The following is a 112,025-nucleotide window of genomic DNA, read 5'->3' on the forward strand; positions in this document are numbered from 1 at the left end:
GAGCAATACGAAAATCCCCGTTCCTCCACATGGAGGAACGGGGATTTTTTCTTTCCGCGGGCGGGAAAGGTGGTTTGGGGAGGGCGGCTCAGACGAAGTCCATTTCCACCTGCAGGAACCTTTCGGCCTCGGCAATTGCCGCCTGGAAGGCTTCCTTCTCCGTGGGGGACTTGCGGGGTTCGCGCGGGCTCCACTCGTGCGGCGCGGAGTGGATCCTCACAAAGCCAGAGTCCGGGGGAGCGTAGAAGATCCCGAAGCGCTGCACCGGCCATTCCGGCGAGGTTTCCGGCGCCACCAGCAGGGCCGCGTTGAAAGCCGGATTGAACCATTGGGCAATGGGCCGGCGGCGGTCTTCCGTGAACAGCCCCGCCGCGTACAGCGCCGCCGACTGCTGTCCTGCCTGCGCACACAGCCGCTCCCACCACAGTGGCAGGATCCGGGCGTCGCACCGTTGCCATGTGGCCGGAAGTGGCGGTTGGTTCTGCCAGTTGGGCACGGGATCATTTTATCGCGGGAGGGAGCCGGACGGCAGGGAAAGCCGCTCCGGCCCGCCGCATCAATCACGGCAGGCCCTTCAGCGGCGGTGGCGGGACCCCGGGTCCACCCGGTACAGGAGCGCGGCGCCGGCCAGCGTCCCCAGGATGATGCCCCAGGCCGGGTTGCCCAGGGCACGGCCGGCGAAATAGCCGACGACGGCGCCAAGCACCGCCCCGAGGAAAAGTCCCCTGCCGTTGCGGTGCGGTGTGCGGCTCACAGGCTGCCTTTCGAGGGGGTGGAACGGCGGTGGTGGATTGCCGGCGCCCAGTGGATCAGGGCAGGGCTCAGTGGATTGAGGGTACCGTGCGCGGCCGCACCACCAGCCACAGTGCCGCGATCGCCAGCAGGATGCAGGCCGCCTGCACGGCTCCCATCGGCGCGGCGCTGGTGATCCCGAGCCAGCCCACCACGGGGGAGATGAGCCCGGCCATGAGGAACGTCGCCGCGCCCAGCAGGGAGGCTGCCGTTCCTGCCTGGGCTGCGTGCCCGGCCAGGGCCAGCACCTGGACGCAGGGGAACATGAAGCCGGTGCCCATGATGTAGAACCACAGCGGGACCATCACACCCCAGAGTCCCAGGCCCGCCCGGTCGAAAACCACGATCAGCACGGCCATCAGGAACATCCAGGCCGTGGCGCCGGCCAGGATCCACTGCGGCGGCACGATCCTGATAAGCCGCGAACTGGTCTGCACACCGGCCACGATGCCCAGCGAGTTGATGCCGAAGAGCAGCCCGTACTGCTGGGCGGAGAACCCGAACACATCCTGGAAAAGGAACGGCGAGGCCGACAGGTAGGTGAAGAGGCCGCCGAAGTTGAATCCTGCCACCATCAACAGCCCCACGAAGATCCGGTCCGTGAACAGTGCCCTGTAGCGTTGCCCGGCTGTCATGCCGCTCCGGCCCCGTTTCTCCGGCGGAAGTGTTTCACGGACCAGGAGCAGGGCGGCCACGATCACCAACGTCCCGTACGCGGCAAGGAACACGAAGATGCCCGGCCACGGCATCACCAGGAGCAGCTGTGAACCGATGACGGGGGCAAGGATTGGGGCCAGCCCATTGACCAAAGACATGCGGGAGAACATCCGCACCATGGCGTAGCCGGAGAACAAGTCACGCACCATCGCCATTGCCACCACGCCGCCGCCGGCCGCACCCACGCCCATCAGCACGCGGAAGATTCCCAGCGTGGTGATGTCCGTGGACAAGGCGGCGCCCAGGGACGCTGCGATGTGCACGGCCGTGGCCAGGATCAGGGGAATCCGCCGGCCGAACTTGTCGCTGAACGGCCCCACAACCAGCTGCCCGAACGCGAAACCGACCGTGGTGCCCGCCAGGGTGAGCTGGACCTGGGCCTCGGTAACCCCCAGGCTTGCCTCCAGCGCCGGAAAGGCGGGCAGGTAAAGGTCGATGGTGAACGGCCCGAGGGCCGTCAGGGCGCCCAGGAGGAGGATGTACAGGAGCTTCCGGCGGCGGCTCAGCAGGTCGCCCGGATTGGGGGGATTGGTCACGGAGAACAATCCTAGGCCCGGTCATGGCGGTTTTTGCAGCGTTGTAGGCCGCGCCGTCCGGCCAGCCCCCAAGTTCGCCCTGAACCTGAATGGTAGTTTTGGTGGCGTGGACTGTGCGGCTGCACATTTCCGCGTTGAACGCATGCAGTATCGACCCATGAACCAGTAAGGCGGAACCGATGAGCGGACGTCACAGCGGGCGTACCAGCCCGGGATTGCGTATCACTGCGCTGCCCGGGACGGCAAGACTCCTTTTCCGGTTGGCCCCCCGCCAGCTCAACGACGAGATCGCCTTCGCCAAGATCGAACTCAAGCGCAAGGGAATCCAGGTGGGAGTGGCCGCGGCCTTCTTCGCCGTGGCACTGCTCTTCCTTGCGCTGCTGGTGGTCGGCCTGATCGTCGCGGCCATCATGGGACTGGCCACCATCATGCCGGCCTGGCTGGCGGCCCTCCTGGTCTCCGCTGCGTTCCTGATCATCGCCCTCATCGGCGGACTGGTGGGCCTCGCCAGGTTCAAGAAGGCCATGCCCCTGGTGCCTGAAGAAACCATCCGCGGCATCCGGCACGACATCGGCGTTGCTCGGGAAGGTTCGGCCTTCAACCCGGCCATCCTGGATCCGGAGAGCCCGGAAGCCAAGGCTGCGAAGGCCGCCAAGGCGGAGGCGGCTGCCAAGGCAAAGGCCGAGAAGGAAGCCAAGGCCGCCAAGCACGACCAGGAGTTCCCGCACGCATCCGAGCCCGAGCTGGTGCGCCGGCTGAGCCAGCGCCGCCACCACCTCACCGAGGTCCGCGACGAACTTGGCACGGAACTGGACGTCAAGACCCAGGCCAGATACCTGCTCGCCGCCGCCCAGGTCAAGGCGCGCGAAGGCCAGGTGCTGGCGCAGCACGGCGTGGACGCGGCGGGGCAGCGGCTTGCGGCCTTGTCGGGCTCCGCTGATCTTTCCAGGCGCTGGAAGCCGCTGGCGGCCTTCGTGGCTGCCGGCACGGTCCTGGTGGTCCTCCTGCGCAGGCTCCTGCGCTCCAACTAGGTCCCTGTTCCGCCACGCAACATGCCGGCGGACGCCGTCCCGGCTCCAAAGGCACAACCGACAGACCGCGCCTCGGCGCAGCAGGAAGGAGAGGGGGACGGGTGAAGTTCATTGGTGCAGGCGCCCGCCCCGGCCGTCCCCAGGTGGACCATGACCGCGTGGCCACCCTTCCGAACCTGCTCACCGTGGTGCGGTTCATGGGTGTTCCGCTCTTCATCTGGCTTGTCCTGGCCCAAAAGGAATACGGGGCCGGCGTAGTGGTCCTGGCTGTCATGGCCGGGACGGACTGGATCGACGGCTACATCGCCCGCCGGTTCGACCAAGCCTCCAAGCTGGGCAGGGTCCTCGACCCCATCGCCGACCGTCTTGCGCTGCTGGCGGTGGCCTTCACCCTGGTGATTGCGGGCGTCGTGCATTGGCTGTACCTGGCTGCGCTGGTAATCCCCGACGCCGTCCTGCTGGTATTGACGCTCTCCCTCTTCCACGGCCACCCGGACCTCCCGGTCAGCGTGGTAGGCAAGGTGCGGACCGGGCTGCTGCTCCTGGGCACGCCGCTGCTGGTCCTTTCCCGCCTGGATACCGGGTTCTCCGGCCAGCTTTTCGCCGCCGCCTGGGTGGTGCTGGGCCTGGGCCTGGTTGGCCACTGGATTGCTGCCTACAACTATTTCTGGGCCATGCTGCGCAAAGGCCGGGAACAGAAACAGCACGACGGCGGGAACAGTTGATGGTGTGGGTCGCCGTCGGCCTGGCGGTGCTTGGCGCCTTCTGCCTCGCCCTGGGTGCCCAGCGGCAGGGCAGTGCCGTCAAGGCCGACACGGGGGGCCTGGCCCTGAGTTCCAACGGTTTCCTGCGCCTGCTGCGCAATCCCCGGTGGATGTTCGGACTCCTGCTGCTGTGCACCGGCATGGGCATGAACGCCATCGCCCTGGTCTCCGCACCGCTTACCGTGATCCAGCCGATCGGCGCCATTGCCCTGGTGATCACCACGGTGGTCAACGCCCGGGACCAGGACCTGACCATCAACCGCGCCACGGCGGTGTCCATCGCCGCGTGCGTCACCGGATCCGCGCTCTTCGTCCTCCTGGCGGTCAACGTCACGCAGGAGAACCACCATGTCAGCCCGGAGGACGAGCTCACCATCGTGCTGCTCCTGGCCCTGGCAGTGGGGCTGTTCGGCACACTGGCGGTGATGTTCAAGCACCGAATGAACGCGTTCATCTACATCCTCGGTGCCGGCATACTGTTCGGCTTCGTGGCAGTCCTCACCCGGATCATCGGCAAGCACCTCCTGGATCCCAACGGACTCTTCCTGCTGAACGTCCAGTGGTATTCCGTGGTGGCCATCATCGCAGCCGGCGGCCTGGGGTCCTGGTTCGTGCAGAGCGCGTACTCCTCAGGCCCGCCGGACCTGGTGATCGCCGGACTTACCGTTGTGGACCCCATGGTGGGCATTGCCATCGGCATCATCATCCTGGGTGAACTTCGGCCCGACGTCCATGCCGTCATGGCCATTGCGATGGGAACGGCCGCCTCCCTTGCTATCGTTGGGGTTATCGCCCTTTCCCGGCACCACCCGGAAGTCACCAAGCGCAAGAAGGACGCGCGGAAGGCTTCCGGAAGGCCATCCCACTAGTCCGTTCCCGCCCGTAACCAGCAATTCCACGAAGCCCGGCGCCCTGCGCCAGCGGCCAACCGTGCTGTCAGTTCCAACGCTGTCCGCACCGTGACCATCAGGAGCACTCCCCATGACCACGCCAGCCGACCAGCGCCCCCTGACCATCCTGATCGCCGCGGATACGTATCCGCCGGACGTCAACGGCGCTGCCCAGTTTGGATACCGGCTGGCCAAGGGCATGACTGCCAGGGGCCACAACGTGCATGTCCTGGCCTCCCGCGACAGCAAGGGAAAGAGCTTCACCGAGTTCCGCGAGGAAGCAACCGTGCACCGGCTCCGCTCGCACAAGGCGTTCACCCATGAGAGCTTCCGCCTCTGCTTCCCGTGGGAAATCAAGAAGGAAATCAGCATTCTCTTCGACCGGGTGAAGCCCGACGTGGTGCACATCCAGAGCCACTACATGATCGGCGAGCACGTGCTTTACGAGGCCGTGAAGCGCGGCGTCCGGATTGTCGCCACCAACCACTTCATGCCGGAAAACCTCAACCCCTTCCTGCCGTTCCCGCAGTGGTTCAAGGACATCATCGGACGGGTCTCATGGAAGGACATGGGCAAGGTCATGGGCCAGGCGGATGTGGTGACAACGCCCACGCCGCTTGCCGCCCGGGCCATGCACGAGCACGCTTTCCTGCGGAAGGTGCTCCCGTTGTCCAACGGCATCGACTCCGCCGCCTACGAACTGCAGCCCGGCGAGCACATTGAGCCGCACGCCCACCCCACGGTCCTGTTCGCCGGCCGCCTCGCAGAGGAAAAGCACGTCGACGTGCTCATCGAGGCCATCGGCAAGACGCCGCCTGAGCTGAACGTACACCTGGAGATTGTGGGCGGCGGCGAAGTGCGGTCCGCGCTGGAGGACCTGGTGCGGCGGCTCGGACTCACCAGCCGGGTCAAGTTCCTGGGCCTCGCCAGCGATGATGAACTGCGCACCGCCTACATCCGGGCGGACCTTTTCTGCATGCCCGGAACCGCCGAACTGCAGTCTCTGGTCACCCTGGAAGCCATGTCCGCCTCCACCCCCGTGGTCCTGGCGGACGCCATGGCATTGCCCCACCTGGTCCGTGACGGCGAAAACGGGTACCTCTTCACCCCCAACGACAGCGACGACCTCGCCAAGAAGATCACGCAGGTGCTGGAACTGCCCAAGGACGAACGGCAGGCAATGGGCCGGGCCAGCCGGCAGATGGTGGAGCCCCACAGCATCCAGGGGACACTGCAGACCTTCGAGGACCTCTACCGCGGCGCCTCCTACGAGGACAAAGTGGTCTGAACCCTTTCCAGGGTTTGCTAGAGTGTTTTTGCCCTGCCGGAGCGTGGTGTTCGACCACCTGCTCCCGGGGCTTGGGGGGCTATAGCTCAGCTGGTTAGAGCGCGGGACTCATAATCCTAAGGTCCTCGGTTCAAGTCCGAGTAGCCCTACCTGCAACCGCGGCCGACGAGTTCTCGTTGGCCGCGGTTTTCTTGGTTAACCCCGCACCCTGCGGTATGTTACTGATCAGTAACATACCGTGCTTCGTTCCGCGGCATGGTCAGCGCTGATCACCAAAGAAGGTAACCATGGCCACCTCCGCAGCCGATTTCCCAGAGCTTCCCTACGCCGACGGCGACTTCTTCGCCTTTGAGCAGCTTCTTTCCGGCAAGGAGCAGGACCGGCTGGCCGAAGTCCGCGGCTTCCTGGCCCGTGAGGTCACGCCTATTGCAGTGGACTGCTGGAACCGCGGAGAGTTCCCCATGGACTTGATTCCAAAGCTTGCCGGACTGGACCTGGTCAGCCCGGTCCGCCGCCAGGGGTACTCCAACCTCTTTGCCGGCATGCTGCACGCCGAAGCCACCCGGGCCGACGCCTCCATCGCCACTTTCCTGGGCGTGCACGACGGGCTGTTTACCGGCTCCATCGAGTTGCTGGCATCCCAGGAGCAAAAGGACGAGTGGCTCCCGGACATCTACGCACTGAAGAAGATTGGCGCTTTTGGCCTGACCGAGCCGCTGGGCGGCAGTGACGTGGCCGGCGGGACGCGCACCACGGCGCGCAGGGACGGAGAGAACTGGATCCTCAACGGCGCGAAGCGGTGGATCGGCAATGCCACGTTCTCCGACTGGGTTGTGGTGTATGCGCGCGACGTGGCGGACAACCAGGTCAAGGGCTTCATGGTGGACACCACGCTGGCCGGATACAGCGCAACAAAGATTGAGAACAAGATTTCCCTGCGGACAGTCCAGAATGCTGACATCGTCCTGACGGACGTCGTGGTACCGGACCACTTCAAGCTCGCCCACGCCAACAGCTTCCGCGACGTCAACAAGGTGCTCAAAGTCACCCGCCTGTCAGTTGCCTGGCAGGCCGTGGGCCTCCAGATGGCCGCCTTCGATGTTGCCCGCCGCTATGCCGTGGAGCGCCAGCAGTTCGGCCGCCCCCTGGCTTCCTTCCAGCTCATCCAGGACCAACTGGTCCGGATCCTGGGCAACACGGTCAGTTCCATGGGCATGATGGTCCGGCTCTCCCAGTTGGAGGACGCCGGGGAAGCCAAAGACGAACAATCGGCACTGGCCAAGGCCTTCGCCACCGACCGCATGAGGGAGAGCGTGGCGCTGGGCCGCAGCATCCTGGGCGGCAACGGCATCGTGACCGACTACGGCATGGCCAAAATCTTCGCCGACGCCGAGGCCATCTACTCCTACGAGGGCACGGCCGAAATCAACACCCTGGTGACAGGGCGGGCCATCACCGGCATCTCGGCCATCGTCTAGGCGGGACGCCCACGCAGGCAGTTGTCTGACTGACTGATGCTCGGGGCCATCCCTGCGGTCTCCGTGGCTATGGGCCACCGGACAGCGGCAGCAGGATGGACGGGCGGAGGTCCAGGACGAACTGCAGGGGATTGACGTAGTCCTCTCCTTCCCGCACACCCCAGTGCAGGCACTGCGCCGCCGGGCAGTGCCCCGGCAGCACAGTGCCGATGACCTCACCTCGGGCTACGGTGGCGCCCACGGCCAACGTGCTTTCCACTGGCTCGAAACTGCTGCGCAGGCCGCCGCCATGGTCGATGGTGATGACGGGACGGTCCACCACCACACCCGCGAAACTCACCGTTCCGGCCGCGGGTGACAGGACCTGCGTGCCTGCAGTGAATTCAAGGTCGACGCCCCGGTGCCCGCTCAGCCATGGCTTGGGCGGAGGATCGAAAGGGCGCAGCACCGGCGGGCGCGGTGCCAGGGGCCACTGCCAGGAAGGGGCGGCACCCGCCTGGGCGGCCGTCGTCGTACTTCCCTGCTGACTGGCGGCCGCCGTGGGGCCGAAGCCGGCGGCGCTGTTCTGAAAGGCTGTGCTGTTCGGAATGGCTGCGCTGTAGGGGAGGGCTGCATTGGGAAGGGCTGCGCCGGGCGTGGCAATCGACGCCGGCAGCAGCAGGAATGCGGCCAGCAGGACTGATGTCTTCATGCGACCAGCTTGCCCGGCTGCACGGGGCGCCGGCAGGGCCGGATCAGGCTATGTGGACAACAGCCCAGGCGGCTGCAACCTGTCGGGCGGGCGGGGGCGCCTGTAGTACACTAGATGGAGCAGTTTGCTGCGCCCTCAACGCTTTCCGCCCCAGTGGTTCACCCCCGCGGTGCATCCCCCTGTCCGGATCGCGTCGGCACATCTCATTCAGGAGTGTGGGGGAGCGGCGGCTGACTACGCGCATCCAGCCCTCCGGCAGCCGACGCCCAGGCGTCGTCCATGGAGGATCGCGCTTCCTGCGGTCAGGCTTAGTCCTGATGGGAAGGGCGGTGGATGCCAGGAGCACGGCCCGTCCGGGCCACGCTGACCAACCGTCAACTATTGGCAGGGTAAGAAGCCTCCGGGTTTTCTCATGAATGACCTGCCGGAAAATAAGGAGCGCCGGAATGCCCGTCGTAACCATGCGCCAGCTGCTTGACAGCGGCGTCCACTTTGGACACCAGACCCGCCGTTGGAACCCGAAGATGAAGCGCTTCATCTTCACCGAGCGCAACGGCATCTACATCATCGACCTCCAGCAGTCGCTGTCCTACATCGACCGCGCGTACGAGTTCGTCAAGGCCACTGTTGCCCACGGCGGCACCGTGCTCTTCGTCGGCACCAAGAAGCAGGCCCAGGAAGCAATTGCCGAGCAAGCAACCCGCGTCGGCCAGCCCTACGTCAACCAGCGTTGGCTCGGCGGTATGCTGACCAACTTCCAGACGGTTGCCAAGCGTATCCAACGCATGAAGGAACTCGAAGAGATCGACTTCGACGACGTCGCCGGTTCCGCTTACACCAAGAAGGAACTCCTGCTCCTCAAGCGCGAGCTCACCAAGCTGGAGTCCAACCTGGGCGGTATCCGCAACCTGACCAAGGCTCCGTCCCTGCTGTGGGTTGTTGACACCAAGAAGGAACACCTCGCCGTTGACGAGGCCAAGAAGCTGAACATCCCGGTTGTGGCCATCCTGGACACCAACTGCGATCCGGACGAAGTCGACTTCCCGATCCCGGGCAACGACGACGCCATCCGCTCCGTGAACCTCCTGACCCGCGTTGTTGCCGACGCCGTTGCCGAGGGCCTGATCGCCCGCAACAACCGCGGCACGGGCGCCACTGAAGCTCCGGAAGAGCCGCTGGCCGAGTGGGAGCGCGAGCTCCTCGAAGGCAGCAAGGCAGAAGCGGCCGCAGCTCCGGCTGAGAACGCTGAAGCTCCGGCCGCCGAGGAAGCCCCGGCCGCTGCCGAGGCTCCCGCTGAAGACGCCAAGTAAGACACGCAAAATCCGGATTCTCCGCGCTGTCCGCAGCCGGAGCTGCTGACAGGATGGCGGCCCGCCCCGTGGGCTGCCGTCCTGTCAGTCCGTACACCACCACACATTTCTAGACAGAGGGGTTCACATGGCGAACTACACTGCCGCGGACATCAAGGCCCTGCGCGAGCGCACCGGCGCCGGCATGATGGACGTCAAGAAGGCTCTTGACGAAGCCAACGGTGACGCCGAGAAGGCCATCGAGATCATCCGCATCAAGGGCCTCAAGGGCGCTACCAAGCGCGAAGGCCGCTCCACCGCTGAAGGCCTCGTGGCCGCCAAGGTCAGCAACGGCGTCGGCGTCATGATCGAGGTCAACTGCGAGACCGACTTCGTTGCCAAGGCTGACAAGTTCATCCAGCTGGCCGACAAGGTCCTGGCCGTGGCCGTCGAGTCCGGCGCTGCCGACCTCGAGACCCTGCTGGCAACCGACGTTGACGGCAAGCCGCTCTCCGAGGTCGTCGTCGAAGAAGGCGCCATCCTGGGCGAGAAGGTTGTTGTCCGCCGCATCTCCCGCGTTGAGGGTGCAACGGTTGACGCCTACCTGCACAAGACCTCCAAGGACCTCCCGGCCCAGGTCGGCGTCCTGTTCGCTGTCGACGGTGAAGGCGAAGCCGCCACCGCCGCCGCCCACGACGTCGCCGTGCACATCGCCGCCATGGCCCCGAACTACCTCACCCGCGAGGACGTTCCGGCCGAGCTCGTTGAGTCCGAGCGCCGCATCGCCGAAGAGACCGCCAAGGCCGAGGGCAAGCCTGAAGCCGCCCTCACCAAGATTGTGGAAGGCCGCGTAACCGGCTTCTACAAGGGCGAGGTCCTGGTTGACCAGGCATTCGCCAAGGACGCCAAGAAGTCCGTGGCACAGGTCCTCGAAGAGGCCGGTGTCAAGGGAACCGCCTTCACGCGTTTCCGCGTCGGCTCCTAGTCGAAACTGCAGGGGGTGGCCACTTCGGTGGCCGCCCCTTTTGCATGCGCCCAAACGGCTGGCAGCCCAGTCCACTTGGACCACTGCCGGTTCCGACCACCGGATCCGGCAGGATACCCTTTTTTCAGAGTCACCAACGGGAAGGCATCATGGAAGCCGTCAACACTGTCACGCATTCGGAGAAGAGCCGGCGGCGGGTCCTCCTGAAGCTCTCCGGCGAGGTCTTCGGCGGCGGGAAGCTCGGCGTAGATCCCGAGACCGTCCGCAACGTCGCCAAGCAGATCGCCGCAGCCGTCCCCGAGGTGGAAGTGGCCATTGTGGTGGGCGGCGGAAACTTCTTCCGCGGCGCCGAACTGTCCCAGAGCGGCATGGACCGTTCCCGCGCCGACTACATGGGCATGCTGGGAACGGTCATGAACTGCCTGGCGCTGCAGGACTTCCTGGAGCAGGCGGGCGTGGAAACCCGCGTCCAGAGCGCCATCACCATGGGCCAGGTGGCCGAGGCCTACATTCCCCGCCGCGCCATCCGCCACATGGAAAAGGGCCGCGTGGTCATCTTCGGCGCCGGCGCAGGCCTGCCCTACTTCTCCACGGACACTGTGGCGGCCCAGCGTGCCCTGGAAGTCCACGCCGACGTGGTCCTCATGGCCAAGAGCGGGGTGGACGCCGTGTACACCGCGGACCCCAAGAAGGACCCCAACGCGGAGCGGCTGGAAACCCTCAGCTACGACGATGCCCTGCGCCGGGACATTCGCGTCATGGACCAGACGGCCATGACCATGTGCAAGGACAACGACCTCTCCATGGTCGTTTTCGGCATGGAGGGTGAAGGCAACGTCACCCGCGCCATCCTCGGCGAAAAGCTGGGCACCCTGGTCACCGCCTAGCTGCGGCTAGGATGATTTCAGGACAGTTCCGTCCCCGTCCCTCCGGGCGGGGACGGAAACAGCAACAAAGAACCACGTGAGTGCAGGAACCGGTGCCCCGGACCGCACCAGAACCGTCAGGAGAGACCGTGATCGAAGAAACCTTGCTCGAAGCCGAAGAAAAGATGGACAAGGCGGTAGAGGTAGCCAAGGAAGACTTCGCCGCCGTCCGCACCGGCCGCGCCAACCCCGGCCTCTACAACAAGGTCCTGGTGGACTACTACGGCTCGCCCACCCCGCTGCAGCAGCTGGCCTCCTTCGCCATCCCGGACGCCCGCACTATTCTCATCACCCCGTTCGACAAGACCGCCATGCGGGACATCGAACGCGCCCTGAGCGACTCCGAGGTCGGAGCCAACCCGTCCAACGACGGCAACGTCATCAGGATCACCATTCCTGAACTGACCAAGGAACGCCGCAAGGAATACGTGAAGATCGTCAAGACCAAGGGCGAGGACGCCAAGATCTCCATCCGCAACATCCGCCGCAAGGCCAAGGAGACCCTTGACCGCCTGGTCAAGGACGGCGAAGCGGGCGAGGACGACGGCAACCGCGCCGAAAAGGAACTGGACAGCCTCACCAAGGCCCACGTGGACGGCATCGACGAGCTGCTCAAGCGCAAGGAAGCAGAGCTGCTCGAAGTCTGATGGGCCAGGCAGAACAGGCCCCCGCACCACGGGCGCGCACACGGGGGAAGCAGCCCAGGAGCAATCCCACGCCAAAGGCCGGGCGGAACCTGCCCGCCGCCGTCGTGGTGGGCCTGGCCATGCTTATCGCTGTACTGGGCGGCCTGCTGTTCCTCCCGCTGGCGTTCGTAGCCATCGTTACGGCCTTCGCCGTGTTTGGCGTATGGGAAATCTACCGGGCGCTGGAGGCCAACGGCACCAGGATGCCCATCGTGCCGGTCATGACCGGCACGCTTGCCATGCCTTTCGCTGCCTACTTCGGCGGCATCGAGAGCCAGCTGTTTGCCCTGCTCCTCAGCGCCGTGGCCGTGCTCCTGTGGCGGTCGATCGAGAGTGCCGCCGGCTCCGCCAACAGCATCTTCGCCGGTGTCTTCACGCTGGGTTGGGTCCCCTTCTTCATCAGCTTCGCCGCGCTGCCGCTGCACGCCGCAGGCACCACCCCGCTGGGACTTTGGCCGGACGGCATGGCGCCCCTCGGAGCATGGGAGATTGCCGTCATGCTGCTGCTGGTGGTCTCCAACGACACCTTCGGCTACCTGGTGGGCGCGTCGTTGGGAAAGCACCCCATGGCACCGAAGATCAGCCCCAAGAAGTCCTGGGAGGGCTTCGCAGGGTCGGTAGCAGGCGCCATGCTGATCGGCGTCCTGGCGGCCCTCTTCGTGCTGGACAAACCGTGGTGGGTGGGCGCCGTGCTCGCGGTCGGTACAGTGGCAGCGTCCACTGCCGGCGACCTTGCCGAGTCCATGGTCAAGCGTGAGCTGGGCGTCAAGGACATGAGCAGCATCCTCCCCGGGCACGGGGGAGTGATGGACCGGCTGGATTCCATCGTCTTCGCCTCGCCGGTGGCGTTCATCCTGTACGGCCTGGTGGCCGGCGCCTAACCCCTCCAGCCCGGCGCCCCCGGGCACCGACACAAACATGGTCCCGGGCGGCCGCACCAATCACGTCCCCCTAAACTGGTGCGGAAACACTACCGCTGAAGAGCATTGAAGGAAACGAAGTGGCATTGGACATTCACCGGCAGATCCCTGCGTCCTTTGAGCGCGTCCAGCGCAGCGAGTACGGGTACAACGCCAAGCAGGTTGACCAGTTCCTGCAGCGGGCCCGGATCTCCCTGGAAACGCCCCAGGCCGCCACGGAGCCCGTCAACAGCGCCGACGTGAGGGCAGTGTCGTTCGACCCCGTCAAGGGCGGGTACTCCGCGGCTGTCGTGGACGCCGCGCTGGACCGGCTCGAGGACGCCTTCGCCCGCAGGGAGCGGGATGAACTGATCGCGGCCCGCGGCGAGGAAGCGTGGCTGCGTGAAATCGGAAGCCTCTCCGGCATCCTCCGGGGACGCCTGCACCGGCCCGACGGCGACCGCTTCCGCCGGCCCACCAAACAAAAGGCCCGAAGCTACAACACGGACGACGTCGACCGGCTTTGCCGGGAACTCGTTGCCTACCTTGAACAGGACAAGCCGTTGAGCGTGGACAGCGTGCGCCGCGCAGTCTTCCGTCCGGCCGTTGGCCGTGACGGCTACGAGGAATCACAGGTGGACGCCTTCCTGGACCGCGTCGTCGAGCTGATGGCGGCCATCGACTGACGTGCCACCGCCGCCGGGCGGTCTATTTCCCGTCCGCCCGCGGGGTGGGGGAAAGCGGCGTATGGCGGCGCCACACATCGCGGTAGCGCTGGCCCCCACGTGCGACGGACACAGCAAGAAACCCGGCTCCGCAGACGCTGCCTGTCACTGTGGCCGCTGCCGTACCGGCGCCCGCCAGCGTCAACACCAGGCCCGCCAGGATGGCAATCAAGGCTGCGTTCGCCGTCGTCATGAAGATCATGCTGCTGGCAGCCACTTGGCTCAAGCTCCCCCTGGCGCTGAAGAAGTAGTAGGTCTGCCTGGACCCGGCCTCGTCGTCATGATGGGCTGCCATCAGGTACGGTGCCACGCCCGGGTCCAGGTCCACGTAGGCGGCCCGTAACCTGTTCATGGCGGTGACGTACATGAGGTCCTCGTAGGCCACGTTCATCACCCGGAGCTGGGTCAGGAACCCGATTGCCGCGTCGATGAAAAGGACGACCACGGCCAGCAGGACAAAAGCATCCGAAAACCCTGTAGCCTGCCCCACCAGCGCCACGCTGACCAGGCTTGCCGACGTGAAGGTGAGGAACATGCTGATCCGGGTCAGCACCTCGCCCTGGGCGGTACTGCGGGATGCCAGCAGGCCCCAGTGTTCCGTGGCAAGCAGCTGGGCCCGCACGGACGCCGGAACCGGATCCTGCTGGTGCGGCGTACCGCCGTCCTCGATGGGCATGGCGTTATTGTCCTCCCGATCAGCGTTCGGTTGCCAGCGGCCGCTCCGGGGTGTGCAGGCGGGTCATGATCCGCGGCATGGTGCCCGGGATCCGATGGGAAGTGGCCCGGGAAACGATGACCGTCACGGCAAACGCCGCCGGCACGCTCCAGGCCGCCGGCTGCGCGAGCCAGGGCGGCGTCAGGCCCGAACCCGATACTGCGCCCGCGATCATTGCCCCGCCGCACAGGATCCCGCCGGTCACCATGCCGGCGATGGCGCCGGCGTCGGTCAGGCCACGCCACCAGATGCCGAGCAGCAGGACGGGGCAGACCGTGGAGGCGGTGAACGCGAAGACCAGGCCCACGCTGCCGGCGAGTGCCAGGGAGCCGGTCATGAAGGCAAAGCCAAGAGGGACCAGGGCGGAGACGACGGCGGCGAGCCGGAACCCGCGCACGCTTCCGCCCAGGACGTCCTGGCTGATCACGCCTGCCAGGGAGACCACCAGGCCGGAGGTGGTGGACAGGAACGCCGCGAACGCGCCGGCCACCACCAGCGCGGAAAGCAGGTCGCCCGGCACCCCGCCCACGAGTTCACCAGGCAGTCGCAGGACCATGGCGTCCGGCTGCCCGGAGCGGGCCAGATCCGGGGCGAACATCCGCGCCACCAGGCCGTACGCCGTGGGGAAGAGGTAGAAGACGGAGAGCAGGCCCAGGACGATCAGCGTTGTCCGCCGGGCCGAGTGCCCGTCCGGGTTGGTGTAGAAACGCACCAGCACGTGCGGCAGTCCCAGGGTGCCAAACAGCAGCGCCACCAGCAGGGACACGTTCTGGTACAGCCCTGCCGGTGCCAGGCCCGTGGGGTTGACCACGGGCGGTGACTGGGGCTCGGCCCCGTGGCCGGCCAGCACGAAGATGATGAACAGGAAGGGCACGGCCAGGGCCGTCAGCTTGAGCCAGTACTGGAACGCCTGGACAAACGTGATGGACCGCATCCCGCCCGCCACCACTGTGAGGCACACCACCACCACGACGGCAACGGAACCCACCCAGGACGGCAGGCCGGTGGCGATATGGATGGTCAGCGCCGCCCCATGCAGCTGCGGCACGATGTACAGCCACCCCACCGTCACCACCACCAGGCTGGTGACCCGCCGGACCGTCCGGGACGCGAGCCTGGACTCGGTGAAATCCGGAATGGTGTAGGCGCCCGAGCGGCGCAGCGGGGCGGCAACGAAGAGCAACAGCATCAGGTAGCCGGCGGTATATCCCACCGGGAACCAGAGGGCGTCGGTTCCGGACAGCAGGATGAGGCCGGCCACGCCCAGGAAACTGGCTGCGGACAGGTACTCCCCGCCAATCGCCGACGCGTTCCACCAAGGCCGCACCGTCCGCGATGCAACGTAGAAATCGCCGGTGGTGCGTGAGATCCGCAGTCCGTAAAACCCGATGATGGCGGTGGCGAGGGACACCACCGCGACCGCTGTGATGGCGACGCCGGCATTCACCTGGGCATCACTGTTCCCCTGCCAGGTCCCGGTACCGCGCCTCATTGCGAGCCGCCGTCCTGACGTACAGCCAGGCGCTCAATCCGATCACCGGATAGATGCCGGCGCCCAGGAGGAGCCAGCCGAACGGGATGCCGGCGATCCGGGTATCGGCCAGGCCGGGAACCACCACCAGGGTCAGCGGGAACGCCGCCAGGATCAGCAGGAAGCCTCCCGCCACCACCAGGGCCAGCCGCAACTGGGACCTGATCAGCGACCGGACAAACACCTGCCCTACCTCGGAATCCTGCGCGGCTTCCCGCGACTCCAGCGGGCGGGGCGCGCCGCGCACCGCAGTGCGGGCAGATGCGCGCGGGGCCGTGACCCTGACCCGGGTCATGCGTGCGGCCTGATCCTGGTTGCCTCCAGTTTCTCCCGCACGATGGGCAGGTGCCGCCGGCTGATGGGCAGGCCGGCACCGGCCACGGTGACGCGCGGCCCGTCGGCCGCCAGTTTCATTGAGGACACGTGCTTCAGCGCCACCAGGTAGGAGCGGTGCGTCCGGATGAAACCGGCGTCCGCCCATTGCTGTTCAAGGTCCGCCAACGGCACCCGGATGAGGTAGCTGGCGTCGGCGGTATGCAGCCGGGCGTAGTCCCCCTGAGCCTGGACGTAGGTGACGTCGTCGCGCCGGATCATCCGCGTGGTGCCACCCTGGTCCACCGTGATCATCTCCGGTGCCGCCCCGCCGTCGCGCAGTTCACTGATCCGCCCCACGGAACGGGCAAGGCGCTCCGCGCGCACCGGCTTGAGCAGGTAGTCCACGGCAGCGAGTTCGAACGCAGCCAAGGCATGGTCCTCATCGGCAGTGACAAAAACAACGGCCGGCGGATTGCTGCTGCGGGCAATGGCGCCGGCGATGTCCAGGCCCGACACCGCGGGCATGTGGATGTCCAAAAAGACGGCGTCAATGCTGCCGGCCGACAGGGCCGTCAGCGCTTCAGCGCCGGACGTGGCACGCAGCACCTTCCCGATGCGCTCGTCCCTGCCCAGCAGGAAAGCCAGCTCCTCAACAGCAGGCAGCTCATCATCAACGACGAGGACGTTAATCATTCTCCTAGGGTACTTCCAGCGGAACTGCGCTCCTCACGCATCATGCCCGGGCTGGGACTTCGGCACCCGCATGGTGATCAGCGTTCCCTCGCCCGGCGCCGTTTCCACCACCAGGCCGTGATCGTTGCCGTAGACCTGGCGGAGGCGCGCATCCACATTCCGCAGCCCCACATGGTCCCCGTCGGTATGGCCCGCCAGCACGGACCGGAGATGCTCCGGGTCCATCCCCACGCCGTCGTCCTCAATGGTGACCTCGGCGAAGGCCCCGGCATCCTCCGCCGTGATGCTGATGTGCCCGGGACCCGCCTTGGCCTCGAGCCCGTGCCGGACGGCATTCTCCACCAGCGGCTGCAGGCTGAGGAAGGGGATGACGGTGCCCAGCACCTCCGGGGCGATCCGCAGGCTGACCTGGACGCGCTCGCCGAACCGGGCACGCTCCAGGAGCAGGTAGCGGTCAATGCAGCGGAGCTCCTCGGCAAGGGTGGTGAAGTCCCCGTGCCGCCGGAATGAGTAGCGGGTGAAGTCCGCGAACTCGACCACCAGCTCCCTGGCCCGCTCCGGATCGGTGTTGATGAAGGACGCGATGGCGTTGAGCGAGTTGTAGATGAAATGCGGGCTGATCTGGGCGCGCAGCGCGCGGACTTCCGCTTCCATCAGCAGCGTGCGGGACGCGTCCAGCTCGGCAAGTTCCACCTGGACAGCCACCCAGTCCGCCACTTCGCCCGTGGCCCTGACCAGGCCCGCCCCCGCGGACGGGGCGAAGGCTGCCACGGCCCCCACCACCCGGGTGCCGGCCCGCACCGGGGCGATGACTCCGGCAAGGTGGCTGCCGGTTCCGTCTGCACCGGCGGAGAGAACTGCTGTCCGGCCGGACGCGAGAACATCCGCTGCGAGTTCCATCAGGCGCGGCCTGATGTCCTCGGCACCGCCGTCCCAGGCCAGGACACCGTTGGTATCCGTGATGGCCAGGGCATCGCAGGCCAGCAGGGCCCGCAGCTGGCGGCTGGCTTTCGCGGCGCCGGCGGGGTTCAGGCCACGCCGCAGGTGCTGCCCGGCCTGGGAAGCAGCATGGAGGGTGTGGTACGTGGCGCGCTCAGCGTCCGTGCCCAGCTCCCGGAAGGAGCGGAGCACCTTCAGCCCCACGCCGACGACGACGGCAATGGCCATGGCGATCACCGCAACGGCCGCGGCGGTGAGGAGGGGGGAGTCCGGCATGGTGCCCAGCGTAGCGGCGGGTGCCGCTTGCCGCAGCATCGCGACCGTTGAGCGACAGCGGGCCGCGAAGTGCTGGAACACGGCGGCGTGCGGGCGGCAAAGTGATTGTTGTCACATCTGCGGTGCCCCTGCGTGGTGCTGCCGGCCAGGCTCCCTGTCCAGCAGTTCGGGGCCCTCCGCCCGGTGTGTTCCGGCAACTCAATGAGGAGGAACGATGGGTAACGATGCCCATACTCCGGACGCAGCGGCGTCCGTGGACTTTGAACAAGTCCAGTCGACCGGGCAGTTCCAGGAATTGCGCAAGCGTCACCGCAGCTTTGTCTTCCCCATGGCAGTGGCCTTCCTGCTGTGGTACTTCGCCTACGTCCTGCTCGCCGACTACGCGGTGGGATTCATGTCCACCAAGGTCTGGGGCAACATCAACATCGGCCTGATCCTGGGCCTGCTCCAGTTCGTGTCGACCTTCGCCATCACCGGCTGGTACGTGCACTATTCCAACAAGCGGCTGGATCCCATTGCAACCGAGATCCGGCACGAGATCGAGGGGCACGAATTCGACAAGCATGGAAACCGAGTGGGCGGAGCCAACAAATGATCGCAATTCCCGCCGCGGTGGATGTCGCCGCCCTCAAGGACACCACCCTTTTGAACATGGGCATCTTCGGCCTGTTCGTGGCCGTCACCATGGTGATCGTGTTCCGCGCCAGCCGGAACAACAAGACCGCCGCCGACTACTATGCCGCAGGCCGGTCGTTCACCGGCTCGCAAAACGGTACTGCCATCGCCGGCGACTACCTGTCGGCAGCATCCTTCCTGGGCATCACCGGAGCCATCGCCATCAACGGCTATGACGGGTTCATGTACTCCATCGGATTCCTGGTGGCCTGGCTCGTGGCACTGCTGCTGGTGGCTGAACTGCTGCGCAACACCGGCAAGTTCACCATGGCGGACGTGCTGAGCTTCCGGCTGAAGCAGCGCCCGGTCCGGATCGCGGCCGCCATCTCCACCCTCGCCGTCTGCTTCTTCTACCTGCTGGCCCAAATGGCCGGCGCAGGAAGCCTGATCTCCCTCCTGCTGGGAATCAGCGACTGGACCGGACAGGCCCTGGTGATCATCGTCGTCGGCGCCCTCATGATCATGTACGTCCTGATCGGCGGCATGAAGGGCACCACCTGGGTCCAGATCATCAAGGCCATGCTGCTGATCGCAGGCGCCGCCGTGATGACCCTCTGGGTCCTGGCCATCTACGGCTTCAACCTCTCGGCCCTGCTGGGCGGCGCCGTGGAAACTGCCAACAACCCGGCCGTCCTCAACCCCGGGCTGCAGTACGGCAAGACTGAGACCTCCAAGCTGGACTTCATGTCCCTGGGCCTGGCCCTGGTCCTGGGCACGGCGGCCCTGCCGCACGTGCTGATGCGCTTCTACACCGTTCCGACGGCCAAGGAAGCACGCAAGTCCGTGGTCTGGTCCATCTGGCTGATCGGCCTGTTCTACCTGTTCACCCTGGTGCTGGGCTACGGCGCAGCCGCACTGGTGGGGGCGGACACCATCAAGTCCGCACCCGGCGGTGTCAACGCTGCCGCCCCGCTGCTGGCCTTCCACCTGGGCGGCCCGCTGCTGCTGGGCTTCATCTCCGCGGTGGCGTTCGCCACCATCCTGGCAGTGGTGGCAGGCCTGACCATCACGGCCGCAGCATCCTTCGCACATGACATCTACGCCAACGTCATCGCCAAGGGCAAAGCCGACGCCGCCACTGAAGTCCGGGTAGCCCGGCGCACCGTTGTGGTCATCGGCATCCTGGCCATCCTGGGCGGCATCTTCGCCAACGGCCAGAACGTGGCCTTCCTGGTGGCACTGGCCTTCGCCGTCGCCGCGTCGGCCAACCTGCCCACCATCATCTACTCGCTGTTCTGGCGGAAGTTCACAACCCAGGGCGCAGTGTGGAGCATGTACGGCGGCCTGGGCTCTGCGATCGTGCTCATCGTGTTTTCCCCGGTGGTCTCAGGGTTGAAGACCTCCATGATCCCCGGCGCCAACTTCGCACTGTTCCCGCTCAGCAACCCGGGCATCGTATCCATCCCGCTGGCCTTCTTCCTGGGCTGGCTGGGCACCACCCTGGACAAGAGGCGGGAGGATCCTGCCAAGCAGGCCGAGATGGAGGTCCGCTCCCTGACCGGCATCGGTGCCGAAAAGGCGGTGGACCACTAGGCAGGGAGCCCAAAACAGGGACAGACCATCCCGCGCCGGACTCTTCCGGCGCAACGTGAAGAGCCTCCTGCCGCAAACCGCGGCACGGAGGCTCTTTCGTTGGGAACGGACCCGGCGTCTTTTGCTGCAGGCCGTCAGCGCTGGTGGTGGCCCCCCGGGGCTACATTCCCGTGTCCACCATGCGGCACCGCGTACTGGCCGGCGGTCGACGCGGCGAGTCCCGGCGTCGTGATTCCTGCCACCAGCACGGCGCCGGCAAACGCTGCCAGCAGCAGCTTCCCCGGGCGCATGCCGGCCCCTGCGGTGCCTTGCCCCGCCGTTTTTTGCCCCGCACCGTGCCGCCCGAGCCACCCGAGCGAGGCGATGATCATCAATGTCAGCAGGAGCGCAGAAAGCTGCGTCATGCTGAGCGGGGCGGCCGTGGACGCGGCCGTGGACCTGGGGTACGCGATGGCGGCCAGGTGTGCAGCCGCTGCGGCAGCCAGCGCATACCGCGCCCACCGGCCACCTGCCAGGCGGTCCTTCGCCAGGACCACCACGGCACCGGCCAGCAGCGCGGCACCCCAGAGGCCTGCCGCCACACCCGCAAGGAACATCGCGGGATCCTTGGCACCAGCGGCGAAGTAACTGGAACAGATCGCCAGGTTGACTGAGCCTGCACCAAAGCCGGCGAACCCGATGAGCAGGCGGACCGGGGGGTTCGCCTGGTACACCGTGTCCTGCGGCAACACTGGCTGGTCGCCCAGCGGTGAGGGCCGGAGCGGGGTCATGCCGGTCCTTGGCATGCTACGCGCGGGCCGCGGCCGGGGACTTGTCCAGGGACAGGCCTACGCCGAGGAGGAGTACGGCGCTGGCGAGGTGGAGGACGTTGTCGGCACCGTTCAGGGCGATGATGTTCAGCGGCGAGTTCAGCAGGAACAGCCCCACGATGCCCACCAGGAGGTAGACAGCGCCGACGGCCGAGTTCACGGTGCGTGCGCTGTCCGTCCCGCGAAGCCCGGCGAAGAGCAGTGCGGCGCCGATGGCGAGGTGGATGACGTTGTGCAGCGGGTTGACTTCGAAGATGATCAGGTTCGCGCCCTCGGTGGCGACGAAACCGACGCCGGACGTGACGGCGAAGCCCAGGAGGCCCACCAGCAGGTAGACGGCTCCGAAAATGGTGGCGACGAGGCGGTTGGGTGAGTTTCGCATGGCCGAATCCTTCCGTTGGGGCGGGTGATTGTCCCGCCTGGTGTGGGGCCCCTTGGCGGGGCCCTCGGAAGCAATTCGGATCATTGCCGGGGGAGGATGGGTAAAAGATCAGTACCCTTTCCACTTTCCCGTCAACGTGGTCCTGGCTAGGCTGCCGGCCGCAGCTTGATGTTGGTCATCAGCAGTTGGTCCGTACCCTCGAAGCGGTAGGCAAGGTCCACCTTCTTGCCGCTGCAGCTGATTTGTCCCACCACCTCGGCCGATTTCACGCCGTTGTCCGTGGCAACCTTGAGGTTGTTGTAGGCGGGCTGGCAGGAGCTGTCCATCTCCAGGCTCTGCACGCCCGAGATGAACGCCTCCTTGGAAAGCTGCTTCTTGAGGGCCGGATCAAGATATTGGTCGTAGGCGCCGGAAGAATCGCCGGCGATCACCCTCTTGGTGAAATCATCGGCGAGGCCCCTGGCCTGGTTCGTGGCGCTGCCCACCACATTCACCAGGATCACGACGCCGAGGATCACCAGGATCAGCACCCCGCCAATACTGCCGAGGATGATCCACAGCTTCCGCCGGCTTCGCTGCCGCGGTGGTTCCCCGGGGAGGCCGAACGGCGCAGGCTGCCCGGGCAGCTGGGGAAACTGCGGTGGCGTCGAGCCCGCCTGGCCCTGCCGGTACGGATCCTGGGGACTGCTCAAGGGGAGCCTTTCGTCGAACAGGCGCTCTGGCGCCGGCGGACTGGCCCAGACCTTCCCGGCCCGGAACATGACGGGAACAAGCCTATATCCTGCCTGCCGCCGTCGTCCTTGAATCACCACCCGGGACGTTTCGCGCTGCTGCTAGCTGCCTTCGGAGCCCCGGTCCAGCAGGGGCTGCACCCGGAAGGGGATCAACTCACCCATGGCCAGCGCCGTGTCGGCCCGCTCAACACCGTCGCACGCAAGGATCTTGCCGTTAATGCGGAACAGATCTTCGGCATCCCTGGCCACCACCCGGAGCAGCAGGTCCGCGGACCCGGTCAGCCCGAAGCCCTCGAGGACCTCCGGGATGGCGGCAATTTCCTCAGCCAGCCGCCCAAGTTTCTGCTGCTGGACATGGACCGAGATGAACGCCATGAGCGGATAGCCCAGGGCCGCCGGATTGAGGCGCCTCTCGAAGGACAGGAAGACGTGCTTCTTTTCCAGCTGCGCCATGCGCGCCTGGACAGTATTGCGGGACAGGCCCAGCTTCTGCGCGAGCGCCACCACGGTCCGGCGCGGGTCCTGCGCCAAGGCCGACAGCAGGCGGGTGTCAGTGCCATCCAAAGCTCGCATAATGCGCAACGCTAGCACGGTGTTGAGGCCCCCGACAGGGCACATTGCTCAGAAACTGCTGCAGTGGTTGTACCCCCTGGCCATTGTGAGTAGGGTCACAGTATCTGGGGCAATGACGCCCGGAAGGCCGGTGGCGGCAGGGGCCAAAAGCCCCGAAACCACTGGTCAACGACGTTCGAAGGTTGCGGCAATCGTGTCTACAGACCAGACGGGCCATAGCGGCGCAATTATCCCCGGCAGCGCAGGAAAACCTGATGCAACCGGGCCGGAATTCCTCCAGTTGATCACCCCGTCCGGTGAACGGATCAGCCACCCGGAGTTCGATTTCTGGGTGCGGGACATTACCGATGACCAGTTGTGCTCCCTCTTTGAGGACATGACCGTCATCCGGCGGATCGATGTTGAGGCCACCGCCCTGCAGCGGCAGGGTGAACTGGCCCTCTGGCCCCCGCTCCTGGGCCAGGAGGCAGCCCAGATAGGCTCCGGACGGTCACTGCGCGCCGACGACTTTGTGTTCTCGAGCTACCGCGAGAACGGCGTGGCCTACTGCCGCGGCGTGGACCTGACGGATCTCCTCCGGGTCTGGCGCGGCAACGCATCCGGCGGCTGGGATCCGTACAGCATCAACATGGCCACCCCGCAGATCATCATCGGTGCCCAGACCCTGCACGCCACGGGCTACGCCATGGGTATCCAGAATGACGGCTCCGATGCGGTGGCCGTCACCTACTTCGGCGACGGAGCCACCAGCGAAGGCGACGTCAACGAGGCAATGGTGTTCGCCGCAAGCTTCCAGGTCCCGGTGGTGTTCTTCTGCACCAACAACCACTGGGCCATCTCGGAGCCCGTCCGCCTGCAGTCCCACATCCAGCTCGCGGACCGCGCCACCGGTTTCGGCATCCCCAGCCTCCGCGTGGACGGCAACGATGTCCTGGCAGTCATGGCTGCCACCCGGCTGGCCCTGGACCGGGCACGGCGCGGGGGCGGACCCACGTTCATTGAGGCCGTCAGTTACCGCATGGGGCCGCACACCACCGCGGACGACCCCACCCGCTACCGGGACGCCAACGAGCTGGAGGACTGGGCCGCGAAGGATCCCATTTCCCGGCTGGCCGGCCTCCTGGAACGGAAGGGACTGCTGACCGCGGAGCTGCAGCAGCAGGTCAAGGACAAGGCCGACACCGTGGCAGTGCAGATGCGCCGCGGCTGCACCACCATGCCGGAGCCGCAGCCCATGGATGTCTTCAAGCACGTCTACAGCACCCCCAACTCCTGGCTGGAACGCCAGCAGGACCACTACGCAAGGTATTTGGCCTCCTTCGGTGATCCCGCAGGTGCCGTTTCAGAGGAAGGTGCACGCTGATGACCCAGTTGACCTTTGCCCGCGCCATCAATGCCGGGCTGCGGAAGTCGCTGGAGAGCGACCCCAAAGTGGTTCTCCTGGGCGAGGACATCGGCGCCTTAGGCGGCGTCTTCCGGGTGACGGACGGCCTGCAAAAGGATTTCGGCACCCACCGAGTGGTGGACACCCCGCTGGCGGAGTCCGCCATCGTGGGAACTGCCGTGGGCCTGGCCTACCGCGGCTACCGGCCCGTCGTGGAAATCCAGTTCGATGGATTCATCTATCCGGCCTTCGACCAGATCGTCAGCCAGGTGGCCAAGCTGCACTACCGAACCCGCGGGGCCGTCAAGATGCCCATCACCATCCGGGTTCCGTTCGGCGGCGGCATCGGCTCGCCGGAGCACCACTCCGAGTCCCCGGAAGCCTACTTCACCCATACATCGGGACTGCGGGTGGTGACCGTTGCCAATCCGCAGGACGCGTATACAGTCATCCAGCAGGCCATCGCTTGTGACGATCCAGTCCTCTACTTCGAGCCCAAGCGCCGCTACCACGACAAAGGCGAGGTGGACGAGTCCCTGGAACCGGACTCGGCCCTGCCCATGGACAAGGCGCGGGTGCTGACCGACGGCGGCGATGTCACCCTGGTGGCCTACGGGCCCCTGGTCAAGACCGCACTGGACGCCGCCTCCGCCGCAGCGGACGAGGGCATCTCCATCGAAGTCATCGACCTGCGCTCGCTGGCCCCCGTGGACTATGAACCGGTGGTGGCATCCGTGCGAAAGACCGGACGCCTGGTGATCACGCACGAGGCTGCACAGTCCGGCGGCCTGGGAGCGGAAGTCGCGGCCAGCATCACGGAGCGGTGCTTCTACCACCTCGAGGCCGCGCCGGTCCGGGTAACCGGGTTCGACATCCCCTATCCGTACTCCAAGCTGGAAATGCACCACCTGCCGGGCCTGGACCGCATCCTGGACGGCGTGGACCGGGCCCTTGGCCGCCCCAATTCCCTGAGCGGACTGGAAGGATGAGCGCCACCATGATCAAGGAATTCCGGCTCCCGGACCTGGGCGAGGGGCTCACCGAGTCTGAAATCCTCAGCTGGAAAGTCGATGTTGGCGACACCGTAAGCCTGAACCAGGTCATCGCCGAAGTGGAGACCGCCAAGGCCGTGGTGGAGCTTCCCTCGCCGTTCGCCGGGGTCATCAAGGAGCTGCACGAACAGCCCGGTTCCGTGGTGGAGGTGGGCAAGCCGATCGTCTCCTTCGAGGTAGCGGACGACGCCGGCGGGTCACCTGCAGAGGCGGCCGGCCTTTCGGAGGGGCTGGGCGGGCAACCAGTGGAAACGCCCAAACGGGAACCGAACCTGGTGGGGTATGGCGCCGTCGTTGAAGGCTCCGGCCGGCCGGTTCGGCGGCCGCGGAACTTTGCCCAGGGGCAGGCCGCACCAGTGGTTCAGCCGGCCGGGGGAGCGGCTGCCGAAGCCGCACCTGTGGAAGCCGTGCCCGCGGAAACCAGCCCGGTTGAAACCAAGGCCACCGAAACCAAGGCCACCGAAACCAAGCCCGCCGAACGTCCCCGGTCCACGCCTCCGGTCCGAAAGCTGGCCAAGGACCTGGGGCTGGACCTCGTCCAGGTTCCGGGTACCGGTCCCGGCGGCCTGATTACCCGGGAGGACGTCCTGGAGTTTTCGGGGCATGCGGTGGAACCTGCCACTCACGTGCAGGGGTCCGCGTCCTCAGGCGGGCCCACAGCGGGGGAGCGGGAGACGCGCACCCCCATCAAGGGCGTCCGCAAGCACACTGCGGCGGCCATGGTCCAGAGCGCCTTCACCGCGCCCCATGCCACCGAATTCCTGACCGTGGATGTCACGCCGAGCCTTGAGCTGCTGGCCAAGCTCAAGGACAGCAGGACCTTTGCCGGAGTTAAGCTCACCCCGTTGACGCTCGCCGCCAAAGCCCTCCTCATCGCCGTGCGCCGCAACCCGGCACTTAACTCCCGCTGGGACGAAGAAAACCAGGAGATCGTCACCTTCAATTACGTAAACCTGGGCATCGCCGCCGCGACGCCGCGGGGACTCACGGTTCCGAACATCAAGGATGCCGACGCCCTGCCGCTCCCGCAGCTGGCCCAGGCGCTCACGGCACTCGCCGAAACCGCGCGGGCGGGCAAGACCACGCCGGCGGACCTTTCCGGCGGCACCATCTCCATCACCAACATCGGCGTCTTCGGCATTGACGCAGGGACTCCCATCCTCAACCCGGGGGAGGCGGCGATCCTTGGCCTTGGGGCTGTCCGGACCATGCCCTGGGAATACCGGGGCGAGGTGGCGCTGCGCCAGGTGCTCACGCTGAGCCTGTCCTTCGACCACCGCCTGGTGGATGGGGAGCAGGGTTCCCGGTTCCTTGCGGACATTGGGGCCATCCTGGCCGAGCCCGGCATGGTGCTCACGATGGTTTAGCTCCTGGCATGCCAGGGTCAGGGAGCCGGGCTGTCGTCCACCATGAGGGCGGCCAGCGCCATCCGTTCCAGCAGGGGGCGGGCGACGCCGGCCGCCATGCGCCTGCCATGGCTGCGGACTGAGTGCGGCGTGGAATTGATGAGGCCGAACGTGGCGTGGGCGCGCATCCGCAGCTCAGCGGCGTCGGTTTCTGGGTGGACCTTGGCCAGGATGTCCACCCACACCTCCACGTAGCTGCGCTGGAGTGTCCGCACGGCCAACTGGTCCTGCTCCGAAAGGTTGGTGAAGTCCCGGTCCTGTACCCGGATCACGTCCGGCTTGCCGAGCGCGAAATCCACCTGGAACTCCACCAGCTGCCGCAGCGCGGCGTGGGGGTCGGCAGTGCGCTCCACAACCTGGCGGCCGCCGTCGAGCAGTTCCTGGCTCACGGTGACCAAAAGGTCCGCCAGCACGGCCTGCTTGCCGGGAAAGTGGCGGTACACCGCAGGTCCGCTGACGCCTGCTGCCGCACCAAGGTCCTCCAGCGAAACCCGGTTGAAGCCGTTGGCCGCGAAGAGGGAGGCGGCAGCGGACAGCAAGGCCTGCCGCCGGTTCTCCTTGGCTTTGCCGCGCTGGGTTGTGGGGGCCTGGGTTGTAGGCGCCTGGGTTGCGGTTGTGGGGGCCTCGGCGGCAGGGGCCGGCTGCACTGTATTGCTGGACACTTTTCCTCCTTGGGCCAGCCCAGAGTCTAACAAGGCGGTGATGTGTTGGACATCACAGTTAATCGAGACTAACCTGAATTTCAGTTATTAGTCACTAACCGAGTTGGCCTGGCGGCCGCGCGCAACCACACAAGGACGGAACGTCGATGGAGACCCTGGCCACCCGGCTCGACCCGGCAAGCGAGTCCTTCCGCGCCAACCGGAACGAGCAGTTGTCGCTCGCCGGCGAGCTGCGGAAGAAGCTCGCGGATGCCGCACTGGGCGGGCCCCAGAAGTCGCGGGACCGCCATGTCGCCCGGGCCAAGCTGCTCCCGCGGGACCGGATTGACCAGCTGCTGGACGACGGCAGCCCCTTCCTGGAAATCGCGCCCCTCGCGGCCAACGGGATGTACGGTGACGACGCCCCCGGCGCAGGAGTCATCGCGGGGATCGGCCTGGTCCACGGCCGGCAGGTCCTGGTCATCTCCAACGACGCCACCGTCAAGGGCGGCACCTATTACCCCATGACGGTGAAGAAGCACCTCCGCGCCCAGGAGGTCGCCCTGGAAAACCGGCTGCCCTGCATCTACCTGGTGGACTCGGGCGGCGCTTTCCTGCCCAAACAGGACGAGGTGTTCCCCGACAAGGAGCACTTCGGCCGGATCTTCTACAACCAGGCACGCCTGTCGGCAGCCAAGATTCCCCAGATCGCCGCCGTCATGGGCTCCTGCACCGCCGGCGGAGCCTACGTCCCCGCCATGAGCGACGAGACCGTCATTGTCCGGAACCAGGGCACCATCTTCTTGGGCGGCCCGCCGCTGGTAAAGGCAGCCATTGGGGAAATCGTCACCGCCGAGGAACTGGGCGGCGGAGAGGTGCACTCCCGGGTGTCGGGGGTGACGGACCACCTTGCCGAAAACGACGAACATGCCCTCCAGATCATCAGGGACATCGTTGCCACCCTGCCGCCTCCGGCCGCGCCGGCCTGGCAGGTGGAACCCGCCGTCGAACCGGCCGTGGACCCGGAAGGGCTCTACGGCGCCGTGCCCACGGACGTCAACGCACCCTACGACGTCCATGAGGTCATCGGCCGCCTGGTGGACGGCAGCAGGTTCCACGAGTTCAAGAAGGACTACGGCACCACCCTGGTCACAGGATTCGCCCGGATCGAGGGACACCCCGTAGGCATCGTGGCCAACAACGGCGTGCTGTTCAGCGAGTCCTCGCTCAAGGGTGCGCACTTCATTGAGCTGTGCGACCAGCGCGGCATCCCGCTGCTCTTCCTGCAGAATATCTCCGGCTTCATGGTGGGCAGGGACGCCGAACAGGGTGGCATCGCCAAGAACGGGGCCAAGATGGTGACCGCCGTTGCCACGGTCCGCGTCCCCAAGCTGACCGTGGTCATCGGCGGTTCCTTTGGCGCCGGAAACTACTCCATGTGCGGCCGGGCCTATTCGCCCAGGTTCCTGTGGATGTGGCCCGCGGCCAGGATCTCGGTGATGGGCGGCAACCAGGCTGCCAGCGTGCTGGCCACCGTGAAGCGGGACCAGTACGAGGCAGCGGGGGAGGAATGGGCCGCCGACGACGAGGAAGCCTTCAAAGCGCCCATCCGCCGGCAGTACGAGGACCAGGGCAGCCCCTACTACTCAACGGCACGGCTGTGGGATGACGGCGTCATCGACCCCGCAGACACCCGCACCGTCCTGGGCCTGGCCCTCGACGTTGTCTCCCGCACCCCTTTGCCGGAGACCTCCTTCGGCCTCTTCCGGATGTGAGCCAGCAATGACCATGCAGACCAACACCGCCATGCAGCAAAGTGCCGCCGGCGCCACCACCAAAGAGGCCGGCAGGGCCAAAACCGGCGGTGGCTCCCTTTTCAGCACCGTCCTGGTGGCCAACCGCGGCGAAATCGCCTGCCGCGTCATCCGCACGCTGCGCCTCCTGGGAATCCGTTCGGTCGCCGTCTACAGCGATGCCGACGCCGGCGCCCGCCACGTGCGCGAAGCCGACAGTTCCGTCCGCATCGGCCCCGCCGCGGCAGCCGAAAGCTACCTCAGCATTGACGCCATCCTCACGGCATGCCGGCAGTCCGGCGCGGAAGCTGTCCACCCCGGCTACGGCTTCCTGAGCGAAAATGCGGACTTCGCCCGAGCCCTTGAAGAAGCCGGCATTGCGTTCATTGGTCCCGGCGTGGAAGCGCTGAACGTCATGGGCGACAAGATCCGCGCCAAGAACCATGTGGCGGGGTACGGAGTGCCGGTGGTCCCCGGCATTGCCAGGCCCGGCATGACGGACAGTGAACTCGTGGAGGCTGCTGCCGCCGTCGGCTATCCCCTCTTGATCAAGCCCTCCGCCGGCGGCGGCGGCAAAGGGATGCACGTGGTCGAAAAGCAGGCGGACCTGCCCGCCGCCCTGGCCACGGCCCGGCGCGTCGCCGCAGCCGCGTTCGGCGACGACACCCTGTTCCTGGAGCGCCTGGTCACCACCCCCCGGCACATTGAAGTCCAGGTCCTGGCGGACGCCCACGGCAACGTCATCCACCTCGGCGAGCGTGAATGCTCCCTGCAGCGGCGGCACCAAAAAGTCATCGAGGAAGCCCCGTCACCCCTGCTGGAGAGCCTGCCCAACGGTCCGGAAGTCCGGGCCCGGATCGGCGAGGCCGCCTGCAACGCCGCCCGCAGCGTGAACTACACGGGGGCCGGAACCGTGGAGTTCCTGGTCTCAGACGATGCCCCGGATGAGTTTTTCTTCATGGAGATGAACACCCGGCTGCAGGTGGAGCACCCGGTCACGGAAATGGTCACCGGCATCGACCTGGTGGAATGGCAGGTGCGGATCGCCGCCGGTGCCGAACTGACGCTCCGGCAGGCCGACGTCGAACTGTCCGGCCACGCCGTGGAGGCGCGGGTTTACGCCGAGGTGCCCGAGAAGAACTTCCTCCCCTCCACCGGGACGGTGCTCCAGCTGGAGGAGCTGCCAATGGGGACGCACGGCCCGGTCCGGGTGGATTCCTCCCTGCTGGAAGGGCTGGAGCTCTCCGCCAACTACGATCCCATGATTTCGAAGGTTATCGCCTGGGGCGAGGACCGTGGGGGAGCCCTTAAATCCCTGGACGCGGCGCTGGCAGGCTACACAGCGCTGGGCATCGAGACCAACGTGGAGTACCTGCGGCTCCTGCTCAGCGATTCAGATGTCCAGGCCGGGCACCTGGACACCGGGTTGATCGAACGGAAGCTGCCGGCCCTGGAATTCCGGCGCGTTGGCGACTCAGAACTGGTAGCCGCCGCGCTGTACGCCCTCAGCCTGGAGGCGCAGGACAACCCCACGCCCGCCGGCGGACCCTGGCAGGCACGCAGCGGGTGGCGCCTTGGTGCGCCCGCGCCGCGCCGGATCAGCCTGGGAACGTCCGACGGCGGGGTGGCAACAGTGCAGGTCAGCGGAAGTCCCACCGGCGGAGACACCGCAACCGTTGCTGTCGACGGCGGCCCCCGGCAGACTGCCGCACTGCGCTTGGAAGGTGGTGGCGGCGCAGTCCTTACCCTTGGCGGCACGGAACGGGAGTACCAGGTGGCTGCAGCGCCGGGGCTGCCGCTCCAGTTCTTCCTCGGCAACGACGGCTGGTCCTGCCGGCTGGAACTCCTGGCCCGGGAAGCACGGCTGGAACGGGTGCTGGCGGCCGTGCAGCGCCAGGAAGGTGTGGCCGACCCCGAAGTGCGCTCGCCGATGCCCGGAACCGTGGTGGCTGTCCCGGTCAGCGATGGCGATGCGGTCCAGGCCGGGGAAGTCCTGGTATCCGTGGAGGCCATGAAGATGGAGCACCACCTGGTGGCCCCCCTGGCGGGAACGGTCCACCTGACTGCCCGCACCGGTGACCTTGTGAAGGCGGACCAAATCCTGGCCACCATCCACCCCCATCCAACAGGCACGGAACCCGCTTCCACGGACACCGGCACAGACGCAGACGCCAACACCGACACAGACGCAGTTGCAGAACAAGGCGAAGGAGCCTGACCATGACCGGTTTTGAACTCACCGAGGAATACCAGGACCTCAGCGACACCGTGCGCGACTTCGCGGACAACGTGGTGGCCCCGGTCTCCGCCAAGCATGACGAAGAGCACAGCTTCCCCTATGAGGTGGTGAAGCAGATGGCGGAGATGGGCCTGTTCGGTCTGCCGTTCCCTGAGGAATACGGCGGCATGGGCGGGGACTACTTCGCCCTTGCGCTCGCGCTGGAGCAGCTGGGCCGGGTGGACCAGTCCGTCGCCATCACCCTGGAGGCCGGTGTGTCCCTGGGGGCCATGCCCGTGTACCGGTTCGGCACGGACGCGCAGAAGCAGGAATGGCTGCCCATGCTGGCGTCCGGCCAGGCGCTCGCCGGGTTCGGGCTCACCGAACCCGAGGCAGGATCGGACGCCGGCGGCACCAAGACCCATGCCCGGCGCGAGGACGGCCACTGGGTGATCAACGGCAACAAGGAGTTCATCACCAACTCCGGAACCGACATCACCCGGCTGGTCACCGTCACAGCGGTTACCGGGCAAAAGGAGCGCGCGGACGGAAGCCTCCAAAAAGAGATCTCCACCATCCTGGTGCCCACCGACACCCCGGGATTCAAGGCGGAAAAGCCCTACAACAAGGTGGGATGGAACGCCTCGGACACCCACCCGCTGACCCTGAAGGACGTCCGGGTGCCGGAGGAAAACCTGCTGGGGGCCGAAGGGCGTGGCTACGCGAACTTCCTGTCCATCCTGGACGAGGGCCGGATTGCGATTGCCGCCCTGGCCACCGGTGCCGCGCAGGGCTGCGTTGACCTGTCCGTCAAATACGCCCGCGAGCGCCGGGCGTTCGGGCACGAAATCGGCAAGTACCAGGCCATTTCCTTCAAGATCGCCCGGATGGAAGCGCGCGCCCACACGGCCCGCCTGGCCTACTACGACGCGGCCGGCCGGATGCTTGCCGGCAAGCCGTTCAAGACCCAGGCGGCCATCGCTAAGATGGTCGCAGGCGAGGCGGCCATGGACAATGCGCGGGATGCCACCCAGGTATTCGGCGGCTATGGCTTCATCAACGAGTTCACCGTGGCACGCCACTACCGCGACTCCAAGATCCTTGAAGTGGGGGAGGGCACCACGGAGGTCCAGCTGATGCTGATCGCCCGCGAACTGGGACTTTAGCCGGCCCGAAAGGATCAATGATGATTGACAAGGTTGTTGCCAGTGCGGACCAAGCCGTCGCGGACATCCCCGACGGCGCCTCGCTGGCGGTTGGTGGGTTCGGGCTCTGCGGGATTCCGGTGGCCCTGATCGACGCTTTGCACAGGGCCGGCACGTCAGGGCTGGAGACCGTCAGCAACAACTGCGGCGTGGACGACTGGGGCCTTGGCATCCTGCTCCGGGCCGGGCGCATCCGGCGGACCATCAGCTCCTACGTGGGAGAAAACAAGGAGTTCGCCCGCCAGTACCTTGCCGGTGAACTTGAGGTGGTGCTCACCCCGCAGGGCACGCTGGCTGAGAAGCTGCGGGCAGGCGGAGCAGGGATCCCGGCGTTCTACACCAAGGCAGGGGTTGGCACGCAGGTGTCCGACGGCGGCCTGCCGCAGAAGTACGACGCCAACGGCGGGATCGCGGTTGCCTCCGCCCCGAAGGAGGTGCGCTCCTTCGGGGGAGTGGACTACGTCCTGGAAGAGTCGCTCACGCCGGACTTTGGGCTGGTGCACGCGTGGAAGGGCGACCGGCACGGCAACCTGGTCTTCCACGCCACGGCCATGAACTTCAACCCGCTGTGCGCCATGGCGGGTCGGATCACCATCGCTGAGGTGGAGGAACTCGTGGAGCCCGGCGAACTGGACCCCGAACACATCCATACCCCCGGCATCTTCGTCCAGCGGGTGGTCCTGGCGCAGAACGGCGAGAAACGGATCGAAAAGCGGACGGTGGCACTCAACCAGGCAGGAGCATGACCATGGATCCCAACAGCCCCGAAGCGCCCCGGCCTGAAGCCGTGCGCCCGGAATACCGGCGGTCCGCTTCCCAGCGGCATGCCGGACCCGGCGACTCCACATCTGCGGCGGACACCAAGGGCTGGACGCGCAACGAGCTCGCCGCCCGCGTGGCCAAAGAACTCCGCAACGGCCAGTACGTGAACCTGGGCATCGGGATGCCCACCCTGATCCCCAACTACATTCCGGCAGGCGTGGAAGTTGTGCTGCACTCGGAAAACGGGATCCTCGGCGTCGGGCCCTACCCGGCAGAGGACGCCATCGATCCGGACCTGATCAACGCCGGCAAGGAGACGGTGACCGTCAACAGGGGAGCAGCCTTCTTCGACTCGGCAACGTCCTTCGGCATGATCCGCGGCGGCCACGTGGACGTGGCCGTCCTGGGCGCCATGGAGGTGGCCGCCAACGGGGACCTGGCCAACTGGATGATCCCGGGAAAGATGGTCAAGGGAATGGGCGGGGCCATGGACCTGGTGTTCGGGGCCAAGCGGGTGATCGTGATGATGGAGCACGTCGACCGCAACGGCAACCCCAAGATTGTCCAGGAATGCACGCTCCCGCTGACCGGAAAGGGCTGCGTGGACCGGATCATCACCGACCTGGCCGTCATCGACGTCGTCAAGGATGGCGGCACCTCTCGGCTGGTCCTGAGCGAACTGGCCCCCAACGTCTCCGTGGAGGACGTGGTGGCCGCCACCGGCGCGGACCTGTTCGAGGAAGACCGGGAACTCACCGTATGACCGGCGGCAACCCCACGGACAGCAACCCCAAGGACGACGGCGGCCGGCGCGTCGCCGAGCAGCGCGGGCTGTACTTCGACGAGCTGGAGGAGGGCCTGGTGTATGCGCACCGTCCCGGCAGGACGGTGACGGAAACGGACAACGTCCTGTTCAGCACCCTGACCATGAACACCCAGGCGCTGCACCTGGACGCGGCCTGGAGCGCCGGGCAGCCTTTTGGGCAGCGGCTGATGAACTCCATGTTCACCCTGGCCACCATGGTGGGCCAGTCCGTCACCCAGCTGACCCAGGGGACCATCATCGCCCAGCTGGGCCTGACGGATGTTTCCTTCCCGCATCCGCTGTACCACGGGGACACGCTGTACACGGAGACGGTCATCACCGGCAGGAGGCTTTCGGCCTCGCGCCCGGGCCAGGGCATCGTCACCATGGAGCACACCGGCCGCAACCAGGCAGGCACCGTGGTGGCACGGGCCACCCGCAGCTGCCTGATGTGGACCCGGGAGGCGCATATGGAAGCGCAGAGCGGCCAAAAGATCGGAGAATAGCGTTATGACCTTTGTGATGGGCCCTGCCCTGCTCTTCTGCCCCGCCGACCGTCCCGAACGCTACCAGAAGGCCGCCGCACGGGCGGATGCCGTCATCCTGGACCTCGAAGACGCGGTGGCGCCCGGGGACAAGCAGCGGGCCCGCGGCGCCATCCTGGCCCAGTTGGGAACCACCGGCGTTGAACCGGAGCTTGAACCCAGCTGCACCATAGTCAGGGTCAACCCCGCGGGCACGGAGGACTTCGAAAAAGACCTGCACTGCCTGGCCCATACCCCCTACCGCACCGTGATGCTGGCCAAGGCGGAATCGGCCGACCAGCTCAAGGCGCTGGAGGGCTACCAGGTGATCGCGCTGTGCGAAACAGCCCTGGGCGTGCTCAACGCGCCGGCCATCGCCGCCGCCCCCAACGTGGTGGGCCTGATGTGGGGGGCCGAGGACCTGCTGGCCAGCCTGGGCGGTACGTCCAGCCGGAAAGACGACGGCGGCTACCGGGCAGTTGCGCTGCACGCCCGTTCGTCAGTGCTGCTGGCAGCGCGGGCGCACGGCAAGGAAGCGGTGGACGCCGTGTACACCCACATCCCCGACCTCGACGGGCTGGCGGCCGAAGCAGCCGACGCCGTGGCCACAGGCTTCAGCTCCAAGGCGTGCATCCATCCCAGCCAGGCAGCCGTGGTCCGGAAGGCCTATGCGCCCTCGGCCGACGAGGTGGCCGCAGCCACAGCCCTGCTGGATGCTGCAGCCTCGGCCGGGTCCGGGGTCTTCAAATACCAGGGAAAAATGATCGACGGCCCCATCCTCAAGCACGCCCAGGAGATCGTCCGCCGCGCCGCCGTGGAGGCATAACTACCGCTGCCGCCCCTTCGGCCGCCGGAGTGATGTGGCCGGGATCGGCTCCGACAGCAGTGTCCGCACCCAGCGGTTCCCTGTCTCCCGGAACTCCTTCCGGCTTGCGAAGCGGTAATGGAAGCTGCGCACGCGCACCCAGCGTGGCGCGGCGCCGTCGAACGGGTCCTTCCGGAGCAGCCGCAGCATCTGCCGGTCGGCCGCCAGCAGCTTGCCCAGGAACGCATAGAACCATTCCTCGTGCACGGTCCGCAGCGGCAGGAACCACATCAGCCAGTCCAGCCGCAGGTGGTACGGCGCCCACTGCCGCGGAATCCGGCGCACGTCCCCCGGTTTGCCCTTGAAGCCGTACTCGCGCCAGTTCGAACTGCCGTCGGGGTCCTCATCCAGCGTGCCCTCCACCACGATCTCGATGCGCTGCTTGGTCACGGTGCCGAACGCACCGTAGGCGTTGACCAGCTGCCACCGGTTGAAGCTGGCGTTCATCAGCTGGCGGCGGGAGAACAGGTTCCGGAGCGGCCAGTAGCTCAGCACCAGCAGCAGGAGGGACGCCGCCAGCGTGATGGCGAGCCACCACAGCGGGGTTTCCTGCCGGGCGCCTGTGGCGGCATTCCAGTCCGCGGGGATGGCGGGAATCACGGCATGCGCTACGGGGTCGCTGACCGCCGCGAACGCCAGCACGATCGCCATCCAGTTCAGCCAGGCGAAGTTGCCGCTGGCCACCAGCCACAACTGGGTCACCACCACCACCCCTGCCGCGGCGCTTGCCACCGGCTGCGGTGCGAACAGCAGGAACGGCACTACCAGCTGGGCGATGTGGTTGCCCACCACCTCGATGCGGTGCAGCGGCTTGGGCAGCAGGTGCGCCTGCCGGCTCAGCGGCCCTGGCATGGGCTGTGTTTCGTGGTGGTAGTACAGCGCCGTCAGGTCGCGCCACTCCCGGCCGCCGCGGATCTTGATCATTCCCGCCCCGAACTCCAGCCGGAACACCAGCCACACAACCAGGATCAGGATGGTCCGGGGCGGCTCCGTCTGGTTTGAGCCCAGGAAGCCTACGGTGAAGCCCGCCTCCAGGAGCAGCATTTCCCAGCCAAACCCGTAAAACGTCTGGCCCACATTCACAATGGACATGTACAGCAGCCACAGGGCCAGGAACGCAAGCAGGGGAACCCAGGGCGGACCCAGCTGCGGAATCCCTGCCACGAGCAGCGCCGCCACCACCAGGCCAACGGCGCAGACGGCGCGCAGCAGCCTGTCTGAGTACCGCCAGCGGAACAGGGTGGGCCGGCGGAAACGGGAGAACGCAGCAAGGAACCCGGGCACCGGGAGGAGGCCGTGTTCGCCGAGAAGGGCGGGAAACTGGTTCAGCGTGGACAGGAACGCGACAAAATACAGTGCCGCCACGCCCCGCTGCAGCACCTGCCGGGCGAACTCGTACTCCGGCGCATCAAACCACGTGAGCCAGTCCACGCGTTCCACGTTACGCCCGGCCACCCGCCGGTCAAGGGTCCAACAGCAGGCCAGGACTGGGCGGGTGCGACGACGGCCCAGCCGGCCGGGCGCGCACGGACGCCCTGGAGGGTGCGGGATACTTAACCCATGCAGCCACGCAGAATCGTCCTCCTCGGATCCACCGGTTCCATCGGCACCCAGGCGATTGACGTCGTCGACGGCGCCCCTCACCTGTTCGAGGTAGTGGCACTGTCCGCCGGGGGCGGCAACCTGGAACTCCTGGCCCGGCAGGCGGTCCACACCGGCGCCGCTGCGGTGGGGATTGCCGGCGGCGATCCTGCCCGGCTGGCTGCGCTGATCGATGACGCTGCTGCTGCGGCGGGCCGCCCGGGGTACCGGCCGGAGATCGTGGCGGGCCCGGACGCCTCCGCCCGCATCGCCGCGGTTGAGGCGGATGTGGTGCTCAACGGCATTACCGGATCCATAGGGTTGGCGCCCACGCTCGCGGCCCTCAAGTCCGGCGCCACCCTGGCCCTTGCCAACAAGGAGTCCCTGATCGTGGGCGGCAGCCTGGTCAAGGCCGCTGCCCGCGAGGGCCAGATCGTCCCCGTCGATTCGGAGCACTCGGCCATTGCCCAGTGCCTTCGCTCCGGCACTCCCCGCGAGGTGGACAAGCTCATCCTCACTGCTTCAGGGGGACCCTTCAGGGGCAGGAGCCGGGAGGAACTCCATGCCGTCACCCCCCGGGAAGCCCTGGCCCACCCCACCTGGGACATGGGCGTGATGGTCACCACCAACTCGGCCACCCTGGTGAACAAGGGCCTGGAGGTCATCGAGGCGCACCTGCTGTTCGACATTCCCCTGGATCGGATCGACGTCGTGGTGCACCCCCAGTCCGTGGTCCATTCCATGGTCCAGTTCGTGGACGGCTCCACCATCGCCCAGGCCTCCCCGCCGGACATGCGCCTGCCCATCGCCCTGGGGCTCGGCTGGCCGGCCCGTGTCCCCAACGCCGCCAGCCCGTGCGACTGGACGCAGGCCGCCACATGGACCTTCGAGCCGCTGGATACGGACGCCTTCCCCGCCGTCGGGCTGGCCAAGGACGCCGCGAAGCAGGGGAGCACCTTCCCCGCTGTCTTCAATGCGGCCAACGAGGAAGCGGTGACGGCGTTCCATGCCGGCCGCATCCGGTTCACCGATATCGTCGATACTGTGGACAGCGTGCTCAGCGAACACTCAGGTTCCTCCGGGCTGACGGTGGAATCGGTGCTGGATGCTGAAAGCTGGGCACGCGCCCGCGCCCACGAACGTTTAGCAGTCAGCAGTCTCTAGGAAGCAGCAGCACCTCCATGACCCCTGTCCTACTTTTCATCCTCGGCGTCGTCTTCGTCGCCCTGGGCATCGCCGTGTCCATTGCGCTCCACGAGGTGGGCCACCTGGTGCCGGCCAAGCTGTTCAAGGTCCGCGTGACCAAGTACATGATCGGGTTCGGGCCGACGCTGTGGTCACGCCGGAAGGGCGAAACCGAATACGGCGTGAAGGCCGTCCCGCTGGGCGGCTACGTCTCCATGATCGGCATGTACCCGCCCAACAAGGAGGACGGCTCGGTCCGGCCTTCCAGCACCGGCATGTTCCAGACGCTGGCCACCGAGGCGCGCTCCATGGCGCACGAGGAAGTAGGGCCCGGCGACGAAAACCGGGTCTTCTACCGGCTGCCGGTCTGGAAAAAGGTCATCGTGATGCTGGGTGGCCCGGCCATGAACATGATCCTGGGCGTCCTGCTCACCGCCGTACTGCTGATGGGTTTCGGCGTTGCCACGGCCACCACCACCATTTCCGACGTGTCCAAGTGCCAGGTGGCCGCGGGACAAACGGTCGATCCCGATTCCGCCGACTGCCAGCTGACGCCTGCCGCCGCTGCCGGGCTGAAGCCCAATGACACCATCACCTCCTTCGACGGCAAACCCGTCACCCGCTGGGACCAGTTGACCGAATGGATCCGCGCGTCCGCCGGCAAGCAAGTCGCCATTACTGTGCAGCGGGACGGCAACCCCGTGTCCACCACCGTGACCCCCGTCCTGTCGGCCCGGCCGGTCATGGGAGCCGACGGACGGCAGGCAACCGACGCCGCCGGCAACCTGCAGTACCAGGACGTCGGATTCCTTGGCATCGGCGCCCAGACGGCGCTGGTGCCGCAGCCGGCGCCGTCCGTCCTGCCCATGGCGGGGGAGAACATCCGCCAGGTGGCCGGCGTTGTCTTGAACCTGCCTGCCCGCGTGGTGGGGGTGGCCAAGGCCGCATTCAGCGAAGAGCCACGCGACCCCAACGGCCCCATCAGTGTGGTGGGCGTGGGCAGGGTCGCAGGTGAAGTGGCAGCCATGGAGGCCATACCGCTGCAGTCCCGGGTGGCAACCCTCGTTGGCCTGCTGGCCGGCCTGAACTTCGCACTTGCCGTGTTCAACCTGGTCCCGCTCCTGCCGCTGGACGGCGGCCACGTTGCAGGCGCCCTGTATGAGGGCGCACGGCGGAGGGTGGCAAAACTGCGCGGACGGCCGGATCCCGGCGCCTTCGACATCGCCAAACTGCTTCCCGTCACCTACGTGGTGGCGGCGCTGTTGATGGGCATGAGCGCGTTGTTGATCTACGCGGACATTGTTAAGCCCGTCAACCTCTTTGGCTAACCGCATTCCTGCCTGCTCGTCCCGTAATGGTTGACTTTAAAAAATCAGCCAGATCTGATTGATTGCATGCAATCAGCCATCTATGGTTGAGGTATGTTCGTCATGACCATCGACCAGCGCGGGAGCACTGGCAGCCGGGACCTGGTACCGGTACTGCTCGAAGACCTTGCGGGCCTTGAACTTCCTGGAACGGACCAGCCTCTGTTCGAACGCTCCGTAGGGGATGAAATCCAGGGAGTCGTGCAGGACGCTTCCGCCGTGGTGGAGATTGCCCTGCATGCGCTCCGCGGCGGACGCTGGTACGTCGGGATCGGCGTCGGAACCGTCTCCCTGCCGCCGGATGCCAGCCCCCGGGAAGGCACCGGCACCGCCTTTGTTGCCGCCCGAAAGGCCGTGGAGCTTGCCAAGGGCGCAGGTTCCCAGGTGCCGTTGTCAGTGGTGCCCGGCATCATGGCAGGGGAAGCGGCCGGGGGTGCCGCTGCCGGAGAGGGGGTGCAGGCATGTGCCAATGCGGAGGCGGTACTCAGGCTGCTCGGCCGGCTTGTCCAGGACCGCACGGAAGCCCAGTGGCGGGTGGTGGATGCCCTGCGCCGCACGGGTGCGCGTGGCCAGGGCCAGGGCCGGCATGGAAGCCAGAAGCACGTGGCGCTTGAACTCGGAATTTCGGAGCAGTCGGTGAGCCGTACCGTGCTTCGCTCCGGGTGGCAGGAAGAATGGGCAGCCAGGCCGGCTGCTTCCATGCTCCTGGGTTTTGCAGACTCCAGGGTTGGCCAAGCGGAAAAGGATGTCAGTGCGCGCCAAGATGTCCCCGCGCAAAAGAATGTCCCTGCCCAGCAAGATGTCCCCGCGCAAAAGAATGTCCCTGCCCAGCAGGATGCCGCGGCCCAGGGGGAGCCTGTGGGCCGCATTAAGCCTGCGGACCGGAATGAAGGAGACGCGTGACCGCACTTTGGGTGGCAGTGGCTTTGGTGGTGGCCGGCTTTGCCGGCTGGCCGGTCACTGCGCTGGTCTTCAAGCTTGCCCGGACCATCGATGACAGGGCGGATGCCGCCAAGGCTGCAGAGGAAGCGCTCAGGGGGGAGGAGGACCCGGCGGCTGACGTCACTGTGGACAACCCTTCCGCAGGATTGCCGGGACCGGACGGGGCAATGGTCCCGCCGGCGGCAGCTGACCCGGATCCTGACGCTGCCGGCGTCGCAGGCAACCAAGCGGTGGACGGTGAGTTGACCGCCCCTCCCGGCCGGCCGGCGTCGAACGGGTCCGCGGCCGGACCTGCACTGCCAAGCCAGCGCATCCTGCGCGGCGGGGCCATCATCGGCGTGCTGGAGCGGCTGGGAGTGTGCCTTGCCATCCTTACCGGCCAACCCGTCGCCATTGCCTACATCGTGGCCATCAAAGGCCTGGGCAGGTTCGCCGAGTTGAAGGAGACGCCTGTTGCCGCCGAACGTTTCATCATCGGGACCCTTACCTCCATGCTTTGGGCAGCCGGAACCGCTGCCGCCGTCAAAGTCCTTTTCCTGCGCTGAACCGAACCTTCCCCCTGTGCCCGTGCACCATCCGCCCGTGCACCATGCGGTGTGCGCCGGGACCCTTTCCTGCGCCGCGTCCAATTCGCCCGGCTCTTCTCCCCGGATGGGGGATGAAGACAGTACCTGGCCGGCCATGGCGATAGGGTAGCGGTATGACAGTTTTTGCCGTTGAGTACGTTTATGCCGCCAACTCCACCGAAACCCGCAATGAGGTCCGCCCCGCGCACCGGGAATGGACGGGCGGCCTGGCACAGGACAGTGTCATCGTGGCCAGCGGCCCTTACGGCGACGGCGCGGGTGCCCTGCTGATCTTCAAGGCGTCCGATGAAGGCGCCCTCAATTCGATCCTCAAGCAGGATCCTTTCGCCGAAGCCGGCGTGATCGCCGGAACCCGCATCACGGAATGGTCTCCGGTAACCGGCATGCTGGCCGGGATTGCCGCGTAGCCGCTTTTTACCCTTTCAACTCAAGGAGTCCACGTGACCTCGGTCAGCCTGGGAATGCCGTCAGCACCACCGCCCGTCCTTGCCCCCCGCCGCAAGACGCGCCAGATCAAAGTCGGCTCGGTAGGCGTAGGATCTGATTTCCCCATCAGCGTGCAGTCCATGACCACCACGCCCACCACGGACATCAACGCCACGCTGCAGCAAATCGCGGAACTCACGGCGTCGGGCTGCGACATTGTCCGCGTGGCCTGCCCGTCCGCTGACGATGCCGAGGCGCTGCCCATCATCGCCCGGAAATCCCAGATTCCGGTCATCGCGGACATCCACTTCCAGCCGAAGTACGTCTTCGCGGCCATCGAGGCAGGCTGTGCGGCAGTGCGGGTGAACCCCGGAAACATCCGCAAGTTCGATGACCAGGTCAAGGAGATCGCCGCCGCCGCCAAGGACCACGGCACCTCCATCCGCATCGGGGTCAACGCCGGCTCCCTGGAACCGGGCATCCTCAAGAAGTACGGCAAGGCCACCCCTGAAGCGCTGGTCGAATCAGCCGTCTGGGAAGCGTCCCTCTTTGAGGAGCACGGTTTCCATGACTTCAAGATCTCGGTGAAGCACAATGACCCCGTGGTCATGGTGGCCGCCTATGAAATGCTCGCCGAAAAGGGTGACTGGCCCCTGCACCTGGGCGTCACCGAAGCCGGGCCTGCCTTCCAGGGCACCATCAAGTCCGCGACGGCTTTCGGGGCACTCCTGTCCCGTGGCATCGGCGACACCATCCGCGTGTCCCTCTCCGCGCCGCCGGTGGAGGAGATCAAGGTGGGCAACCAGATCCTCCAGTCGCTGAACCTGCGGCCCCGCAAGCTGGAAATCGTTTCGTGCCCTTCCTGCGGCCGCGCCCAGGTGGACGTGTACACTCTGGCAGAACAGGTCACGGCCGGGCTGGAAGGGATGGAGATCCCGCTGCGCGTGGCCGTCATGGGCTGCGTGGTGAACGGTCCAGGCGAGGCACGCGAGGCGGACCTCGGCGTCGCCTCGGGCAACGGCAAGGGCCAGATCTTCGTTAAGGGCGAGGTCATCAAGACTGTTCCCGAGAGCGCAATTGTTGAGACACTGATCGAAGAGGCTATGCGTATCGCGGAAGAGATGGGGGAGGCCGATGGCGAAGATGCTGTCAAGGGTAGCCCCGTGGTTAGCGTCTCGTAAGGACGCCGCCGATCCTGCGGGGCTTTCTGTCCGTACCCTCGACGGCCAGGACACCCCCGCGCTGAGATTACTGGCCCAGCAGGACCCCGTAACCAACGTGTTCATCCTGGCGCACCTTCGTGCCACGGGGACGGCGGCGCCCACCAGCGGTGGGGCCGGCGTCATCGGGGTTTTCGACGACGGCATCCTTGCCGGTGCGTGCTGGGCCGGAGCCAACCTGGTTCCGGTCCAGCTCGATCCGGCCCTGGCACCCTTGGTAGCAGCGGTCGCAAACAGCTCCGGGCGCCGGTACGCGTCCGCTTTCGGTCCGGCGGACCCCGTGCTGGCGCTCAATGCCGAACTCGCGGAGCTGGGCCACCGGGCCCACGAGGTCCGGGCGGACCAGCCCCTGATGGTCATCGACGGACCGCCCCTGGTGCAACCCAACCCCGGCCTGGCCCTGGGAAACCTCGCTGACTTCGACCGCATCCTGCCCGCCTGCGCCGCCATGTTCGAGGAGGAGGTAGGGTACTCGCCCTATCTTGGCGGCAGGGAGTTCTACAGCCGCCGCGTTGAGGGCCTCATCAGGCAGGGACACTCCATGGTCCACCTCAACGACGCAGGGGAGGTGGTGTTCAAGGCTGAGCTTGGAGCGGTCACGGACGACGTCACCCAGGTCCAGGGTGTCTGGATGAACCCGCTCTTCCGGGGCCAGGGGTTGAGCGCCGGCTATATGTCGGCAGTAGTGGAAAAGGCCCGGCAGATTGCACCGGTGACCAGCCTCTACGTCAACGGATTCAACACCAGGGCCAGGTCCACCTATGAACGCGTAGGCTTCCGCCAGGTTGGCACCTTCGCTACAGTTCTCTTCTAGCCGGCGGTTGCCGGCAGCAAGCAGAATATTGGGGGAAAATTGAAGACGTCCGTGCTGGGAACTTTCGGGGCTTGCGCCCTTATGGCCGTAGCAGTTTCTGCCTGTGGGGGAGCATCCGGGCCACAAGCCGCGGACTCCACACCTCCTGCGTCCGCGGGCTCCGCAACAACTGTTTCCGCCGCCGCCACGCCGACCCCCACACCGGCTGCCACACCCAGCGCCACGCCGAGCGCCAAGGCCTACACCGCCGACCAACTTGCCGCCATCGTGGGCCAGGTGCGGGACTCGGCCGACCGGAGGCTGTCCGTCCTGCCCAGCGCCGATTTGGCAAGCTCCCTGGAGCAGGCCAAGGCGGCAATCGCATCGATGCATGTTGCCCCGGCAGAGTGCCAGGACATGGCTGCTTCCAGCAATGTCTCAGCCTTTGAGGGCGCCGCGATGGCGGCAGGGCAGAGCATCGACACGGCGTCCGGTTCAATGTCGATCATGACTTTGGCAGCTGGCCTGGACGAATCCGTCCTGGCCACGATCGCAAGCCAGCTGGACCGGCTGGACGCGTGCGCCCACGTGACGATGACCGCGGCCGGTATGGAGTATGCAGTGACTTTGACCCCTGTTGAAGGCGCCGGCAGCGTCCCGAAGACGGTTGCCTACCGGACAGATACCAAGTCGCCGGATGGGAAGGTGCACTCGACAATCAAGGCCCAGGCGGTCCATCAGGGCGTGCTCATGACGGCGGTTGCCATAGGCGGGGAAAGCGAGGCTGACGCCGTCCGGCGGGCAGGTGCGCTCCTTGACTCCGCTGCCGCCCTGGTGAAGTAGCAACCGGCTGCTGAAGTAACCATCCCGGCTTGAAGCAACAACCGCGGGCAAATGCAGGCAAACGGATTCCCGAAAATAAAAACACTTGTCAAACGTGCGCACGATCACATAAGTTCGATCTAGCTGCGCTGGAAGTGGGGTGGGCGGTCTCACCAGTCCTCACCAGTACTAAGGCGATAACGGCGTTGAGCCACGCCCGGATGCGATGACCAGCCCTATTGGGGGGCCAGGGGCTTTGTATTCCCGGGCGTGGCTCTACTGTGTCCGGACTGTGTCCGGCCACTGTGTTCCGGGGGTGCTCCCGGGCGTCTCCCGCCGCGGCCAGTCAGTGCCGCCGGTTGGGTGCCGGTAGATTAGTACCCAGACGAATTGTCCGGCCCTGCTGACCCAGCACTTCCCCAGAAACGGATACCACCCGTGGTCCTACGACTGTCCCAGCTTTTCCTGCGCACGCTGCGCGAAGACCCCGTCGATGCCGAGGTCGCCAGCCACAAACTCCTGGTCCGCGCCGGCTACATCCGCCGCGCCGCCCCGGGCATCTACACCTGGCTGCCGCTGGGGCTGAGCGTCCTGCGCAAGGTCGAGGAAATCATCCGCCAGGAAATGACTGCCATCGGCGCCCAGGAAGTCCATTTCCCAGCCCTCCTGCCCCGCGAGCCTTACGAGGCCACCAACCGCTGGACCGAGTATGGCGAGGGCCTGTTCCGGCTCCAGGACCGCAAGGGCGCCGACTACCTGCTGGCCCCCACGCACGAGGAAATGTTCACCCTCCTGGTCAAGGACCTGTACTCGTCCTACAAGGACCTGCCGCTGAGCCTGTACCAGATCCAGAACAAGTACCGTGACGAGGCCCGTCCCCGCGCGGGACTCCTCCGCGGCCGTGAGTTCATCATGAAGGATTCCTACTCCTTCGACGTGGACGACGCCGGCCTGGATGCCAGCTACGCCGCGCACCGCGCCGCCTACCTGAAGATCTTCGAACGCCTGGGCCTCGAGGTTGTGCCGGTGGCGGCCACCGCCGGTGCCATGGGCGGGTCAAGGAGCGAGGAATTCCTGTTCCCCACCGAGATCGGCGAGGACACCTTCGTCCGCTCCGCAGGCGGCTACGCGGCCAACGTGGAGGCTGTCACCACGGTGGTCCCCGATCCGGTTGACTTCACCAATGCCCCGGCCGCGGAAGTCCTGGACACCCCGGACACACCCACCATCGAGACCCTTGTTGCTGCGTCCAACCAGATTGCCCCGCGGGCAGAGGCCGACGGCGGCGCCTGGACTGCCGCTGACACGCTGAAGAACGTGGTCCTCGCCGTCACGCTGCCCACGGGTGAGCGGCAGCTTGTGGTCATCGGCCTTCCCGGTGACCGCGCGGTGGACCTCAAGCGCGTCGAAGCGAACATTGGCGCCTTCCTGCCCATGGCGGGGGAGATCGGACTCGAGCAGGCCGGCGAGGAGGACCTCAAGAAGCAGCCGCTGATCGTCAAGGGCTACCTGGGCCCGGGCCTCTCCCTGGACCAGGCCCTCCTCGGCGCCGAAAGCGCCACCAAGCTGCTGTACCTGGTGGACCCCCGCGTTGTCAGCGGAACCGCCTGGATCACCGGCGCCAATGAAGCCGGCAAGCACGTTTTCGGCCTGGTCGCCGGGCGCGACTTTGGCTGGGACGGCGTGATCGAGTGCACTGAGGTCCGCGCCGGCGATCCCTCCCCGGACGGCTCCGGACCCCTGGAAACCGCGCGCGGGATCGAGATGGGCCACATCTTCCAGCTCGGCCGCAAGTACGCCGAAGCCCTGGACCTCAAGGTGCTGGACCAGAACGGCAAGCAGGTGGTGGTCACCATGGGCTCCTACGGCGTGGGGGTTACCCGGGCCGTGGCGGCGCTGGCAGAGGCCAACCATGACGACCGCGGCCTTGTTTGGCCCCGCACCGTGGCCCCTGCAGACGTGCACGTCGTGGCCGTGGGCCGCGGCGAAGAGATTTTCCAGGCAGCGGAGAAACTCTCGGCAGACCTCGAAGCGGCAGGACTGTCAGTCATTTATGACGACCGCCCCAAGGTCTCTCCCGGTGTGAAGTTCGGCGACGCGGAACTGGTGGGCGTCCCCACCATCCTGGCAGTGGGCCGCGGGCTGGTGGACGGCGTGGTGGAGATCAAGGACCGCCGCAGCGGTGAAGCCGAGAACATCGAGGTGGACAAGGCCGTCGACTACGTGGTCAACGCCGTCCGCAACCAGTGATCTCCGGCTTCGAGTCGATCCAGCTCACCACCATCATCCTGATCGTGGTGGCTGGATTCGCAGCCGGCTGGGTTGACGCAGTGGTGGGCGGCGGAGGCCTTCTCCAGCTTCCCGCACTGCTGCTGGTTCCCGGCATCGCGCCCGTCCAGGCGCTGGCCACCAACAAGATGGGCTCCATCTTCGGGACCGCCACCAGCGCCGCCACCTACTACCGGAGGGTGGGCCCGGACCTCCGGACTGCCGTCCCCATGGCCGTCATAGCCCTGGCTGGCAGTTTCGGCGGGGCGAGCCTGGCGGCCACCCTGCCGGCAGGGGTCTTCAAGCCCATCATCGTGGTGGCGCTGGTCGCCGTCGCGCTTTTCACGGCACTCAAGCCCAGTGTCGGTGAACTGACGGCGCTGCGGCACGAAGGCCACCGGCACTACGTCGTCGCGTGCCTTATCGGTGCGGTGATCGGCTTCTACGACGGGCTCATCGGTCCTGGGACGGGATCCTTCCTGGTCATCGCCCTGGTGTCCGCCATGGGCTATGCGTTCCTGGAAGCGAGCGCCAAGGCCAAGATCGTCAACATGGCCACCAACGCCGGGGCCCTGCTGTTCTTCCTGCCGCACGGGTCCATTTTGTGGGGCATCGGCCTGGTGCTTGGGGCGGCGAACATGGCCGGAGGGTATCTTGGCGCCCGGACCGCCGTGCAGCAGGGCAGCAAGTTCGTCCGGGTGGTGTTCCTGGTGGTTGTCACAGCCCTGATCGTCAAACTCGGCTATGACGTCTGGCAGGAAAACTTCGCCTGAGCTGGTCCTCGTGACCCGGGCCCGCCCGGCGTAGCATGCAGGTATGGCACACGGCGATGAAGGGTTTGCCGCGGCATTGGCGGCCGCAGCGGGGTACTCGCAGGCGTGGCTGGACAGCCTCCCGGACCGCCCTGTAGGACCGGCCCGGAACGCCCGCGAACTCGCCAAAGTCTTCGGCGGACCGTTGCCGGAATCAGGAATGCCAGCCGTCGACGTCATCGACTTCCTGGCCAAACAGGCAGAGCCCGGCCTCATGGCCATGCCTTCGGGCAGGTTTTTCGGCTGGGTCATTGGCGGCACCCTTCCCGCCGCCCTGGCCTCCGACTGGCTGGTCAGCGCCTGGGACCAGAACGCGGGCCTCCGGTACGCAACCCCGGCCACCGGTGCCATCGAGGAAGCCGCAGGACAGTGGGTGCTCGATCTGCTGGGCCTGCCTCCCACAGCCGACGTCGGATTCGTCACCGGCGCCACCATGGCGAACTTCACCGGAATGGCCGCGGCCCGCTGGCGGTTGCTCACCGACGCAGGGTGGGACCTGGACCGCGACGGTCTGTCCGGCGCACCCCGGATCCGTTGCTTCGTGGGGCGGGAGCGGCATGACACCGTGGACCTTGGGCTGCGCTACCTGGGCCTTGGGAAGCCGGTGCAGGTTGACGCTGACGGCCAGGGCCGCCTTGTCCCCGCAGCACTCGACGCGGCCCTTGCAGACGGCACGGGCCCCGCTTTGGTGTGCCTCCAGGCCGGCAACCTGCACTCCGGTGCCTTCGACCCCTTCACCGAAGCCATCGCCGTCGCACGCAAACACGGCGCGTGGGTCCACATCGATGGTGCCTTCGGCCTGTGGGCTGCCGCGGCGCCGGAACTGCGGCACCTCACCCGCGGGTTTGAGGAGGCGGACTCCTGGGGCACGGACGCGCATAAAACCCTGAACGTGCCTTACGACTGCGGCATCGCCATCGTCCGGGATGCGTCGGCACTGCGGGCTGCTATGGGCCTGCATGCGAGCTATCTGGTGCACGACGCCGAAGGCCCGGGCGACCCCTTCGAAAAGGTCCCCGAGCTGTCCCGGCGCGCACGGGGTGTGCCGGTATGGGCGGCCCTGAAAAGCCTGGGCCGCGACGGCGTGGCCGCGCAAGTAGGTGGCCTGGCCGCGGCGGCAACGGCCATCGCGGAGGGGCTGGCAGCCTTGGACGGGGTGGAGGTCCTCAACGACGTTGGCTACACGCAGGTGTGCCTGGCTTTTGGGGACGACGACACTACCCGCGCTGTCACCGCCCGCATCATCGAGGAGGGAAAGGTGTGGATGTCCGGTTCGCACTGGCGGGACCGGGACATCCTCCGGGTATCGGTGAGCAACTGGCACACGGCGGGGGAAGATGTGGCCACGGCAGTTGACGCTGTCCGGTCCGCCCTGGCCGCGGTGCGGAACTCCTGACCCTTTTCCGCGCTGGAGCACGCAGTCCTGTGGCCGCGTCCGGTTGGCGCCCCCGGCCCTAGCCGCCCTATCCAGGTTCCCCCTGTCCAGGTTTCGGCAGCGAATGCGGATGCGGCAGGCCGTCCAGGGTGTTCCCGGCGAGGGTGCTGGCCACCCACAGCGACCGGGCCAGGTCACCCCGGTGGCCCTGCCCGGCGTACCACAGCGCATTTTCCACTTCCCTGGCGATCGCCCATTCCCGGGCCACCTCCGGGTCCAGGCCGGCGGCGGTGCTGAAGTCGTGGCAGCGGCTGAGGAGCGCAGGACCGGGCCGGTCCGCCGGCAGGTCTCCGAGGCGGTTCCACAGCAGCGGTGCAACCGCGAACTCGGGCTCGCCGATCATGGGCTGGGGGTCGATCGCTGCATAGCCGGCCGGTGTTGCCCCCGCCGTCCCGGGCCGCGCCAGGATGTTCAGGAAATGCAGGTCGGTGTGGACCAGGACGTCGCGGGCGGACCGGCGTCCCACCGCGCCCCGCGTCTGGCACACCTCCAGGGCCGCCTCCAACAGCCACCGGGGAAACGGCCGGCCCAGCTGTTCCCAGTCCGCGGGCAGGTCGTCGCTCCATTGTTCGGCCCGGGCGGCGATGTGGGTGAACTCCTGCCATTCCGGCCGCGGGTCCGGGACGAGTCCCAGCTGACGCACCAATCCGCCCCACACCTGCGCTGCGTCGTCCAGCGGCAGGTGCGCCAGTGACCGGTCGGCGGCGAGGCGCTCCAGGAGCATGGCGCACGATCCGCTGTCCCAGGCCAGCAGGACAACGGCGCCGCGGCCGTCCCAGAGTGCCAGCGCATGCCGCTCCACCTTGGCCTCGTCGTGGGGGAAAGCGATTTTGAGGGCTGCCGGCGAGCCATCGTCCTGCCGGACAGGGACCACGAGGGCGCCGTGGCCGCTCCAGGGGAAGCTGCGCGGTGGCAGGTCAACTTCCAGATGCCACTGCTCGAGGCGGTCCGCCAGCAGGCCCGGAAGACGGGCCAGCCAGGCCCGTCCCGCACTGCTGCGTGCGTACCGGGCAGCGAGGTCCGGGGGAATGGGAACGGCAGGTGACCCGGGAGCAGATACGGGACCCGGTGGCAAGATGCCGGGCACCACGGGATCAGACAACACCGGAGGCGCCGAGCAGGTTGCCGATGACGAACGTTGCCGCGAGTGCCAGGGCCCCGCCCACCACCACACGGACAGCTGCCCGGGTTTTCGACCCGCCGCCAATCCAGGCACCGAGTGTACCCGTCAACGCCAGGGCCACCAGGACCGATATGAAGGTCAGCGGCACCCGGAGCCCTGGCGGCGGAAGCAGGATGGCCAGCATGGGCAGGATGGCCCCAATGGTGAAGGCAATGGCCGAGGCGAAGGCCGCATGCCAGGGGCTGACGATGTCCGCTTCGTCGATGTTGAGCTCGGCGGACAGGTGCGCTGCCAGGACGTCGTGGGCCGTCAGCTCCTTGGCGACCTTGGCCGCCGTTTCAGGGGTGAGGCCCTTGGCCTGGTAAATGGCGGTCAGCTCGGCCAGTTCCGCTTCCGGATCCTCCTCGAGTTCGCGGCGTTCCTTCTCGATCAGCGCCCGCTGGCTGTCGCTCTGGCTGCTGACCGAAACGTATTCTCCCAGCGCCATGGAGACCGCACCGCCCACCACGCCGGCTACGCCTGCCGTGAGGATGGGGCCCGCCTCGGCGGTGGCCCCGGCCACGCCCACGACGATCGCGGCAACCGAGACGATGCCGTCGTTGGCGCCGAGGACACCGGCGCGCAGCCAGTTCAGCCGGTGCGCGGTGTCGTCGCCGTGCGGTTCCGTCTCAAGATGGCGGTTCAGGTCCGGGCCGGCCGCACCGGCTCCCGGAGCGTTGGCCGGTTCGTCCGCGTTCATTCCTTCAGCAAACCACCCCCGCCGGTCCAATGCCACCCCCGGACAAGGCCTCCCTGCCGGCAGGGATCCAGCACGGGAAGGCCGGCTGTTAGCCACGGGGTTCAGGATGCGGCGGGCGACGGCGCCACGCTGGCCCCGGCGGGAAGGCCGGTCCCAGCGGGAAGGGCAGGCAGTTGGCCGGCGTCCAGGGTGAGGCCCGGAACAGGCCCGGGATCTACGCCCCACTGCAGGGCACGTCCTGCGGCGGACTGAAGGGCAGCCAGGGCCCACTTCCGGTCCTGGCCCTGGGATACCGCCACCACGTCGCCGTAGGACGCCAGCGTAGCCGCCTCGAGCTTGCCCAGGGCCGCCGCCGGCGCAGCCAGGAAGCCGGGGCCAAGGACGTACCCGGGCTGTTGCGGCACGGAGCCGCCGCAGGCCGACCTAAGGCGTTCCGCTGCGGCCGCAGCCAGTCCCTTGTGCACGCCCAGGAAGTCCGACGCCGGGGCCGCCTCAGCGGGAGCGAGGCGGGGGAGTGCTGCCTGGTAGCCGTAGACGGCCTGCTGCTCGGCGGAAATGGCGGCGGCGAGGGCCTGGCGCGTGCTTGGGGGAGCGGTGGCCAACGTGCTTTCCTGCGCGGCCGGGGCTGAAGCAGCCGGGGCTGAAGCAGCCGGGCCTGTAGTGGACGCGCACGGAGAAGCGGCTGCTGCCGCCCCGGGCACCTCGGCACCAGGTCCTGCCGTTCCCTGCGGCACGGGGATCCCGGCGGCGACGGCAAGACGCCGGGCCGCGATGAGCTGCGCGGTGCCGGTGCCCGCGAGAAGCCGTGCCATGCCGCCGTCGGCCGTTTCAGCGTCCTTGAGCCGGGCTGTCCCGCTGTTGGCCAGGGCCTGGATCAGCTCCGCGGTGCTTTGCGGAGCGGCTGCGGAAGCTGGCGGCGCAGAAGCCGGCGGCGATGTCTGCGCTGACGCGTTCGCAGGCCCGGACGCGGAGTCGGACCCAGGGGACACCAGCGCCCTGGCCTGGATGGTCAGCAAGGTCACAACAGGGTCCAACGCGTTGGAATCCGCGGTGCCGGCGGATGCGAGCCCCAGTCCGGCGGCCCGCAGATCGAGGGCCGCGCCGAGCGCTGCTGCCCGGGCCTGCTCCGAAAACGGGGGCTCGGCAGGAGCAGGCTCTTCCGCGGGAATCAGGGCGAAACCGAGGCTCAGGACCACCAGGGCAGCAAGGGCAAGGACGGCATATCGGAGGGTGCGCATGCGGGGGTTGGTGTCCTGGCGGGGGTCTTTCACAACAGACCATGGTGTCACGCTGAGGGGGCACCCGGGTGCACCGCTGGGCCGGTAAAATGGCTACGCTAGTAAACACAACATCATCTATAGGGAGGCGGCCGGCATCGTGAGCAACGCAGAAGCTACGGCTTCACCAGACCACACCGGCTCGGGAAGCGGAACCGCGCCGGCCCACAATCCCGAAGCTGCCCGGCTCCGGGCCCTCCTGGAACCCGCAGTCCAGGCCAACCGCCTGTACCTCGAGGACGTGGCCATCATTCCCGGCTCCCACCGGGTTGTCCACGTTGTGGTGGACCTGCCACAGGAGGAAACCGGCGGGGTCAGCCTGGACGTCATCGCCGACATCTCCAGGGTGCTCTCTGACGTGCTGGACAACGACCCCAAAGACGACGGCCGTCCCTACGACCTCGAAGTGTCCTCACCTGGCGTCGGGCGTCCCCTGACCGAAAGCCGGCACTGGCACCGCGCCCGCGGCCGGATGGTCAAGGTCAACGTCATCCAGGGCGAAAACGTCACCGGCCGCATCCACGCCGTGGACGACGGGGGAGTGACACTGATCCCCGAGGTGCCCGTCAAGAAGGGCATGAAGCCCCGGCAGGGTGAGCCAGTAAAACTTCCTTTCGACAGGATCCGCAACGGAAAAGTCGAGATCGAATTCAGCCACCTCCCGGAGGACGGTCTGGAACCTGAACACAATGGACCTTCCGAGGAGGCCTGATGGATATTGACATGAGCGCACTGAGACTTTTGGAGCGTGAGCGTGAAATCCCGCTGGACCTCCTGATCCCCACCATCGAGCAGGCGCTCCTGGTGGCCTACCACAAGTCACCCGGCGCCTTCGAAAAAGCGCGCGCCGAACTGGACCGCAAGAGCGGACACGTTACCATCTGGGCTGTCGAAATTGACGACGACGGCGCCCCCATCGGTGAATTCGAGCACACGCCCGAGGGGTTCGGCCGCATCGCAGCCAGCACCGCCCGGCAGATCATCCTGCAGCGGCTCCGCGACGTTGAGGACGACAACGTCCTGGGCGAATTCAAGGGCCGCGAAGGCGAACTGGTGTCCGGCACCATCCAGCAGGGCAACAACCCGCACATGATCCAGGTCAACCTCGGCTCGATCGAGGCTCTCCTGCCGCCGCCCGAGCAGGTTCCAGGTGAGAAGTACATCCACGGCAACCGGCTGCGCGCCCTGGTCATCGATGTGCACCGCGGCACCAAGGGCCCGTCCGTCACGCTGTCCCGGTCGCACCCCGGCCTGGTCCGGAAGCTCTTCGAACTCGAAGTACCCGAGATCGCCGACCACTCCGTGGAAATCGTGGCGCTGGCCCGCGAAGCCGGGCACCGCACCAAGATCGCCGTCAAGGCGAACACCCCGGGGATCAATGCCAAGGGTGCGTGCATTGGTGAAATGGGCTCCCGCGTCCGCGCCGTCATGACAGAGTTGAACGACGAAAAGATCGACATCGTCGACTTCAGCGAAAACCCCGCTACCTTCATTGCCAGCGCCCTCTCACCGTCACGCGTGAATTCGGTCACCATCACGGACGAAGCCACGCGCTCCGCCCGGGTTGTGGTTCCCGACTACCAGCTGTCCCTGGCCATCGGCAAGGAAGGCCAGAACGCCCGCCTGGCGGCAAAGCTCACCGGGTGGCGCATCGACATCGTCTCCGACGCCGCGGGCAACCGCGATAAGTAAGGACCCGGCAGGGTGGCTGGCGCGCTGCGGCGGCCACCCGGTTTCGGGCAGAACGGCCCGGAGGGGCTAGAATAGATAAGACCGCGCCTAACGGCCGGTAGCCGTGTGCCTTGGGCGTGCTCGTTTCCGTGACTGCGGAGGCGGTAAACCTGCGGCCAGCAGAAAGAACGTCAGGACGATGACCGTGGCAGAAGTGCTTTCCACCGGGAATCAGCCCCAACGTACCTGCATCGGATGCCGGAAGAAAGGCCCGCGGTCGCAGTTGCTCCGGCTCGTCGCCGAAGGCAGCGGGTCAACCGCTGTCCTGGTGGATGAACGACGCCGGATGGCTGGCCGGGGTGCATGGCTGCACCCCAGCACATCGTGCCTGGCTCTGGCGATCAAGCGGCGAGCCTTCGGACGTGCCCTTCAGGGCGCGACCGGGACCGCCGCCGTCGAACACCGGATCACGTCAGGCCCGAAATGTTGACGCCGCCCCGGTGGCTGCAACACCAACCGTCCAACCTGAAAGCGGGTCAGAAATCTGATGGAAACCCGATGAGTTCCCAGCGATGAGTGCGTAACGATGACAACTTTGTTGCGCTCTGCAATGGGCCCCTTCGCATCAACAGCGGCTGGGGTCCGCAGTAAGAAGTAGACGGTTCGTGCCTGGCTCGGTGCGGACCGAGACAGGAGAAATGTGGCCAAGGTCCGCGTACATGAGCTCGCCAAAGAGCTCGGTATAACTTCCAAAGATGCAGTAACCAAACTGCAGGAACTGGGCGAATTCGTTCGCTCCGCCTCGTCAACCATCGAGGCCCCCGTTGTGCGGAAACTGCGCAACGCCTTCCCCGACGCTGCCGCGAAGTCGGCGGCACCGGCCGCAGCGCCCGCCGCTGCCCCGAAGGCACCCGCTCCCGCAGCAGGTACCCGTACTTCAGCCCCGGCTCCCGGCCCTGCTGCCCCCAAGGCTCCGGCCCCCAAGGCAGAGGCGCCGGCTCCGGCTGCCCCCGCCGAGCCCGCTGCCAAGGCAGCAGCTCCGGCCCCCGCAGCCCCTGCCGCCCCCGCGGCTCCGTCTGCGGCTGCTCCGTCTGCGGGTGCCCCGTCCACGGGTGCCAAGCCCGGTGCACGCCCGGCTCCCAAGGCCGAGACCCCTGCTCCCTCCGCCCGTCCGGGTGGTTCAACGCCCGGTGGTTCCGGCCCCCGTCCCGGCGGCCCCCGCCCGGGCAACAACCCCTTCGCCACCTCACAGGGCATGCCCCGTGGCCGCGGCGGAGACGGTGAGCGCGCTCCGCGTCCTGGCAACAACCCGTTCGCCACGTCCCAGGGCATGCCCCGTCCGGGTGGCGGCCGCGACGGTGACCGTCCAGGCGGTCCCCGTCCCGCAGCCGGTGCCGGTGGGCCGCGTCCCGGTGGGCCCCGTCCCGCAGCCGGCGCCGGTGGACCCCGCCCCGCAGCAGGCGCAGGCGGACCCCGTCCCGGCGCACCGCGTCCCGGCGGTCCCCGTCCCACTCCCGGCATGATGCCCAACCGCACTGAGCGTCCCGCACCCGCAGGTGCTGGCCGCCCAGGTGGCGGACGCGGTCCCGGACGCCCCGGTGGCGCTCCCGGTACCGGTGGTCCCGGTGCCGGTGGCGGTGCTCCCGCCGGCGGCGGCTTCGGCAAGGGTGGCCGCGGACGCGGTGGCACGCAGGGTGCTTTCGGTAAGGGCGGCGCAGGCCGTGGCAAGCAGCGCAAGTCGAAGCGTGCCAAGCGCCAGGAACTTGAGCAGATGAGTGCCCCGTCGCTGGGTGGCGTGAGCGTACCCCGCGGCGACGGCAACACTGTCATCCGGCTTCGCCGTGGCTCGTCCATCACGGACTTCGCCGACAAGATCGAGGCAAACCCCGCCGCACTGGTCACCGTGCTGTTCCACCTTGGTGAAATGGCCACGGCCACCCAGTCGCTGGACGAAGAGACCTTCGCCCTGCTGGGCGAGGAACTGGGCTACAAGCTCCAGGTTGTCTCGCCGGAGGACGAGGAGCGCGAGCTGCTCTCCGGCTTCGACATCGACTTCGACGCTGAGCTCGAAGCCGAAGGCGACGAAGACCTTGAGGCACGTCCTCCGGTAGTCACCGTCATGGGCCACGTCGACCACGGTAAGACCCGACTGCTCGATGCCATCCGCAAGTCCGACGTCATGGCCGGCGAACACGGCGGCATCACCCAGCACATCGGTGCCTACCAGGTCACTCACAACCATGAGGGTAATGACCGCAAGATCACCTTCATCGATACCCCGGGCCACGAGGCGTTCACCGCCATGCGTGCCCGTGGTGCCAAGGTCACCGACATCGCCATCCTGGTGGTCGCAGCGGACGACGGCGTCATGCCGCAGACCGTTGAGGCCCTCAACCACGCCCAGGCAGCCAACGTGCCGATCGTCGTGGCCGTGAACAAGATCGACAAGGAAGGCGCCAACCCGGACAAGGTCCGCGGCCAGCTGACCGAGTACGGCCTGGTTCCCGAAGAATACGGTGGCGACACCATGTTCGTAGAGGTCTCTGCCCGCCAGAACCTCAACATCGACGAGCTGCTCGAGGCCGTCCTGCTCACCGCGGACGCTGCCCTGGATATGCGCGCCAACCCGAACAAGGACGCCCGCGGCATCGCGATCGAAGCCAACCTGGACAAGGGCCGCGGTGCTGTTGCCACCGTCCTGGTCCAGTCCGGTACCCTGCGCGTCGGCGACACCATCGTGGCAGGCACGGCCCACGGCCGCGTCCGTGCGATGTTCGACGACGACGGCAGCGCCCTGACCGAGGCCGGCCCGTCCCGCCCCGTCCAGGTGCTGGGTCTGTCCAACGTGCCGCGCGCCGGCGACACCTTCTTCGTGACCGCTGACGAGCGCACCGCCCGCCAGATCGCGGAGAAGCGTGAAGCTGCCGACCGCAACGCCGCCCTGGCCAAGCGCCGCAAGCGCATCAGCCTGGAAGACTTCGACCAGGCCGTCGCCGAAGGCAAGATCGACACCCTCAACCTCATCCTCAAGGGTGACGTGTCCGGTGCCGTGGAAGCCCTCGAAGACGCACTGCTCAAGATCGACGTTGGCGAAGGCGTGCAGCTGCGCGTCATCCACCGCGGTGTTGGTGCCATCACGCAGAACGACGTCAACCTGGCAACGGTCGACTCCGCCGTCATCATCGGCTTCAACGTCAAGCCCGCCGAGCGGGTTGCCGAACTGGCAGACCGCGAAGGCGTGGACATGCGCTTCTACTCCGTCATCTACGCAGCAATTGATGACATCGAGATGGCACTCAAGGGCATGCTCAAGCCGGAATACGAAGAAGTCCAGCTCGGCACCGCCGAGGTCCGCGAAGTCTTCCGCTCCTCCAAGTTCGGAAACATCGCCGGCTCGATCGTCCGCTCGGGCATCATCCGCCGCAACGCCAAGGCCCGCATCAGCCGCGACGGCAAGATCATCGGTGACAACCTCACCGTTGAGACGCTCAAGCGGTTCAAGGACGACGCCACTGAGGTCCGCACGGACTTCGAATGTGGTATCGGTCTTGGGTCGTACAACGACATCACCGAAGGCGACATCATCGAGACCTTCGAGATGCGCGAGAAGCCGCGCGTCTAAGCTGGTTCTCAAACCAGTGGCTGGGCGCCTCCGAGTTTTGGGGGCGCCCCGCCCCTACGCTGGGCGGCAAAGGATCTTGCGATCCTTTGCCGCCCAGCTCCGGTAGGCCCGATGCCACTCCCGGGCGCCCCCAAAACTCTCCGGCATCTTCCTTGGCTCACCACGGCGAGCAGCACCTTAGGCGACCTTATCCGCCCAATTTGCTGCGCCGTCGTCGTAGGTCCCTAATTTTTTTCTTCTTATAGGAGTTGTTCATGGCTGATCCGGCACGTGCTGCCAAGTTGGCGCAGCGGATTAAGGTTGTTGTTGCTGAGGCTCTGGGCCGGAAGGTCAAGGATCCGCGGCTGGAGGGCATTACTGTCACCGATGCCCGCGTGACCAATGATCTGCAGCATGCCACTGTTTACTACACCGTCCTGGGCGACCAGACCGTCCAGGCTGATGCCGCCAAGGGGCTTGAGAAGGCCAAGGGTGTGCTTCGGCAGGAGGTGGGCCGGAACATCACCGTTCGCCTTACCCCCACCCTCGAGTTCGTGGCCGACCAGATTCCGGTCAACGCCTCCAACCTGGAGGAGCTGCTCCGGGAGGCCCGCAAGCGGGACGCAGAGGTTGCCGCCCTGGCAGCCAACGCGCAACACGCCGGCGACGCCGACCCGTACAAGACCGATGCATCCGGTGAGGTGGATATCGACGAAGACGACTTCGACGAAGAGGACCTGGACCTCACCGACGACGAGGACCTCGACGAGGACGGCAACAAGTAAAGACGCAAACAAGGGCCCGGGAGCCAGTCCCGGGCCCTTGGCATTTAATTCCTGTTGCTCCTATGGCTCCTGACTCCTGCTTGGCCTGGCGCTACCGGAGGTCCGCCTTGATCACCTTGCCCGCGGGCGGCTGGGACGGGTCACCCAGGGCGTCGATGGTCGCGTAGAGGGTATGGTCGCTGATGTCCACATCCGCCGGCATGTTCACCGTCAGGAACCGGGAGCGGTCCCCGTTACAGGTGAACTTCAGGATTTCGCCGCCGAACAGCGACGCCACATAGACATCGCCGTTGCCCGCAATCGCCAGGCCCGTCGGGCTGAGGATGTCCTCTGCCCAGAGGTCGGTGTCGCCGTTCCACGGATTGATCCTGAAAATGGCACCGCGGGCCCCGAGCTCAGGTCCTTCCGGGCCACCCGGCAGGGACGTCACGTACAGCATCCCGTCAGGTCCGATCCCCACATCCGTGGGAACCGGTTCAAAGGCATACTCATGGCCAACCACGCACGCGGGCACCTCCACCGTGTTTCCCATCATGTCCGTCGGAATCCGCAGGCCTGCCGGAACCACGGCCGGCCGCGGGGGCAGGACCGCGACGGTGTCGATGTCACCGTTCTTCAGGTTCACCTTGAGCACGGCGTTCATGCCTGCATCCGCAACATAGGCTGTGTTGCCACGTACCGCCAGTGCATACGGATGGGAATCCACGATGCCCTTGTAGGTGGCGGGAGGGAACTTCGGCCACGCCGCGAGGCACCGGGCGCTGACATCGTCGCCAAATCCGTAGTGCTGGTCTCCGTCGGGGTTGTGGCGCCGCTCGTAACCGGCAAAGTCGGCGATGGTGTCCACATCACCCCCGGCGTCGATGGACTTCAGGTATCCGTGCAGCCCGGCGGGGTCGCCCTGGCCGGCCCCCACGCTCTCCAGGAAGTACGTCGTGTTCCCGCGGGTGTCAGCGCCTGCTACCTCCCAGCCCTGGGAGGTACCGCTGGAAAGGTCTTCGGTGGTTCCGTCGCGGGCGATGCGGGTGAGCTTCCCGGCGAAATCCTGGGACACCTGGACCGATTTTCCGTGTCCGGCCGTGACGTGCAGCGGCGAGACGAAACCACCCGCCAGAACGTCATAGTCCGGCGTCTTCGAGGAAGCTGCGGCAGGGCCTGCGGACGCTATGGCAGCGGCCGAGGCCGCCATACAGGCTAAGAGTGCGAGTCTTTTCTTCATGGGGTACTCCGGGGTGCGGGGCCCTTGCGGGCTGGATATGGAAGCCTCGGTAGAGGCGAAATACATCCCCGGGCGCAAGCGTAGGCCCCTACCGGCTGGTAGTGGTTACGGGCATCCCCCTTTTTGGCCCCCTTTCCATCCCCCCATGGGGCTCCCGTGGCTAGGATCGTGCTATGAGTTCCGAGGATGCCAGTATCAGCCCGCCTGACCACCCTGAGTTGAGCCGATACCTTGAACAGGCCGTGGACCTTGCCACGCAGAACGTCGGCGAGGGCGGCGGCCCCTTCGGCGCAGTGGTGGTAACGCCTGACGGGCGCGTCCATGCCGGCGTTAACAGGGTGACCCGGGACAACGACCCCACCGCCCACGCCGAGGTGGTGGCCATCCGGGCAGCGGCGGCGGCAACAGCGGACTTCGACCTCACCGGCTCTGTCCTGTACGCAAGCTGCGAGCCGTGCCCCATGTGCCTGGCCTCCGCACTGTGGGCCAGGATCGGCCACGTCTACTTCGCCGCGGACCGGCACGGGGCCGCAGCTGCAGGCTTTGATGACGCGCTCTTCTACGACTACTTCAGCGGCGCCGCGCCGGAGCTGATGCCGGTCACCAGGGGTGACATCCCGACGTCGGACGTCCCCTTCCAGGCGTGGCGCGCCTTTGACAGCAGGAAGGAATACTAGCCATGGAACCTACACTCCTCAGCTGCCCCGCGTGCGGGAAGACCAACCGGGTGCCGGCGCAGGCTGCGGGCCACCCCCGCTGTGGCAACTGCAAGGCGGACCTGCCGTGGATAGTGTCCGCAGGCGACGCTGACTTCGCTGCGGTGGCGGAGCAGTCGTCAGTTCCGGTGCTGGTGGATTTCTGGGCAGCGTGGTGCGGACCCTGCCGGATGGTCAGCCCGGTCCTCGACAAGCTGGCCCGGGAGCGGCCAGGGAAGATCAAGCTGGTGAAAGTGGACGTGGACAAGTCGCCCGGCCTGTCGCGGCGGTTTGACGTGCAGGCCATCCCCACGCTGATGGTGCTCGTGGACGGGAAGGTCGCGGCACGCCAGGCCGGCGCCGCCCCGGCGGAGGCCCTCCGCACGTGGCTGGACCGGGCACTGGCCGGCGCACGCAGCTGACCCTGGCCGCCGCCGGTTTTACCGGGCGGCAGGAAGCCGGGACAGCCCGTCCAGCAGGTCCTGCTTCCGGCCGCACAGCGCGATCCGGACCCACCCCTCGCCGATGGATCCGAAGGCGGTTCCGGGGGCCAGCGCCACGCCGGAGTCGGCAAGGAACCGCCGGACCCAGCTCCGGACATCGCCGCCGGCCACGTGGGACATGTCCGCCCACAGGTAGAACGCGCCCTGCGCCGGCAGGTAGCGGATCCCCTTCGAAGCCAGGACCGCGGAGGCGGCATCCCGGTTCTCCCGGTAGTGCTGGTGCGCGTGCCGCACGTAATCCTGCGGGCCGGTGAGGGCCGCGAGCGCCGCATACTGCGGGGCAGACGCAACGCAGGAAACGATCGATTCCATGACGTTGTCCATCTTCTGCTCAAGCCCCGGCGGGCAGACGAGTGCCCCGATCCGCAGCCCCGTCAGCCCGTAGGTCTTGGACAGCGTCAGCGACGTGAAGACGCGGGCATCCTCTGCGGTGCCGCCATCGAACCTTGCCGGACTGACGTGGGGCACATCGTAGGTAAACGCCTCATAGCATTCGTCCGAGATCACCCAGATGTCGTGCCGCCGGGCCAGGTCCACCAGCTCCCGGACCAGGTCCTTGCTCAGCACAGCGCCGAGCGGGTTGGACGGGGAGTTAAGAACCAGCACCCGGGTGCGGCTGGTGATGAGGGCCTCGACGTCGGCAACCCTGGGCTGGAAGCCATGGTCCGGGTGCAGCGGATAACCTACCGGAACGGCATTCAGCAGCCGGCTGGTCATGGCAAAGGTGGGGTAGCCCGGGTTCGGGATCAGGATCTCGTCACCGGGGGAGAGCAGCAGGCTCATGGCGAAGTGCAGGCCCTGCTGGGCGCCGGACACCACATACACCCGCTCCGCGCCGACGTCCACGCCCTGCTCCTCCCGGAACCTTGCGGCGAACGCTTCCCGCAGGGCCGGGATCCCGGCGTTGGGCGTGTAGTTGGTCTCGTCCCGGTCCAGGCACGCGATGCCCGCGTCCAGGACGTGGCGGGGGAGGGGAAAGCCGGGCTCCCCGATGCTGAGCACCACGGCGCCGGGAGTTCGCCAGGCGGCCTCGGTAATCTCGCGGATCTGGTTGACGGGCACGTCGCGGACATGGGCGGCAAGCTCAGGCATGCCAGCCATCCTAGCCGTCCCCTGCCCTGCCTCCGCCCCGCCCGGTGACGTGGCCGCCGTGGTGGGCCGCCGCCGTCGTCCACGCCCGGCTCCATGCCTGGACAGGGGCCCCAACCTGCGCCGATATACTGGGAGGCGTGCTTTCTGGACTGGTGATAGTGGACAAGCCGCAGGGATGGACCAGCCATGATGTGGTTGGCCGGATGCGGCGCCTCGCAGGGACCCGGAAAGTGGGGCACGCAGGAACCCTTGATCCCATGGCCACCGGAGTCCTGGTGCTTGGCATCAACAAGGCCACCCGGCTGCTGACCTACATCGTGGGCACCTCCAAGACCTACACCGCCACCATCCGCCTGGGCCAGTCCACGGTGACCGATGACGCGGAGGGCGAGGTCACGGCCACCGCCAGCGCGGCCGGCACCACCGAGCAGGAGATTTACGACGGCGTCGCGGCGTTGACCGGCGATATCCAGCAGGTGCCCAGCAGCGTCAGCGCGATCAAGGTGAACGGCGAACGCGCCTATGCCCGTGTGCGGTCCGGCGAGGACGTCAAGCTCGCCGCGCGCCCCGTCACCATCCACCGGTTCGACGTGCACGGCGTCCACAGGGACGCAGCGGCAGGCGTGGTGGACCTGGACGTGACGGTGGAATGTTCTTCCGGGACGTACATCCGCGCCCTGGCCCGGGACCTGGGCAATGCCCTTGGCGTGGGCGGCCACCTCACAGCGCTCCGGCGGACCCAGGTGGGCCCCTACTCACTTGACCAGGCGCGCACCCTCGAACAGCTCGCCGACGAGCTCGACGTCCTGGACATGTCCCTCGCTGCCAGGGCACTGATGCCCAACCGCGAGCTCACCGCCGAAGAAACCACCGAAATCTCCTTCGGCCGGCGGATCGCAGCAGGCGCGGCAGCCGGCACTCCCGGTGCCGCCACCGCCGAGCACCCTGCCGCGGCCTTCGCGCCCGATGGCAGCCTGGTGGCCCTGCTGGCCGACGCGGGCAGTTACGCCAAGCCGGTCCTCGTCTTCACGCCGGGCAACGGTGCCGCAACCGCACCCGCGGAGGCGTAGGCATGGACGCATATTTTTGGATCATCCTGGTGGTCGGCCTGGTGTCCACGGTGGTGTGCCTGGGCACGGGAATCCTGAAGAAGGCACCGAATGACGTCACCATCCTGTCGGTCGTGGCCGTTGAGGTGGCCCTGGTGGTCTACCTGGTGGGTTCGATCGTCCGCGTGATCGCCGGCGAACCGATCGCCGGGGAGGCCTGGGAGTTTTGGGGCTACATGGCCACCGCCATGCTCCTGCCGCCCGCGGCCATTTACTGGGCCATCCTGGAGCGCACGCGATGGAGCAACTTTGTCCTGGCCGCCGTCGGCGTCACGGCGCTGGTGATGGCTGCCCGAATGAACCAGATCTGGTACTGAAGTGGAAGAAGCAGCAGAAATGAAAGACCAGCAGGCCCAGGCGGCCACCGGAAGAACACCCGTCCGCAACACCCGCAACACCGGACCCGGCCGCCTCCTGATCGCGGTGTACGGCGTGTTCGCCATCTCGGCCACTGCCCGTGCCGGCTACCAGATCCTCACCAAGTTCTCCGAGGCGCCCCTGGCCTACCTGCTGTCCGCCTTCGCCGCCCTCGTGTACATCCTGGCCACGGTGTCACTGGCCAAGGCCGGAACCACGTGGTTCAAAGTCTCGGTTGCGGCCGTACTGGTTGAACTGGCCGGCGTCCTGGTAGTGGGGACCCTGAGCATCCTGGACTCCGTGCAGTTCCCGCACGAGACCGTCTGGTCGCTGTTCGGCCGCGGCTACGGCTTCATCCCCCTGCTGCTGCCCATCCTGGGGTTGGTGTGGCTCTACCGGCGCCGGCCATCGCAGGCAAAAGCTGCGCAGTGACGGGCGACGCCATGCAGCAACGGGCAACGCTGCGCAGTGAATAAGCTGCACAGTGAATCCGGGTAACCTTGAAGAGTTCCGCGGCCGGAAGGGTCCCGGAACGTTGATGCTTTCAGGCAGCTTAAGGCGAGGGTGATGGTTTACATCTGGAACGATCCGTCCGATGTCCCGGCGGACTTCGGCCCATCTGTTGTCACTTTCGGCAACTTCGACGGCGTTCACCGCGGACACCAGCAGGTGCTGTCCCAGCTGATCCGGTCGGCCCGCCTGGCCCATGCCAAGGCTGTGGCCGTCACGTTCGACCCCCACCCGGCAGTCATCCACCGGCCGGAGGCCGCGCCGGAGCTCATCATGGGCCTGGACGACAAGCTGGAGGCCCTGGGGGAGCTGGGCCTGGACGCCATCCTGGTGGTCAAGTACTCGCTGGACCTCGCCAGCCTCACGGCCGAAGAGTTCGTGGAGCAGTACCTCGTGGACTGCCTGCACGCCAGCCATGTGGTCATCGGCCATGATGCCCGCTTTGGACGGGGCAATTCCGGCGACCTGGACACCATGAAGGCACTGGGTGAAAAATTCGGCTTCGATGTGCAGGTGATCAGCGAATTCGGGGCCGAAGGCTACCCCCTCCACGACGACGACGGCACGGACCGCCGCTGTTCCTCCACCTGGGTGCGCGAAGCCCTGCAGGCCGGAGACGTCACCACCGCAGCGTCGGTCCTGGGCCGGCCGCACCGGATGCGCGGCGAGGTGGTCCACGGCGCCGCCCGGGGCAGGGCACTGGGCTTCCCGACGGCAAACCTCGCCTCCAACGCGACAGGGTTGATCCCCGCCGACGGCATTTACGCCGGGTGGCTGGTGGACCAGGCCGGCAAGCGCTGGCCGGCAGCCATCTCCGTGGGCTCGAACCCCACCTTCGACGGCGTCAGCCGCCAGGTCGAGGCCCACGTGATTGACCGGCCCAAGGAAGCCGTGGAGGACTTCGATCTGTACGGCCAGACGGTGATCGTCGAATTCGTGGAACGGCTTCGCGGCATGGTGGCCTACCGTGGCCCTGAGGCCCTGGTCGATCAAATGCGGCTGGACGTAGCCCAGGCCCACTTGCTCCTGGGCGGCCGCTGACTGCAGCGCCCGCCGGGTTCGCAGCAACCGGGTGACAACAACGAAAGGCAGGACGTGTCCGTCGAGAAGAACACCCGCAAGCTGGATGAGGGGATTGTCCGCGACTTCAGCTCGCGGATGAGCTACGCCTCCTACCTGCAGCTTCCCACCCTGCTCAGTGCACAGCAGCCGGTCAGCCAGCCCGAACACCATGATGAGCTGCTGTTCATCATCCAGCACCAGACCACGGAGCTGTGGTTGAAACTGGTCCTGCATGAACTCCGCAGCGCATCCGCCTGGCTCCGCGGCGACGATCTCGGCTCGGCGCTCAAGGGCATCGCCCGGGTCAAGCACATCCAGAAGACCCTCACGGAACAGTGGTCCGTGCTGGCCACCCTGACACCCACCGAGTACGCGCAGTTCCGCGGCTTCCTGGGCAACTCGTCAGGTTTCCAGTCGGCGCAGTACCGGGCCGTCGAATTCGTCCTGGGGAACAAGAACCGCAAGATGCTGCCGGTCTTCGAGTCCGATCCTGAAGCCCACGCCATGCTCGAGGAACTGCTCGCTGCTCCCAGCATCTACGACGAGTTCCTGGCCTACCTCTTTCGGCAGGGGTTCGATGTGCCGCGTTCCGTCCTTGACCGGGACGTCACCCGGGCCCATGAGTTCGCCCCGGAACTGGTCCCGCTCTTCAAGCACATCTACGAGAACGCTTCCGATAACTGGGCGGCCTACGAGGCGTGCGAGGAACTGGTGGACCTGGAGGACAATTTCCAGCTCTGGCGGTTCCGGCACCTGCGGACCGTCCAGCGGACCATTGGCATGAAGACCGGCACCGGCGGATCCAGCGGTGTGACCTTCCTGCAGAAGGCCCTGGAACTGACTTTCTTCCCGGAACTATTCGCGGTCAGGACGGAGATCGGACAATGAGCATCCACCAGGAAAACGCCACCGGCGTGACAGCGGAAACGCTCCGGCAGCGCGCCGGGGAGCTGGACCGGAAGGATGCACTGGCGCACTACCGGGACCATTTCATCGGCACGGACACGCCCCTGTCCTACCTGGACGGCAATTCGCTGGGCAGGCCCCTGAAGCGGACCGCGGACGATGTCGCCGCCTTCATCCGCGATCAGTGGGGCGGCCGCCTGATCCGCGGCTGGGACGAACAGTGGCTGAACATGCCGCAGGCCATCGGGGACCAGCTGGGCCGGTCCGTCCTGGGGGCAGCGCCGGGACAGACCATCATCGCCGACTCCACCACCGTGGTGCTGTACAAGCTGATCCGTGCTGCCCTCGCCGCCGTGGCGGACCCTGACCGGAACGAACTGGTGCTGGACACCGAGAACTTTCCCACGGACCGCTACCTGGTGGAGGGCATCGCCCTCGAAGAAGGCCTGACCCTCCGCTGGATCGAACCGGATCCCGCCGGCGGGGTGACCCTTGAACAGGTGCGCCAGGCCACCGGGCCGCGCACCGCCGTCGTCCTCCTCAGCCAGATTGCCTACCGCTCAGGCCACCTTGCGGACCTGCCGGGCATTACCGCGGCAGTGCACGACGCCGGGGCCCTGGTGGTGTGGGATCTTTGCCATTCGGCCGGGTCGGTGGAGATCGACCTGGACGGCGCGGACGTGGACTTCGCAGCGGGCTGCACCTACAAGTACCTCAACGGAGGCCCCGGCTCCCCGGCGTTCGCCTACGTCAACGCCCGGCACCTGCCCTCGCTGAACCAGCCGATCTGGGGCTGGATGGGCCGTAAAGACGCTTTCGAGATGGCCGCCGGCTACGAACCGGCCACGGGCATCCGCGGGTTCCTCAGCGGCACTCCCGCAATCTTCGGCATGATTGCCATGCAGGGCACCCTGGACCTCATCGAAGAAGCCGGCATGGCCGCGATCCGGTCGAAGTCCGAAGACCTCACCGCCTTCGCCGTGGAGGTCTTCGACGCGTGGCCGGCACCCCTGGGAGCCGAACTGGCCACGCCACGGAACCCGGGTGAGCGGGGCGGGCACATCACGGTGGACCACGCGGACTTCACCAAGGCCACCGTCGAGGCCCTGTGGGACGGGGACGTCATCCCTGACTTCCGCTCGCCGCACGGTATCCGGGTGGGCCTGTCACCCCTGAGCACCAGCTTCGCCGAAGTGCTTCACGGCATGGCCGCCATCCGGGACAGGCTGCAAGGCTGAGCGCCCGCAGTGATCCTGCCGCGCGTGTTTCGACAAGGTTAGGGCCGGCCCGGTAAACTGGACGATGGATCCGGCTGCAGTCCGTGGCGGCTGGTTCCTGTTGGTGGCGGCCCCTTCCGGATTACCGGGGCGGACGATCACGGCAGACCCGGCAGTGAGTTACTGACCTGGGCCCTCACGGCACATCCCAAGGAGTTATTGTGGCACTTGACGCCGCTGTAAAGCAGTCCATCATCAAGGAATACGCAACCGCCGAAGGCGACACCGGTTCACCCGAGGTCCAGGTTGCCGTCCTGACCCAGCGGATCAAGGATCTGACTGAGCACATGAAGGAGCACAAGCACGATTACCACACCCAGCGCGGTCTGCTGGGCATGGTTGGTCGCCGCAAGCGCATGCTTGGCTACCTGAAGAAGACTGACATCGCCCGCTACCGTTCGCTCATCGAGCGCCTCGGCCTGCGCCGCTAGTCTGGCTTTGGGGCAGCCCGGCGCCATCCTGGACCGGGCTGCTCCGTAACAACCAAAAACTAAACAGGAGGATCAACCGCATCACGCATTCGCGGTCCTCGGTAGTGATCCCCGGGAACGGCTTCGTTGACAGAAGCCCGGCCCGTGGGTCTCGACTGACGACCGGGTGCAGGGCCAGTAGACAGATGCTGGCCTGGGTTGATGCGGCTGGACTTCCGTAAACCAGAAACGGAGGTGACTCTCTATGGAGGGTCCCGAAATCCAGTTCTCAGAAGCCGTCATTGACAATGGCCGCTTTGGCAAGCGTGTAATCCGCTTCGAAACCGGCCGCCTTGCCAAGCAGGCGGCCGGCGCAGCAATGGTGTACATCGACGAAGACACCGCCCTGCTGTCAGCAACCACCGCCGGCAAGCACCCGCGTGAAGGCTTCGACTTCTTCCCGCTGACGGTCGACGTCGAAGAGCGCATGTACGCCGCCGGCCGCATCCCGGGCTCGTTCTTCCGCCGCGAAGGCCGTCCGTCCACCGAAGCCATCCTGGCCTGCCGCCTGATGGACCGCCCGCTGCGTCCGGCCTTCATCAAGGGCCTGCGCAACGAGGTCCAGATCGTGGTCACCGTCCTGGCCATTAACCCGGACGAGCTCTACGACGTGGTGGCCATCAACGCCTCCTCCATGTCCACCCAGCTGTCCGGCCTGCCGTTCTCCGGCCCCATCGGCGGCGTCCGCGTTGCCCTGGTTGCGGACGAGAACGGGTCCCAGTGGGTTGCTTTCCCCAAGCACTCCCAGCTGGAAAACTCCGTGTTCAACATGGTGGTCGCAGGCCGCGTAGCCGGTGACGACGTCGCCATCATGATGGTCGAGGCCGAAGCCACGGACAACTCCTGGAACCTCATCAAGGAACAGGGCGCCACCGCCCCCACCGAAGAGGTCGTGGCCGAGGGCCTTGAGGCTGCCAAGCCGTTCATCAAGGCACTCTGCGACGCCCAGGCTGACCTGGCCGCACGTGCTGCCAAGCCCACCGTCGAGTTCCCGGTCTTCCTTGACTACGAGGGCGACGCGTACGCCGCCGTCGAATCCGCTGCCGCTGACAAGCTCGCCGCCGTCTTCCAGATCGCCGACAAGCAGGAACGCGACAACGCTTCCGACGCACTGAAGGACGAGGTCCTCGCCGGCCTCGCCGGCCAGTTCGAAGGCCGCGAGAAGGAACTGTCCGCAGCATTCCGCTCGGTCACCAAGCACGTGGTGCGCCAGCGCATCCTGAAGGACCAGGTCCGCATCGACGGCCGTGGACTGACGGACATCCGCCAGCTCACCGCCGAGGTTGAGGTCCTGCCCCGCGTCCACGGTTCTGCCATCTTCGAACGCGGCGAGACCCAGATCATGGGTGTCACTACGCTGAACATGCTCAAGATGGAACAGCAGATCGATTCGCTGTCGCCGGTGACGCGCAAGCGCTACATGCACAACTACAACTTCCCGCCGTACTCCACCGGTGAAACCGGCCGCGTGGGCTCGCCCAAGCGCCGCGAAATCGGCCACGGTGCCCTGGCCGAACGTGCACTCGTGCCCGTCCTGCCGTCCCGCGAGGAATTCCCCTACGCCATCCGCCAGGTATCCGAAGCCCTCGGTTCCAACGGTTCGACGTCGATGGGTTCCGTCTGTGCCTCCACCCTGTCCCTGCTGAACGCCGGTGTGCCCCTGAAGGCCGCCGTCGCCGGCATCGCCATGGGCCTGGTTTCCGACCAGGTGGACGGCCAGACCCGCTACGCAGCCCTGACCGACATCCTCGGTGCCGAAGACGCCTTCGGTGACATGGACTTCAAGGTTGCCGGTACTTCCGAGTTCGTTACGGCCATCCAGCTGGACACCAAGCTCGACGGCATCCCGGCCTCAGTCCTGGCCGCAGCGCTGAAGCAGGCCCGCGAGGCCCGCCTGCACATCCTCGAGGTCATCAACTCGGCCATCGACACCCCGGACGAGCTCTCCGAGTTCGCGCCGCGCGTCATCGCCGTCAAGATCCCCGTGGACAAGATCGGCGAGGTCATCGGTCCCAAGGGCAAGATGATCAACCAGATCCAGGAAGACACCGGCGCCGACATCTCCATCGAGGACGACGGCACCGTCTACATTGGCGCCACCAACGGTCCGTCTGCCGACGCAGCACGTTCCGCCATCAACGCCATCGCGAACCCGCAGGTTCCGGAAATCGGCGAGCGCTACCTGGGTACGGTCGTCAAGACCACCACCTTCGGTGCCTTCGTATCGCTGACTCCGGGCAAGGACGGCCTCCTGCACATCTCGGAACTGCGGAAGATCGCAGGCGGCAAGCGCGTGGACAACGTTGATGACGTCGTTTCCGTGGGCCAGAAGATCCAGGTGGAGATCACCAAGATCGATGACCGCGGAAAGCTTTCGCTTTCCCCAGTGGTAGCCGAGGAAGAGGCTTCGGCCGACTCCGAGCGCGTCCACGCCACGGAGCCTGCTGAAGGCGCTGAGGTCTAACAAGCCCGGGCTTCCCGGCACAAGCATGGAACGGCGGGACCGGTGGATGATCCACCGGTCCCGCCGCTGTTACGATGGCAGCCAGATCCGGCTGCCCGTCCTGAAAGGCATCAATGACTGTTGTACCCCTGCCGCTTGAGCAGAACCACGCCGGCGACACCCTGGTCCACGGCTCCGACGGCGGGTCCGAGGTCCGGCGTTCCGTGCTGCCGGGAGGGGTGCGGGTACTGACTGAAGCGATGCCGGGCCAGCGGTCAGCCACCATCGGGTTCTGGGTGGGCGTAGGTTCCCGCGACGAAGCTCCGGGCCAGCACGGGTCCACCCACTTCCTTGAACACCTGCTGTTCAAAGGCACCAAGCGCCGCACGGCCCTGGAGATCGCCTCCGCCTTTGACGAGGTGGGCGGTGAATCGAACGCGGCCACCGCGAAGGAAAGCACCTGCTATTTCGCACGGGTCCTCGATTCGGACCTGCCCATGGCCATCGACGTGATCGCTGACATGATCACCGGCGCTGTGCTGGATCCTGCCGAAATGGAGCAGGAGCGGGATGTCATCCTCGAGGAAATCGCCATGGACAGCGATGACCCCACCGATGTTGCCCACGAGCACTTCGTGGCCAAGGTCCTGGGCAGCCACCCGCTTGGCCGCCCCATCGGCGGCACCCCCGCGGCCATCAAAGCCGTTGCCAGGGACTCCGTATGGGAGCACTACCGCCGGTACTACAAGCCGGAGGAACTGGTCATCACCGCCGCGGGCGGGCTGGACCACGACGTCGTCTGCAGCCTTGTGGTGGATGCACTCCAAGCCGCGGGGTGGTCGCTGGAGCCGGATGCGGCGCCGGTACAGCGGCGTCCCACCGAACGTGCCCTCATCACGGGAACCGCCGGCCTGCACGTGGTCAAGCGTGCGGTGGAGCAGGCAAACATCATCATGGGATGCCCCACCATTGTCGCCACCGACGAACGCCGCTACGTCATGAGCGTCCTGAACGCGGTGCTGGGCGGCGGCATGTCCTCCAGGCTGTTCCAGGAAGTGCGCGAGAAGCGCGGCTTGGTGTACTCCACCTACTCCTTTGCCTCGTCCTATGCCGACGCGGGCTACTTCGGCATGTATGCGGGCTGCACGCCGTCAAAGGTCCGGCAGGTGCTGGACCTGCTGGCGGTGGAGCTGGACAAGCTCGCCGAACACGGAATCTCCGACGACGAGCTCCGCAAGGCCGTGGGACAGCTCGGCGGCGGCATCGTCCTGGCCCTGGAAGACACGGGCTCCCGGATGTCCCGGCTGGGCAGGGCCGAACTGGTGTCCGGCGAATACCAGGACATTGACGAGACGCTGCGCCTCATCAAGTCGGTTACGGCAGAACAGGTCCAGGAATTGGCTGCCGAACTCGCCGCGGCCCCGCGGACCGTCACGGTGGTTGGCCCGTTCGAGGAGACCGAGACGTTCGGACTGTAGCGAACCGGCGTTCCTGGACACCCGGCGGTGCAGGAAGCTGGGGGTGCCGGAAGCTGGCGCCGCCACCCCTAAGAGTCCATCCTGAGTTTCAGGAGATTGTTTCGGCAGGGGTGGCGATGGGCGGTTCAGGCATGGAGCAAGGACATCCGGGCTTGTCCGGCTTTCTGGGCCACTGGCGGGGCCGGACGCAGGTCGCTGCAGGCCCTTGGGGGCCCGCACGCAGCGTTGACGCGGAGGTGACCTACAGCCGGGTGGCCGGGGGACTTGGCGTGGTGCAGAGCTACCGACACGTTGAACCTGATGGCAGCCATTTTGAAGGCCACGGCATCTTCACGGTGGACCCGGTCCACCATGATGTGCTCTGGTACTACGTGGACAGTACCGGCGTGCCGCCCGGCACCGCCGCGCGCTGCACCTGGCGCAACGGCGTCCTCCGCGTCGAACGCCACAGCGACGCCGGCTGGACACGCCACTCCCTCGTGGTGGACCACGATGTGCTGACCCACGTCACCGAGTTGCGTTCAGTTGCCAAGGACGACGACGGCGGCGCGGCAGGTGGGAACGCCGCTGCGGACGGACGAAGCGCGGCCTACAGGCCGTTCATGCGCTCAGTCTTCCAGCGGGCCTGAGCTATTCCGCCTGGTCTGAGTTATTCCGCCTGGGCTGGGCCGCTTCCACGGGGCAGGCGCGGTTCAGTGCGCAGCCTCGATGATGCGCGTCCTGGGTGCTCCAGCGAGGGCAGGGGCGTTGGCAGGGGAGCGCCAGACATGCTCATGGAGGTTCGCCAGCAGCCGCTCTGCCTTGTCCAGGTCCGCGAAGTCCAGCTCCACCACAATGTAGTGGGGGTCTCCGACTGGCTGGCCAATCCTGTGTGCCAGCACGCCCGAGGCGGCCCGACCCACCGGATCCCGGTCGAATGCCGATTTCCAGGTGGGGAAGTCGGTGATGGAGTGTTCGATCTGCAGTGTGTACATGGAATAGCCCTTCTTCCGTTAGCCAAGACGAGATGTATGAGACTGCCCAAGGTAGGCGGACGCGCGTCCACCGGGTATCCCAGAATTCTGGGTGGCCCGTCCACCAGTATCGTTGCGGCAGGCCGGTGCATACTGGGGGCATGAAGAGGGCCGGGGCGGTGGATCGCAGCCTGGAACGCATGCGGGTTCTTTCCGGTTCCGGCCTGGACCACCAGGCCCTCCGGGGGACCGTGCTCGCAGAGCTGGCCAGGATGATGCCCTTCGATGCGTTCGTATGGCCGCTCTGCGACCCCCGCACCACGGTGGGAATGGCGCCCCGCGCCAGGATTCCCTGCCCCCGGGAGTTGCCGGCACTCATCCGGCTCAAATACCTCTCCGGGCCCGCGCGGTGGACTGCGTTGATGGGCTCGTCGTCCCCGGCACAGAGCCTTCAGCATGCAACCGAGGGCGACCCCGCGCGCCACCTGGCATGGAGGGGAGTGATGAAGGACTACGATGTCCGGGACGTGCTGTCAGTTGTCTTTGCCGACAAGCATGGGTGCTGGGCATGGCTCGATCTGTGGCGGACGGGCCGTGCGGCTCCCTTCACCGGGGACGAAACCACGTACCTTGCCCAGGTGGCAGCGGAATTGACTCCGGGACTGCGGCGCTCCATCGCCCGGCAGTTCCAGGCAGGAACCGGCCAGTCGGAACTGCCGGAACAGGCCGTCCTGACATTGGATGAAGATCTGTCAGTGGCCGGCCAGACCGCATCGGTCGCCGGATGGCTGCGGTTGCTGCAGCCCGGGCCGTCCCCCCACCATCATGTGCCTGCCGAGGTGTTGAATGTTGCGGCCCAACTGCTCGCAAGGGAAGCCGGCGTGGATACCCACGACGCGAAATCAAGGGTTCATATCGGCCAAGGCCGCTGGGCCCTGTTGCGTGCAACCCGGATGGACCCGGGACAGCGCGATTCCGTGCCGCCGCTTGCTGTAACCGTCCAGGGCTGCCCACCGTCGGAACGGCTGGACATGTTTGCCAGATCGTTTGGCCTGACACCCCGTCAGTGGGAGCTGCTGCTGTTGGCCGCCGCCGGCGTGGACACCGGAACGATGGCGGACGTCCAAGGGGTGACCCCCTACACAGTGCAGGACCAGTTCAAGCAGATCTTCCAAGGCTGCGGAGTCCATAGCCGGGCGTCACTGCTGGCCATGGCGTTGGGAACCCGTGGCGGGAGGGCGTAGGGGCGGACGCCCCCTATGGCCAGGACTGCATCATGTTCCAGCAGTCCTTCAACGGATCAGGCGGGAGCACGAACGGGCGCGAGTAGAACTCCTCCCAGAGGGGATCGTCGACCGGGATGTCGTCCGCCTCAAGGAACTCTTCCGGGGCCGGTTCGCTGCCATGCGGGTCCATGTCAAGTAGTGCGGCGTCGGCATCCGGAAGCACATCCACAAGGTCCAGCGCTGGTGGCCAGAGTGGTGGTTCGGGGTCGGGGTGCTCTGGGTTGTAGTGGCGTCCTGTTGGTGAGGTCCAGCCGGGTGGTTCATTCTTGTTGGCCGGGTCGGGTGTCCATCTGCTGTGGTGTTTGAGTCAATGGTGTTTGGCGCAGAGCTGTGCGAGGTTGCTGGTTCCGGTGGTGCCGCCGTGTTCCCAGGCGGTGAGGTGGTCGGTGTCGTTGTCGCTGGTCTTGTTGTTGCAGCCGGGGAAGGTGCATTTGGTATCCCGCATCCTGATCCAGCGTTTGATGGCCTCGGTGAGCCGGTAGTTATTGCGGCCGATCTCCAATGGTGCCCCGTCCCTCGGGTCGACCAGGACCCGGTAGAACGACTCGGCCCCGTCCGCGACCAACTTCCTGGCCATGGAGGCCGGGACGGGTCCGAAACCATCCAGTGTGGCGGGTTCGTCGGTGAGGCCGAGGAAGGAGAATACGGGCACCATCACCAGGACATCGGCCCGCGGGGCAGGGACGTGCCCGATCCCGGTGACAGCCTGTGTGCCCTGAAGGCCGGGACTGGGCCCGTCTTCTTCGGGGTGGGCGGCGGTGTCCCCGGTTCCTGGCTTCATGCCGGCCCCCAGGAGCAGGGAGGCGGCGATGTCGGGGCGGAGCTGGGTGAGGGTGCGCTCTTCGTCGGGGCCTTGGAGGCCGCGGGCGGTGGCGGTGGTCCGGTTCCAAATGGCGCAGGCGGTGTCCCCTGGCAGGTAGAGCGAAACCCAGGCCATGCCATCCCGGTCGGGGGTGTATTCCATCCGCCGGTCCGCGACGCCTTTGGCGTGGCGTTTCTCGATGGAGTCGGGGTGGTGGCGTTCCCTCCAGGCACTGACCTTGGCCCGGAACCGGGACGGGACGAGCTCGCCGGGGGCGGCGCCGCGGGCGGGGTGGGGTGCGTTGGGGTCGAAGAAGTGCGCCACGAGTGACGCCGCACCCTCACCGGTGAGGCCTTCGGTCTCATCGGCCACGATTCGGGCGTGCTGCCAGGACACCGCCCCGGCCGACAGTGCCTCAAACACGGGCGGCAGGGAGCAGATCCGCCGGGACTGGCCCACGAACGCGCCTGCTGCGGCGGAACTGATGGTTAGGACCCCTGCGATCTCCTCGACAACTGACATTTCGGCGTAGGTGCCGTCCTGAACGGAGGCGTCCGGCGGAGTCATGGCCTGCTGGAACCCCGCGGCGTCGGCGGCGTCCTGTGCCTGTCCGGCCGCGAGTTGCGCTGTGAGCCGGGACCGGAGTTCCATCCGTTCCAGCCGGATCTCATACCGTCGCTGCAGCACATCAACACCGGGACCTACACCGGCGCCGACGGCCAGGAATGCGTCCTCCCGATCCAGTGCGTTAAGGGCATCGAGGGCATTCAGACCATCGGGGGCGGCAACGCAGGCGTGAACGCCCTCCGAAGCCACCCCCATCCCGCTGCCGATTCCCATGGAAACATCATCCAACGGGGGTCTGACATTCAAAGCCCAAACAATTTCAGCCGGAACAATCTCAGCCGGAACAGTCAAAGCCGGACAATCAGGCCGGGGCCGCCCAAGGGCCCTTGACCATCAACCGCCGGCGAAAGGCGGCAGCACGTCCACCACGTCGTCGGGACCCAGCACCGTTGCCTGGTCCCGCACGGCCACCTCATTGAGCAGGAAGCTGCTCCGGGAAAGGAGCCGGGGCAGCGGCGGGGTGCCGGCCGGGGGCTCGGCGCGCTGAACGGCGGCGACGGCTGTCAGCAGGTCCGCCACAGTGGCGCCCTCGGGCAGGTGGAACTTTTCTTCCTCGAAACCCGCGGCGGCGCGTGCGGCAGCGAAATAACGTACCAGCATCCGTTTCAGCCCCCGATGGCGCTCATGCTGCGGTCCGGCTGGACGAAGTCCGGAGCGTCCAGTCCCACGTGGTCCATGCCGTGGGCCTTTGGTTTGATCCACATGGCGTCCTGCCACCGCTGCGCCAGCTCGTCATCGCCGGCGCCCGCGCGCAGCAGGCCGAGCAGGTCGAACTCCTCGCGGGAAAACAGGCAGCTCATGATCTGGCCCTCGGCGGTGATCCTGGTGCGCCGGCAGTCTGAGCAAAATGGCTCGGTAACTGAGGCGATAATCCCTACCGTCCCCAGGACGGGACCTTCCGGACCCGCAGAGCCGGCCGCCCGCCGTCGTACTTCAAAACGCTCCGCAGGCGCGCCGTCACGCGCCCGGGGATCGGGGGTGAGGACGTAATCCCGGGACAGCAGTCCGCGGATCTCGGCCGCGGTGATCATATTGCGGCGCGTCCAGCCATGGTCCGCGTCGAGCGGCATCTGTTCGATGAACCGCAGTTCGTACCCGCGCTCCAGCGCCCAGGCCAGCAGCTGCGGCGACTCCGCGTCGTTGATGCCCCGCATCAGGACAGCGTTCAGCTTGACCGGACCCAGGCCCGCGGCCCAGGCGGCGTCCACCCCGGCCAGGACCTGGTCCAGGAAGGGGCGCCGGGTCAGCTTGGTGAACGTTTCCTCGTGCAGTGAATCCAGCGACACATTGATGCGGGTCAGCCCGGCATCCTTGAGCGCGGCCGCCTTCTTGGCCAGGCCAACCCCGTTGGTGGTCATGGAGATGGGCAGGTCCGGGTGGTTGGTTCGCAGGGCCGCGATGATGTCCACGAGGTCATGCCTGACCAGCGGCTCGCCGCCGGTCAGCCGCAGTTCCCGGACCCCCAGCTGCGCCACGCCAACCTTGACGATCCGCACGATTTCCGCCGCGGACATCACGGCCTGCTTGGCGAGCCACTCCAGTCCTTCGGCAGGCATGCAGTAGGTGCAGCGGAGATTGCACTTGTCCGTCAGGGACAGCCTCATGTCCGTGGCGCGGCGGCCATACCGGTCCGCCAGCCCCGCCGGGGCATCCGCGGGCCGTCGTGCGGGAACACCCGGCAGCGGCGATGCTGCTTCCTCCCGCGGCTGCGGCATGCCTAGCTGGACACTCATGAATTCAGGCTACGCCACGTTGCGCCGCTCATCACACCTGTGACCGGCGCGGAAGCACCGAAGAGGATTTCTTGACAGCTTCCACGCCGGAACCGCCTGCGAATCTATGCTGGAAGTTGTGAGGAGTTCCCGGCAAAAACACGGGGCGGACGACGCCGGCGCCGGCCTTGGGGAGCGTGCGCAGAGTCCCGTCCGGCACCAGGCAGTCCGGCGCACCGGGACATGGTGGGCTGCGGCTGCCGGGATCGTTGCGGCGGCCGGCGGGGTAGCGGTCGGTGAGCTGCTGGCGGGGTTTGCCAGCCCCTCCCTTTCGCCGCTGACCGCGGTGGGCGGGGCTGTCATCGACGCCGTCCCGCCCGGCGTGAAGGACTGGGCCATCTCCCTCTTTGGCACGGCCGACAAAGCTGCGCTCCTGGCGGGCATGGCGCTGGCCATTGCCGTGCTGGCAGCACTTGCCGGCGTCCTTGAACGCCGCCGGCGGTTCTCCGGGGCTGCCGTGATGGGCATCTTCGGCCTGGCCGGAGTCGCAGCGGTCCTGACACGGTCCCAGGTGACCCCGGCGGCCCTCATGCTTCCGCTCCTGGCCGCGGCAGCCGCCGTCGTGCTGTTGCGTTTCCTGGCCAGGCGGCTGCAGGCATGGGAAGACGCAAGACCCGAAAACGCAGGCCATGAAGACGCAGTGCCTAAAGCCGTACTGCCTGAAGACGCAAGACCCGAAGACGGAGTGCTGGCGGGAAGCGCCGCGGCTGCCGGTTCCCGCCGCAGCTTCCTCCAGGCCCTTGGCGTCGCCGCCGGAGCCACTGCAGTGGGCGGAGCGCTGGCGGGAGCCTGGCGCGGAGCCGCCGTCGCGGTCAGCGAAGCCAGGGCACGCCTTGTCCTTCCGGGGCCTGCTTCCCCGGCGCCGCCAATTCCGCCCGGCGCAGCCCCGGGCGTGGCCGGCATGCCGCCGCTGGTTACTCCGAACCCGGATTTCTACCGGATCGACACAGCCCTCGCGGTCCCGGCGGTCAACCCGGATACCTGGTTCATTAAAGTCACGGGAATGGTGGCCCGGGAAGTCCAGCTCTCCTTCGCCGACCTCCTGGCGAAACCCCTCACCGAGCGCCACATCACCATCGCCTGCGTTTCCAACGGGGTGGGCGGGGACCTGATCGGCAATGCCCGCTGGTTGGGCTGGCCGGTGCGCGAACTGCTGGCCCTTGCCGTGCCCCAGCCGGGGGCGGACATGGTCCTCTCCCGAAGCACCGATGGCTGGACTGCCGGAACGCCACTGGACGTCCTTACCGACGGCAGGGACGCCCTGCTTGCCGTGGGCATGAACGGGGAACCGCTGCCGCTGGAGCACGGGTTCCCGGTCCGCCTGGTTGTTCCCGGCCTTTACGGCTACGTTTCGGCCACGAAATGGGTCACCGAACTCAAGGTGACCAGGTTCGCTGACGACGCCGGCTACTGGACGCCGCGGGGCTGGTCAGCGCGCGGGCCCATCAAGACGTCGTCGCGCATCGACGTGCCACGCAGCGGGCGCCCGGTCAGCGCAGGAACAGTGGTTCTGGCGGGCGTTGCCTGGGCCCAGCACACCGGCGTTGGGAAGGTGGAAGTGCGGATCAACCGGGGACCGTGGCGGGAAGCAGAGTTGGCCCCGGGCATCTCCGTTGACACGTGGTACCAGTGGAAGCTGGCCGTGGACCTCACCCCGGGGCAGTATGAGGTCCAGGTCCGCGCCACCGACCTGACGGGTGTGCCCCAGGACGAAACGGCGCGGCCACCCGCACCCGACGGAGCCACCGGATTCCACACCGTTAGAGTGGACGTGACATCCTGACGGCCGCGACCAAAGGCGTACCCATGACCAGCCACCCCCACGGCAACGCCGAACGTGCGCGGCCGGTCGCCGACCATGCCGCCGCCGTCGCAGAACTCCTCCAGTCGGTCCGCCTGGCCGGGCGCACCGAGACCCTGCCGCTCAGCCGGGCCCTGGGTCGCGGCCTGGCGCACGATGTCGCCGCACCGCTCAGCCTTCCCCCTTTCGCCAATTCCCAGATGGACGGTTATGCCGTCCGTTCCGTGGACATTCCCGACGGCGGTGCGGACTTGCGCGTCATGCCGCCGGTACCCGCCGGCTCAAGCCCGCAGCCGCTTGCAGCGGGAACCGCCGCCCCCATCATGACCGGTGCCATGATTCCGGCCGGGGCTGACGCCGTCGTGCCCATTGAAAAGGCGGTGCCGGACCGCTTCCTGGAGCCTGGCCAGGATGGCCGGGTGACACTGCCGGCCACCGCCCGGGGAACGTTCGTGCGCGCTGCCGGCACCGATATTGCGGCGGGGGAGCGGGCCCTGGCCGCCGGGACCTGCCTGGGGCCGGCGCAGCTGGGGCTGCTCGCCGCCTTTGGCATGGCCGAGGTCGAGGTGCACCGGGCGGTGGCCGTCCTGCTGGTCACCACCGGCGACGAAGTGGTCGCACCGGGCCGGCCACTGCCGGAGGGCAAGATCTACGACTCCAACGGGACCCTCCTGGAAGCGGCCATGCAGCAGGCGGGGCTGGTAGTCCGGCGCGCCGGGGTCTCCTCCGACAACCCCGCGGAACTGCTGGCGCTGCTGCGCGATCAGGGCCAGGACGTGGACCTGATCGTGACCACCGGCGGGGTCAGCAAGGGCGCCTATGAGGTGGTGCGCCAGGCCATGGCGGACCAGCCCGTCGACTTCCTGCACGTCGCCATGCAGCCCGGCGGCCCCCAGGGTATAGGGACGTTCGACGGCGTCCCCTTCCTTGGGTTTCCCGGCAATCCGGTCAGCTGCCTCGTGTCTTTCGAGATGTTCCTCCGGCCCGCACTCTCGGCGATGCTCGGGGCGCCTGCGCCCAGGCTGCCGTTGCGCGCCCGCCTGGCCCAGCCCCTGGGATCTCCAGGACACAAGCACCAGGTCCGGCGTGGAAGCCTGCAGCCCGACGGGACCGTGAAGCTGGAGGGCGGCGAGGGCTCGCACCTGATGCATGCCCTGGCGCGGTCCAACGTCCTGGTCCACGTCCCTGCCGGCGTAACGGAGCTCGCCGCCGGCGACGAGGTGGAAGTATGGATGCTGTGAACGCAGAACAGACCCCAGCACTGACGCACCTGCGCCAGGATGGCAGCGCCCAGATGGTGGATGTTTCCGCCAAGGCAGAAACTACCCGCGAGGCCACAGCCACCGCCACCGTCCGGACCACCGTCGAGGTGATGCAACTCCTGGGTACCGGCGGGCTCCCCAAGGGTGACGCGCTGGCCGTCGCACGCGTGGCCGGCATCATGGCCGCAAAGAAGACCCCGGAGCTGGTCCCGCTCTGCCACCCGCTGCCGCTGTCAAAGGTGACGGTTGACTTCGACCTTGGTACGGAGGCCGTCACCATCCACGCCACCGTCAAGACCCGGGGAGTCACCGGAGTGGAAATGGAAGCACTGACCGCCGCCTCCGTGGCGGCCCTCAGCGTCTACGACATGATCAAGGCAGTGGACAAGCATGCCGTCCTGACAGACATCAAGGTCCTGTCCAAGAGCGGCGGAAAGAGCGGAGACTGGGCACTGTGACCTCACCCTTCAGCGCGGCCGCACCGCATGTGCACGGCGACGTTCAGGGGCGGAAGGCGGGCGTCGTCATCGCCTCGACCCGCGCCGCCGCCGGCATTTACGACGACGAAACCGGCCCCGTGATCGCGGACTGGCTTACCGAACATGGCTTCGACGTGTTCCCGGCCATGGTGGTGCCCGACGGTGAGCCCGTGGGGGCTGCCATCCGCGCGCTCCTCACCCAGCGCCCCGCCGTCGTGATCACCAGCGGCGGCACCGGCCTCAGCCCGGACGACCGGACGCCGGACGTCACGCTGCCGCTCCTGGACCGGGAAATCCCCGGGATCATGGAGGCGGTTCGCCGTGCCGGGGCTGCCAAGACCCCCTTGGCTGCCCTGAGCCGGGGATACGCCGGCGCCGCCGGAAAGACCTTTATTGTGAACCTGCCCGGTTCGCCCAAGGGCGTCATGGACGGGCTCTCCGTCCTTGACCCGCTGATCGGGCACCTCTGCGACCAGCTGGAAGGCGGACATGGGCACTGAAGCATTTGAAGTAGTCAGCGCGGTCCTGAGTGCGGAGCCCATCTCCGTGGACCAGGCCATCGCAGCGGTGGAAAGCGATACTGCCGGAGCGGTGGTCAGCTTCAGCGGCGTGGTGCGCAACCACGACGGCGGCAAGGCCGTCGAGCGCCTCAGCTACAGTGCGCACCCCACGGCACACCAGGTGATGGCCGACGTCGTCGCCCGCCTGGTTGCCGAGCAGGACGCTGAGGGGGAGGCCGGCACCGGCCAGCCTGTCCGCATCTGGGCGGCCCACCGGATCGGGATGCTGGAGATCGGGGATCCGGCACTGGTATGCGCGGTGTCCGCGGCGCACCGCGGGCAGGCTTTCGCTGTGTGCTCCGAACTGGTGGACCGGATCAAGGAACAGGTTCCCATCTGGAAGGAACAGTTCTTCTCGGACGGCACGGTGGAATGGGTGGGCGCAGGCAGCTGATGCTTGCGCTCGCCGCACTTCTCTGCGAGGTAACGCACGCCGCCCGGTTCCTGCCCCAACCCGTCCCGCCGGTAGGGTTAATGCCATGACCGAACAACACTCCGTTCCCAAGCTGGTGGCCGTCCTTGGAGCCACTGGACGCATGGGCGCCGAGGCCGTCAAGGCCATTGACGCCGCCCCCGACATGAAACTCGTAGCAGCCCTGGGACGGGGTGATTCGCTGGAGCAGCTGACTGCCGCAGGTGCCCAGTACCTGGTGGACCTCACGGTCCCCGAAAGCACCGAAGCGAACGTCCGCTTCGCCGTCGAGCACGGCATCCACGCCGTGGTGGGCACCACCGGATGGGATGCCGGACGGCTGTCTGCGCTGGAAGCCCTCCTGGCGGAGCATCCGGATACCGGTGTTCTCATCGCCCCCAACTTCGCCCTCGGCTCGGTGCTGGCCTCTGCCTTCGCCGCGAAGGCGTCCAAATACTTCGAGTCGGTGGAGATCATCGAGCTGCACCACCCGGACAAGGTGGATGCCCCTTCCGGCACTGCGGTCCGCACCGCCCAGCTCATCGCTGCCGAACGCAGCGCGGCCCAGGTGCCGCCCAGCCCGGATGCCACCACCAGTGAACTTGCCGGCGCCCGCGGTTGCGAGGTGGACGGCGTCCGCGTCCACAGTGTCCGGCTCCGCGGCCTCGTGGCGCACCAGGAAGTCCTGCTGGGCGGTCCGGGCGAGCAGTTGACCCTCCGCCACGATTCCTTCGACCGGGCCTCGTTCATGCCCGGCGTGCTCCTGGGCGTGCGCAACGTTGCGGCACACCCGGGCCTGACCGTCGGCCTGGACGGTTACCTGGACCTGGGGCTCTAGGCCGTGGACGGGTTCCTTGCAGGCTTCAGGAAGAACCGCACCAAGATCTGGGTAGGCGCGGTGACCCTGCTGCTGGTCTTCTACCTGGTTGTGTCCTTCCAGCGATCCCTCCTGCTCCTGGCGGACAGCAACCTGACAGCCAAGGCCATTGGTGCCGCCTACCTGGTGCTGCCCGTGGTTGGCGCCTGGGCCCTGATCCGCGAGCTGATGTTCGGTGCGCGGACCGAGCAGATGGCCAAGGTCCTGGAAGCCGAAGGCGGGTTGCCTGTAGATGAGCTCCCACGCACGCCCGGCGGCCGGATCGTCCGGGCCGCGGCGGATGCGGAGTTCGAAAAGTACCGGGCCGAAGCCGAGGCCGCTCCCGACGACTGGCGTTCCTGGTTCCGGCTGAGCTGTGCCTATGACGCCGCCGGGGACCGCAAGCGTGCGCGGGCATCCATGCGTGACGCCGTGAGGCTCTTCACCGCCGCGTCCTGATACCCCGCGGCGCCGGCCCTGCCCCGCGGCGCCGGCCCTGCTCCGGGAAGACCTGGGGGCCGCGGTTTCCTGCGCGTTCATTCGCCGTGGACTGCGATGGGCATTTCTCCCCATCGCAGTTCCCTGCTGTCCGCGGTAGGTTGATTTAGTAAAGACTCTTTAGCTTTGGGGGAAAGCATGAGGTTGCCCATGTCCATGCCATGGGCGTGGAACAGCAGCACCCCAAAACCTGAACCATAAAACCTGCATCCCACGGACTGCTCGCTGTCAGCCGCTCCCACTCCCGCGGCGCCGCACCCCTCTCTTACGGCGGCCCTGGACGCGAAGGTTCCTGATACTGCTCGACGCCGCCGTGGGCCCACCGGCGTACCTGCCCCGTGCGCCCCTGCACCCGCACCCTTACCTGCACCCTTTCTCGCACCCTGGACAGAAGGACCATCAATGAGCCATCCGAATTTCCCCCATCCGCCCCAGAGCGGACCGGCCGCCCCGCCCATTCCGCCGGCGCCGTCCACCTTCGGGGGACAAAGCACCTTTGAGGGGCAGTACCCGGCAGTCCCGCAGGGGGAGTATCAGCCCGGCCCCTATGGCAGTGCCCCCTACTCCGACAGGCCACGGAAGTCCTTTATGACCACCTGGATCCTGTCACTGTTGCTGGGCACCTTCGGCGCGGACCGCTTCTACCTGGGCAAGATCGGCTCGGGCGTCGCGAAGCTGTTGACTGCGGGCGGCCTTGGTATCTGGGCCATCGTGGACCTGATCATCACATTGACGGGAAACACCAGGGACAGGGATGGACGCCCGCTGGAGGGCTACCCGGAGAACAGGAAGAAGGCCTGGATCATCACCGCCGCCGTCTGGCTCGTGGGCATCATCACCGGGATCCTGCTGACCATCATGTCCATCGCCATGATCGGTGCTGCCCTCGACAACCGCAAGATCCCCGTGGCTCCCGAACTTCCGTCGGCTTCCCAGGCTGCGCCCGCACCTTCCAGTGGATCCGCCCCCGCCAACGGATCCGCCGCCGGTGCAAACTCCTTCGTCGCCACTGTGTCCGAAGGCAACACCGTGAAGGTCAGCGTCCTCGATTCCATTTACACGGCTGAAATTCCGGGCATGACCTACATGCAGCCGAAGAACGGCGGTTTCCTGGCGGTCAAGGTGTCCTGGGAGACGCTGACCGGAAGCAGCTTCTCCAGCCCCTCGAACTTCGAGGTCTATGACGCCGAGGGCAAAGAGGGCGAACTGGTTTATCTCGACGATGGACTGGGGGCGCTGCCCACCGATGAGGTCGGTGCCGGCGACGCCCGCCAAGGTGTCATTGCGTTCGACGTGAAGAAGGGTCCCGTCAAAGTGGTCATCAATGACGACTACGGCGACCCCGCCGGTACTCTCACCCCCACGGTGAACTAGCCGGACCCAAGCGACGGCAGGACACGCCAAGCAGCCGGTTCCGACCCACAGCATGCAAGGTAACCCGCGGCGCCACCCACATGGTGGTTCCGCGGGTTCCTTGTCGTTTCCACGGAAGCTGCCCGGCGAGCTGCGCGCAGTTCCCGTCGCTGGGACGGCTCACTGCAGGGCTTTGAAGCCGCCCCGGCCCACCAGGCTGGCCGCATGGCTCGCCCATTCCAGCGGTCCGCGCCACGACAGCCGTGCAAACACAATGCCCAGAGTGATGGCGGTGGCTGCCTGGGCAAAGTACATCCCGTCCTCGGTCCAGCCGGCGGGCAGGGGTTTCAGGTAGAAGCCGGAAACCACCCATACGTGGATGGTGTACAAGGTCAATGTCATGGCGCCGGCTCCCCTCAGAGGCAACAGCAGGTCCAGGTCCACCCACTCGGCGAGGCGCCCCAGGAGCAGGCACGCGCCAATGGCGGCCGCCGCCACTGCCGAGGTGTGCAGCAGGTCAAGCGGAGTTCCCGAATGCGGTGCGGCCGACGCCAGCCACCACCAGGAGTCCTGTTGGGAAATGCCGGTCAGGTTCACCTGCAGCACGCTGCCCAGTGGGTAGCCCGGTGAATTGAGCACCTTTTCCAGCGCTGCCCGGCCGCCCCAGTCCTCCATGGCCGCTGTCCCCAGGGTCTTTGCTGCCACGGCCACCACGGTCCCGCCGACCAACAGCACTACGGGGACCAGCGCCTTGGAGAAGACCAGGCGGCCGATCGCCAGCCCCACCAGCAGGTAGGACAGCCACTGGAACACGGGGTAGTAACCGGTGAAGAACACGTCGGCGAGCAGCCTGGAAGGCGTTGCGAGGTCTTCCCAGCCCGGGTTGTGGCCCAGCTTCAGGGGTGGTTCGGGGGCAAGGAGCCAGGGGCGCAGAAGATATGCCAGGACAGGCGAGGCAAGGATCCAGCCGGCCGCCCATGCACAGAGCGGCTTCACGCCCAGCCCCAGGAAGGGGAGGATGCACAGGAACAGCACGGCGTAGTGGACCAGGATGATGGCAACGTTCACCTCCAGGCCACCCAAGGTAAGTCCGACGGCGGCAATCACCAGGGCCCGCAGCGCTACGCCGCGCCGGGCGGCAGAGAGCCCGGGGCCCTCCAACGGCTTGTCCTTTCCAGTGGAGAGGGCAAGCCCCACGCCGGCCAGCACGGCGAAGAGGGCAGCGGCGCGCCCCGAGAAGGTGAGGCCAATCCACGTTGGCGTGAGGTTTGCATTCGATTCGAACGTCGGCAGGAGGTGGGTGGCCATCATGCCCAGCAACGCCACGCCCCGGGCGGCGTCGATTCCCCGGAGACGCCCCGGTTGTTGCCTGCCTGGGGCCTTGCGGGACCGGGTGGCCGGGGTGCGGGACGTCATGACCAGATCGTCTCACACGCGCTTGCACGGTGGCTTGTCACAGCAGGGCGCACCCTCGGGCAGGGTCCGACGCGCCAGGCCCTCCCGCACCGCGCTCCTGTCGAAAGCGCACAAGACCTCCTTGTGTTCGAATATATGTTCGAATACCATGGCCGTATGGAGATGATGTCATCCGGAGCCCCCGCGCCCCGGGGAGGAGCCCCTGCATCCAACGGGCAGGGACGCCAGCAGTCGGGACCCGCCCAGGCAGAACGCCCGCAGCCGGGCGATGTGCGGGCCGGGAGCCTCCCGGGAGGTTTCGGTCCGGCCGGCTTGCCGTCAGGAGAACCTGACGCCGGGGGTGGGCCCCTGAAGGCGATGAGTCCGGGAGTGGTGGACTACCTGTTCCGGCAGCTGGTCTCCGGGCGTCCGGCGGAGGACGTCGCGTGGGAACGGGAAGGCATCAGCCTGGCGGCCCAGCCGGAGGGGGCGGAGCTGGCGCGCAGGCTCTCGGAGACGGACCTCGATGCCCTGACCCCCACGGAGTTGTTCCATTACGTGCGGGCGGCGCAGAGGCTCGCCGCCTGGGCAGAGGACCTGCGGCAGTCCGCAGTGGGCCGCTATTGCCATGCAGGGGCGGACGCTCCACGGCCAGGGCGGCATCGTATTTGACGCTCGTCACGTCCGTGGCATTGTCCTAACCAGCCGGGGACAGGGTAACGTTTTTTCCATGGCTGACTCTTCCGCGCACATCCCTGCCCTCGGTACCCTCCTGACCGCCATGGTCACGCCGTTCACCAAGGACGGCGCAGTGGATTACGACCAGGCAGCAGCACTGGCCAGCAAGCTGGTCGACGACGGCTGCGACGGGCTGGTGGTCACCGGCACCACCGGTGAAACGTCCACGCTGACGGACGAAGAGAACCTTGGCATGTTCCGCGCCGTCAAGGACGCTGTGGGCGGCCGTGCGGCCATCATTGCCGGTACCGGCACCAACGACACCGCGCACTCGGTCCACCTTTCCCAGCAGGCTGCTGCCCTCGGCGTCGACGGCCTCCTCCTGGTGACCCCTTACTACAACAAGCCCAGCCAGGCCGGTGTCCGCGCCCACTTCGAGACCATCGCCTCCGCCGTGGACGTGCCCGTCATGCTGTACGACATCCCCGGCCGGTCCTCCATCGCGATCGAACCCGACACGATGATCCGGCTGGCACAGCATCCAAACATCGTCGCCGTCAAGGACGCCAAGGCAGACCTCACTGCGGCCACCCGCGTCATGGCGGAAACCGACCTCCTGTTCTACTCGGGCGATGACGGGCTGACCCTTCCCTGGATGGCGCTGGGCGCCGTCGGCCTGGTGGGTGTCACCACCCACGTCGCCACCCGCCGCTTCCGCGAACTCATCGACGCCGTCAACGCCAACGACCTTGGGACTGCCCGCAAGATCAACTTCGAGCTGCAGCCCGTGGTCCGCGCCACCATGACCCGCGTCCAGGGTGCCGTGGCGGCCAAACAGATTCTTAAATGGCAGGGAGTCCTGCCCAACTCGATTGTCCGTTTGCCCCTCGTGGAGCCGGACGAAACCGAGATCGAAACCATCCGCGGGGATTTGGCGGAAGCGGGGCTGGTCTTCTCCTGAGGCTAAGACCGGCACCCTTCCGCCTGGAAAGAAGTGCACTATGACCCAAACTGCCCTTACCGGCCTCGTCACCCCTCCGCGCCTGCCCCAAGGCACGCTGCGGATCGTTCCGCTTGGCGGGCTGGGGGAGATCGGCCGGAACATGGCCGTGTTCGAAATCGACGGCAAACTGCTGATCGTGGACTGCGGCGTCCTCTTCCCTGAGGAAACCCAACCCGGCGTTGACCTGATCCTCCCCGACTTCTCGTACATCGAGGACCGGCTGGACGACGTCGTGGCCGTGGTCCTCACACATGGCCACGAGGACCACATCGGCGCAGTGCCGTACCTGTTGCGCCTGCGGAATGACATCCCGCTGGTGGGCTCCCAGCTGACACTGGCCCTGATCGAGGCGAAGCTGCAGGAGCACCGCATCCGGCCCTACACGCTGACCGTTGAAGAAGGCCAGGTGGAGAAGTTCGGGCCGTTCGAATGCGAGTTCGTTGCCGTCAACCACTCCATCCCCGATGCCCTTGCCGTGTTCATCCGTACTGCCGGCGGCACGGTCCTGCACACCGGCGACTTCAAGATGGACCAGCTGCCGCTGGACGGACGCATCACCGACCTGCGCCACTTCGCCAAGCTGGGCGAGGAGGGCGTGGACCTCTTCATGTCCGACTCCACCAACGCCGACGTGCCCGGGTTCACCACGGCCGAGAAGGAAATCGGGCCCACCCTGGAGCGGCTTTTCGGCCAGGCCACCAAGCGCATCATCGTGGCGTCCTTCTCCTCCCACGTCCACCGCGTACAGCAGGTCCTCGACGCCGCGGCCAAGCACAACCGCAAGGTTGCCTTCGTGGGCCGCTCCATGGTCCGCAACATGGCCATCGCGGAGAAGCTGGGCTACCTGGACGTCCCTTCCGGGCTGATCGTCGACATCAAGAACATCGACAACCTGCCGGACAACCGCGTGGTCCTCATGTCCACCGGCTCCCAGGGCGAGCCCATGGCGGCCCTGTCCCGGATGGCAAACGGCGACCACCGCGTGGTGGTGGGCGACGGCGATACCGTCATCCTGGCCTCCAGCCTCATCCCGGGCAACGAAAATGCCGTGTTCCGGATTATCAACGGCCTCCTCAAGCTCGGCGCCGACGTGATCCACAAGGGCAACGCCAAGGTCCACGTATCCGGCCACGCAGCAGCCGGGGAACTGCTCTACTGCTACAACATCCTCGAGCCGCTCAATGCGATGCCCGTGCACGGCGAGACCCGCCACCTGATCGCAAACGGCAAGATCGCCATCGAGTCAGGCGTGCCGGAAGCCAGCGTCATCCTTGCCGACAACGGCACGGTCATCGACCTCCGCGACCACCAGGCGGACATTGTGGGCCAGGTGGAGGTTGGATTTGTCTACGTTGACGGCTCCAGCGTGGGCGAAATCACCGACGCGGACCTCAAGGACCGCCGCATCCTGGGCGACGAAGGCTTTATCTCCATCATCACGGTCATCCACCGGGCCACCGGCAAGGTGGTGTCCGGGCCCGAGATCCACGCCCGCGGCGTTGCCGAGGACGACTCCGTCTTCGACGACATCATCCCCAAGATCAACGCGGCACTGGAAGAAGCAGTCCAGAACCACGCCGACCACACCAGCCACCAGCTCCAGCAGGTGGTGCGCCGCGTCGTGGGCACGTGGGTCAACCGCAAGCTGCGCCGCAAGCCGATGATCATCCCGGTGGTGCTCGAGGCCTGACGGTCCTTGCCAACGGCTCCGGCCCGCACCCCCGCCGCAGGCAGGAGTACGGGCCGGAGGTTTTTAACGGCGGGCACCAGGGGGCCGTTCCGGCCCCGATATCCCCGGAATCACAGCATGCTTCCGGTAGCGTGGCTACTATGGCCACACGTACTACTTCCGCGCCCAAAGGTACCGGCAGGGGCAGCTCCGGCAGCAAATCCGGAAGCTCCACAGCCCGCGGAACCGGGTCCACTGCCGGCAAGGCAGGGCGCGGCGGCTCATCCAGCACCGCACGCACCCGCCAGCTTCCCGCCGTCGAACACCACCAGCCGTGGCTGCTGCGCGTGGTAGGCGGAGCATGGCTGGGCGTGGGCCACCTGGTGGGCGGGGGAGTGCGCCGCATCGGCCACGATGTCAGTGACCTTCCGGCCGAGGAACGCCGCGACGGCGCAGCGCTGTTCAACTTGGCGCTGGGCGTTTTCATCGCCACCTTCGCCTGGTGGGGCCTGACGGGCTGGTTCCCCGACGCCGTCTACGCCGTGGTGAACGGCACCTTCGGCTGGATTTCCCTGCTGCTTCCGCTCATGCTGTTCGTCTGCGCATTCCGGTTGTTCCGGCAGCCCTCCGATGGCCGGGGCAACAACAGGGTGGGCATCGGCTTCCTGATCATGACGTTCGCCGGCTGCGGCCTGGCGCACATCCTGGGCGGCCAGCCCACCGTGGCCGACGGCTTCGACGGTCTCCGCAAAGCGGGTGGCATGCTCGGCTTCCTGGCCGCCACGCCGCTGGCCGCCATCCATCCCGCCGTGCCCGTGGCCCTCTACGGCCTGCTCGCTTTCGTCTCCCTGCTGATCATCACGGCCACCCCGTTCACGGCCATTCCGCGCCGCATCCGCGGAGCCTACGAGCACCTTATGGGCATCGACCTGATGGACCAGGAACGCGCCGACGTCCACGACCGCAGCTACCTCGAACGGACGGCCCCCGCCGCGCCCCGGAAGAAGAAGCGCAAGTTCTTCGGGAAGGACGAGGAGTCCGAGGCAGGACTTGAGGGCTACGTGGGCGACGAAGCGTTTGAGCACGCCGTCGTTGACGACGACGAGCCGGAACCTGCCCGGCCCGCGCCCGGGATGCGGCGGCCCACCCAGGCTGAGATCGCCGTCGAAAAAATCAAGGCGGCCCAGGGCCTGGGCGCCGCTTCCCAGGCGCCACCGCCGGACAACGCCACCGAGGCCATCCCGCTGGTCATCCCCGGCGCTGCTGCTCCCGGCAAGCCGGCAGCCGCGCCCACCGTGCCCTCCAACCCCGTGGCCCCGGCGCCGCCCCCCGTCCCCATCCCGCAGCGCACCGAGCAGCTCTCCCTCGCCGGCGACGTCACGTACACCCTCCCTGCCTCGGACTTCCTGACCCCCGGGTCCATCCCCAAGGAGCGCACCGAGGCCAATGACGCCGTCGTCGCTGCCTTGACCGATACCTTGACGCAGTTCAACGTTGACGCCACCGTCACCGGCTTCAGCCGCGGCCCCACCGTCACCCGGTACGAAATCGAACTGTCGCCCGGCACCAAGGTGGAGCGCGTCACCGCCCTGTCCAAGAACATCTCCTACGCTGTTGCCTCCAGCGATGTCCGCATCCTCAGCCCCATCCCGGGCAAGTCCGCCATCGGCATCGAAATCCCCAACACGGACCGCGAAACCGTCTCCCTGGGCGATGTCCTCCGCAGCCAGAATGCACGCCGCACGGACCATCCGATGGTGATGGGCGTGGGCAAGGACGTGGAGGGTGGCTACGTGGTGGCCAACCTGGCCAAGATGCCGCACCTCCTGGTGGCCGGTGCCACCGGTGCCGGTAAGTCATCGTTCGTGAACTCGATGATCACGTCCATCCTGATGCGTGCCACGCCCGATGAGGTGCGCATGGTCATGGTGGACCCCAAGCGCGTGGAACTGACTGCCTACGAGGGCGTCCCGCACCTGATCACGCCCATCATCACCAACCCCAAGAAAGCCGCCGAAGCACTGCAGTGGGTGGTCCGCGAAATGGACGCCCGCTACGACGACCTCGCCAACTACGGGTTCAAGCACATCGATGACTTCAACAAGGCCGTGCGGGCCGGCAAGGTTATCCCGCCTGAGGGTTCCAAGCGCGTCATCCGGCCCTACCCGTACCTGCTGGTGATCGTGGATGAACTTGCCGACCTCATGATGGTGGCACCGCGCGACGTTGAGGACTCCATCGTCCGCATCACCCAGCTTGCCCGCGCCGCGGGCATCCACCTGGTGCTGGCCACCCAGCGTCCGTCCGTGGACGTGGTCACCGGCCTCATCAAGGCCAACGTGCCCTCGCGCATGGCCTTCGCCACGTCCTCCGTCACCGACTCCCGCGTGGTCCTGGACCAGCCGGGCGCCGAAAAGCTCATCGGCCAGGGTGACGCGCTCTTCCTGCCCATGGGTGCCTCCAAGGCGATGCGTGTCCAGGGCGCCTGGGTCACGGAGTCGGAGATCCACAAGGTGGTGGAGCACGTCAAGGGACAGTTGCAGGCCGTCTACCGTGACGACGTTGCGCCTGAAGCGGAAAAGAAGCAGATCGACGACGACATCGGGGACGACCTCGAAGTGTTGCTGCAGGCCACGGAACTGGTGGTCACCACGCAGTTCGGCTCCACCTCCATGCTGCAGCGCAAGCTCCGTGTCGGGTTCGCGAAGGCCGGCCGCCTCATGGACCTCCTTGAATCCAGGGGAGTGGTGGGACCCTCCGAGGGTTCCAAGGCGCGCGACGTGCTGGTCAAGCCGGACGACCTCGCCGCCGTCCTCGCCGCCATGAAGGGCCAGGAAGCCCCCGCAGCGCCGGACTCGCAGACCGCCGCGCTGAGCGACAACGCCAACGCCAACATCGCCCAGGGCGGCTACGCCGAGGACCTCGTGGCTGCCGACCTGGACAAGAGGAAGCAGAACGTCGAATACTACGACGGCTCGGGCTCCGCTCCCGGCGGATACGGCGAAGACGACGACGGCTCCGAAGACGCCTGGTCCCTCACCGGGCGCTAGGCCGGTAGCCTAGAAACGTGACTAGTACCGATGCAACCGCCGCCGGCCAGGGCCGTGCCGGGGTCTGGAACCTTCCCAATGTCCTGACCATGATCCGCATCGCGCTGGTCCCGTTTTTCGTGTGGTTCCTGGTGGCAGACGCCCCCGGACTGCACAGCACCTCCGGTCCGTGGCGCTGGGCGGCGGTGGCGGCTTTCGCCGTCGCCATCTACACAGACAAGCTCGACGGCGATATCGCCAGGAGCCGGAACCTCGTCACCGATTTCGGCAAGATCGCCGACCCCATCGCCGACAAGCTCCTCACCGGCTCCGCGCTGGTCATGCTGTCCCTGCTGGGCGAACTGCCCTGGTGGGCAACCCTGGTGATCCTTGTGCGCGAATGGGGCATCACTGCCCTGCGCTTCTTCGTTATCCGGTACGGCGTCATTCCTGCCTCCCGCGGCGGCAAGCTCAAGACCGTGGTGCAGACCGCAGCGATCTTCCTCTACCTCCTGCCGTTCGGGGCGTTCGCGCCCTGGATGTCCTGGGTGGCGTTCGCCGTCATGATGGCCGCGGTGGCGATCACGCTGTGGACCGGCGTCGAATACGTGGTTGAAGCCCTGCGCCTGCGTGCCAATGGCAAGCGCCAGGCAGGGACCGCGGAAGGGCGGGAACAGGCATGAGCAATCTTCACCAGCTGGCCGCGCAGGCCGTCCGGCAGGCCCTCGAGTCGGGACGGACCGTTGCCACCGCTGAATCTTTGACCGCCGGTATGGTGTCCGCGGTCCTGGCCGACACACCGGGAGCCTCCGGAATGCTGCAGGGCGGCGTGGTGGCGTACCAGAACTCCGTGAAGGACGCGGTGCTGCACGTCCCCGCCGACCTGCTGGCCCGCGTTGGGTCTGTCGACCCGGACGTCGCCCGGGCCATGGCAGCCGGCGCGCGCTCTGCCCTCGGTGCCGACGTCGGGCTTTCCACCACGGGCGTCGCCGGCCCTGAGGCCCACGACGGCAAGCCTGTTGGGCGGGTCTACATCGGAATTGCCACAGCTGCCGGCACCGCCGGTTTCGAGTACTCCTTCACCGGCAGCAGGCCGGACATCCGCGCCGCCGCCTGCGCCGCAGCCCTGGAAAGACTCCTCGAGGCCTTGTCCGCCTGACCCCGGCAGACTGCCAAGTTACCGCGCGTAAAGTTGCCGGGAACAAAAGCCGGTACCGATTAGTTATTACATTGTGTCGCTTCCGGAGAGCGGAGGCGCCTAGGATGAAATGACCAAGACGGGTTCGCCGCGGCGGACCTGACCAATGAGGGAGCAAGGCGATACAGATGGTAAAGCAGCCCGTATCCGTAAACGGCGTTGTCCGCTGGAAGGATGTGGGCCTCGCCGAACAGGCTAAGAGCGAACAGAAGGAGCGCAAGATGGTAGTACTTCGTCACGAAATCGGTGATGTCCTGCGCGATGTCCGCCAGCGTCAGGGGCGCACGCTCCGTGAAGTTTCGCACAGCGCCCGTGTCTCCCTGGGATACCTCAGCGAAGTGGAGCGCGGCCAGAAGGAAGCATCGTCAGAGCTTCTGTCTTCGATCTGCTCGGCACTGGATGTTCCGTTGTCAAGCATGCTCCGCGAGGTCAGTGACCGCGTGGCAGTAGCCGAAGGCGTCGCAGTTCCGGACACCGTACCGCAGGAATTCTCCCAGCGTTACGGCCGTGACCTGGAACGGGACCTCAACACTGAACTGAACGACGAACTGTCCACAGGCCTCCTCTCCGGCGCCCGATAAAGGCAGCCCCACCTGAGGGTGGCCCTGGAGACACGAGGAAGCCCCCGGCCACGCCGGGGGCTTCCTGCTGTTTCCTAGTCCTCCTGTGCGTGCTCCTGTGCCGAAGATGCGTCCGCGCCTTCCCTGGCGAACCCGTCACGTTCATAGGTGGAGTTCAGCTTGGCCATGCAGCGGGCCAGTTCCTGCAGGTCCTCCACCGGCCACTCGCGCAGCCGCTCCTGGAAGACCTGGCGCCGGGCGTCCTGCACCTGGTGCATCTTTTCTTCGCCTTTCGGCGTCAGCCGGATGGACTGCGCCCGGCGGTCCAGGGGGTCCGCCTCCTTGGATACCAGGCCCAGGCTCTCCAGGAACGCAATCTGCCGGCTGACCGACGGCTTGCCCACCCCGATGTTCATGGCAAGCTCGGTGAGCCGGATGGGTCCTTCCCTGCGGATAACCGTCAGGAGCCCGTACGCCGCAGGCTCCATGTCCGGGTGGACCTCGCGCGAAAGCTGGTTGGAAATGGCCCGTGCCCGCCGCCAGAAGAGGCTGATCTGGTGTTCGACATTCTGCAGCGCGGTGTCGGCGGCATCGTTGCCTGTGTCCTGCAGCGGCGGGAGATCCGGGGAGTTGCTCATGGCAACAATTCTAGGGTCCACAGTCATGAGAGGATTTACCGATGCGAATCAGCGAGTACTGGCGTCTCATGGATGACGAGTTCGGCGCGGGGTACTCCCGCGTGCTGAGCAGTACCCTGGTCCTTGCCGGCGTGGGCGGGCGCACCGCCGACCAGGCCCTGGCCGCCGGAGTCGAACCCCGCAGGGTGTGGCTTGCGGTCTGCGATGTCCAGGATGTGCCGGCGGAACGGCGCCTTGGCCGCGACATCGCCCCACGCCGCGATTAGCAGCGGGGCGCCGCCCTGATCCGGTTGGCCTTGATCCTGCCGCCTGACACGCCGCAGGAGCTCCACTCTTCGAATACCTGTTCGGATAACGCTATGCTTTTTCCATCGGGTTTATCCACATAGCCGTCGTCCTCCGGCCGGAATGTCAGTGGGTCCCCTTAGCGTCAGAGATGACCAATACAACGGCCGCGAAGGCCACCATCGAGAAAGCATTAGAGGTGTCAACCATGGCGGCAGCCCCGGATCGTGCAAAGGCGCTGGAAGCAGCGCTTGCCCAGATTGACAAGCAGTTCGGCAAGGGCTCGGTCATGCGCCTGGGCGACGAAGTCCGCGCGCCGATCGAAGTCATCCCCACCGGCTCCATCGCCCTGGACGTCGCCCTTGGCATTGGCGGGCTCCCGCGCGGCCGGGTCATCGAAATCTATGGTCCTGAATCCTCGGGTAAGACCACCGTTGCCCTGCATGCTGTGGCAAGTGCCCAGCGCGCCGGCGGGATCGCGGCCTTCATCGACGCCGAGCACGCCCTTGACCCGGACTACGCCGCCAAACTGGGCGTGGACACCGATGCCCTCCTTGTTTCACAGCCGGACACCGGCGAGCAGGCCCTGGAGATCATGGACATGCTGGTCGGCTCCGGCTCGCTGGACATTGTGGTCATCGACTCCGTTGCCGCCCTGGTGCCGCGCGCCGAAATCGAAGGCGACATGGGCGACAGCCACGTCGGCCTCCAGGCGCGGCTCATGAGCCAGGCCCTGCGTAAGATCACCGGCCGCCTGAGCCAGACCAAGACCACCGCCATCTTCATCAACCAGCTCCGTGAAAAGATCGGCGTCTTCTTCGGTTCCCCGGAAACCACCACCGGTGGTAAGGCCCTGAAGTTCTACGCGTCGGTCCGCATTGACGTCCGGCGGATCCAGACCCTCAAGGAAGGCGCCGATTCGGTCGGCAACCGGACCAAGGCCAAGATCGTCAAGAACAAGATGGCTCCGCCTTTCAAGGTGGCCGAGTTCGACATCATCTACGGCCAGGGCATCTCCCGCGAAGGCGGCATCATCGACATGGGTGTGGAGCACGGCATCATCAAGAAGTCGGGCTCCTGGTTCACCTACGATGGCGACCAGCTGGGCCAGGGCATGGAGAACTCGCGCCGGTTCCTCCGCGACAACCCGGAGCTGGCTGCCGAGCTTGAGCGCCTTATCAAGGAGAAGCTCGGTGTCGGGGTCAAGCCCGCCGATGATGAATCCAAAGATGCGCCCAAGCTGAAAGCCGTCGACGGGTTCTAGCCCTTGACCGGACCACGAACACGGCGGGCCCGTTCCGGCACCTCTTCAACAGGGGTGTCGGACGGGTCTTCCGTGCCTGAGGACCCGCAGGCCGCGGACGCCGAACCGGACCCGTTCACGGTCGCGCAGGCAATCGTGTACCGACAGTTGACTGCGGCGCCCAAGAGCAGACTGCAGCTTGCCCGGAAGCTGGCCGAACGGAACATCCCGGAACACGTCACCGAGGCTGTACTGGACAAGTTCCAGGAAGTCCGCCTGATCGACGATGCAGAATTCGCTGACATGTGGGTCCGGAGCCGCGCCCAGTCCCGAAAGCTTGCCAAGGGTGCGCTCCGGCGCGAGCTGGCTGAAAAGGGCATCGACCAGGAGACTGCTGCTTCGGCCCTGGAACAGCTGACGGACGCCGATGAGGAAGCTGCCGCCCGTGCCCTGGTGGAGCGCAAGCTGCGGCCCGGGACCGACCTGTCCGTCCCGGGGGAACGGGACAAGGCCGTCCGACGGCTGGCATCCATGCTGGCAAGGAAGGGTTACCAGCCTTCCCAGGCATTCCGGATCGTCAACGATATCCTCGATTCCCGGCAGGAACCCGACAGCGACCCCGTCCAAAGCCGGTACCCTTAACGGGTGAGTTTGACCATTCCTTCCCCCCAAGCCGGCGCCACCCCCTCCGTCGAAGCCGGGGCCGTGCCGCAAGCCGGAACCCTGCCCCGCACATACCAGGTGCGGACCTTTGGCTGCCAGATGAACGTCCACGACTCCGAGCGGATGGCCGGCATGCTCGAGGACGCCGGCTACGTCCCGGCCGCGGGTGAGCATGCCGACGTCGTGGTGTTCAACACGTGCGCGGTCCGGGAAAACGCGGACAACAAGCTCTACGGCAACCTGGGCATCCTGGCCCCCGTGAAGGCAGCCAACCCCGGCATGCAGATCGCCGTGGGCGGTTGCCTGGCGCAAAAGGACCGCGAAACCATCCTCAAGAAGGCGCCGTGGGTGGACGCAGTCTTCGGTACCCACAACGTCGGTGCCCTGCCCGCCCTCCTGGACCGGGCGCGGCATAACAATGAAGCGCAGCTGGAAATCCTCGAGTCCCTGGACGTCTTCCCGTCAACACTGCCCACCAAACGCGACTCCGTTTACTCGGGCTGGGTGTCCATCTCGGTCGGCTGCAACAACACCTGCACCTTCTGCATCGTTCCGGCGCTCCGGGGCAAGGAAAAAGACCGCCGGCCCGGCGACATCCTCGCCGAGATCCAGGCGCTGGTGGATGACGGTGCCATCGAAGTGACCCTGCTCGGCCAAAACGTCAACTCCTACGGGGTGGAGTTCGGGGACCGGCAGGCCTTCTCCAAACTCCTGCGTGCGTGCGGAGAGATCGAGGGGCTGGAACGCGTCCGCTTCACCAGCCCGCACCCGGCTGCCTTCACCGATGACGTCATCGACGCCATGGCAGAGACGCCCAACGTCATGCCTCAACTGCACATGCCGCTACAGTCGGGGTCCGACCGCATCCTGCGGGAGATGAAGCGTTCCTACCGGTCCACCAAATTCCTGGGCATCCTGGACAAGGTCCGCGAGAGGATTCCGCACGCCGCCATCTCCACCGACATCATCGTCGGCTTCCCGGGCGAAACGGAAACGGACTTCAAGGCCACCCTGGACGTGGTGGAAAAGTCCCGCTTCGCCACCGCCTTCACCTTCCAATATTCAAAGCGCCCCGGCACGCCCGCGGCCGACCTGCCCGACCAGCTCCCCAAGGCCGTGGTCCAGGAACGCTTCGAACGCCTCACCGCCCTGCAGGACCGGATCGCCGCGGAGGAAAACCGGAAACAGTTGGGCCGCCGGCTCGAAGTCATGGTGACCGCACAGTCCGGACGCAAGTCGGAGGAAACGCACCGGCTGTCCGGCCGGTCGCAGGACCAGCGGCTGGTCCACTTCTCGGTTCCCCAGGGTGCACCCGCTCCCAGGCCCGGGGACCTCGTCACTGTCACCATCACCGAAGCCGCGGCCTTCCACCTGGTCTCCGATCCCACCCTCGAGGACTACAGCCTTCGCCGGTCACGGGCAGGGGACGCGTGGGACCGGTCCCAGGCCGACTCGTGCGGGGCACCCGCACCCGGCTCCGGGGAGGCACGCAAGGGTGTCTCCCTTGGCATGCCCTCCCTGCCGCTGCGCACCCGCTGACAGGTGGCTGCCCCGCCCGTCATCTCCGTCGTCGGTCCCACCGGCTCCGGCAAGTCCGACCTTGCCGTCAACCTCGCCCTCGAGCTCGACGGCGAGGTCATTAACGCCGATGCCATGCAGTTCTACCGCGGCATGGACATCGGCACTGCCAAAATCACGGTGGCCGAGCGCAGGGGAGTGCCCCACCACCTCCTGGACATCCTTGACGTCGCCCAGGAAGCCAGCGTTTCAGACTTCCAGCTCCAGGCCCGCGAAATCATCGACGACATCCATGGGCGGGGCAAGCGCGCCATCCTGGCCGGCGGATCCGGGCTGTATGTCCGGGCCGCGCTGGACGTCCTGGAATTTCCGGGGACCGACCCCGCGCTCCGTGCCCGGCTTGAGGAGGAGCACGCGGAACTCGGTACTGAGGCACTCCTGGCCAGGCTCCGGATGGTGGATCCCACATCTGCCGCCCGGGTCTCCGATGCCCGGCGCATCATCCGTGCCCTTGAGGTAAAGGAGCTCACCGGCCGGCCCTTCAGCTCCTTCATGCCCCGGCGGGAGTACCACCGGCCAGCCGTCCAGGTGGGCCTCAGCGTGGACCGCGAAGTGCTGCGGGACCGGCTGGCGGCACGGGTGCACCGGATGGTGGACGCGGGCCTGCTGGACGAGGTCCGGATGCTCGACGCACAGGGACTGCGCCGCGGCAAAACCGCGTCCCGCGCCCTGGGTTACTCGCAGTTCCTGCGGGTCGTCGACGGCGCCTCCACCGTCGAGGCCGCCGCGGAAGAAACCATCGTGGCCACCCGGCAGTTCGCCAGGCGGCAGCTGACATGGTTCCGTGCCGATCCACGCATCACCTGGCTCGACTGGCAGGATCCGGAGCTCGTGGACAAGGCAGCGGAGTTGTGCCGGTAGCTGCGGTTTCAGGACCGGCAGCCTCCGCCGCTACGCTTGGAATCATGAATGCAACCCCCGCAGAAGCTCCCGGATCCGCCCTGCGCACCCTGAGCGGGCTCCGCTTTTCCAAGGGGCACGGCACCGGCAACGACTTCGTCCTGGTGGCTGATCCCGAGGGGACGCACGTCATCGACGCCGACCAGGCCGCGGCGCTGTGCGACCGGCACCGCGGGATAGGGGCCGACGGCCTGATCAGGGCCGTCCCCTCCCGCTTCCTCGCTGAAGGCCGGGAACTGCTCGGCGGCGCCCCGGACGCGGAATGGTTCATGGATTACCGCAACGCGGACGGCTCGCTCTCCGAAATGTGCGGCAACGGGGTCCGGGTATTCGTCCACTTCCTGCAGGCCGAGGGCCTCATTGACCTGCCCGACGGCGGATCGCTCACCATCGGCACCCGCGGCGGCGTCAAGACTGTGGTCCGGACCGGAGAAGGCTACGCGGTGGACATGGGACCCTGGGAGTTCATTTTCCCCGGTGAGGCCAGCGCCAAGGCCATGGATTCCCTGGTCACCGCCGACGGGTTGGAGGTTCCCCGGCCGGCCCTCTCCGTGAGCATGGGCAACCCGCACACCGTGGTGGCCCTCGCTGAACTGGCGGAGCTCACGGGCACCAGGCTCTTCACCGCGCCGACAGTCGATCCGGTACCCGCGAACGGGACCAACGTGGAATTCGTCGTTCCGGCAGAACCGCTGGTCCATGAGGGCGTGGGCTCCGTGACCATGCGGGTGCACGAGCGCGGCGTGGGGGAGACCCAGTCCTGCGGGACCGGTGCCTGCGCCGCCGCCGTCGCCATCAGGCATTGGGCGGGGGCAGAAGCCCCCGACGCCTGGCAGGTCCACGTTCCCGGCGGAGTGGTGGGCGTGAAGTTCTTCGCGGGTCCCGCCGGCCACGAGCATGTGGAGCTCAGCGGGCCGGCCGTCATTGTGGCGAGTGGGACGCTTTCCTGACCTTCAGGATCCGAAAGGACTTTGACGTGGACTCTCGGGTCACGGTGAAGGAGCTGTCCAGTTCGGCCGCCAGCCAGCGCTGCAGGGAATCAGAACCCAGGTTCTTCTGCACCACCAGCCAGGCCGTTCCGCCCTCTGCCAGGCGCGGCAGCCACAGTTTGAGCAGGGCGTGCAGTTCATCCTTGCCGATCCTGATGGGCGGGTTGGACCAGATGGTGTCGAAGCGGATGTCCGGATCGACAGCCTCAGGGGTGCTGGCGGCGACGTTCGACAGTCCCAGCGCGGCGGCGTTCTCGTTGGTCAGGGTAATGCAGCGCTCGTTGACGTCCACGGCATAGACCTTAGAAGCGGGGGCCAGCAGAGCCATGGTGAGCGCCACCGGACCCCAGCCGCACCCGATATCCAGGAGGTTGCCCTGGAGATGCGGGCGCGGAACTTCGGCCAGGAGCACCGCGGTGCCCTTGTCGATGCCGTCGGGGCTGAAGATGCCCGTGGAGGTCTGGAGCCGTCGCGCCTCACCGGCCAGTTCCACCGTCAGGGGCTTCCGGGTAAAGGGGCCGGCAGGGGACGTGCTGAAATAGTGTGCGGACTCCATAACTCGCCAGAGTAGTTCCCCCCGCAGCGTAATGGGAAACCGGCCTGGAGGCCCTCTGCTAGGCTGGAAGGCATGTTCCTGATCTTCGAGTAGCCGGTACGGGCCGCGCCCGTCCCGCAGCCTGTCCTCCAGCGACAGTCCGTCCCGCAGCGACGCAGGTTTCCATGCCTTCCGCTTTTGCGCACCGGCCAGACCATTCCGTCTGCCCGGCCGCCGGACAATACTCGAAAGTCAGCCCATTGCTGCATTTCCCGCCATTCTCCGGCCTTTCCCAGCCCTGCCGCGCCCTGACGCGGCATCCGTGCCCCGGCATCGCAGCCGGCGGCGAAACAACCAGGAGAACTGCATGACCGCAGGCCGTCAACCCAGCGCGAATACTTACCAACTTCCAGCCAATCAGCACTATTCTGGAACTGCCGAATCTTCAAAGGAGACCATGACCAGCCAGCCCAACACCGGTTCCGATCCAGCCGCCCAGGACATGAGTCCGCAGGAGATCCAGGCTGTCATCGACCGGATCCTCGCCAAGGACGTTCCCGCCAGAAATGCCGGCACGCCCGGCAGTGAAGGCGGCAGTGGAAAAGCGGTGCTTGGCAAGGCGCAGGCCATTTCCCGCCTTGACGAGGAACACTCAACGTACGACGGCGACCAGCAGGACCTCGAGGAACGGCGCGCGCTGCGCCGCAGGGCGGGCCTGTCCACCGAGCTTGAAGACGTCACCGAGGTCGAATACCGGCAGCTGCGCCTGGAGCGCGTCGTCCTGGCCGGACTCTGGTCCGAGGGCACCCTTGCCGACGCGGAAAACTCGCTGCGTGAGCTGGCCGCCCTGGCCGAGACCGCCGGGTCGGAAGTCCTTGACGGGTTGGTGCAGCGCCGCGACAAGCCGGACCCCGGGACCTTCCTCGGCTCCGGCAAAGCCCTGGAGCTGAAAGACATCGTCACGTCCACGGGCGCGGACACCGTGGTGGTGGACGCCGAACTGGCGCCTTCCCAGCGCCGTGGCCTTGAAGACATCGTCAAGGTCAAGGTCATTGACCGCACGGCCCTGATCCTGGACATCTTCGCCCAGCATGCCAAGAGCCGCGAAGGCAAGGCCCAGGTGGAACTGGCGCAGCTGGAATACCTGCTTCCCCGCCTGCGCGGCTGGGGCGAGTCGATGTCCCGCCAGGCCGGTGGCCAGGTGGGCGGCGCTGCTGCCGGCATGGGCTCCCGCGGTCCCGGTGAAACCAAGATCGAACTGGACCGGCGGCGGATCCGTACCCGCATGGCAAAGCTGCGGCGCGAAATCGCCGCCATGAAGCCGGCACGCGAGACCAAACGGGCCAACCGCCGTCGTAATGAAGTGCCCTCCGTGGCAATCGCCGGATACACCAACGCCGGCAAGTCCTCGCTGCTCAACCGGCTCACGGACGCTGGGGTCCTGGTGGAGAACGCGCTGTTCGCCACGCTGGATCCCACCGTGCGCAAGGCCGAAACCGCTGACGGCCTGGGGTACACCCTGGCCGATACCGTCGGATTCGTCCGATCGCTGCCCACCCAACTGGTGGAAGCCTTCCGCTCCACCCTGGAAGAGGTGGCGGACTCTGACCTGATCCTGCATGTGGTGGACGTTTCGCACCCCGATCCCGAAGGGCAGATCGCTGCGGTCCGGAAGGTTTTCAGCGAAGTTGATGCCCGCAAGGTGCCGGAGATCATCGTCTTGAACAAGGCTGATGCTGCCGACCCCTTCGTGGTGGAGCGGCTGAAGCAGCGCGAGCCACGGCACGTAGTGGTCTCGGCCCGGACAGGGGAGGGCATTCCGGAACTGCTGAAGGCCATCAGCGAATCCATCCCCCGGCCATCCGTGAAGATGGAGTTGCTCATTCCGTACGACCGCGGAGACCTGATCAGCAAGCTGCACGAGTCCGACGCCGAAATCCTCAGCCTGGACCATGTTGAGGCGGGTACCAGGGCGGCGGTGATGGTCCGGGAGGGCCTCGCGTCCGAGCTGGAACCATTCATCGTCAATGACTGACGTCGCGGCCGGCGAGGCTGCGCAGACGGCCGGCGAGCAGTTCGTCATCGAACTGCTCGACCGGGCCGTTGCCGGCATGGGTGGACAAAGCCGCACCGGACAACATGAAATGGCCCGCCAGGTGGCCCGGGCCATCGAAACGGGCAACCACCTATTGGTCCAGGCAGGCACCGGCACCGGCAAATCGCTGGCGTACCTGGTGCCGCTGATCGCCCATGCCCTGGAAAGCAACAAGCCGGCCCTGGTGTCCACGGCCACGCTTGCCCTCCAGACGCAGATTGTGGGCAGGGACCTGCCCCGGCTCCTGAAGAACATCACGCCCGCCCTGGACCGGCCGGTCAAGGTTGCCCTGGTCAAGGGTCGGTCCAACTACGTTTGCCGCCACAAGCTCGAGGGCGGGTTCCCGTCGGAGGAACCATCGGAAGGGCAGCTCTTCTCCCTGGGAGAGGACACCAGCGTTCCACATTTCGCCGCCTCCGTGGGCGGGCCGTCGTCGCAGCTTGGCAAGGAAGTAGTGCGGCTCCGTGAGTGGGCCGAAAAGACAGCCACCGGCGACCGGGACGAACTCCTGCCCGGCGTGACCGACCGTGCCTGGCGGCAGGTTTCCGTGACGTCGATGGAGTGCCTTGGGGCCCAAAAATGCCCCATGGCCGCCGAGTGTTTCAGCGAGCTCGCCCGGCAGGACGCCGCCGAGGCCGACGTGGTGGTGACCAACCACGCCATGCTGGCCGTCAGCGCGTTCGAGGGACTCGCAGTCCTGCCCGAATACGACGTCGTGGTGGTGGACGAAGCGCACGAACTGCAGGACCGTGTCACCGGGGCCGTATCCGGACAGTTGTCCGTGGCCATGGTCCACGCTGCCGCTTCGGGCGCCCGGAAACATACAGCCATCACCGTCGATGCCCTGAACGCCGCAGCGGCGAACCTTGAGCTGGCCCTCGCCGGCGCGCCGAACGGCCTGCTTCCCAACGGCCTGAACGATGAACAGCTGGACTGCGTGGACCAGTTGCGTGAAGCGTGCCGGGCTGCGTTGTCCGATTCCAAAGGGGACAGCAACGCCACAGCCGACGGCGGCCGGCAGCTGGCCCGGTCGCGCCTGATGCTCATCCTGGAACTGTGCGAGCGGCTCATCGCCGCCCGGGAAAACCGGGAAGTGGTGTGGTTTTCCCGTGCCAGCACCTTCGATCCCGGCCAGGGATACTCACCGCCCGACGACAGCGCGCCGGTGCTGATCAACATAGCGCCACTGTCCGTCGCCGGCAGGCTGCGGGAAGGGCTTTTCGCCGATCACACTGTTGTGCTGACCTCCGCCACCCTGGCCATCGGCTCCGCCTTTGAACCTGCGGCAGGGGGACTTGGCCTGATCGGTGACGGCGCGCCCAGCTGGACGGGCGTGGATGTTGGGTCGCCTTTCGACTATCCCAAGCAGGGCATCCTGTACGTGGCAGGCCACCTGCCCAAGCCCGGCCGCGGCGTTTCCCCGGAGGCCCTGGCAGAACTCGAAGCGCTCATCAAAGCCTCCGGTGGGGGTGCCCTCTGCCTGTTCTCTTCACGGCGGGCCGCCGAAGAAGCTGCCGATGCCCTCCGGCCCAAGCTCGATGTGACTGTCCTCTGCCAGGGCGAGTCGACCATGACCGCACTGGTCAAGCAATTCGCCGACGAACCCGACACCTGCCTCTTCGGAACCATGTCCCTGTGGCAGGGCGTCGACGTTCCTGGAGGATCCTGCCGGCTGGTAGTGATAGACCGCATTCCGTTCCCGCGGCCGGATGATCCACTGATGACGGCGCGTTCGCGTGCCGTGGCGCAGGCAGGGGGCAACGGCTTCATGTCCGTTTCGGCCACCCACGCTGCCATCCGGCTGGCCCAGGGTGCCGGACGGCTGATCAGGTCAACCGGAGACAAGGGTGTGGTGGCCGTCCTGGACTCGCGGCTGGCCACCGAACGCTATGCAGGATTCCTGCGCGGCGCACTGCCCCCGTTCTGGGCCACTACGGACCGCGCCAAGGCGCTGGCCGCGCTTACCCGGCTTGGTGCCGACGCATCCTGAGAACTGTGGCGCACGGCCGGCATGAATGCTGGCTGTGGAACCCAGGCTAGAGCGAACGCTGGCTAGAGGGAACGCAGGACTGAGACGACCTTGCCCATGATGGTGGCGTGGTCACCCAGGATCGGTTCGTACTGGGTGTTCTGGGGGAGCAGCCAGGTATGGCCATCGCGCTGGCGGAAGGTCTTCACGGTTGCCTCGTCGTCCAGGAGTGCAGCAACAATGTCGCCGTTGGCAGCGTCAGCCTGGCGCCGGACCACCACCCAGTCGCCATCGCAAATGGCGGCGTCCACCATGGAGTCACCGGCCACCTTGAGCATGAAGAGCTCGCCCTGGCCGACCAATTGGCGTGGCAGCGGCATGACATCTTCCACAAGCTGTTCGGCGAGGATGGGCCCGCCGGCGGCAATCCGGCCCACCAGGGGAACCATGGCCGTATCCAGTGCCGTGGGCAGTTCCGTCACCGTGGCGCCGCCCGTGGCCTGCGGTGCAGGAGACGTGCCGGCACCTTTACCGCCGCCGTCGAGCGTGAGCGGCATCAGTACTTCCATGGCGCGCGGCCGCTTGGGGTCGCGCCGCAGGTAACCCAGCTTCTCCAACTGGGAAAGCTGGTGGGTCACGCTGGACAGGCTGGCAAGACCAACCGTGTCGCCGATCTCGCGCATGGAGGGCGGATACCCGTTCTCATTGACCGAGCGCTGGATGGTCTCGAGGATCTTCTTCTGCCGGGGGGTCAGGCCCTTGGCGGTCCTCTTGGATTGCGGGGCGGTCCTGCCCCCGGCGGCTGCTGCTGCCATGTTCGCCAATGCCTTTCGCTTGCCGCCGGATCCTCCGCGGGCGGCTGTTCCACAGTGCCGCCGGAAGGACTCCCACTGTCATTGTCAGACCCTGCTGATCAACTGCAGTAGTGGTTGTTCTTTCGTTTCAAAGCTAGGCCAGCCACATTGCTTTTTCAAACATTTGTTCTAGCGAGTCTCGACATTGTTCGTTGATAGGTGCTAAAACTTAACCAGCAAAGTTCGAACATGTGTTCTAACCAGCAGATGACCCATTCGAATACGCGGCCGGGATAGGTTCCCGGCGCAGTATGAGCGGTGGGGCAGCAGTCGGCGGGCACCCGGGCAGCACGGCAAGTCCAGGAGGGCTTAGTTCATGTCAGCTTTATCTGTTCACCAGGTTTCACACTCGTCCGCACCCCTGCGGCTGACCCGCCGGGGGAGGATCGTCCTGATCGGAGTACCGCTTGTACTGGTGGCCGTACTCCTGCTGTCGCTTTCGGGGCTCTTCCACTCCCCGGCCAAGGCATCGGACTCCGTGGCGGATCTTGCAGTGACGCCCACGGTCACGGTGACGGTGCAGTCGGGTCAGTCGCTCTGGGCCATTGCCGGCGCCGTAGCTCCCGACCGGGACGCCAGGGACGTTGTGGCGGACATCGTCCAGCTCAACAACCTTGCCGCGGGCACCGTCCTTCCGGGCCAGCAGCTCTTCGTCCCCACTCACTGACCGTCCCCGCCCACTGACCGGCGCCAGCCCTGAGTTCGTGGCCTCTGCCAGGGCGGCCTGCCTGGCTGGCTGGCAAGCCCTGGAGCGGGCGGTCGCGGGACATGCCGAGGGCGAACAGGAACCGTCACATTTTCCGGTGGTTGCCGCGGCCACTAAACTGTTCAGGTGAACGACCAGCTAGAACGTCTGAACCGGCTTCCCCTCCGCAGCAACCTCCGCGGGCTGACCCCCTACGGCGCGCCCCAACTGGACGTCCCCATCCTGCTGAACGTCAATGAAAACACCCATGGTGTTCCCGCTGACGTGCGTGCCGCCATCAGCGCAGCCGTCACTGAGGCCGCTGCGGGCCTCAACCGCTATCCGGACCGCGAGTTCACCGCACTCCGGAAGGCCCTGGCCGAATACCTCGGGCATGGGCTCGACGAAACCAACCTGTGGGCAGCCAACGGCTCCAACGAGGTCCTGCAACAGATCCTCCAGGCCTTCGGCGGTCCAGGCCGCACCGCCCTCGGTTTCCCGCCCACGTACTCCATGTACCCCCTGCTGGCCAGTGGAACAGACACCCAGTACATCACCGGTGAACGGGCGGAGGGCTATGACCTCAGCGCAGAGTCCGCCGCCCGGCAGGTCAAGGAACTGCAGCCGAACATCGTCTTCCTCTGCTCGCCCAACAACCCCACCGGGACGGGACTTGGGCTGGACGTCGTGGAAGCCGTCTATGACGCCGGGGCGGACAGCCAGTCCATCGTGATCGTTGATGAGGCCTACCATGAGTTCGCGCACGACGGAACGCCCAGCGCGCTGACCCTGTTGCCCGGCCGGGAGCGGCTCATCGTGTCCCGCACCATGAGCAAGGCCTTCGCCCTGGCGGGGGCCCGGCTCGGCTACATGGCTGCAGCCCCCGAGGTCACTGACGCCCTGCGGTTGGTCCGCCTGCCGTACCACCTGTCCGCCATCACCCAGGCCACCGCCCTCGCCGCCCTTGAGCACCGCGAAGCGCTGATGGCCGACGTGCAGGACATCAAGAAGCAGCGGGACCGCATCGTGGCCGAGCTGACCAGGATGGGACTCAAGCCTGCCGCGTCGGACTCCAACTACGTGTTCTTCGGCGGCCTGGAAAATCCGCACCAGGTCTGGCAGGAACTGCTGGACGCCGGCGTACTCATCCGCGACGTGGGCATCCCCGGCCACCTCCGCGTCACGGCAGGCACTGAGGCGGAAACCACAGCCTTCCTTACCTCCCTGGAACGCATCCTTGCGGGCCACGCTGCGCTGCACGCCTAGACTTGATACTGCGGCGCTGGACGCCTTGAACCACTTCTTCTCCCACTAAGGATCCTTCACCATGAGTTCAACCGGATCGAATACGGCTGCAGCCCGGACCGCCCGCATGGAGCGTGCCACCAGCGAGTCCTCCGTACTCGTGGAGATCAACCTCGACGGAACCGGAGTGTCGGACATCGATACCTCCGTGCCGTTCTACGACCACATGCTGACGGCCCTGTGCAAGCACTCCCTGATCGACATGACGGTCAAGGCCACCGGCGACACGCACATCGACGTCCACCACACCGTGGAGGACGTCGCCATCACCTTCGGCGAGGTCCTGCGGACCGCCCTGGGCAACAAAGCCGGAATCCGCCGGTTCGGCGAAGCCACCGTGCCGCTGGACGAGGCCCTGGCCAACGCCGTGGTGGACGTGTCCGGCCGCCCCTACCTGGTGCACGGAGGTGAGCCGGCCGGCCAGGAATACCACCTGATTGGGGGCCACTTCACCGGGTCCCTGACCCGCCACGTCTTCGAAGCCATCACGCTGCACGCCGGCATCTGCCTGCACATGAACGTGCTGGCAGGCCGGGACCCGCACCACATCGTCGAGGCACAGTTCAAAGCTTTTGCCCGCGCCTTGCGCGCCGCGGTTGAACCGGATCCCCGGGTTGAGGGCGTCCCCTCCACCAAGGGGGCGCTGTGAGCGGGCAGGTACTGAAGGACGGGGCAATCATTGACCCGTCCGCGTCGCGCAGGCTGCCGTCGCCGCAGGGCAAGCCCACCGTCACGGTGCTGGACTACGGATCCGGGAACGTCAGGTCCGCAGTGCGTGCCCTGGAACGTGCCGGCGCAGAAGTCATCCTGAGCGCCAAGCCGGAGGACGTACTGAACGCAGACGGCCTGGTGGTGCCCGGCGTCGGCGCGTTCGAAACCGTGATGCGCGAACTCAAGGCCGTGGACGGCATCCGGCTCATCGGCCGGCGCGTGGCAGGGGGCCGGCCGGTCCTCGGCATCTGCGTGGGCCTGCAGGTCCTGTTCGAAGCCGGTGTGGAACACGGGACCGAGGCCGAGGGCATCGGCGAATGGCCCGGCAAGGTTGAGGCACTCCGCGCTGAAGTTGTTCCGCACATGGGCTGGAACACGGTCAAGGTCCCCGAAGGCTCCAAACTCTTTGCCGGCGTCGAAAACGAACGGTTCTACTTCGTCCACTCGTACGGCGTGCAGGAATGGAACTTCGACGTCATCCAGCCACGGATGGCGCCGCCCCTGGTTACCTGGTCCGAGCACGGCGGACCGTTCATCGCCGCCGTCGAAAACGGCCCGCTCTGCGCCACCCAGTTCCACCCCGAAAAGTCCGGCGACGCCGGTGCGCGGCTCCTGCGCAACTGGGTGGAAGGCCTGCGCAAGCCGGCCGCCGCCGACCCCGGCGCCCCGGCGGCCGACGCCGGCAGTGACGCCTAGATGTGGCCCGTACTTCTGACCGGCCTCGCCGGCCTGCTGATTGGCGGCGGCATCTCGTTCCGGCAGCAGCGCAAGCCCCTCTGGACCCAGGTGGCCTTTTATGTCCTGGCCGCCATGTCGCTGGTCGCCGCCTACCTGCTCACGCTGCCGGCCAGCTGATGCAGGGGCTCCGCGGCACTGCCTGAACGCGCCGAATTCCACCCGCCTTTGCCCGAAACCCAAGAACCAACACCGAGGATGAGTATGACCACCGCACATGACCTGCCGGTACTAGAGCTCCTGCCAGCCGTCGACGTCGTCAACGGCCAGGCCGTCCGGCTGGTCCAGGGCGAGGCGGGCAGCGAAACCAGCTACGGAACCCCCCTCGAGGCGGCACTGAACTGGCAGCAGCAGGGTGCCGAATGGGTTCACCTGGTGGACCTTGACGCAGCTTTTGGGCGCGGCTCCAACGCCGACCTGCTCCGCGAGGTGGTGGGCAGGCTGGACATCAAGGTAGAGCTCTCGGGCGGCCTCCGCGATGACGAGACCCTGGAAGCAGCCCTCGACCTGGGCGTGGCACGCGTCAACCTGGGGACCGCAGCATTGGAAAACCCCGAGTGGACAGCCAGGGCCATCGAGCGCTTCGGCGACAAGATCGCCGTCGGCCTTGACGTCCGGGGGACCACCCTGGCCGGCCGCGGCTGGACGAAGGAAGGCGGGGACCTGTGGGACGTGCTGGGCCGCCTCGAAGACGCCGGCTGCGCCCGCTACGTGGTGACCGATGTGACCAAGGACGGCACCCTGCAGGGCCCGAACGTTGAACTCCTGCGCCAGATGGTGGAGAAGACCGGCAAGCCCGTGGTGGCCTCCGGCGGCATCTCCAGCCTGGACGACCTCAAAGTCCTCCGCTCGCTGGTCCCCCTGGGCGTCGAAGGTGCCATTGTGGGCAAGGCACTCTACGCCGGAGCGTTCACGCTGCCCGAAGCCCTCGACGTCGCCGGCCGCCGCTAGGCCCCGGAAAGCAGCCCGGCCATGCCCAGCTCCGAAGAACCGGTAAGCCCTCCCGCCCGCCAACTGCCCGGACACATCGCGGCGGCGCTGGCCGGCGCCGGTGGTGCCACGGATTCCGCGGGACAGTCATGGGCCGGCCGCAGCCTCGCCGGTGAGGACGCGAAGATCCATAACTTCGAGGACGACGACGGAACGGCCGACGCCGGCTACCTCGCCGCAATTGCCGCGCTCCGCGGGGGGCGGGGCGACGAGGCGGATGTCGTTGCGTCACTGGCCACGGCCCGGGTTTTCATTCCCATCGTGGCGCAGCTTGCTGAAGAGGCAGAAACAGAACACGGGCTGCACGCCGACAAACAGGCGGACATGGCGCTGGTGACGCTGAAGGCCGCCGACGGCAGGACCGCGCTGCCGGCTTTTACGTCAGCCGCCGCATTGTCCGCCTGGCACCCCGAGGCGCGGCCGGTAGCGGTCTATGCTGCCCGGGCAGCGCTCTCGGCCGTTGCCGAGGGTGCCGAACTCCTGGTCCTGGATCCGGGCGCCGACGTGACGTTCGTGGTGCGCAGGCCCGGCGTTTGGGCCCTCGCCCAGCAGCATGACTGGACCCCCTCCTACAGTGACCAGGAGTTGGCCGCCGAGATGGGCAACGCTGCCGCCGGCTTCGCGGCCGTCCGCGGCATCGAGCTGCTGCCGGGCAGGGGAGTGGCCGCCAGGGCCGCTGACGGCTCAGTGGTCCCCGGCGGAGGTGCCGGTCCTGAACTGCAGGTGGTGCTCTACCTTGAAGACGGACTCGACGCTGCCGGTGTCCAGGAGCTGGTGGCCGGCCTGCAGTCCGAGTGGTCACGGAATGTATTGTTTGGAGAGCGCGTCGACTCCCTTGAAATCAAGCTGAGGCGCGCTCCCGACTAACCGCTGCAGGGTGGGTGATCCCCGCCGGTACAGCGGAATACCCTGAAGGACCGCTTCGTGAATTTCGCTCTCTACCGGGAGTTGCTCGCCATCCGGCCAATCCGGCGGCTGCTGCTGGTGGGCATGGTTGCCCGCATCCCGCATTCAGCCGCAGGGGTCCTGCTGACCCTGCACATCGTCCTCACCCTCGGCCAGGGCTACGCCGCAGCCGGCGCTGCAGCGGCGGTCATGACCATCGGCATCGCCCTCGGGGCGCCGTGGCGGGGGAGGCGCGTGGATACCGTGGGACTGCGGACCGCCCTCATCCCCTCGGTCATCTCAGAGACCGTGATCTGGTCCATCGTGCCCCACGTGTCCTACCAGTGGCTCCTGCCGCTGGTCTTCGTGGGCGGCCTGCTCACGCTGCCAATCTTCAGTGTGGTGCGGCAATCCCTGGGGGTCCTGGCCGAGGGTGACCAGCGGCGCACCGCATTCGCCCTCGATGCCATCACCACGGAATTCGTGTTCATGATCGGCCCGGCCGCCGGCGCCGTCGTAGCCACCAGCGGCCACACTACTGCGGGCCTGACAGTGGTGGGCGTGGCTACGTCCCTCGCCGGGCTGTTCCTCATGTGGTTCAACCCGCCCACCCGCAGCCGGGACCAAACGGTCGAATGCGTCGAGGACGAACAGCACGCTGCGGAAGTCGCCGTCGTCTCCACTGCTCCGGCGCATGCCCAGGAAGCGGTCGCGGAGCTGGCCCCTGCCGGCGCGGCCACCAGCGCGGCACAGCGCGGCCTGCGGGGAAGGCTGGCCGGCGGCTTCGCCTGGTTCACCGCCACGGTCGCGGCACTCTTCGCCGTCGCCGCGGGCGCGGGCATGGTCCTCAGCGGCACCGACGTCGGCATTGTCGCAGCCCTGGAAACCGGCGGCCACCAGAGCGAAATCGGGATCGTCTTTGTCTTCTGGTGCGCTGCCTCCGTGCTGGGCGGCCTAATTTACGGCGCCATGCACCGGCCCATTCCACCTGTCTTCCTGCTGCTGGGCATGGCCGCGCTGACCCTGCCCATGGCCTTCGCCCACGACACCTGGACGCTTTCCTTCGTCTCCGTCCTTCCGGGCCTGCTCTGCGCCCCCGTGCTGTCCGCGGCCTCCGAGAAGGTGGCGGACCTGGTATCGGAGGAGCGGCGCGGGGAGGCGATGGGCTGGTACGGCTCCGCGCTGACCGCCGGTGTTGCGCTGGGTTCGCCCCTCGCCGGGGTCTTCATCGACATCATGGGTCCCTCCGGCGGCTTCGTGTCCGTCGGTGCCGCCGGCGTGCTGCTCTGCCTGGTGGGCCTGGCGCTCCAGCAGCGCCGCCGCCGCGCCGCCGCGTGAGCCTCCCCGTCCACCGGGGAGTTAAAGCGCGACGGCGGGACGACCTGCAAAGGCCGTCCCGCCGTCGGACGCTGCTTGGGGGAGTTGCTCCCTAGTTCACGGCTCCGGTGTACTTTTCACCCGGGCCCTTGCCCGGTGCGTCAGGAATCAGC

111 protein-coding genes, 1 tRNA gene and 2 pseudogenes (1 of these 114 only partly in view) are annotated in these 112,025 nt (G+C 66.9%); 84 read left to right on the forward strand and 30 right to left on the reverse strand.

The features are described 5' to 3' along the window. Positions 1 to 88: 88 nt before the first annotated feature. The 3 genes from ACTHQS_RS02045 to ACTHQS_RS02055 form a co-directional block, all read right to left on the reverse strand. Positions 89 to 496 carry a hypothetical protein gene (locus ACTHQS_RS02045; protein ID WP_440165597.1) on the reverse strand — a complete coding sequence of 136 codons (408 nt, stop codon included), beginning with the start codon at positions 494 to 496 and terminating at the stop codon, positions 89 to 91. 78 nt (positions 497 to 574) lie between these two features. Further along, on the reverse strand, positions 575 to 754 hold the full coding sequence (locus ACTHQS_RS02050) for a glycine zipper 2TM domain-containing protein (protein ID WP_440165598.1): 180 nt from the start codon (positions 752 to 754) through the stop codon (positions 575 to 577). 67 nt (positions 755 to 821) lie between these two features. Continuing rightward, complete coding sequence (locus ACTHQS_RS02055) at positions 822 to 2,045, reverse strand: multidrug effflux MFS transporter (RefSeq protein WP_440165599.1); 1,224 nt, start codon at positions 2,043 to 2,045, stop codon at positions 822 to 824. A 179-nt stretch (positions 2,046 to 2,224) separates the two neighbouring features. On the opposite strand from ACTHQS_RS02055, the gene ACTHQS_RS02060 reads away from it, so the two are divergent. From ACTHQS_RS02060 to ACTHQS_RS02085, 6 genes are all read left to right on the forward strand, one after another. Then, positions 2,225 to 3,076 carry a phage holin family protein gene (locus ACTHQS_RS02060; protein WP_440165601.1) on the forward strand — a complete coding sequence of 284 codons (852 nt, stop codon included), beginning with the start codon at positions 2,225 to 2,227 and terminating at the stop codon, positions 3,074 to 3,076. A 101-nt stretch (positions 3,077 to 3,177) separates the two neighbouring features. After that, positions 3,178 to 3,801: a CDP-alcohol phosphatidyltransferase family protein gene (locus tag ACTHQS_RS02065; RefSeq protein ID WP_440165603.1), complete on the forward strand. Its 624-nt coding sequence runs from the start codon at positions 3,178 to 3,180 to the stop codon at positions 3,799 to 3,801. Continuing rightward, the gene (locus tag ACTHQS_RS02070; RefSeq protein WP_440165605.1) at positions 3,801 to 4,709 is read left to right on the forward strand and encodes a DMT family transporter; all 909 of its coding nucleotides are present in this window, start codon (positions 3,801 to 3,803) and stop codon (positions 4,707 to 4,709) included. Before ACTHQS_RS02065 ends, ACTHQS_RS02070 begins: the two co-directional genes overlap by 1 nt. Positions 4,710 to 4,821: 112 nt before the next feature. Beyond that, positions 4,822 to 6,018, forward strand: coding sequence for a glycosyltransferase (locus ACTHQS_RS02075; RefSeq protein WP_440165607.1), 1,197 nt, complete (start codon positions 4,822 to 4,824; stop codon positions 6,016 to 6,018). A gap of 75 nt (positions 6,019 to 6,093) precedes the next feature. Continuing rightward, positions 6,094 to 6,167 (forward strand) — tRNA-Ile (locus tag ACTHQS_RS02080). A 138-nt stretch (positions 6,168 to 6,305) separates the two neighbouring features. Continuing rightward, entirely contained in the window at positions 6,306 to 7,496 is a 1,191-nt protein-coding gene (locus tag ACTHQS_RS02085) for an acyl-CoA dehydrogenase family protein (protein ID WP_440165609.1), read from the forward strand. A gap of 67 nt (positions 7,497 to 7,563) precedes the next feature. Here the strand turns inward: ACTHQS_RS02085 and ACTHQS_RS02090 are convergent, their stop codons facing one another. Continuing rightward, the gene (locus ACTHQS_RS02090) at positions 7,564 to 8,187 is read right to left on the reverse strand and encodes a M23 family metallopeptidase (protein WP_440165610.1); all 624 of its coding nucleotides are present in this window, start codon (positions 8,185 to 8,187) and stop codon (positions 7,564 to 7,566) included. Positions 8,188 to 8,633: 446 nt separating this feature from the next. On the opposite strand from ACTHQS_RS02090, the gene rpsB reads away from it, so the two are divergent. From rpsB to ACTHQS_RS02120, 6 genes are all read left to right on the forward strand, one after another. Then, positions 8,634 to 9,497: a 30S ribosomal protein S2 gene (gene rpsB, locus ACTHQS_RS02095; protein ID WP_110544706.1), complete on the forward strand. Its 864-nt coding sequence runs from the start codon at positions 8,634 to 8,636 to the stop codon at positions 9,495 to 9,497. Between the two features lie 127 nt (positions 9,498 to 9,624). After that, positions 9,625 to 10,461 (forward strand): translation elongation factor Ts, encoded by an 837-nt coding sequence (gene tsf, locus ACTHQS_RS02100; RefSeq protein WP_141161028.1) that lies wholly within the window; start codon positions 9,625 to 9,627, stop codon positions 10,459 to 10,461. 149 nt (positions 10,462 to 10,610) lie between these two features. After that, complete coding sequence (gene pyrH / locus ACTHQS_RS02105; RefSeq protein ID WP_440165612.1) at positions 10,611 to 11,348, forward strand: UMP kinase; 738 nt, start codon at positions 10,611 to 10,613, stop codon at positions 11,346 to 11,348. Between the two features lie 128 nt (positions 11,349 to 11,476). Next, positions 11,477 to 12,034 (forward strand): ribosome recycling factor, encoded by a 558-nt coding sequence (gene frr, locus ACTHQS_RS02110; protein WP_440165614.1) that lies wholly within the window; start codon positions 11,477 to 11,479, stop codon positions 12,032 to 12,034. Next, on the forward strand, positions 12,034 to 12,954 hold the full coding sequence (locus ACTHQS_RS02115; protein ID WP_440165616.1) for a phosphatidate cytidylyltransferase: 921 nt from the start codon (positions 12,034 to 12,036) through the stop codon (positions 12,952 to 12,954). Before frr ends, ACTHQS_RS02115 begins: the two co-directional genes overlap by 1 nt. 119 nt (positions 12,955 to 13,073) lie before the next feature. Continuing rightward, positions 13,074 to 13,658 carry a DivIVA domain-containing protein gene (locus ACTHQS_RS02120; RefSeq protein WP_440165618.1) on the forward strand — a complete coding sequence of 195 codons (585 nt, stop codon included), beginning with the start codon at positions 13,074 to 13,076 and terminating at the stop codon, positions 13,656 to 13,658. Positions 13,659 to 13,680: 22 nt separating this feature from the next. Here the strand turns inward: ACTHQS_RS02120 and ACTHQS_RS02125 are convergent, their stop codons facing one another. From ACTHQS_RS02125 to ACTHQS_RS02145, 5 genes are read right to left on the reverse strand one after another with little or no spacing between them, the layout of a single operon-like run. Next, positions 13,681 to 14,373 (reverse strand): hypothetical protein, encoded by a 693-nt coding sequence (locus tag ACTHQS_RS02125; protein ID WP_440165619.1) that lies wholly within the window; start codon positions 14,371 to 14,373, stop codon positions 13,681 to 13,683. Positions 14,374 to 14,392: 19 nt separating this feature from the next. After that, positions 14,393 to 15,859 carry a sodium/solute symporter gene (locus ACTHQS_RS02130; RefSeq protein WP_440165850.1) on the reverse strand — a complete coding sequence of 489 codons (1,467 nt, stop codon included), beginning with the start codon at positions 15,857 to 15,859 and terminating at the stop codon, positions 14,393 to 14,395. A gap of 7 nt (positions 15,860 to 15,866) precedes the next feature. Then, a complete protein-coding gene (locus ACTHQS_RS02135) occupies positions 15,867 to 16,238 on the reverse strand; it encodes a hypothetical protein (protein ID WP_440165620.1) in 372 nt (123 codons plus the stop codon). Next, positions 16,235 to 16,951: a LytR/AlgR family response regulator transcription factor gene (locus ACTHQS_RS02140; protein WP_440165622.1), complete on the reverse strand. Its 717-nt coding sequence runs from the start codon at positions 16,949 to 16,951 to the stop codon at positions 16,235 to 16,237. Before ACTHQS_RS02140 ends, ACTHQS_RS02135 begins: the two co-directional genes overlap by 4 nt. 33 nt (positions 16,952 to 16,984) lie before the next feature. After that, the gene (locus ACTHQS_RS02145) at positions 16,985 to 18,166 is read right to left on the reverse strand and encodes a sensor histidine kinase (RefSeq protein WP_440165624.1); all 1,182 of its coding nucleotides are present in this window, start codon (positions 18,164 to 18,166) and stop codon (positions 16,985 to 16,987) included. 214 nt (positions 18,167 to 18,380) lie between these two features. Between ACTHQS_RS02145 and ACTHQS_RS02150 the strand changes: the two genes are divergently transcribed. Both ACTHQS_RS02150 and ACTHQS_RS02155 read left to right on the forward strand, forming a co-directional pair. Beyond that, a complete protein-coding gene (locus tag ACTHQS_RS02150; protein WP_440165626.1) occupies positions 18,381 to 18,761 on the forward strand; it encodes a DUF485 domain-containing protein in 381 nt (126 codons plus the stop codon). Next, positions 18,758 to 20,374 carry a solute symporter family protein gene (locus tag ACTHQS_RS02155; RefSeq protein WP_440165628.1) on the forward strand — a complete coding sequence of 539 codons (1,617 nt, stop codon included), beginning with the start codon at positions 18,758 to 18,760 and terminating at the stop codon, positions 20,372 to 20,374. Before ACTHQS_RS02150 ends, ACTHQS_RS02155 begins: the two co-directional genes overlap by 4 nt. A gap of 134 nt (positions 20,375 to 20,508) precedes the next feature. On the opposite strand, the gene ACTHQS_RS02160 is transcribed toward ACTHQS_RS02155, so the two are convergent. The 4 genes from ACTHQS_RS02160 to ACTHQS_RS02175 form a co-directional block, all read right to left on the reverse strand. Next, a complete protein-coding gene (locus tag ACTHQS_RS02160) occupies positions 20,509 to 21,144 on the reverse strand; it encodes a hypothetical protein (RefSeq protein ID WP_440165630.1) in 636 nt (211 codons plus the stop codon). 16 nt (positions 21,145 to 21,160) lie between these two features. Next, on the reverse strand, positions 21,161 to 21,565 hold the full coding sequence (locus ACTHQS_RS02165; RefSeq protein ID WP_440165632.1) for a DUF4383 domain-containing protein: 405 nt from the start codon (positions 21,563 to 21,565) through the stop codon (positions 21,161 to 21,163). Between the two features lie 146 nt (positions 21,566 to 21,711). After that, positions 21,712 to 22,257 (reverse strand): hypothetical protein, encoded by a 546-nt coding sequence (locus tag ACTHQS_RS02170; RefSeq protein ID WP_440165633.1) that lies wholly within the window; start codon positions 22,255 to 22,257, stop codon positions 21,712 to 21,714. Positions 22,258 to 22,398: 141 nt separating this feature from the next. Further along, positions 22,399 to 22,872: an Lrp/AsnC family transcriptional regulator gene (locus tag ACTHQS_RS02175; RefSeq protein WP_440165635.1), complete on the reverse strand. Its 474-nt coding sequence runs from the start codon at positions 22,870 to 22,872 to the stop codon at positions 22,399 to 22,401. A gap of 193 nt (positions 22,873 to 23,065) precedes the next feature. On the opposite strand from ACTHQS_RS02175, the gene pdhA reads away from it, so the two are divergent. From pdhA to ACTHQS_RS02190, 3 genes are read left to right on the forward strand one after another with little or no spacing between them, the layout of a single operon-like run. Then, the gene (gene pdhA / locus ACTHQS_RS02180) at positions 23,066 to 24,235 is read left to right on the forward strand and encodes a pyruvate dehydrogenase (acetyl-transferring) E1 component subunit alpha (protein ID WP_440165637.1); all 1,170 of its coding nucleotides are present in this window, start codon (positions 23,066 to 23,068) and stop codon (positions 24,233 to 24,235) included. Continuing rightward, entirely contained in the window at positions 24,235 to 25,245 is a 1,011-nt protein-coding gene (locus tag ACTHQS_RS02185) for an alpha-ketoacid dehydrogenase subunit beta (protein WP_440165639.1), read from the forward strand. The genes pdhA and ACTHQS_RS02185 overlap by 1 nt, the downstream gene beginning before the upstream one ends. A gap of 8 nt (positions 25,246 to 25,253) precedes the next feature. After that, positions 25,254 to 26,675 (forward strand): dihydrolipoamide acetyltransferase family protein, encoded by a 1,422-nt coding sequence (locus ACTHQS_RS02190; RefSeq protein WP_440165640.1) that lies wholly within the window; start codon positions 25,254 to 25,256, stop codon positions 26,673 to 26,675. Between the two features lie 17 nt (positions 26,676 to 26,692). On the opposite strand, the gene ACTHQS_RS02195 is transcribed toward ACTHQS_RS02190, so the two are convergent. Further along, positions 26,693 to 27,361: an SACE_7040 family transcriptional regulator gene (locus ACTHQS_RS02195; protein ID WP_440165852.1), complete on the reverse strand. Its 669-nt coding sequence runs from the start codon at positions 27,359 to 27,361 to the stop codon at positions 26,693 to 26,695. Between the two features lie 161 nt (positions 27,362 to 27,522). On the opposite strand from ACTHQS_RS02195, the gene ACTHQS_RS02200 reads away from it, so the two are divergent. From ACTHQS_RS02200 to ACTHQS_RS02230, 7 genes are read left to right on the forward strand one after another with little or no spacing between them, the layout of a single operon-like run. Further along, positions 27,523 to 29,130 carry a carboxyl transferase domain-containing protein gene (locus tag ACTHQS_RS02200; RefSeq protein WP_440165641.1) on the forward strand — a complete coding sequence of 536 codons (1,608 nt, stop codon included), beginning with the start codon at positions 27,523 to 27,525 and terminating at the stop codon, positions 29,128 to 29,130. 7 nt (positions 29,131 to 29,137) lie between these two features. Continuing rightward, complete coding sequence (locus ACTHQS_RS02205) at positions 29,138 to 31,366, forward strand: acetyl/propionyl/methylcrotonyl-CoA carboxylase subunit alpha (protein ID WP_440165642.1); 2,229 nt, start codon at positions 29,138 to 29,140, stop codon at positions 31,364 to 31,366. Between the two features lie 2 nt (positions 31,367 to 31,368). Beyond that, complete coding sequence (locus ACTHQS_RS02210; RefSeq protein ID WP_440165643.1) at positions 31,369 to 32,532, forward strand: acyl-CoA dehydrogenase family protein; 1,164 nt, start codon at positions 31,369 to 31,371, stop codon at positions 32,530 to 32,532. A 20-nt stretch (positions 32,533 to 32,552) separates the two neighbouring features. After that, complete coding sequence (locus tag ACTHQS_RS02215) at positions 32,553 to 33,317, forward strand: CoA transferase subunit A (RefSeq protein ID WP_440165854.1); 765 nt, start codon at positions 32,553 to 32,555, stop codon at positions 33,315 to 33,317. Beyond that, positions 33,314 to 34,096, forward strand: coding sequence for a CoA transferase subunit B (locus ACTHQS_RS02220; protein ID WP_440165644.1), 783 nt, complete (start codon positions 33,314 to 33,316; stop codon positions 34,094 to 34,096). Before ACTHQS_RS02215 ends, ACTHQS_RS02220 begins: the two co-directional genes overlap by 4 nt. Continuing rightward, a complete protein-coding gene (locus tag ACTHQS_RS02225; RefSeq protein ID WP_440165645.1) occupies positions 34,093 to 34,644 on the forward strand; it encodes a MaoC family dehydratase in 552 nt (183 codons plus the stop codon). Before ACTHQS_RS02220 ends, ACTHQS_RS02225 begins: the two co-directional genes overlap by 4 nt. A 4-nt stretch (positions 34,645 to 34,648) precedes the next feature. Continuing rightward, positions 34,649 to 35,488 carry an HpcH/HpaI aldolase/citrate lyase family protein gene (locus ACTHQS_RS02230; protein ID WP_440165647.1) on the forward strand — a complete coding sequence of 280 codons (840 nt, stop codon included), beginning with the start codon at positions 34,649 to 34,651 and terminating at the stop codon, positions 35,486 to 35,488. On the opposite strand, the gene ACTHQS_RS02235 is transcribed toward ACTHQS_RS02230, so the two are convergent. Continuing rightward, on the reverse strand, positions 35,489 to 36,958 hold the full coding sequence (locus ACTHQS_RS02235; protein WP_440165649.1) for a lipase maturation factor family protein: 1,470 nt from the start codon (positions 36,956 to 36,958) through the stop codon (positions 35,489 to 35,491). Positions 36,959 to 37,087: 129 nt separating this feature from the next. Between ACTHQS_RS02235 and dxr the strand changes: the two genes are divergently transcribed. The 11 genes and pseudogenes from dxr (at position 37,088) to ACTHQS_RS02290 (ending at position 48,926) form a co-directional block, all read left to right on the forward strand. Continuing rightward, the gene (gene dxr, locus ACTHQS_RS02240) at positions 37,088 to 38,272 is read left to right on the forward strand and encodes a 1-deoxy-D-xylulose-5-phosphate reductoisomerase (RefSeq protein WP_440165651.1); all 1,185 of its coding nucleotides are present in this window, start codon (positions 37,088 to 37,090) and stop codon (positions 38,270 to 38,272) included. Positions 38,273 to 38,289: 17 nt separating this feature from the next. After that, positions 38,290 to 39,621: a M50 family metallopeptidase gene (locus ACTHQS_RS02245; protein ID WP_440165653.1), complete on the forward strand. Its 1,332-nt coding sequence runs from the start codon at positions 38,290 to 38,292 to the stop codon at positions 39,619 to 39,621. 93 nt (positions 39,622 to 39,714) lie between these two features. After that, positions 39,715 to 40,395, forward strand: a pseudogene (locus ACTHQS_RS02250) (MarR family transcriptional regulator); the annotation flags it as partial. A 164-nt stretch (positions 40,396 to 40,559) separates the two neighbouring features. Then, the gene (locus tag ACTHQS_RS02255; protein WP_440165655.1) at positions 40,560 to 41,147 is read left to right on the forward strand and encodes a hypothetical protein; all 588 of its coding nucleotides are present in this window, start codon (positions 40,560 to 40,562) and stop codon (positions 41,145 to 41,147) included. A gap of 155 nt (positions 41,148 to 41,302) precedes the next feature. Then, positions 41,303 to 41,596, forward strand: a complete 294-nt coding sequence (locus tag ACTHQS_RS02260; protein WP_224025578.1) for a YciI family protein — start codon at positions 41,303 to 41,305, stop codon at positions 41,594 to 41,596. Positions 41,597 to 41,629: 33 nt separating this feature from the next. Beyond that, on the forward strand, positions 41,630 to 42,796 hold the full coding sequence (gene ispG, locus ACTHQS_RS02265; RefSeq protein ID WP_141161002.1) for a flavodoxin-dependent (E)-4-hydroxy-3-methylbut-2-enyl-diphosphate synthase: 1,167 nt from the start codon (positions 41,630 to 41,632) through the stop codon (positions 42,794 to 42,796). After that, a complete protein-coding gene (locus ACTHQS_RS02270) occupies positions 42,759 to 43,649 on the forward strand; it encodes a GNAT family N-acetyltransferase (RefSeq protein ID WP_440165856.1) in 891 nt (296 codons plus the stop codon). The genes ispG and ACTHQS_RS02270 overlap by 38 nt, the downstream gene beginning before the upstream one ends. 81 nt (positions 43,650 to 43,730) lie before the next feature. Next, a complete protein-coding gene (locus ACTHQS_RS02275) occupies positions 43,731 to 44,471 on the forward strand; it encodes a hypothetical protein (protein WP_440165657.1) in 741 nt (246 codons plus the stop codon). A 417-nt stretch (positions 44,472 to 44,888) separates the two neighbouring features. Then, the gene (locus tag ACTHQS_RS02280) at positions 44,889 to 46,700 is read left to right on the forward strand and encodes a proline--tRNA ligase (RefSeq protein ID WP_440165659.1); all 1,812 of its coding nucleotides are present in this window, start codon (positions 44,889 to 44,891) and stop codon (positions 46,698 to 46,700) included. Then, on the forward strand, positions 46,697 to 47,491 hold the full coding sequence (locus ACTHQS_RS02285) for a sulfite exporter TauE/SafE family protein (protein WP_440165660.1): 795 nt from the start codon (positions 46,697 to 46,699) through the stop codon (positions 47,489 to 47,491). The genes ACTHQS_RS02280 and ACTHQS_RS02285 overlap by 4 nt, the downstream gene beginning before the upstream one ends. Before the next feature lie 43 nt (positions 47,492 to 47,534). After that, complete coding sequence (locus ACTHQS_RS02290) at positions 47,535 to 48,926, forward strand: pyridoxal phosphate-dependent decarboxylase family protein (protein ID WP_440165662.1); 1,392 nt, start codon at positions 47,535 to 47,537, stop codon at positions 48,924 to 48,926. A gap of 67 nt (positions 48,927 to 48,993) precedes the next feature. Here ACTHQS_RS02290 and ACTHQS_RS02295 read toward each other — a convergent pair whose 3' ends face one another. The 3 genes from ACTHQS_RS02295 to ACTHQS_RS02305 all read right to left on the reverse strand — a co-directional run bounded on the left by ACTHQS_RS02295 (position 48,994) and on the right by ACTHQS_RS02305 (position 52,098). Then, the gene (locus ACTHQS_RS02295) at positions 48,994 to 50,052 is read right to left on the reverse strand and encodes an aminoglycoside phosphotransferase family protein (protein WP_440165664.1); all 1,059 of its coding nucleotides are present in this window, start codon (positions 50,050 to 50,052) and stop codon (positions 48,994 to 48,996) included. 7 nt (positions 50,053 to 50,059) lie between these two features. Further along, positions 50,060 to 50,827 (reverse strand): VIT1/CCC1 transporter family protein, encoded by a 768-nt coding sequence (locus ACTHQS_RS02300; RefSeq protein WP_440165666.1) that lies wholly within the window; start codon positions 50,825 to 50,827, stop codon positions 50,060 to 50,062. Positions 50,828 to 50,928: 101 nt separating this feature from the next. Then, on the reverse strand, positions 50,929 to 52,098 hold the full coding sequence (locus ACTHQS_RS02305) for a DUF4439 domain-containing protein (protein ID WP_440165668.1): 1,170 nt from the start codon (positions 52,096 to 52,098) through the stop codon (positions 50,929 to 50,931). A 106-nt stretch (positions 52,099 to 52,204) separates the two neighbouring features. Here ACTHQS_RS02305 and rimP point away from each other — a divergent pair, with 106 nt between their 5' ends. From rimP to rbfA, 5 genes are all read left to right on the forward strand, one after another. Beyond that, entirely contained in the window at positions 52,205 to 52,816 is a 612-nt protein-coding gene (gene rimP / locus ACTHQS_RS02310; RefSeq protein WP_440165670.1) for a ribosome maturation factor RimP, read from the forward strand. After that, positions 52,816 to 53,796, forward strand: coding sequence for a transcription termination factor NusA (gene nusA / locus ACTHQS_RS02315; RefSeq protein ID WP_159632360.1), 981 nt, complete (start codon positions 52,816 to 52,818; stop codon positions 53,794 to 53,796). The genes rimP and nusA overlap by 1 nt, the downstream gene beginning before the upstream one ends. A gap of 178 nt (positions 53,797 to 53,974) precedes the next feature. Next, positions 53,975 to 54,265 (forward strand): YlxR family protein, encoded by a 291-nt coding sequence (locus tag ACTHQS_RS02320; RefSeq protein ID WP_440165673.1) that lies wholly within the window; start codon positions 53,975 to 53,977, stop codon positions 54,263 to 54,265. Positions 54,266 to 54,475: 210 nt separating this feature from the next. Next, entirely contained in the window at positions 54,476 to 57,397 is a 2,922-nt protein-coding gene (gene infB / locus ACTHQS_RS02325) for a translation initiation factor IF-2 (protein WP_440165675.1), read from the forward strand. A gap of 254 nt (positions 57,398 to 57,651) precedes the next feature. Then, positions 57,652 to 58,161, forward strand: coding sequence for a 30S ribosome-binding factor RbfA (gene rbfA / locus ACTHQS_RS02330; protein WP_440165676.1), 510 nt, complete (start codon positions 57,652 to 57,654; stop codon positions 58,159 to 58,161). A 91-nt stretch (positions 58,162 to 58,252) separates the two neighbouring features. On the opposite strand, the gene ACTHQS_RS02335 is transcribed toward rbfA, so the two are convergent. After that, positions 58,253 to 59,380 (reverse strand): ScyD/ScyE family protein, encoded by a 1,128-nt coding sequence (locus ACTHQS_RS02335; RefSeq protein ID WP_440165678.1) that lies wholly within the window; start codon positions 59,378 to 59,380, stop codon positions 58,253 to 58,255. Between the two features lie 173 nt (positions 59,381 to 59,553). On the opposite strand from ACTHQS_RS02335, the gene ACTHQS_RS02340 reads away from it, so the two are divergent. Together ACTHQS_RS02340 and trxA are read left to right on the forward strand one after the other, a co-directional pair. Continuing rightward, on the forward strand, positions 59,554 to 60,057 hold the full coding sequence (locus ACTHQS_RS02340) for a nucleoside deaminase (RefSeq protein WP_440165680.1): 504 nt from the start codon (positions 59,554 to 59,556) through the stop codon (positions 60,055 to 60,057). Between the two features lie 2 nt (positions 60,058 to 60,059). Continuing rightward, positions 60,060 to 60,497, forward strand: a complete 438-nt coding sequence (gene trxA / locus ACTHQS_RS02345) for a thioredoxin (protein WP_440165682.1) — start codon at positions 60,060 to 60,062, stop codon at positions 60,495 to 60,497. An 18-nt stretch (positions 60,498 to 60,515) separates the two neighbouring features. Here the strand turns inward: trxA and ACTHQS_RS02350 are convergent, their stop codons facing one another. Further along, positions 60,516 to 61,670 carry a pyridoxal phosphate-dependent aminotransferase gene (locus ACTHQS_RS02350; protein ID WP_440165684.1) on the reverse strand — a complete coding sequence of 385 codons (1,155 nt, stop codon included), beginning with the start codon at positions 61,668 to 61,670 and terminating at the stop codon, positions 60,516 to 60,518. 137 nt (positions 61,671 to 61,807) lie between these two features. On the opposite strand from ACTHQS_RS02350, the gene truB reads away from it, so the two are divergent. From truB to ACTHQS_RS02400, 10 genes are all read left to right on the forward strand, one after another. Beyond that, the gene (gene truB / locus ACTHQS_RS02355; protein ID WP_440165686.1) at positions 61,808 to 62,740 is read left to right on the forward strand and encodes a tRNA pseudouridine(55) synthase TruB; all 933 of its coding nucleotides are present in this window, start codon (positions 61,808 to 61,810) and stop codon (positions 62,738 to 62,740) included. Between the two features lie 2 nt (positions 62,741 to 62,742). Further along, entirely contained in the window at positions 62,743 to 63,096 is a 354-nt protein-coding gene (locus tag ACTHQS_RS02360) for a hypothetical protein (protein WP_440165688.1), read from the forward strand. Positions 63,097 to 63,115: 19 nt separating this feature from the next. Beyond that, entirely contained in the window at positions 63,116 to 63,568 is a 453-nt protein-coding gene (locus tag ACTHQS_RS02365) for a hypothetical protein (RefSeq protein WP_440165690.1), read from the forward strand. 135 nt (positions 63,569 to 63,703) lie between these two features. Beyond that, entirely contained in the window at positions 63,704 to 64,687 is a 984-nt protein-coding gene (locus ACTHQS_RS02370; RefSeq protein WP_440165692.1) for a bifunctional riboflavin kinase/FAD synthetase, read from the forward strand. Between the two features lie 54 nt (positions 64,688 to 64,741). After that, entirely contained in the window at positions 64,742 to 65,596 is an 855-nt protein-coding gene (kynA, locus tag ACTHQS_RS02375) for a tryptophan 2,3-dioxygenase (protein ID WP_440165693.1), read from the forward strand. Then, positions 65,593 to 66,852, forward strand: coding sequence for a kynureninase (locus tag ACTHQS_RS02380; RefSeq protein WP_440165695.1), 1,260 nt, complete (start codon positions 65,593 to 65,595; stop codon positions 66,850 to 66,852). Before kynA ends, ACTHQS_RS02380 begins: the two co-directional genes overlap by 4 nt. Positions 66,853 to 67,052: 200 nt before the next feature. Further along, positions 67,053 to 67,322 carry a 30S ribosomal protein S15 gene (gene rpsO / locus ACTHQS_RS02385; protein ID WP_285245402.1) on the forward strand — a complete coding sequence of 90 codons (270 nt, stop codon included), beginning with the start codon at positions 67,053 to 67,055 and terminating at the stop codon, positions 67,320 to 67,322. A gap of 244 nt (positions 67,323 to 67,566) precedes the next feature. Next, positions 67,567 to 69,825, forward strand: a complete 2,259-nt coding sequence (locus ACTHQS_RS02390) for a polyribonucleotide nucleotidyltransferase (RefSeq protein ID WP_440165697.1) — start codon at positions 67,567 to 67,569, stop codon at positions 69,823 to 69,825. Between the two features lie 113 nt (positions 69,826 to 69,938). After that, on the forward strand, positions 69,939 to 71,282 hold the full coding sequence (locus ACTHQS_RS02395; protein ID WP_440165699.1) for a M16 family metallopeptidase: 1,344 nt from the start codon (positions 69,939 to 69,941) through the stop codon (positions 71,280 to 71,282). 152 nt (positions 71,283 to 71,434) lie between these two features. Then, entirely contained in the window at positions 71,435 to 71,911 is a 477-nt protein-coding gene (locus tag ACTHQS_RS02400; protein ID WP_440165701.1) for a DUF1579 domain-containing protein, read from the forward strand. Positions 71,912 to 71,974: 63 nt separating this feature from the next. Here ACTHQS_RS02400 and ACTHQS_RS02405 read toward each other — a convergent pair whose 3' ends face one another. Continuing rightward, positions 71,975 to 72,256: a hypothetical protein gene (locus ACTHQS_RS02405; protein WP_440165702.1), complete on the reverse strand. Its 282-nt coding sequence runs from the start codon at positions 72,254 to 72,256 to the stop codon at positions 71,975 to 71,977. 140 nt (positions 72,257 to 72,396) lie between these two features. Here ACTHQS_RS02405 and ACTHQS_RS02410 point away from each other — a divergent pair, with 140 nt between their 5' ends. Continuing rightward, entirely contained in the window at positions 72,397 to 73,479 is a 1,083-nt protein-coding gene (locus ACTHQS_RS02410; protein WP_440165704.1) for a helix-turn-helix transcriptional regulator, read from the forward strand. 13 nt (positions 73,480 to 73,492) lie between these two features. On the opposite strand, the gene ACTHQS_RS02415 is transcribed toward ACTHQS_RS02410, so the two are convergent. The 4 genes and pseudogenes from ACTHQS_RS02415 to moaA form a co-directional block, all read right to left on the reverse strand. Then, the gene (locus tag ACTHQS_RS02415) at positions 73,493 to 73,684 is read right to left on the reverse strand and encodes a hypothetical protein (RefSeq protein ID WP_440165865.1); all 192 of its coding nucleotides are present in this window, start codon (positions 73,682 to 73,684) and stop codon (positions 73,493 to 73,495) included. A gap of 15 nt (positions 73,685 to 73,699) precedes the next feature. Further along, positions 73,700 to 75,163: pseudogene (locus ACTHQS_RS02420) on the reverse strand (DUF222 domain-containing protein); the annotation flags it as partial. Between the two features lie 120 nt (positions 75,164 to 75,283). Then, positions 75,284 to 75,550, reverse strand: coding sequence for a MoaD/ThiS family protein (locus ACTHQS_RS02425; RefSeq protein WP_440165706.1), 267 nt, complete (start codon positions 75,548 to 75,550; stop codon positions 75,284 to 75,286). A gap of 5 nt (positions 75,551 to 75,555) precedes the next feature. Next, complete coding sequence (moaA, locus tag ACTHQS_RS02430; RefSeq protein ID WP_440165708.1) at positions 75,556 to 76,683, reverse strand: GTP 3',8-cyclase MoaA; 1,128 nt, start codon at positions 76,681 to 76,683, stop codon at positions 75,556 to 75,558. 118 nt (positions 76,684 to 76,801) lie between these two features. Between moaA and ACTHQS_RS02435 the strand changes: the two genes are divergently transcribed. The 8 genes from ACTHQS_RS02435 to ACTHQS_RS02470 all read left to right on the forward strand — a co-directional run bounded on the left by ACTHQS_RS02435 (position 76,802) and on the right by ACTHQS_RS02470 (position 83,964). After that, the gene (locus tag ACTHQS_RS02435; RefSeq protein ID WP_440165711.1) at positions 76,802 to 78,505 is read left to right on the forward strand and encodes a molybdopterin-dependent oxidoreductase; all 1,704 of its coding nucleotides are present in this window, start codon (positions 76,802 to 76,804) and stop codon (positions 78,503 to 78,505) included. Between the two features lie 23 nt (positions 78,506 to 78,528). Continuing rightward, positions 78,529 to 79,764: a molybdopterin molybdotransferase MoeA gene (locus tag ACTHQS_RS02440; protein ID WP_440165713.1), complete on the forward strand. Its 1,236-nt coding sequence runs from the start codon at positions 78,529 to 78,531 to the stop codon at positions 79,762 to 79,764. Further along, positions 79,752 to 80,243, forward strand: coding sequence for a cyclic pyranopterin monophosphate synthase MoaC (gene moaC, locus ACTHQS_RS02445; protein ID WP_440165715.1), 492 nt, complete (start codon positions 79,752 to 79,754; stop codon positions 80,241 to 80,243). Before ACTHQS_RS02440 ends, moaC begins: the two co-directional genes overlap by 13 nt. Beyond that, positions 80,240 to 80,764, forward strand: a complete 525-nt coding sequence (locus tag ACTHQS_RS02450; protein ID WP_440165717.1) for a MogA/MoaB family molybdenum cofactor biosynthesis protein — start codon at positions 80,240 to 80,242, stop codon at positions 80,762 to 80,764. Before moaC ends, ACTHQS_RS02450 begins: the two co-directional genes overlap by 4 nt. Then, the gene (locus ACTHQS_RS02455; RefSeq protein ID WP_440165718.1) at positions 80,754 to 81,218 is read left to right on the forward strand and encodes a molybdenum cofactor biosynthesis protein MoaE; all 465 of its coding nucleotides are present in this window, start codon (positions 80,754 to 80,756) and stop codon (positions 81,216 to 81,218) included. The genes ACTHQS_RS02450 and ACTHQS_RS02455 overlap by 11 nt, the downstream gene beginning before the upstream one ends. Positions 81,219 to 81,303: 85 nt before the next feature. Continuing rightward, entirely contained in the window at positions 81,304 to 82,074 is a 771-nt protein-coding gene (gene dapB, locus ACTHQS_RS02460) for a 4-hydroxy-tetrahydrodipicolinate reductase (RefSeq protein WP_440165720.1), read from the forward strand. Between the two features lie 3 nt (positions 82,075 to 82,077). After that, on the forward strand, positions 82,078 to 82,551 hold the full coding sequence (locus ACTHQS_RS02465) for a hypothetical protein (RefSeq protein WP_440165722.1): 474 nt from the start codon (positions 82,078 to 82,080) through the stop codon (positions 82,549 to 82,551). Between the two features lie 441 nt (positions 82,552 to 82,992). Further along, positions 82,993 to 83,964, forward strand: a complete 972-nt coding sequence (locus ACTHQS_RS02470) for a TM2 domain-containing protein (RefSeq protein ID WP_440165724.1) — start codon at positions 82,993 to 82,995, stop codon at positions 83,962 to 83,964. A gap of 159 nt (positions 83,965 to 84,123) precedes the next feature. On the opposite strand, the gene ACTHQS_RS02475 is transcribed toward ACTHQS_RS02470, so the two are convergent. Next, a complete protein-coding gene (locus ACTHQS_RS02475; protein WP_440165726.1) occupies positions 84,124 to 85,359 on the reverse strand; it encodes a heparan-alpha-glucosaminide N-acetyltransferase domain-containing protein in 1,236 nt (411 codons plus the stop codon). Between the two features lie 156 nt (positions 85,360 to 85,515). Between ACTHQS_RS02475 and ACTHQS_RS02480 the strand changes: the two genes are divergently transcribed. The 7 genes from ACTHQS_RS02480 to ACTHQS_RS02510 all read left to right on the forward strand — a co-directional run bounded on the left by ACTHQS_RS02480 (position 85,516) and on the right by ACTHQS_RS02510 (position 93,496). Beyond that, complete coding sequence (locus tag ACTHQS_RS02480) at positions 85,516 to 86,010, forward strand: hypothetical protein (protein WP_440165729.1); 495 nt, start codon at positions 85,516 to 85,518, stop codon at positions 86,008 to 86,010. 58 nt (positions 86,011 to 86,068) lie between these two features. Then, on the forward strand, positions 86,069 to 86,977 hold the full coding sequence (dapA, locus tag ACTHQS_RS02485; protein ID WP_440165731.1) for a 4-hydroxy-tetrahydrodipicolinate synthase: 909 nt from the start codon (positions 86,069 to 86,071) through the stop codon (positions 86,975 to 86,977). Between the two features lie 40 nt (positions 86,978 to 87,017). Continuing rightward, positions 87,018 to 88,709 (forward strand): ribonuclease J, encoded by a 1,692-nt coding sequence (locus ACTHQS_RS02490; protein WP_440165733.1) that lies wholly within the window; start codon positions 87,018 to 87,020, stop codon positions 88,707 to 88,709. Positions 88,710 to 88,849: 140 nt separating this feature from the next. Continuing rightward, positions 88,850 to 91,738, forward strand: coding sequence for a DNA translocase FtsK (locus tag ACTHQS_RS02495; protein WP_440165736.1), 2,889 nt, complete (start codon positions 88,850 to 88,852; stop codon positions 91,736 to 91,738). Positions 91,739 to 91,755: 17 nt separating this feature from the next. Then, the gene (gene pgsA / locus ACTHQS_RS02500) at positions 91,756 to 92,400 is read left to right on the forward strand and encodes a CDP-diacylglycerol--glycerol-3-phosphate 3-phosphatidyltransferase (RefSeq protein ID WP_440165738.1); all 645 of its coding nucleotides are present in this window, start codon (positions 91,756 to 91,758) and stop codon (positions 92,398 to 92,400) included. Next, the gene (locus ACTHQS_RS02505) at positions 92,397 to 92,876 is read left to right on the forward strand and encodes a CinA family protein (RefSeq protein ID WP_440165740.1); all 480 of its coding nucleotides are present in this window, start codon (positions 92,397 to 92,399) and stop codon (positions 92,874 to 92,876) included. The genes pgsA and ACTHQS_RS02505 overlap by 4 nt, the downstream gene beginning before the upstream one ends. A 167-nt stretch (positions 92,877 to 93,043) precedes the next feature. Continuing rightward, on the forward strand, positions 93,044 to 93,496 hold the full coding sequence (locus ACTHQS_RS02510) for a helix-turn-helix domain-containing protein (protein WP_018771597.1): 453 nt from the start codon (positions 93,044 to 93,046) through the stop codon (positions 93,494 to 93,496). 74 nt (positions 93,497 to 93,570) lie between these two features. On the opposite strand, the gene ACTHQS_RS02515 is transcribed toward ACTHQS_RS02510, so the two are convergent. Beyond that, entirely contained in the window at positions 93,571 to 94,113 is a 543-nt protein-coding gene (locus tag ACTHQS_RS02515) for a MarR family winged helix-turn-helix transcriptional regulator (protein ID WP_440165742.1), read from the reverse strand. Positions 94,114 to 94,154: 41 nt separating this feature from the next. Here ACTHQS_RS02515 and ACTHQS_RS02520 point away from each other — a divergent pair, with 41 nt between their 5' ends. The 6 genes from ACTHQS_RS02520 to dapF all read left to right on the forward strand — a co-directional run bounded on the left by ACTHQS_RS02520 (position 94,155) and on the right by dapF (position 99,732). Then, positions 94,155 to 94,379 carry a DUF3046 domain-containing protein gene (locus ACTHQS_RS02520; RefSeq protein WP_224025609.1) on the forward strand — a complete coding sequence of 75 codons (225 nt, stop codon included), beginning with the start codon at positions 94,155 to 94,157 and terminating at the stop codon, positions 94,377 to 94,379. Positions 94,380 to 94,606: 227 nt separating this feature from the next. Continuing rightward, on the forward strand, positions 94,607 to 95,662 hold the full coding sequence (gene recA / locus ACTHQS_RS02525) for a recombinase RecA (RefSeq protein ID WP_440165858.1): 1,056 nt from the start codon (positions 94,607 to 94,609) through the stop codon (positions 95,660 to 95,662). A 72-nt stretch (positions 95,663 to 95,734) separates the two neighbouring features. Continuing rightward, entirely contained in the window at positions 95,735 to 96,283 is a 549-nt protein-coding gene (locus ACTHQS_RS02530) for a regulatory protein RecX (protein ID WP_440165744.1), read from the forward strand. A 3-nt stretch (positions 96,284 to 96,286) separates the two neighbouring features. Further along, positions 96,287 to 97,843, forward strand: a complete 1,557-nt coding sequence (miaB, locus tag ACTHQS_RS02535; protein ID WP_440165746.1) for a tRNA (N6-isopentenyl adenosine(37)-C2)-methylthiotransferase MiaB — start codon at positions 96,287 to 96,289, stop codon at positions 97,841 to 97,843. A 3-nt stretch (positions 97,844 to 97,846) separates the two neighbouring features. Then, positions 97,847 to 98,743 (forward strand): tRNA (adenosine(37)-N6)-dimethylallyltransferase MiaA, encoded by an 897-nt coding sequence (gene miaA, locus ACTHQS_RS02540; protein ID WP_440165748.1) that lies wholly within the window; start codon positions 97,847 to 97,849, stop codon positions 98,741 to 98,743. 44 nt (positions 98,744 to 98,787) lie between these two features. Next, entirely contained in the window at positions 98,788 to 99,732 is a 945-nt protein-coding gene (dapF, locus tag ACTHQS_RS02545) for a diaminopimelate epimerase (protein WP_440165750.1), read from the forward strand. On the opposite strand, the gene ACTHQS_RS02550 is transcribed toward dapF, so the two are convergent. Next, complete coding sequence (locus ACTHQS_RS02550; RefSeq protein WP_440165752.1) at positions 99,704 to 100,327, reverse strand: class I SAM-dependent methyltransferase; 624 nt, start codon at positions 100,325 to 100,327, stop codon at positions 99,704 to 99,706. The two genes, dapF and ACTHQS_RS02550, sit on opposite strands and share 29 nt — an antisense overlap. Before the next feature lie 436 nt (positions 100,328 to 100,763). Here ACTHQS_RS02550 and hflX point away from each other — a divergent pair, with 436 nt between their 5' ends. Next, on the forward strand, positions 100,764 to 102,341 hold the full coding sequence (hflX, locus tag ACTHQS_RS02555; RefSeq protein WP_440165754.1) for a GTPase HflX: 1,578 nt from the start codon (positions 100,764 to 100,766) through the stop codon (positions 102,339 to 102,341). Then, positions 102,334 to 104,391, forward strand: coding sequence for an ATP-dependent DNA helicase (locus ACTHQS_RS02560; protein WP_440165756.1), 2,058 nt, complete (start codon positions 102,334 to 102,336; stop codon positions 104,389 to 104,391). Before hflX ends, ACTHQS_RS02560 begins: the two co-directional genes overlap by 8 nt. Before the next feature lie 62 nt (positions 104,392 to 104,453). Here ACTHQS_RS02560 and lexA read toward each other — a convergent pair whose 3' ends face one another. After that, the gene (lexA, locus tag ACTHQS_RS02565) at positions 104,454 to 105,185 is read right to left on the reverse strand and encodes a transcriptional repressor LexA (protein ID WP_440165759.1); all 732 of its coding nucleotides are present in this window, start codon (positions 105,183 to 105,185) and stop codon (positions 104,454 to 104,456) included. 355 nt (positions 105,186 to 105,540) lie between these two features. Here lexA and ACTHQS_RS02570 point away from each other — a divergent pair, with 355 nt between their 5' ends. The 8 genes from ACTHQS_RS02570 (at position 105,541) to ACTHQS_RS02605 (ending at position 111,873) form a co-directional block, all read left to right on the forward strand. Then, complete coding sequence (locus tag ACTHQS_RS02570) at positions 105,541 to 105,891, forward strand: LysM peptidoglycan-binding domain-containing protein (RefSeq protein WP_440165761.1); 351 nt, start codon at positions 105,541 to 105,543, stop codon at positions 105,889 to 105,891. Positions 105,892 to 106,056: 165 nt separating this feature from the next. Next, positions 106,057 to 107,175, forward strand: coding sequence for a histidinol-phosphate transaminase (locus tag ACTHQS_RS02575; protein WP_440165763.1), 1,119 nt, complete (start codon positions 106,057 to 106,059; stop codon positions 107,173 to 107,175). Positions 107,176 to 107,236: 61 nt separating this feature from the next. Further along, a complete protein-coding gene (gene hisB / locus ACTHQS_RS02580; RefSeq protein ID WP_440165765.1) occupies positions 107,237 to 107,863 on the forward strand; it encodes an imidazoleglycerol-phosphate dehydratase HisB in 627 nt (208 codons plus the stop codon). Beyond that, on the forward strand, positions 107,860 to 108,621 hold the full coding sequence (hisH, locus tag ACTHQS_RS02585) for an imidazole glycerol phosphate synthase subunit HisH (RefSeq protein WP_440165767.1): 762 nt from the start codon (positions 107,860 to 107,862) through the stop codon (positions 108,619 to 108,621). Before hisB ends, hisH begins: the two co-directional genes overlap by 4 nt. Continuing rightward, entirely contained in the window at positions 108,622 to 108,780 is a 159-nt protein-coding gene (locus ACTHQS_RS02590; protein ID WP_440165769.1) for a hypothetical protein, read from the forward strand. It begins immediately after the preceding gene. An 84-nt stretch (positions 108,781 to 108,864) separates the two neighbouring features. After that, positions 108,865 to 109,611 carry a bifunctional 1-(5-phosphoribosyl)-5-((5-phosphoribosylamino)methylideneamino)imidazole-4-carboxamide isomerase/phosphoribosylanthranilate isomerase PriA gene (priA, locus tag ACTHQS_RS02595; RefSeq protein ID WP_440165771.1) on the forward strand — a complete coding sequence of 249 codons (747 nt, stop codon included), beginning with the start codon at positions 108,865 to 108,867 and terminating at the stop codon, positions 109,609 to 109,611. 21 nt (positions 109,612 to 109,632) lie between these two features. After that, complete coding sequence (locus ACTHQS_RS02600) at positions 109,633 to 110,517, forward strand: SseB family protein (RefSeq protein ID WP_440165773.1); 885 nt, start codon at positions 109,633 to 109,635, stop codon at positions 110,515 to 110,517. Positions 110,518 to 110,574: 57 nt separating this feature from the next. After that, positions 110,575 to 111,873 carry an MFS transporter gene (locus ACTHQS_RS02605; protein WP_440165774.1) on the forward strand — a complete coding sequence of 433 codons (1,299 nt, stop codon included), beginning with the start codon at positions 110,575 to 110,577 and terminating at the stop codon, positions 111,871 to 111,873. A 91-nt stretch (positions 111,874 to 111,964) separates the two neighbouring features. Here the strand turns inward: ACTHQS_RS02605 and ACTHQS_RS02610 are convergent, their stop codons facing one another. Then, positions 111,965 to 112,025 carry the end of a DUF1844 domain-containing protein gene (locus ACTHQS_RS02610; RefSeq protein WP_440165775.1) on the reverse strand. The gene runs 326 nt beyond the window's last position, so the window shows 61 of its 387 coding nt (coding positions 327–387); its start codon lies beyond the right edge, outside the window; its stop codon occupies positions 111,965 to 111,967.

The organism is Arthrobacter sp. SAFR-044 (assembly GCF_051965175.1).
Lineage (GTDB): Bacteria > Actinomycetota > Actinomycetes > Actinomycetales > Micrococcaceae > Arthrobacter.

What these genes read in the sequence shown, in the direction of transcription:
- ACTHQS_RS02060 (WP_440165601.1), top strand. Translation starts at nt 2,225, where the DNA reads ATGAGCGGACGTCACAGCGGGCGTACCAGCCCGGGATTGCGTATCACT.
- ACTHQS_RS02070 (WP_440165605.1), top strand. Translation starts at nt 3,801, where the DNA reads ATGGTGTGGGTCGCCGTCGGCCTGGCGGTGCTTGGCGCCTTCTGCCTC.
- ACTHQS_RS02075 (WP_440165607.1), top strand. Translation starts at nt 4,822, where the DNA reads ATGACCACGCCAGCCGACCAGCGCCCCCTGACCATCCTGATCGCCGCG.
- ACTHQS_RS02085 (WP_440165609.1), top strand. Translation starts at nt 6,306, where the DNA reads ATGGCCACCTCCGCAGCCGATTTCCCAGAGCTTCCCTACGCCGACGGC.
- ACTHQS_RS02090 (WP_440165610.1), bottom strand. Translation starts at nt 8,187, where the DNA reads ATGAAGACATCAGTCCTGCTGGCCGCATTCCTGCTGCTGCCGGCGTCG.
- rpsB (WP_110544706.1), top strand. Translation starts at nt 8,634, where the DNA reads ATGCCCGTCGTAACCATGCGCCAGCTGCTTGACAGCGGCGTCCACTTT.
- tsf (WP_141161028.1), top strand. Translation starts at nt 9,625, where the DNA reads ATGGCGAACTACACTGCCGCGGACATCAAGGCCCTGCGCGAGCGCACC.
- pyrH (WP_440165612.1), top strand. Translation starts at nt 10,611, where the DNA reads ATGGAAGCCGTCAACACTGTCACGCATTCGGAGAAGAGCCGGCGGCGG.
- ACTHQS_RS02115 (WP_440165616.1), top strand. Translation starts at nt 12,034, where the DNA reads ATGGGCCAGGCAGAACAGGCCCCCGCACCACGGGCGCGCACACGGGGG.
- ACTHQS_RS02125 (WP_440165619.1), bottom strand. Translation starts at nt 14,373, where the DNA reads ATGCCCATCGAGGACGGCGGTACGCCGCACCAGCAGGATCCGGTTCCG.
- ACTHQS_RS02135 (WP_440165620.1), bottom strand. Translation starts at nt 16,238, where the DNA reads ATGACCCGGGTCAGGGTCACGGCCCCGCGCGCATCTGCCCGCACTGCG.
- ACTHQS_RS02140 (WP_440165622.1), bottom strand. Translation starts at nt 16,951, where the DNA reads ATGATTAACGTCCTCGTCGTTGATGATGAGCTGCCTGCTGTTGAGGAG.
- ACTHQS_RS02145 (WP_440165624.1), bottom strand. Translation starts at nt 18,166, where the DNA reads ATGCCGGACTCCCCCCTCCTCACCGCCGCGGCCGTTGCGGTGATCGCC.
- ACTHQS_RS02150 (WP_440165626.1), top strand. Translation starts at nt 18,381, where the DNA reads ATGGGTAACGATGCCCATACTCCGGACGCAGCGGCGTCCGTGGACTTT.
- ACTHQS_RS02155 (WP_440165628.1), top strand. Translation starts at nt 18,758, where the DNA reads ATGATCGCAATTCCCGCCGCGGTGGATGTCGCCGCCCTCAAGGACACC.
- ACTHQS_RS02160 (WP_440165630.1), bottom strand. Translation starts at nt 21,144, where the DNA reads ATGACCCCGCTCCGGCCCTCACCGCTGGGCGACCAGCCAGTGTTGCCG.
- ACTHQS_RS02165 (WP_440165632.1), bottom strand. Translation starts at nt 21,565, where the DNA reads ATGCGAAACTCACCCAACCGCCTCGTCGCCACCATTTTCGGAGCCGTC.
- ACTHQS_RS02175 (WP_440165635.1), bottom strand. Translation starts at nt 22,872, where the DNA reads ATGCGAGCTTTGGATGGCACTGACACCCGCCTGCTGTCGGCCTTGGCG.
- ACTHQS_RS02185 (WP_440165639.1), top strand. Translation starts at nt 24,235, where the DNA reads ATGACCCAGTTGACCTTTGCCCGCGCCATCAATGCCGGGCTGCGGAAG.
- ACTHQS_RS02190 (WP_440165640.1), top strand. Translation starts at nt 25,254, where the DNA reads ATGATCAAGGAATTCCGGCTCCCGGACCTGGGCGAGGGGCTCACCGAG.
- ACTHQS_RS02200 (WP_440165641.1), top strand. Translation starts at nt 27,523, where the DNA reads ATGGAGACCCTGGCCACCCGGCTCGACCCGGCAAGCGAGTCCTTCCGC.
- ACTHQS_RS02205 (WP_440165642.1), top strand. Translation starts at nt 29,138, where the DNA reads ATGACCATGCAGACCAACACCGCCATGCAGCAAAGTGCCGCCGGCGCC.
- ACTHQS_RS02210 (WP_440165643.1), top strand. Translation starts at nt 31,369, where the DNA reads ATGACCGGTTTTGAACTCACCGAGGAATACCAGGACCTCAGCGACACC.
- ACTHQS_RS02215 (WP_440165854.1), top strand. Translation starts at nt 32,553, where the DNA reads ATGATTGACAAGGTTGTTGCCAGTGCGGACCAAGCCGTCGCGGACATC.
- ACTHQS_RS02220 (WP_440165644.1), top strand. Translation starts at nt 33,314, where the DNA reads ATGACCATGGATCCCAACAGCCCCGAAGCGCCCCGGCCTGAAGCCGTG.
- ACTHQS_RS02225 (WP_440165645.1), top strand. Translation starts at nt 34,093, where the DNA reads ATGACCGGCGGCAACCCCACGGACAGCAACCCCAAGGACGACGGCGGC.
- ACTHQS_RS02230 (WP_440165647.1), top strand. Translation starts at nt 34,649, where the DNA reads ATGACCTTTGTGATGGGCCCTGCCCTGCTCTTCTGCCCCGCCGACCGT.
- dxr (WP_440165651.1), top strand. Translation starts at nt 37,088, where the DNA reads ATGCAGCCACGCAGAATCGTCCTCCTCGGATCCACCGGTTCCATCGGC.
- ACTHQS_RS02245 (WP_440165653.1), top strand. Translation starts at nt 38,290, where the DNA reads ATGACCCCTGTCCTACTTTTCATCCTCGGCGTCGTCTTCGTCGCCCTG.
- ACTHQS_RS02260 (WP_224025578.1), top strand. Translation starts at nt 41,303, where the DNA reads ATGACAGTTTTTGCCGTTGAGTACGTTTATGCCGCCAACTCCACCGAA.
- ACTHQS_RS02270 (WP_440165856.1), top strand. Translation starts at nt 42,759, where the DNA reads ATGCTGTCAAGGGTAGCCCCGTGGTTAGCGTCTCGTAAGGACGCCGCC.
- ACTHQS_RS02275 (WP_440165657.1), top strand. Translation starts at nt 43,731, where the DNA reads ATGGCCGTAGCAGTTTCTGCCTGTGGGGGAGCATCCGGGCCACAAGCC.
- ACTHQS_RS02290 (WP_440165662.1), top strand. Translation starts at nt 47,535, where the DNA reads ATGGCACACGGCGATGAAGGGTTTGCCGCGGCATTGGCGGCCGCAGCG.
- ACTHQS_RS02300 (WP_440165666.1), bottom strand. Translation starts at nt 50,827, where the DNA reads ATGAACGCGGACGAACCGGCCAACGCTCCGGGAGCCGGTGCGGCCGGC.
- nusA (WP_159632360.1), top strand. Translation starts at nt 52,816, where the DNA reads ATGGATATTGACATGAGCGCACTGAGACTTTTGGAGCGTGAGCGTGAA.
- ACTHQS_RS02320 (WP_440165673.1), top strand. Translation starts at nt 53,975, where the DNA reads ATGACCGTGGCAGAAGTGCTTTCCACCGGGAATCAGCCCCAACGTACC.
- rbfA (WP_440165676.1), top strand. Translation starts at nt 57,652, where the DNA reads ATGGCTGATCCGGCACGTGCTGCCAAGTTGGCGCAGCGGATTAAGGTT.
- ACTHQS_RS02335 (WP_440165678.1), bottom strand. Translation starts at nt 59,380, where the DNA reads ATGAAGAAAAGACTCGCACTCTTAGCCTGTATGGCGGCCTCGGCCGCT.
- ACTHQS_RS02340 (WP_440165680.1), top strand. Translation starts at nt 59,554, where the DNA reads ATGAGTTCCGAGGATGCCAGTATCAGCCCGCCTGACCACCCTGAGTTG.
- trxA (WP_440165682.1), top strand. Translation starts at nt 60,060, where the DNA reads ATGGAACCTACACTCCTCAGCTGCCCCGCGTGCGGGAAGACCAACCGG.
- ACTHQS_RS02350 (WP_440165684.1), bottom strand. Translation starts at nt 61,670, where the DNA reads ATGCCTGAGCTTGCCGCCCATGTCCGCGACGTGCCCGTCAACCAGATC.
- ACTHQS_RS02360 (WP_440165688.1), top strand. Translation starts at nt 62,743, where the DNA reads ATGGACGCATATTTTTGGATCATCCTGGTGGTCGGCCTGGTGTCCACG.
- ACTHQS_RS02365 (WP_440165690.1), top strand. Translation starts at nt 63,116, where the DNA reads ATGAAAGACCAGCAGGCCCAGGCGGCCACCGGAAGAACACCCGTCCGC.
- ACTHQS_RS02370 (WP_440165692.1), top strand. Translation starts at nt 63,704, where the DNA reads ATGGTTTACATCTGGAACGATCCGTCCGATGTCCCGGCGGACTTCGGC.
- ACTHQS_RS02380 (WP_440165695.1), top strand. Translation starts at nt 65,593, where the DNA reads ATGAGCATCCACCAGGAAAACGCCACCGGCGTGACAGCGGAAACGCTC.
- ACTHQS_RS02390 (WP_440165697.1), top strand. Translation starts at nt 67,567, where the DNA reads ATGGAGGGTCCCGAAATCCAGTTCTCAGAAGCCGTCATTGACAATGGC.
- ACTHQS_RS02395 (WP_440165699.1), top strand. Translation starts at nt 69,939, where the DNA reads ATGACTGTTGTACCCCTGCCGCTTGAGCAGAACCACGCCGGCGACACC.
- ACTHQS_RS02405 (WP_440165702.1), bottom strand. Translation starts at nt 72,256, where the DNA reads ATGTACACACTGCAGATCGAACACTCCATCACCGACTTCCCCACCTGG.
- ACTHQS_RS02410 (WP_440165704.1), top strand. Translation starts at nt 72,397, where the DNA reads ATGAAGAGGGCCGGGGCGGTGGATCGCAGCCTGGAACGCATGCGGGTT.
- ACTHQS_RS02425 (WP_440165706.1), bottom strand. Translation starts at nt 75,550, where the DNA reads ATGCTGGTACGTTATTTCGCTGCCGCACGCGCCGCCGCGGGTTTCGAG.
- moaA (WP_440165708.1), bottom strand. Translation starts at nt 76,683, where the DNA reads ATGAGTGTCCAGCTAGGCATGCCGCAGCCGCGGGAGGAAGCAGCATCG.
- ACTHQS_RS02440 (WP_440165713.1), top strand. Translation starts at nt 78,529, where the DNA reads ATGACCAGCCACCCCCACGGCAACGCCGAACGTGCGCGGCCGGTCGCC.
- moaC (WP_440165715.1), top strand. Translation starts at nt 79,752, where the DNA reads ATGGATGCTGTGAACGCAGAACAGACCCCAGCACTGACGCACCTGCGC.
- ACTHQS_RS02455 (WP_440165718.1), top strand. Translation starts at nt 80,754, where the DNA reads ATGGGCACTGAAGCATTTGAAGTAGTCAGCGCGGTCCTGAGTGCGGAG.
- dapB (WP_440165720.1), top strand. Translation starts at nt 81,304, where the DNA reads ATGACCGAACAACACTCCGTTCCCAAGCTGGTGGCCGTCCTTGGAGCC.
- ACTHQS_RS02470 (WP_440165724.1), top strand. Translation starts at nt 82,993, where the DNA reads ATGAGCCATCCGAATTTCCCCCATCCGCCCCAGAGCGGACCGGCCGCC.
- ACTHQS_RS02475 (WP_440165726.1), bottom strand. Translation starts at nt 85,359, where the DNA reads ATGACGTCCCGCACCCCGGCCACCCGGTCCCGCAAGGCCCCAGGCAGG.
- ACTHQS_RS02480 (WP_440165729.1), top strand. Translation starts at nt 85,516, where the DNA reads ATGGAGATGATGTCATCCGGAGCCCCCGCGCCCCGGGGAGGAGCCCCT.
- dapA (WP_440165731.1), top strand. Translation starts at nt 86,069, where the DNA reads ATGGCTGACTCTTCCGCGCACATCCCTGCCCTCGGTACCCTCCTGACC.
- ACTHQS_RS02490 (WP_440165733.1), top strand. Translation starts at nt 87,018, where the DNA reads ATGACCCAAACTGCCCTTACCGGCCTCGTCACCCCTCCGCGCCTGCCC.
- ACTHQS_RS02495 (WP_440165736.1), top strand. Translation starts at nt 88,850, where the DNA reads ATGGCCACACGTACTACTTCCGCGCCCAAAGGTACCGGCAGGGGCAGC.
- ACTHQS_RS02505 (WP_440165740.1), top strand. Translation starts at nt 92,397, where the DNA reads ATGAGCAATCTTCACCAGCTGGCCGCGCAGGCCGTCCGGCAGGCCCTC.
- ACTHQS_RS02510 (WP_018771597.1), top strand. Translation starts at nt 93,044, where the DNA reads ATGGTAAAGCAGCCCGTATCCGTAAACGGCGTTGTCCGCTGGAAGGAT.
- ACTHQS_RS02515 (WP_440165742.1), bottom strand. Translation starts at nt 94,113, where the DNA reads ATGAGCAACTCCCCGGATCTCCCGCCGCTGCAGGACACAGGCAACGAT.
- ACTHQS_RS02520 (WP_224025609.1), top strand. Translation starts at nt 94,155, where the DNA reads ATGCGAATCAGCGAGTACTGGCGTCTCATGGATGACGAGTTCGGCGCG.
- recA (WP_440165858.1), top strand. Translation starts at nt 94,607, where the DNA reads ATGGCGGCAGCCCCGGATCGTGCAAAGGCGCTGGAAGCAGCGCTTGCC.
- dapF (WP_440165750.1), top strand. Translation starts at nt 98,788, where the DNA reads ATGAATGCAACCCCCGCAGAAGCTCCCGGATCCGCCCTGCGCACCCTG.
- ACTHQS_RS02550 (WP_440165752.1), bottom strand. Translation starts at nt 100,327, where the DNA reads ATGGAGTCCGCACACTATTTCAGCACGTCCCCTGCCGGCCCCTTTACC.
- hflX (WP_440165754.1), top strand. Translation starts at nt 100,764, where the DNA reads ATGACCAGCCAGCCCAACACCGGTTCCGATCCAGCCGCCCAGGACATG.
- ACTHQS_RS02560 (WP_440165756.1), top strand. Translation starts at nt 102,334, where the DNA reads ATGACTGACGTCGCGGCCGGCGAGGCTGCGCAGACGGCCGGCGAGCAG.
- lexA (WP_440165759.1), bottom strand. Translation starts at nt 105,185, where the DNA reads ATGGCAGCAGCAGCCGCCGGGGGCAGGACCGCCCCGCAATCCAAGAGG.
- ACTHQS_RS02570 (WP_440165761.1), top strand. Translation starts at nt 105,541, where the DNA reads ATGTCAGCTTTATCTGTTCACCAGGTTTCACACTCGTCCGCACCCCTG.
- hisB (WP_440165765.1), top strand. Translation starts at nt 107,237, where the DNA reads ATGAGTTCAACCGGATCGAATACGGCTGCAGCCCGGACCGCCCGCATG.
- ACTHQS_RS02590 (WP_440165769.1), top strand. Translation starts at nt 108,622, where the DNA reads ATGTGGCCCGTACTTCTGACCGGCCTCGCCGGCCTGCTGATTGGCGGC.
- priA (WP_440165771.1), top strand. Translation starts at nt 108,865, where the DNA reads ATGACCACCGCACATGACCTGCCGGTACTAGAGCTCCTGCCAGCCGTC.
- ACTHQS_RS02600 (WP_440165773.1), top strand. Translation starts at nt 109,633, where the DNA reads ATGCCCAGCTCCGAAGAACCGGTAAGCCCTCCCGCCCGCCAACTGCCC.